Source organism: Halomonas huangheensis, assembly GCF_001431725.1.
Taxonomy (GTDB): domain Bacteria; phylum Pseudomonadota; class Gammaproteobacteria; order Pseudomonadales; family Halomonadaceae; genus Halomonas; species Halomonas huangheensis.
In genome coordinates, this window is the sequence record NZ_CP013106.1 from 3,453,185 (window position 1) to 3,568,527 (window position 115,343).

Annotated in this window: 95 protein-coding genes (2 of these 95 running past the window's edge); 49 read left to right on the forward strand and 46 right to left on the reverse strand. The window is 58.8% G+C overall.

The window, feature by feature from the left end; genetic code table 11:
- Positions 1–1,238: the 5' portion of a TonB-dependent siderophore receptor gene (locus AR456_RS14940; protein WP_021818547.1), read on the reverse strand. The gene continues 838 nt to the left of window position 1, outside the view; the window shows 1,238 of its 2,076 coding nt (coding positions 1–1,238); it begins with the start codon at positions 1,236–1,238; its stop codon lies beyond the left edge, outside the window.
- A gap of 349 nt (positions 1,239–1,587) precedes the next feature.
- A complete protein-coding gene (locus AR456_RS14945) occupies positions 1,588–3,252 on the reverse strand; it encodes a multidrug ABC transporter permease/ATP-binding protein (RefSeq protein ID WP_031207542.1) in 1,665 nt (554 codons plus the stop codon).
- A gap of 272 nt (positions 3,253–3,524) precedes the next feature.
- Here AR456_RS14945 and AR456_RS14950 point away from each other — a divergent pair, with 272 nt between their 5' ends.
- Positions 3,525–4,124 carry a PRC-barrel domain-containing protein gene (locus AR456_RS14950; protein ID WP_021818545.1) on the forward strand — a complete coding sequence of 200 codons (600 nt, stop codon included), beginning with the start codon at positions 3,525–3,527 and terminating at the stop codon, positions 4,122–4,124.
- Between the two features lie 81 nt (positions 4,125–4,205).
- On the opposite strand, the gene AR456_RS14955 is transcribed toward AR456_RS14950, so the two are convergent.
- From AR456_RS14955 to AR456_RS14970, 4 genes are all read right to left on the reverse strand, one after another.
- The gene (locus AR456_RS14955) at positions 4,206–5,048 is read right to left on the reverse strand and encodes an ABC transporter ATP-binding protein (protein WP_021818544.1); all 843 of its coding nucleotides are present in this window, start codon (positions 5,046–5,048) and stop codon (positions 4,206–4,208) included.
- Positions 5,049–5,052: 4 nt separating this feature from the next.
- A complete protein-coding gene (locus AR456_RS14960; RefSeq protein ID WP_031207537.1) occupies positions 5,053–6,111 on the reverse strand; it encodes a FecCD family ABC transporter permease in 1,059 nt (352 codons plus the stop codon).
- A 138-nt stretch (positions 6,112–6,249) separates the two neighbouring features.
- Complete coding sequence (locus AR456_RS14965; RefSeq protein WP_021818542.1) at positions 6,250–7,248, reverse strand: FecCD family ABC transporter permease; 999 nt, start codon at positions 7,246–7,248, stop codon at positions 6,250–6,252.
- 16 nt (positions 7,249–7,264) lie between these two features.
- On the reverse strand, positions 7,265–8,230 hold the full coding sequence (locus AR456_RS14970) for an ABC transporter substrate-binding protein (RefSeq protein ID WP_021818541.1): 966 nt from the start codon (positions 8,228–8,230) through the stop codon (positions 7,265–7,267).
- A 252-nt stretch (positions 8,231–8,482) separates the two neighbouring features.
- On the opposite strand from AR456_RS14970, the gene AR456_RS14975 reads away from it, so the two are divergent.
- A complete protein-coding gene (locus AR456_RS14975; RefSeq protein ID WP_021818540.1) occupies positions 8,483–10,639 on the forward strand; it encodes a TonB-dependent receptor domain-containing protein in 2,157 nt (718 codons plus the stop codon).
- Between the two features lie 81 nt (positions 10,640–10,720).
- On the opposite strand, the gene AR456_RS14980 is transcribed toward AR456_RS14975, so the two are convergent.
- Complete coding sequence (locus tag AR456_RS14980) at positions 10,721–12,691, reverse strand: ligand-gated channel protein (protein WP_021818539.1); 1,971 nt, start codon at positions 12,689–12,691, stop codon at positions 10,721–10,723.
- 282 nt (positions 12,692–12,973) lie between these two features.
- On the opposite strand from AR456_RS14980, the gene AR456_RS14985 reads away from it, so the two are divergent.
- The 7 genes from AR456_RS14985 to AR456_RS15015 all read left to right on the forward strand — a co-directional run bounded on the left by AR456_RS14985 (position 12,974) and on the right by AR456_RS15015 (position 21,554).
- Complete coding sequence (locus AR456_RS14985) at positions 12,974–13,951, forward strand: LysR family transcriptional regulator (protein WP_021818538.1); 978 nt, start codon at positions 12,974–12,976, stop codon at positions 13,949–13,951.
- Between the two features lie 71 nt (positions 13,952–14,022).
- Positions 14,023–14,235 (forward strand): DUF1656 domain-containing protein, encoded by a 213-nt coding sequence (locus AR456_RS14990; protein ID WP_021818537.1) that lies wholly within the window; start codon positions 14,023–14,025, stop codon positions 14,233–14,235.
- A gap of 3 nt (positions 14,236–14,238) precedes the next feature.
- Positions 14,239–15,114 carry an efflux RND transporter periplasmic adaptor subunit gene (locus AR456_RS14995; RefSeq protein ID WP_021818536.1) on the forward strand — a complete coding sequence of 292 codons (876 nt, stop codon included), beginning with the start codon at positions 14,239–14,241 and terminating at the stop codon, positions 15,112–15,114.
- A gap of 3 nt (positions 15,115–15,117) precedes the next feature.
- Positions 15,118–17,214, forward strand: coding sequence for an FUSC family protein (locus AR456_RS15000; RefSeq protein ID WP_021818535.1), 2,097 nt, complete (start codon positions 15,118–15,120; stop codon positions 17,212–17,214).
- A 42-nt stretch (positions 17,215–17,256) separates the two neighbouring features.
- Positions 17,257–18,144, forward strand: coding sequence for an AEC family transporter (locus AR456_RS15005; protein ID WP_021818534.1), 888 nt, complete (start codon positions 17,257–17,259; stop codon positions 18,142–18,144).
- Positions 18,145–18,159: 15 nt separating this feature from the next.
- The gene (locus AR456_RS15010) at positions 18,160–19,392 is read left to right on the forward strand and encodes a PQQ-dependent sugar dehydrogenase (protein ID WP_236995514.1); all 1,233 of its coding nucleotides are present in this window, start codon (positions 18,160–18,162) and stop codon (positions 19,390–19,392) included.
- A 500-nt stretch (positions 19,393–19,892) separates the two neighbouring features.
- Positions 19,893–21,554: a BCCT family transporter gene (locus AR456_RS15015; RefSeq protein ID WP_021818532.1), complete on the forward strand. Its 1,662-nt coding sequence runs from the start codon at positions 19,893–19,895 to the stop codon at positions 21,552–21,554.
- 280 nt (positions 21,555–21,834) lie between these two features.
- Here AR456_RS15015 and AR456_RS15020 read toward each other — a convergent pair whose 3' ends face one another.
- The 5 genes from AR456_RS15020 to dctP all read right to left on the reverse strand — a co-directional run bounded on the left by AR456_RS15020 (position 21,835) and on the right by dctP (position 28,864).
- Positions 21,835–22,557, reverse strand: coding sequence for a 3'-5' exonuclease (locus tag AR456_RS15020; protein ID WP_021818530.1), 723 nt, complete (start codon positions 22,555–22,557; stop codon positions 21,835–21,837).
- Between the two features lie 6 nt (positions 22,558–22,563).
- Positions 22,564–24,462, reverse strand: coding sequence for a DUF294 nucleotidyltransferase-like domain-containing protein (locus tag AR456_RS15025; RefSeq protein ID WP_021818529.1), 1,899 nt, complete (start codon positions 24,460–24,462; stop codon positions 22,564–22,566).
- A 383-nt stretch (positions 24,463–24,845) separates the two neighbouring features.
- Complete coding sequence (locus tag AR456_RS15030) at positions 24,846–25,247, reverse strand: DUF4168 domain-containing protein (RefSeq protein ID WP_021818528.1); 402 nt, start codon at positions 25,245–25,247, stop codon at positions 24,846–24,848.
- A 133-nt stretch (positions 25,248–25,380) separates the two neighbouring features.
- Entirely contained in the window at positions 25,381–27,576 is a 2,196-nt protein-coding gene (locus tag AR456_RS15035) for a TRAP transporter large permease subunit (protein WP_021818527.1), read from the reverse strand.
- A gap of 148 nt (positions 27,577–27,724) precedes the next feature.
- Positions 27,725–28,864 carry a TRAP transporter substrate-binding protein DctP gene (gene dctP / locus AR456_RS15040; protein WP_021818526.1) on the reverse strand — a complete coding sequence of 380 codons (1,140 nt, stop codon included), beginning with the start codon at positions 28,862–28,864 and terminating at the stop codon, positions 27,725–27,727.
- A 525-nt stretch (positions 28,865–29,389) separates the two neighbouring features.
- Between dctP and AR456_RS15050 the strand changes: the two genes are divergently transcribed.
- On the forward strand, positions 29,390–30,283 hold the full coding sequence (locus AR456_RS15050) for a DMT family transporter (protein WP_021818524.1): 894 nt from the start codon (positions 29,390–29,392) through the stop codon (positions 30,281–30,283).
- Between the two features lie 69 nt (positions 30,284–30,352).
- Here AR456_RS15050 and AR456_RS15055 read toward each other — a convergent pair whose 3' ends face one another.
- The 7 genes from AR456_RS15055 to doeA all read right to left on the reverse strand — a co-directional run bounded on the left by AR456_RS15055 (position 30,353) and on the right by doeA (position 38,772).
- Positions 30,353–31,306, reverse strand: coding sequence for a cyclodeaminase (locus AR456_RS15055; RefSeq protein WP_031207529.1), 954 nt, complete (start codon positions 31,304–31,306; stop codon positions 30,353–30,355).
- Between the two features lie 91 nt (positions 31,307–31,397).
- Positions 31,398–32,411 (reverse strand): hydroxyectoine utilization dehydratase EutB, encoded by a 1,014-nt coding sequence (eutB, locus tag AR456_RS15060; RefSeq protein ID WP_021818522.1) that lies wholly within the window; start codon positions 32,409–32,411, stop codon positions 31,398–31,400.
- 82 nt (positions 32,412–32,493) lie between these two features.
- A complete protein-coding gene (locus AR456_RS15065; protein WP_021818521.1) occupies positions 32,494–33,903 on the reverse strand; it encodes an aspartate aminotransferase family protein in 1,410 nt (469 codons plus the stop codon).
- A 101-nt stretch (positions 33,904–34,004) separates the two neighbouring features.
- Positions 34,005–35,474 carry an NAD-dependent succinate-semialdehyde dehydrogenase gene (locus tag AR456_RS15070; RefSeq protein WP_021818520.1) on the reverse strand — a complete coding sequence of 490 codons (1,470 nt, stop codon included), beginning with the start codon at positions 35,472–35,474 and terminating at the stop codon, positions 34,005–34,007.
- Positions 35,475–35,749: 275 nt separating this feature from the next.
- Entirely contained in the window at positions 35,750–36,226 is a 477-nt protein-coding gene (locus tag AR456_RS15075) for an Lrp/AsnC family transcriptional regulator (RefSeq protein ID WP_021818519.1), read from the reverse strand.
- 163 nt (positions 36,227–36,389) lie between these two features.
- Positions 36,390–37,400, reverse strand: coding sequence for a N(2)-acetyl-L-2,4-diaminobutanoate deacetylase DoeB (gene doeB, locus AR456_RS15080; protein ID WP_021818518.1), 1,011 nt, complete (start codon positions 37,398–37,400; stop codon positions 36,390–36,392).
- A gap of 172 nt (positions 37,401–37,572) precedes the next feature.
- On the reverse strand, positions 37,573–38,772 hold the full coding sequence (doeA, locus tag AR456_RS15085; RefSeq protein ID WP_021818517.1) for an ectoine hydrolase DoeA: 1,200 nt from the start codon (positions 38,770–38,772) through the stop codon (positions 37,573–37,575).
- A 330-nt stretch (positions 38,773–39,102) separates the two neighbouring features.
- On the opposite strand from doeA, the gene ehuR reads away from it, so the two are divergent.
- Both ehuR and AR456_RS15095 read left to right on the forward strand, forming a co-directional pair.
- Positions 39,103–40,509 carry a MocR-like ectoine utilization transcription factor EhuR gene (gene ehuR, locus AR456_RS15090; RefSeq protein WP_021818516.1) on the forward strand — a complete coding sequence of 469 codons (1,407 nt, stop codon included), beginning with the start codon at positions 39,103–39,105 and terminating at the stop codon, positions 40,507–40,509.
- Between the two features lie 29 nt (positions 40,510–40,538).
- A complete protein-coding gene (locus AR456_RS15095; protein WP_021818515.1) occupies positions 40,539–41,477 on the forward strand; it encodes a 2-hydroxyacid dehydrogenase in 939 nt (312 codons plus the stop codon).
- Positions 41,478–41,587: 110 nt separating this feature from the next.
- Here AR456_RS15095 and yghU read toward each other — a convergent pair whose 3' ends face one another.
- The 4 genes from yghU to AR456_RS15115 form a co-directional block, all read right to left on the reverse strand.
- A complete protein-coding gene (yghU, locus tag AR456_RS15100) occupies positions 41,588–42,451 on the reverse strand; it encodes a glutathione-dependent disulfide-bond oxidoreductase (RefSeq protein ID WP_021818514.1) in 864 nt (287 codons plus the stop codon).
- 33 nt (positions 42,452–42,484) lie between these two features.
- Complete coding sequence (locus AR456_RS15105; protein WP_021818513.1) at positions 42,485–43,600, reverse strand: alkene reductase; 1,116 nt, start codon at positions 43,598–43,600, stop codon at positions 42,485–42,487.
- Positions 43,601–43,792: 192 nt separating this feature from the next.
- Positions 43,793–44,380: a TetR/AcrR family transcriptional regulator gene (locus tag AR456_RS15110; RefSeq protein ID WP_021818512.1), complete on the reverse strand. Its 588-nt coding sequence runs from the start codon at positions 44,378–44,380 to the stop codon at positions 43,793–43,795.
- A gap of 218 nt (positions 44,381–44,598) precedes the next feature.
- Complete coding sequence (locus AR456_RS15115) at positions 44,599–45,156, reverse strand: DJ-1/PfpI family protein (protein WP_021818511.1); 558 nt, start codon at positions 45,154–45,156, stop codon at positions 44,599–44,601.
- 266 nt (positions 45,157–45,422) lie between these two features.
- On the opposite strand from AR456_RS15115, the gene AR456_RS15120 reads away from it, so the two are divergent.
- The 6 genes from AR456_RS15120 (at position 45,423) to AR456_RS15145 (ending at position 51,650) form a co-directional block, all read left to right on the forward strand.
- Positions 45,423–46,112, forward strand: coding sequence for a hypothetical protein (locus AR456_RS15120; protein ID WP_021818510.1), 690 nt, complete (start codon positions 45,423–45,425; stop codon positions 46,110–46,112).
- Positions 46,113–46,369: 257 nt separating this feature from the next.
- Positions 46,370–47,296, forward strand: coding sequence for a LysO family transporter (locus AR456_RS15125; RefSeq protein WP_021818509.1), 927 nt, complete (start codon positions 46,370–46,372; stop codon positions 47,294–47,296).
- Positions 47,297–47,402: 106 nt separating this feature from the next.
- Positions 47,403–48,461, forward strand: coding sequence for a LacI family DNA-binding transcriptional regulator (locus AR456_RS15130; RefSeq protein ID WP_021818508.1), 1,059 nt, complete (start codon positions 47,403–47,405; stop codon positions 48,459–48,461).
- A 180-nt stretch (positions 48,462–48,641) separates the two neighbouring features.
- A complete protein-coding gene (locus AR456_RS15135; RefSeq protein ID WP_021818507.1) occupies positions 48,642–50,081 on the forward strand; it encodes an ATP-binding protein in 1,440 nt (479 codons plus the stop codon).
- Positions 50,078–50,782, forward strand: coding sequence for a response regulator (locus tag AR456_RS15140; RefSeq protein WP_021818506.1), 705 nt, complete (start codon positions 50,078–50,080; stop codon positions 50,780–50,782). Before AR456_RS15135 ends, AR456_RS15140 begins: the two co-directional genes overlap by 4 nt.
- A 28-nt stretch (positions 50,783–50,810) precedes the next feature.
- Positions 50,811–51,650, forward strand: coding sequence for an AraC family transcriptional regulator (locus AR456_RS15145; protein WP_021818505.1), 840 nt, complete (start codon positions 50,811–50,813; stop codon positions 51,648–51,650).
- A gap of 9 nt (positions 51,651–51,659) precedes the next feature.
- Here the strand turns inward: AR456_RS15145 and AR456_RS15150 are convergent, their stop codons facing one another.
- Positions 51,660–52,253 carry a LysE family translocator gene (locus AR456_RS15150; protein ID WP_021818504.1) on the reverse strand — a complete coding sequence of 198 codons (594 nt, stop codon included), beginning with the start codon at positions 52,251–52,253 and terminating at the stop codon, positions 51,660–51,662.
- Positions 52,254–52,456: 203 nt separating this feature from the next.
- On the opposite strand from AR456_RS15150, the gene AR456_RS15155 reads away from it, so the two are divergent.
- From AR456_RS15155 to hutC, 5 genes are all read left to right on the forward strand, one after another.
- Positions 52,457–53,062 carry a hypothetical protein gene (locus AR456_RS15155; protein WP_021818503.1) on the forward strand — a complete coding sequence of 202 codons (606 nt, stop codon included), beginning with the start codon at positions 52,457–52,459 and terminating at the stop codon, positions 53,060–53,062.
- 184 nt (positions 53,063–53,246) lie between these two features.
- Positions 53,247–53,843 carry a hypothetical protein gene (locus AR456_RS15160; protein WP_021818502.1) on the forward strand — a complete coding sequence of 199 codons (597 nt, stop codon included), beginning with the start codon at positions 53,247–53,249 and terminating at the stop codon, positions 53,841–53,843.
- A 481-nt stretch (positions 53,844–54,324) separates the two neighbouring features.
- On the forward strand, positions 54,325–56,370 hold the full coding sequence (betT, locus tag AR456_RS15165; RefSeq protein ID WP_021818501.1) for a choline BCCT transporter BetT: 2,046 nt from the start codon (positions 54,325–54,327) through the stop codon (positions 56,368–56,370).
- A 166-nt stretch (positions 56,371–56,536) separates the two neighbouring features.
- Positions 56,537–56,893 (forward strand): DOPA 4,5-dioxygenase family protein, encoded by a 357-nt coding sequence (locus AR456_RS15170; RefSeq protein WP_021818500.1) that lies wholly within the window; start codon positions 56,537–56,539, stop codon positions 56,891–56,893.
- Positions 56,894–56,983: 90 nt separating this feature from the next.
- Entirely contained in the window at positions 56,984–57,697 is a 714-nt protein-coding gene (gene hutC / locus AR456_RS15175; RefSeq protein ID WP_021818499.1) for a histidine utilization repressor, read from the forward strand.
- Between the two features lie 237 nt (positions 57,698–57,934).
- Here the strand turns inward: hutC and AR456_RS15180 are convergent, their stop codons facing one another.
- Entirely contained in the window at positions 57,935–59,251 is a 1,317-nt protein-coding gene (locus tag AR456_RS15180) for a YjiH family protein (RefSeq protein WP_021818498.1), read from the reverse strand.
- Between the two features lie 330 nt (positions 59,252–59,581).
- Here AR456_RS15180 and hutI point away from each other — a divergent pair, with 330 nt between their 5' ends.
- The 7 genes from hutI (at position 59,582) to AR456_RS15215 (ending at position 70,185) form a co-directional block, all read left to right on the forward strand.
- The gene (gene hutI, locus AR456_RS15185; protein WP_021818497.1) at positions 59,582–60,802 is read left to right on the forward strand and encodes an imidazolonepropionase; all 1,221 of its coding nucleotides are present in this window, start codon (positions 59,582–59,584) and stop codon (positions 60,800–60,802) included.
- A 29-nt stretch (positions 60,803–60,831) separates the two neighbouring features.
- Positions 60,832–61,755, forward strand: a complete 924-nt coding sequence (hutG, locus tag AR456_RS15190; RefSeq protein WP_021818496.1) for a formimidoylglutamase — start codon at positions 60,832–60,834, stop codon at positions 61,753–61,755.
- A gap of 65 nt (positions 61,756–61,820) precedes the next feature.
- The gene (hutU, locus tag AR456_RS15195) at positions 61,821–63,524 is read left to right on the forward strand and encodes a urocanate hydratase (protein ID WP_021818495.1); all 1,704 of its coding nucleotides are present in this window, start codon (positions 61,821–61,823) and stop codon (positions 63,522–63,524) included.
- A 174-nt stretch (positions 63,525–63,698) separates the two neighbouring features.
- On the forward strand, positions 63,699–65,240 hold the full coding sequence (hutH, locus tag AR456_RS15200; protein WP_021818494.1) for a histidine ammonia-lyase: 1,542 nt from the start codon (positions 63,699–63,701) through the stop codon (positions 65,238–65,240).
- A gap of 354 nt (positions 65,241–65,594) precedes the next feature.
- Positions 65,595–66,929: a Na+/H+ antiporter family protein gene (locus AR456_RS15205; protein WP_021818493.1), complete on the forward strand. Its 1,335-nt coding sequence runs from the start codon at positions 65,595–65,597 to the stop codon at positions 66,927–66,929.
- 108 nt (positions 66,930–67,037) lie between these two features.
- Complete coding sequence (locus AR456_RS15210; protein ID WP_021818492.1) at positions 67,038–68,675, forward strand: BCCT family transporter; 1,638 nt, start codon at positions 67,038–67,040, stop codon at positions 68,673–68,675.
- On the forward strand, positions 68,668–70,185 hold the full coding sequence (locus tag AR456_RS15215; RefSeq protein ID WP_021818491.1) for an HAL/PAL/TAL family ammonia-lyase: 1,518 nt from the start codon (positions 68,668–68,670) through the stop codon (positions 70,183–70,185). The genes AR456_RS15210 and AR456_RS15215 overlap by 8 nt, the downstream gene beginning before the upstream one ends.
- A gap of 105 nt (positions 70,186–70,290) precedes the next feature.
- On the opposite strand, the gene AR456_RS21735 is transcribed toward AR456_RS15215, so the two are convergent.
- The 3 genes from AR456_RS21735 to exaC all read right to left on the reverse strand — a co-directional run bounded on the left by AR456_RS21735 (position 70,291) and on the right by exaC (position 74,956).
- Positions 70,291–71,976: a methyl-accepting chemotaxis protein gene (locus AR456_RS21735; RefSeq protein ID WP_269465160.1), complete on the reverse strand. Its 1,686-nt coding sequence runs from the start codon at positions 71,974–71,976 to the stop codon at positions 70,291–70,293.
- A 250-nt stretch (positions 71,977–72,226) separates the two neighbouring features.
- Positions 72,227–73,255 carry an alcohol dehydrogenase AdhP gene (gene adhP, locus AR456_RS15225; protein WP_031207524.1) on the reverse strand — a complete coding sequence of 343 codons (1,029 nt, stop codon included), beginning with the start codon at positions 73,253–73,255 and terminating at the stop codon, positions 72,227–72,229.
- Positions 73,256–73,435: 180 nt separating this feature from the next.
- A complete protein-coding gene (gene exaC, locus AR456_RS15230; protein WP_021818488.1) occupies positions 73,436–74,956 on the reverse strand; it encodes an acetaldehyde dehydrogenase ExaC in 1,521 nt (506 codons plus the stop codon).
- A 202-nt stretch (positions 74,957–75,158) separates the two neighbouring features.
- Between exaC and AR456_RS15235 the strand changes: the two genes are divergently transcribed.
- A complete protein-coding gene (locus tag AR456_RS15235) occupies positions 75,159–75,845 on the forward strand; it encodes a response regulator (RefSeq protein WP_021818487.1) in 687 nt (228 codons plus the stop codon).
- A 6-nt stretch (positions 75,846–75,851) separates the two neighbouring features.
- Here AR456_RS15235 and AR456_RS15240 read toward each other — a convergent pair whose 3' ends face one another.
- A complete protein-coding gene (locus AR456_RS15240; protein WP_021818486.1) occupies positions 75,852–76,778 on the reverse strand; it encodes a LysR family transcriptional regulator in 927 nt (308 codons plus the stop codon).
- A 190-nt stretch (positions 76,779–76,968) separates the two neighbouring features.
- Here AR456_RS15240 and AR456_RS15245 point away from each other — a divergent pair, with 190 nt between their 5' ends.
- The gene (locus tag AR456_RS15245; protein WP_021818485.1) at positions 76,969–77,286 is read left to right on the forward strand and encodes a DUF2798 domain-containing protein; all 318 of its coding nucleotides are present in this window, start codon (positions 76,969–76,971) and stop codon (positions 77,284–77,286) included.
- A 56-nt stretch (positions 77,287–77,342) separates the two neighbouring features.
- Here the strand turns inward: AR456_RS15245 and AR456_RS15250 are convergent, their stop codons facing one another.
- The 6 genes from AR456_RS15250 to ptsP form a co-directional block, all read right to left on the reverse strand.
- Positions 77,343–78,737: an ATP-binding response regulator gene (locus AR456_RS15250; RefSeq protein WP_021818484.1), complete on the reverse strand. Its 1,395-nt coding sequence runs from the start codon at positions 78,735–78,737 to the stop codon at positions 77,343–77,345.
- A complete protein-coding gene (gene nosP / locus AR456_RS15255; RefSeq protein ID WP_021818483.1) occupies positions 78,721–79,899 on the reverse strand; it encodes a nitric oxide-sensing protein NosP in 1,179 nt (392 codons plus the stop codon). Before nosP ends, AR456_RS15250 begins: the two co-directional genes overlap by 17 nt.
- 115 nt (positions 79,900–80,014) lie before the next feature.
- Positions 80,015–80,611 carry a putative antibiotic biosynthesis monooxygenase gene (locus tag AR456_RS15260; RefSeq protein WP_021818482.1) on the reverse strand — a complete coding sequence of 199 codons (597 nt, stop codon included), beginning with the start codon at positions 80,609–80,611 and terminating at the stop codon, positions 80,015–80,017.
- 237 nt (positions 80,612–80,848) lie between these two features.
- Positions 80,849–82,612: a PTS fructose transporter subunit IIBC gene (gene fruA, locus AR456_RS15265; protein ID WP_031207513.1), complete on the reverse strand. Its 1,764-nt coding sequence runs from the start codon at positions 82,610–82,612 to the stop codon at positions 80,849–80,851.
- Positions 82,613–82,626: 14 nt separating this feature from the next.
- Entirely contained in the window at positions 82,627–83,625 is a 999-nt protein-coding gene (locus AR456_RS15270; protein WP_021818480.1) for a 1-phosphofructokinase family hexose kinase, read from the reverse strand.
- On the reverse strand, positions 83,622–86,537 hold the full coding sequence (gene ptsP / locus AR456_RS15275) for a phosphoenolpyruvate--protein phosphotransferase (RefSeq protein WP_021818479.1): 2,916 nt from the start codon (positions 86,535–86,537) through the stop codon (positions 83,622–83,624). Before ptsP ends, AR456_RS15270 begins: the two co-directional genes overlap by 4 nt.
- A gap of 284 nt (positions 86,538–86,821) precedes the next feature.
- On the opposite strand from ptsP, the gene cra reads away from it, so the two are divergent.
- Positions 86,822–87,805 (forward strand): catabolite repressor/activator, encoded by a 984-nt coding sequence (gene cra, locus AR456_RS15280; protein WP_021818478.1) that lies wholly within the window; start codon positions 86,822–86,824, stop codon positions 87,803–87,805.
- Between the two features lie 47 nt (positions 87,806–87,852).
- On the opposite strand, the gene AR456_RS15285 is transcribed toward cra, so the two are convergent.
- The 5 genes from AR456_RS15285 to AR456_RS15305 form a co-directional block, all read right to left on the reverse strand.
- The gene (locus AR456_RS15285) at positions 87,853–90,072 is read right to left on the reverse strand and encodes a sensor histidine kinase (RefSeq protein ID WP_236995515.1); all 2,220 of its coding nucleotides are present in this window, start codon (positions 90,070–90,072) and stop codon (positions 87,853–87,855) included.
- An 86-nt stretch (positions 90,073–90,158) separates the two neighbouring features.
- Complete coding sequence (locus AR456_RS15290) at positions 90,159–90,668, reverse strand: putative pterin-binding protein (RefSeq protein WP_021818476.1); 510 nt, start codon at positions 90,666–90,668, stop codon at positions 90,159–90,161.
- Between the two features lie 200 nt (positions 90,669–90,868).
- A complete protein-coding gene (locus AR456_RS15295) occupies positions 90,869–91,297 on the reverse strand; it encodes a universal stress protein (protein ID WP_021818475.1) in 429 nt (142 codons plus the stop codon).
- A gap of 12 nt (positions 91,298–91,309) precedes the next feature.
- Positions 91,310–93,904: a TRAP transporter permease gene (locus tag AR456_RS15300; protein WP_021818474.1), complete on the reverse strand. Its 2,595-nt coding sequence runs from the start codon at positions 93,902–93,904 to the stop codon at positions 91,310–91,312.
- Positions 93,905–94,131: 227 nt separating this feature from the next.
- On the reverse strand, positions 94,132–95,112 hold the full coding sequence (locus AR456_RS15305; RefSeq protein WP_021818473.1) for a TAXI family TRAP transporter solute-binding subunit: 981 nt from the start codon (positions 95,110–95,112) through the stop codon (positions 94,132–94,134).
- Between the two features lie 594 nt (positions 95,113–95,706).
- On the opposite strand from AR456_RS15305, the gene AR456_RS15310 reads away from it, so the two are divergent.
- Positions 95,707–96,549, forward strand: a complete 843-nt coding sequence (locus AR456_RS15310; RefSeq protein WP_021818472.1) for a nitrilase-related carbon-nitrogen hydrolase — start codon at positions 95,707–95,709, stop codon at positions 96,547–96,549.
- A gap of 222 nt (positions 96,550–96,771) precedes the next feature.
- Positions 96,772–97,311, forward strand: a complete 540-nt coding sequence (locus tag AR456_RS15315) for a macro domain-containing protein (protein WP_021818471.1) — start codon at positions 96,772–96,774, stop codon at positions 97,309–97,311.
- Positions 97,312–97,504: 193 nt separating this feature from the next.
- Here the strand turns inward: AR456_RS15315 and AR456_RS15320 are convergent, their stop codons facing one another.
- The 3 genes from AR456_RS15320 to AR456_RS15330 all read right to left on the reverse strand — a co-directional run bounded on the left by AR456_RS15320 (position 97,505) and on the right by AR456_RS15330 (position 100,367).
- On the reverse strand, positions 97,505–98,800 hold the full coding sequence (locus AR456_RS15320) for a TRAP transporter large permease (protein ID WP_021818470.1): 1,296 nt from the start codon (positions 98,798–98,800) through the stop codon (positions 97,505–97,507).
- A complete protein-coding gene (locus AR456_RS15325) occupies positions 98,790–99,266 on the reverse strand; it encodes a TRAP transporter small permease (RefSeq protein ID WP_021818469.1) in 477 nt (158 codons plus the stop codon). Before AR456_RS15325 ends, AR456_RS15320 begins: the two co-directional genes overlap by 11 nt.
- 87 nt (positions 99,267–99,353) lie before the next feature.
- Positions 99,354–100,367 carry a DctP family TRAP transporter solute-binding subunit gene (locus AR456_RS15330; RefSeq protein ID WP_021818468.1) on the reverse strand — a complete coding sequence of 338 codons (1,014 nt, stop codon included), beginning with the start codon at positions 100,365–100,367 and terminating at the stop codon, positions 99,354–99,356.
- 259 nt (positions 100,368–100,626) lie between these two features.
- Here AR456_RS15330 and AR456_RS15335 point away from each other — a divergent pair, with 259 nt between their 5' ends.
- Positions 100,627–101,385, forward strand: coding sequence for an outer membrane protein OmpK (locus AR456_RS15335; protein ID WP_021818467.1), 759 nt, complete (start codon positions 100,627–100,629; stop codon positions 101,383–101,385).
- Positions 101,386–101,504: 119 nt separating this feature from the next.
- Here AR456_RS15335 and AR456_RS15340 read toward each other — a convergent pair whose 3' ends face one another.
- The gene (locus AR456_RS15340; protein ID WP_021818466.1) at positions 101,505–101,867 is read right to left on the reverse strand and encodes a RidA family protein; all 363 of its coding nucleotides are present in this window, start codon (positions 101,865–101,867) and stop codon (positions 101,505–101,507) included.
- A 238-nt stretch (positions 101,868–102,105) separates the two neighbouring features.
- Between AR456_RS15340 and AR456_RS15345 the strand changes: the two genes are divergently transcribed.
- The 4 genes from AR456_RS15345 to AR456_RS15360 all read left to right on the forward strand — a co-directional run bounded on the left by AR456_RS15345 (position 102,106) and on the right by AR456_RS15360 (position 104,603).
- Complete coding sequence (locus AR456_RS15345) at positions 102,106–102,387, forward strand: BufA1 family periplasmic bufferin-type metallophore (RefSeq protein ID WP_031207508.1); 282 nt, start codon at positions 102,106–102,108, stop codon at positions 102,385–102,387.
- Between the two features lie 87 nt (positions 102,388–102,474).
- Positions 102,475–103,371 carry an MNIO family bufferin maturase gene (gene bufB / locus AR456_RS15350; RefSeq protein WP_081694633.1) on the forward strand — a complete coding sequence of 299 codons (897 nt, stop codon included), beginning with the start codon at positions 102,475–102,477 and terminating at the stop codon, positions 103,369–103,371.
- Complete coding sequence (locus AR456_RS15355) at positions 103,371–104,123, forward strand: HvfC/BufC family peptide modification chaperone (RefSeq protein ID WP_021818463.1); 753 nt, start codon at positions 103,371–103,373, stop codon at positions 104,121–104,123. The genes bufB and AR456_RS15355 overlap by 1 nt, the downstream gene beginning before the upstream one ends.
- An 18-nt stretch (positions 104,124–104,141) precedes the next feature.
- Positions 104,142–104,603, forward strand: coding sequence for a DoxX family protein (locus AR456_RS15360; protein WP_021818462.1), 462 nt, complete (start codon positions 104,142–104,144; stop codon positions 104,601–104,603).
- 124 nt (positions 104,604–104,727) lie between these two features.
- Here the strand turns inward: AR456_RS15360 and AR456_RS15365 are convergent, their stop codons facing one another.
- Positions 104,728–105,582: a universal stress protein gene (locus AR456_RS15365; RefSeq protein ID WP_021818461.1), complete on the reverse strand. Its 855-nt coding sequence runs from the start codon at positions 105,580–105,582 to the stop codon at positions 104,728–104,730.
- 53 nt (positions 105,583–105,635) lie between these two features.
- Positions 105,636–107,126, reverse strand: a complete 1,491-nt coding sequence (locus AR456_RS15370; RefSeq protein WP_021818460.1) for a SulP family inorganic anion transporter — start codon at positions 107,124–107,126, stop codon at positions 105,636–105,638.
- Positions 107,127–107,668: 542 nt separating this feature from the next.
- Here AR456_RS15370 and AR456_RS15375 point away from each other — a divergent pair.
- From AR456_RS15375 to AR456_RS15415, 9 genes are all read left to right on the forward strand, one after another.
- Positions 107,669–108,787 (forward strand): aminoglycoside phosphotransferase family protein, encoded by a 1,119-nt coding sequence (locus AR456_RS15375; protein ID WP_021818458.1) that lies wholly within the window; start codon positions 107,669–107,671, stop codon positions 108,785–108,787.
- Positions 108,788–108,925: 138 nt separating this feature from the next.
- On the forward strand, positions 108,926–110,158 hold the full coding sequence (locus tag AR456_RS15380; protein WP_021818457.1) for an ABC transporter substrate-binding protein: 1,233 nt from the start codon (positions 108,926–108,928) through the stop codon (positions 110,156–110,158).
- The gene (locus tag AR456_RS15385; RefSeq protein WP_021818456.1) at positions 110,145–111,884 is read left to right on the forward strand and encodes an ABC transporter permease; all 1,740 of its coding nucleotides are present in this window, start codon (positions 110,145–110,147) and stop codon (positions 111,882–111,884) included. The genes AR456_RS15380 and AR456_RS15385 overlap by 14 nt, the downstream gene beginning before the upstream one ends.
- 20 nt (positions 111,885–111,904) lie before the next feature.
- Complete coding sequence (locus AR456_RS15390) at positions 111,905–112,633, forward strand: ATP-binding cassette domain-containing protein (RefSeq protein WP_021818455.1); 729 nt, start codon at positions 111,905–111,907, stop codon at positions 112,631–112,633.
- Positions 112,620–113,336, forward strand: coding sequence for a TIGR04283 family arsenosugar biosynthesis glycosyltransferase (locus tag AR456_RS15395; protein ID WP_021818454.1), 717 nt, complete (start codon positions 112,620–112,622; stop codon positions 113,334–113,336). Before AR456_RS15390 ends, AR456_RS15395 begins: the two co-directional genes overlap by 14 nt.
- Positions 113,326–113,988, forward strand: a complete 663-nt coding sequence (locus tag AR456_RS15400; protein ID WP_021818453.1) for a TIGR04282 family arsenosugar biosynthesis glycosyltransferase — start codon at positions 113,326–113,328, stop codon at positions 113,986–113,988. The genes AR456_RS15395 and AR456_RS15400 overlap by 11 nt, the downstream gene beginning before the upstream one ends.
- A 166-nt stretch (positions 113,989–114,154) precedes the next feature.
- Positions 114,155–114,736, forward strand: a complete 582-nt coding sequence (locus AR456_RS15405) for a sigma-70 family RNA polymerase sigma factor (protein ID WP_031207494.1) — start codon at positions 114,155–114,157, stop codon at positions 114,734–114,736.
- Positions 114,733–115,023 carry a zf-HC2 domain-containing protein gene (locus AR456_RS15410; RefSeq protein WP_021818451.1) on the forward strand — a complete coding sequence of 97 codons (291 nt, stop codon included), beginning with the start codon at positions 114,733–114,735 and terminating at the stop codon, positions 115,021–115,023. Before AR456_RS15405 ends, AR456_RS15410 begins: the two co-directional genes overlap by 4 nt.
- 167 nt (positions 115,024–115,190) lie before the next feature.
- Positions 115,191–115,343 carry the 5' end (the start) of a DUF3047 domain-containing protein gene (locus AR456_RS15415; RefSeq protein WP_021818450.1) on the forward strand. 516 nt of this gene lie beyond the right edge of the window, so only the first 153 of its 669 coding nucleotides appear in the window; it begins with the start codon at positions 115,191–115,193; its stop codon lies beyond the right edge, outside the window.

Sequence of the window (115,343 nt, forward strand, 5' to 3'; positions counted from 1 at the left end):
TCATCAGTGATCGGCGTGTAATTACCATGCTGAGGATTGAACAGATCAATCGTGTCATAGGCAAAATCATCAAACTCCTTGCCTTCCAGTGACAGGTCCTGGTAATCGACCCCTATCAACAAGGTATTTTCAGTACGATCCGTGTACCACTTGCCGATCACGCGGTTATCCACGGTATAGCTTTCGATTTCACCATTGCGCTGCAGATGACCACGTGGTCCGGTACGCCCTGATGTCACTGGTGGATAAGTCGTTATATAAGTACTGCGCAAATCCAGGTCGAGATCGCTGTAACGGAAATCCTGTTCAAAGGACCAGGTATCATTGAAGGCGTGACTGAACTCGTAGCCAATGGCCGCCTGAGTTCGTTGGTCGCGATCATAGCCCGGCTCACCGTAGTTGGTCTGCGGGTCAACATGACCAAACGGCGTGTCATCAACAGTGCCATAGGGCAGTTTGAAAGCGTTGGTCGGTACCCCATCGTCTTTCTGCAGGCTGGCCAGTACCGTCAGTTGGGTATCATCGGAGATGTCCCATTCCAGGCTCGGGGCAATGTAATAGCGGTCGTTGTGCGTATCGTTCAAGTCTCCGTCACGTTCCTTGTAGACCGTTACGATGCGATAGCGCACGTCTTCACTGAGCGGCGCGGAGACATCCACTCCTACCTGGCGATGATCACGGTTACCCGCCTGCACTTGAATCTGGCCAAAAGGCTCATCGGTCGGACGCTTGCTGATGGCATTGATCAGGCCTCCGGGAGGCGCCTCACCATAGAGAATCGATGAAGGACCCTTGAATACCTCAACTCGCTCCAGTCCATAAGGCTCCGGCAGCCACTGATAGTACCCCTCGCGATAGAGGCGCAACCCATCCTGGTAGGTGGACTGATCAAAACCACGAACCTTGAACCAGTCGGTGTTGTTGTCCGATCCGTACATGCCCGCCAACACTCCAGCGCGATAGCGGAAGGTCTCATCGAGCTGTTGGACATTGCGCTCCTCGAGTTCTTCCTGATCTACGACAGAAACAGGGCGCGGGGTCTCGGCCAACGGCGTCTCGACCTTGAGCGCAGTCGCGGAAACAACCATGGTGTCACTGCCGACATCGGTGACCTCTTCTGTCACCTCCTCGGTCTGAGCAACGGCGGCTGGTGCCAGACCAACCAGACAGAGACCAAAGCCACAGCGTACCGCAACGGCGAGCGGCGATAGTCTCAGGTGGGGAGCAGAGCAAGTCATGTTTTTTATCTCGAATTGCGGCTGTTATTGGGGAGCTATCAACAGAAGAACGGATAGGAAGCGGGTTGCGTGATGAAATCGTCAACCACATGCTAATCATTAACATTTGTAAACGCAATCAAGGTGCAATCTTACTGATACTCTCACCAGCCCGGCAGCATTCGCCAATTTCTGCGCCATCTCGCTGATCTTATGCAGTACCTTTTACTAACTGCAGCCCTGACTGGCTCGAGCCGCCCCAGCAATGGCCGAGACAGAGGGCAGCCCCTTCGGCGGCTACCAACCCCGCTGGCGGGACACAGCCATCCAGCTTGCGCGACTGTCCCCGGTTTTTTTGATCGCAGGCACCTCAAACACCGTCGAGGTGCGCCACTGCATCCTGGCTGACGGCATCGCGTTTAGCGCCGGTCAGTTCGCTGAGTTTCCCCTGACGCATTTCCAACAGCCGATCGGCATACTGAAAGTAATGGTCATCATGACTGATGGCGATGATGGTCTTGCCCATCTGCTTCAGGCGCGGCAACAGATCGCGATAGAAGATACGGCGGAATTGCGGATCCTGATCTGCCGCCCACTCATCGAGTAGCAGGATGTCACGCTGTTCAGCGACAGCCATCAACAGCGCCAGGCGCTTGCGCTGCCCCTGAGACAACTCTGGGTTGGAGATTCGCTGATCATCGAAACGCAGCTTCTCGTGCATCACCAGCCAGTTCAGCCAATCATCAACCAACTGCGGGTCCGCTTGCTCTCCGCCGGGCCCCACCAACTGATCGAACTGATGAAAGTCGGTAAATACTGCCGAGAAGCGCTGCCGATAGGCGGTGAGTTGATCAGCTGTCACCGGCTTACCATCAAGAAGAACCTCACCAGCGATCGGGCGATAGAGGCCCGTCAACAGCCTTGCCAATGTGGACTTACCGCTGCCGTTGCCGCCGATCAGGAACACCAGTTCACCACGTTGCAGAGTCAAATCAATGGGCCCCACAACAAAACCGTCACCAGCATCGCCAGACGAATACTGAAAGCTCACAGCGGACATCGACAATGTCTGCCAGTCATTCTGCGAGGCTTCCTGCACATGGAAGTCTTCGTCATCCTCGGCCAGCCGTAATTGGCGCAGTTTGTTGAAGGCAACCTGAGCGCTGAGCAAGGTTGGCAACGCGCCCACCGCCTGAAGCAGAGGCGTGCGCAGAAACAACAGCGTCAGCGAGTAGGTCGCGGCAACGCCGGTACTGGCCCAACCAAGGCCATTGGCGAGAAAGAACACGATACCGATGGCCCCCAGCATCATGATATTCGACCAGTTGACCGCACTCAGATGGTAAGTATCGGCACGCACGACCTGATCGCGATATTCGCGCGCGTTGACCGCAAAGGAGTCCTCAAACAGTCGGCGAGCGCGACCTCGGTTGAGCGTCAGCTCCTTGCGGCCATGAATCACCGATTCGAAGTCACGATAGAGTCGCTCCTCGGTCTCCCGCACCCTGGCCAGATGGCGATATACGCGTGCCACCAACAACGAACCACCGACGATGGTGACAGCCACCCACAGTGATGTAATCAGCAACAGTCCCGGTGACAGCCAACCTAGATAAAGCGCTGAACCAATCGTCAGCACAATGCCTTGAACCAACTCCGGCAGACGTACGAAGGCAATCGTGATATTGCGTACATCACTCGACAGGCTGGCCAGAAGTTCAGCACTGCCCAGAGCTTCGAGACGCTCGATATCAGTGTCGAGAATGCGTTTCACCAGACGGCTACGCAGGCCATAGACAAAATGATGGCCAAGCAGCGTCAAGGCCAACTGTGACGCCAACGTCACCACCAACAACACGAGGATGATGCCGAGAAACTCAGGTAGCACTCCGATGGGATCGCCAACATTTTCGATCAGACGCCGATTGATGAAGGCGATGGCACCTATGCCCAGCCCCGCACTGGCCAGACTGAGCACCATCACACCAATGAACGGCCAACGATAATGGCGATAAACAACAGACAACAATTCCAAGAGCGTACCTCGTGAACCAGCACCACTATACAGGGGCGACTGGGCGTTTGATGTAATCCAGACCAACAGCTGATGCGGTGCGGCATTGTCTCGCAGCCCGTTGCTCGTGAAAAGCATTCGCATCATTTGTCATCAGTATCGATATATCGACCTTCCGAACGGTTGAGCACAGTCAAGGATTGAACTCTGGTCACGGTGTATCATCTACTTGATACAAAGCCGTTTTCCCCTGCAGCGATGTTTCTGCTGGAGGGCACCAAGGAGCAATACCCATGACTCAAGCTCGAATTCTCGTCAGAACTCTCACCAGTACCCTGCTGGTCGGCAGCCTGCTCACCACTGGTGCGGCACTTGCCACCGAAGAAGACAACCAGGGACAAAACAACCAGGAGCAAGACAACCAGGGGCTCTACTCCGCCAACGAACTGATTGGCGCCGATGTTTTTGCCGCTGACACGGTGTCCGAGGCGGTGGGTGAGGTCGAAGACGTACTATTCGACAACAACATGCAGCTGGCTGCGCTTGTCGTCGAGAGCGGCAGCGTACTCGATGCCGAACATCGTCAGTTTGTCGTTGAAACCGGCAAGTTCAGTGTCGAAACCCACAATGGCGACAACCTCGACAACATGGTGTACGAAGTGCACCTGACACTCGCCCAGGAAGCAGTCAGTGAGCAGCCGGAATACACCAACAACTGGTGGAACGACACCAAGGACAGCCTGAACCAGGCGTGGGAGAGCACTCAGGAAGGTGCCTCAAGTGCCTGGGACGCGACCAGGGAAGCGACCTCCAACATGTTGGATTCCGCAGGTAGCACCATTCAGGGTTGGGGCGACAAGATTCAGGAATCCGCCGACAAGGCGGAGAACTGAGTTTTCAATAACCCAATCTCCCTGCTACTCCGCTGTATCGCACTTCCCACATGATGTGGGAAGTGCGTTTCCTTTAGTCCTTCAAGCCCTTGCCAAACCCGCCAACAGTGGCTTGCCGGTGACCGGATCCTCCACCAGCGTGCAATCAACATCATATAGCTTGCGCACCAGGCGCGGCGTCACAATCGCGGCAGGACATCCTTCGGCCACCACTTGCCCGTCACGCATGGCGATCAGGTGGTCCGCGTAGCGGCAGGCATTGGTCAGATCGTGAACCACCATGACCACGGTGCGTCCCTCGCGGACCAATTGGCGCAGCAACTCGAAGACTTCCAATTGATGGCCGAGGTCCAGTGCCGAGGTTGGCTCATCCAACAGGATGACCGGTGTCTGCTGGGCGATCGTCATGGCAATCCATGCCCGTTGCCGCTGTCCACCCGATAGCGTGTCCAGAGTGCGATCGGCCAGCTCTTCAAGCCCTGCCGCCGCCAGTGCCTCCCCCACCACCCGCTGATCCTCATCACTCCACTGCTGCCACCAGGCCTGATGCGGCTGGCGTCCGAAGCGAATCAAGTCGGTGACGGTCAATCCTTCCGGCGCCAGCGCCTCCTGAGGCAACAGGGCGACTCTTCTCGCCAGCTCCGCCGAGCTCAGGCCGCGAATATCATGACCATCGAGCAACACCCGTCCCGCCGCCGGCGCATGCAGTCGCGCCAGCCCCGCCAGCAAGGTCGACTTGCCACAGCCGTTGGGGCCCACGATGGCGGTCAGTTGGCCGCTGGGCAGTCCCAACTCCAGCTCGTCGATCACCGTATAACGACCATGACGCAGCGTCAGAGCCTCGACCGCATAGGGCAGAAGGTGTTCCGGGAGCTGATCCGCTGCGTTGCTCAGAGGTTGAGTGGCTGTCGAAGGGTCATGCATGGAATTACCTTGAAGGAGAAGAACGCAATAGAATCCACAGCAGCCAAGGGCCTCCGACCACCGCAGTAACAATACCCACCGGCAGTTCCAGTGGAGCCAGCATCAGGCGCCCACAGAGATCCGCCAACACCATCACCAGAGCCCCTGCCAGCGCCGATGCCAGTATCGGCACCTGACGCGGAGAGCCCAGTGAACGGGCAATTTCCGGGCCGATCAGGCTGACCATGCCAATGGGCCCCGCGACAGCCACCGCAAGGCCAGTCAACACCACCGACGTTACCAATACCTGCACGCGGCGGCGTTGTATGGGAACGCCCAGGCTGGTCGCCACCGCATCGGAAAAGCGCATCAAACCCAGAGAGCGCGCCAACCACACGGCGACCGGCATCCCGAGTAGCAAACCGATCAACAGCACCAGCGTGGCGTGCGGTGGTCGACTGTTGAGGCTACCCACCGTCCAGGGCCAGGCGGCATTGGCCAGGTCGATCGCCGAGCGCGCCAGCATCAGTTGTGTCAAGGCAGCGAAGACCGCACCGACACCAATACCAGCGACAATAAAGCGGTAACCACGTGCGCCACCGCCCACCGACAGACCAAAGGTAATCACCGCCGCTGTCGCCGCTCCGGCCAACGCCATGGCCGAAGGAGCCAGGCTCAACCCTACTCCCACCACCGAGGCCACGGCGAAGGCGGTCGCCCCATTATCGATACCGATGATGCCTGGTGTTGCCAGGCGGTTACGTGCCAGTGTCTGCATCAGACAGCCGGCCACCGCAAAGGCCGCGCCCGTTGCCAGCGCTGCCACCAGCCGCGGAAGTCTCAGTTGCTCAACCACGAAGCGAGGCATGGCCTCCCCTTCGCCGCGGATGAGCTGCCACAGCGCAGCAGGAGTCACCGTGATATTCCCTAGACTCAGGTAGGCCATGCTTGCGACCAGCAGCACAACCGACAACGTCAGCAGTGCGGCAACGTTGCGCTGATCGATCAAGAGGCTAAAGCGACCTCGACGCCACCACCAGTAGCCCTGTGGCCGCCCGGCAGAAAGGGTTGGACGTTGGTCCACAGGCGATTGCCTTGCTGAAGAACGATGTGCCCTCAAGCCCCTCTGCTCCTTCACAACACTCTGTTCAGTCACTGGCTCCGGGCCCCTCACTGGTTCTGAGTTCCATCATGATTGCTGACTCGGGTATCGGTGCCAACATCATGAGAGCGTGGGTAGTCGCCGAGCACGCACCACTGCGATCAACACCGGTGCTCCGCAGATAGCAGTCAGGACCCCAAGGGGAAGCTCGGAAGGTGCCACCAGACGCCGTGACAGAATATCCGCCAGCAATACCAGCAACGGCCCCAGCGGCAAACATAACCACAGGGTACGGCGTAGATCCGGGCCACATAGCGAGCGGGCAAGAAACGGTACAACCAATCCGATAAAGGCGATTGGTCCGGCAATGGCAGTGGCGCCACCGACCAGCAACGCCACAATGGCCACCGACAGCAGACGTAGTCGCCCCGGATGATGCCCTAGCCCTGCACTGGCACGCTCACCAAGTGCAAGACTCGACAGCGGGCGTACCAACACCAGCAATACCAGCCCAGCCAACGCCATGCTCGGCAATACCGCCAACAGATCGTCAAGGCGGCGGCCAGACAGACTTCCCACTACCCAGAAGCGGATTTCATCCGCCGCACGTTGATCCATCAGCAACAACAGCGACGTCAGAGCCGCCAGTAGACTGGAGAAAGCGACTCCCGCCAGTACCAGACGCACCGGGTCATTTCCGACACCACGCAGTCGTGTCACGCTCAACACACAAGCACAACCCAGCAAGGCCCCCAACTGGGCGACACCGACGCGCAGCTCCATCATGCTGGCTCCCAGTGACAGCATCACTGCCACTGCCAATGCACTGCCGGCGCTGACGCCCAACAGCCCCGGTTCGGCGAGTGGATTACGCGAGATGACCTGCAACAAGGCACCGGATACCGCCAGAGCAGCTCCCACGACAATCCCTACCAGAGTTCGCGGCAACCGCAAGTGCCATACGGTAAAGGCGGCATCGACATCTTCGGCACCAGACAGTGCACCAACAGAACGCCACACACCAACATCGCCAGCCCCTATCACAAGGCTAGCGACACAGACCATCAACAGTAATATCAGCGCCGCCCTCATCGGGCGGCGCAAGGGATCATCGATCATCACGATTCATCAGTTATCACGGTGTCGTATTGCCGGTTACCGCTGACTCGATGTCATCGAGCACGGCCTGAGCGGCCAGCGGACCACTGGCGCTGGTCCAGAGTTGCCCGTCTACCGGTACCACGCGATCTCGAGAAACCACCGAGAGACGACGGAAGGCTTGCGTCTCCCGCGCCGTATTCAACGCCTCGAGTCCATCCTCATTGAGCGTGGCAAGGAACAACCAATCACCATCGATCTGGGGCAAGGCTTCCAGACTCAGCGGGTCGCTATGCGGTCGTCCTTCGCTAACCAGACCACTGTCATCAACCGTGAAACCTGCAGCACTCAACATACCGGTGGAAAACAGCTGCGTTGACATCACCAGCGGCCCCTGCGGCATCCAGCGCACCAGGTGAGTGTCTGGTGCAGTGCCTTCGGCATCGGTGTGGGCGTTCTCGAGCTGAGAGTTGGAAACGCTGGCCTTCAACTGAGCGGCACGCGCTTCGATATCCGCCAGGGCGTCGTCGATCTGCTCCTCTCTACCCAGCGCGGCACCAAACAGACGGGATTCGCTCTGCCATGCATCGGGCGTAAATCCCGCCGACGGAGGTACCACTGTCGGCGCCACCTGCGAGAGCAACGCATACTGCTCCTCGGGAAGACGTGGCGAGGCCAGAATCAGATCCGGTGCCAATGCCACCACCGCCTCGAGATTGGTCTCTCCGGCCAGACCAACCATTTGAATATCGGGTACCTGGTCGCGCAGATAACCGGCTACCTGCTGGCCACCACGCGTGGCAATCGCTCCCACCGGGGTCACACCAACCGCCAGAGATGCATCCAGCGCCCCCTCGTACAACGTGACGACACGCTGCGGATCGTCATTGACTTCCACTGCGCCGAAAGCCGTGTCCAGCGTGCGAGCCATGGCCGGCGTCAGGCTGGTGCCGAGGACGGCGAGCGCAAGCATCCCACGCAGCAGGATCGTGGTGGTAGACATTGGTTCTTCCTTTTATTGGTCTTCCTTCGTACCGGAAAAGCTGTTGCCAGGTAGCAGGATGGAAGCGACAAGGTTCATGAATACAAATCATTTACATTACATTATTCGCTAGATCACCCCTGCCTGTCACGGGACGCCCTGTTGCAGTTTACGCAACGCAACGATCCAGATTACAAATTGTAACTGTGTGTTAAATGATAATACAATGCAGAGGATATCAATAACCATTACCATTCAAGGGTAGTATCAGATATGAAAAGTACGACCCAGCTCCTCCCGGGATCACACCTGTTCCGCCAATTGGTGCTGACTACGGCAGCCCTGCCACTGACCGCTTTCGCTCAGGAGAACGTGGAAAACCTCGACACTGTCGTGGTGACAGCCTCCGGCTTCGAGCAGGCACTGGTAGAGGCGCCTGCCAGTATCTCGGTGATCACCCGGGAAGAACTCGAGAAAAAGAGCATCAACAGCATTGCTGACGCATTGCGTGATGCCGTGGGTGTCGATGTGGGAGGCCAGGTGGGCAAGACTGGTGGTCGTAATATCAGTATTCGCGGCATGCCCAGCGAATACACGCTGATCCTGATCGATGGCCGTCGCCAGAACACGGCGGGCAGCGTTACTCCCAACGGCTTCGGGGAAACCTCGACCAGCTTCTTCCCGCCGGTAGCCAGCATCGAGCGTATCGAAGTGATCCGGGGCCCGATGTCCACACTCTACGGCTCCGATGCCATGGGTGGAGTCATCAATATCATCACTCGCAAGATCGGCCGCGAATGGGCTGGGTCATTGGGAGCGGAAAGCACCTTCAATCAACATGACGAGTTCGGCGATAGCCGCGCCTTCAATGTCTACACCTCCGGACCGATCGTCAAAGATACCCTCGGCATCCAATTGCGTGGACGTTTCTACGATCGTTCCGCCTCGGAGCTGACCTATACCGATGGCGACGGCAACGAGCAGCTCGTCAGTCAGCGCGGCCCCAGTCCGGTAGAGGGTGATGTCTACGATGTCGGCGGAAAACTCACCCTGACTCCCAATGTCGATCATGATCTATGGCTGGATGGCAGTATCAGTCGCCAGCGCTACAACAACGACGAGTGTCAGTTGGGTACCCTGGATGGACGTACCCGCCGGGGTTGCCTACCAGATCCGGGCAAGGCCAATGGCTATTCCGATGAATTGCGCTTCGAGCGCGAACAATTGGCGATCGGCCACACCGGACGCTTCACGGCGGGCACGTTGGAATCCAGTTTGATGCGCAATACCACCGAAACCACTGGCAGAACGCTGCCGGGCGATGAAGGTGTTGCTTATGACAGTTTCCCGTCGCTGATTGGTGGTGATCCACGCCAGCTCGAGACCACCAACACCGTGCTGGACAGCAAGTTCGTCATGCCGCTGGACGAGCATATGGTCAGCATCGGTGGCCAATGGATGGACTCCGAACTGGATGACGGTCTGGCTCTGGATACCTTCGAGCAAACCACCTGGGCGGTGTTCGCCGAAGATGAGTGGTGGCTGCTGGATGATCTGGCACTTACCGCGGGTCTACGCTACGACCACCACGATGCCTTCGGTAGCCAACTGAGTCCGCGTGCGTACCTGGTATGGAATGCCAACGAAGAGTGGACGCTGAAGGGTGGCGTCAGCCGCGGCTACAAGACGCCGACGCTCAATGCTCTGCATGGTGGTATCAATGGCGTCACTGGACAGGGCACCATTCTGACCATCGGCAACCCGGACCTGAAGCCGGAAACCAGCACCAGTAGTGAGCTGGGCGTCAACTATGACAACCACAGTGGCTTCATGGCCAGTGCCACGCTGTTCCATAACCGCTTCGACGACAAGATCGCCGATGGCCCGGACATCTTCGTCGACAACAATCCTGTTATCCCGACCGGTGTCTACGGCCAGGATATCAATATCGACGAGGCCATCACCCAGGGGATCGAGCTGTCCACTCGCGTGGCGCTGACATCGGCAGTGGACCTCACCGCCAACTACACCTACACCGATAGCGAGCAGAAGAGTGGTGAACAGGCCGGTGAGCCGCTGACCGACACACCGGAGCATGCCGTCAATACCACGCTGCGCTGGCAGGCCACGAGTCAGTTCAGCACCTGGTTGTCCGCCGAGTATCGGAGCGAGCGCTACCGCAACCGCGACCGAGTGCGTGGCAACCCCTCCTTTGATGACCTCGGTGACTTCAAGGCCTATACGCTGTTCCATCTCGGCGGCAGCTATGAGGTAACCGACAACATCATCCTCGACGCGACGATCTACAACCTGTTCGACAAGGACTTCATCGATTACCGCGCCTATGACGACGGCACCAGCTACGGCAATGTCTACGCCAATAGCGAGGAAGGACGTCGGCTGTGGCTGTCGGCGCGCTACGAATTCTGATCTCTCCCGGCATGAAACACGCCAGCCCCAGCTCTTCTGTCCGGGGCTGGCGTGGCAACATGTAACGACAAGCGTCCGTCTCTAGAAATCGACGCTCAGTCCCAGCCAGAAGCGACGCCCATCCTCGACATAGCCGTACTCGTCGTAGGTGATGTCTTCGTCGAACAGGTTGTAGATGCCAACATTGACCTTGGCGGCATCCGTCAGTTGATAGCCAAGGCCGGTGTCCACAAAGGTGTAGGACGGCGCCACAATGCTGCTGGATGAAGGCCCTGTTGTCGGCTGGCTCTCCTCGCCGCGATAGGTCACGCGAGTCCATTGATCGAGACGCTCATTGACGTCCCAGTCGAGCGTCGCAGAGACCTGGTGTTTGGGTAACTGGGTCAAGGGATCGCCCTTGTACTCACCGCTCTTCTGCTCGCTATCGGTGTAGGTGTAGCTGGTGGCCAGCTCCAGTGATTCACCGATCGGTGTCGAGAGCGACAGTTCCACCCCCTGGGTCACCGCTTCATCGACGTTGATGCGATAAGTGGGATCGGAGCCGAAATCATTGGCCCCATCGGGGCACACATCCGCCGGGCAGGCCACGCGAGTGATCTTGTCGTCGAAATCGTTGTGGAACACAGTCGCGCTCGCCGCCAGGCCGCTGTCGGCGTTATAGAGCAGCGCCAGCTCCTTGTTGATGGAGGTTTCCGGCTCGAGGTCAGGATTGCCGTAGATATCTCCACCACGACTGGTCTGCCCCCAGTCAGGCGTGATCTCACGCAGACTAGGGGAGCGATAGCCAGTGGATACACCGCCCTTGAGCGTCCAGTGAGGGGCCATGTGCCATACGCTATAGATTCGCGGACTGACCTGACTGCCGTAGTTCTCGTCATCGTCCACCCGTACTCCACCGGTCAGTGACCAGTCCTGGGTGAGCATCCACTCGTCCTCGACAAACAGCGCCCACTGGCTGTTGCGCACATTGGAGCGGTCGGAAATCTGATTGGAGCTCTGATCGTCGAGTTCTTCTTCCTCGAAGTTCGCCCCCAGAGTGAGCATATGAGCGCCCAACGGCATCACCAGACTGCTTCGGGCGGTGGTATTGGTGATTTCCATATCTCGCGAGCGATTGTCTGCCACCTCTCGCTGGACAAAGGTCTCGCTGGTACCAAAGTCCCAGCGTCCAGTGTGCGTCAGGGCAATATGTTCGTGAGTGAACTCATTGAAGCTGTCTTCACAACCACCGCGGCAACCCTCGCTGGGGGCCGATTTACCCATCAACGACTCTCGGTCTTCGGTACTTCTGCCGGCCTCGAGAGAAAAGTCATGATCGCGGCTGGGTGTCAGCGTCAGTCGTGCCGTCAGGCTCTGGAGGCTCTTGTCTTCATAGCCGTTGATGATCTCATCTTCGTCCCGATGGTAGCCCTGGCCATATACCTGCAGACCAAGCAGGTTCTCGACAAGCGGTCCTGACGCATAGAAGTTGGCCTGTCGGCTGTTGCCCGAGTCACTGTCGCCCTGGATGACAGTGTCGAGTTGCAGGTTGCCGTGCCACTCCTCGGCAACCTTGCGGGTGATTACGTTGATAACGCCACCGATAGCATCCGAGCCGTACAGCGTCGACATCGGCCCACGGACGACTTCGATACGTTCGATGGCCTGCAACGGTGGCAGCCAGTCCTGCTCGAAACCGGCGCTACCGTTGGGGCGTGTCTCGCGACTGTTCTGGGGACGGCCATCGACCAGAATCAACGTATATTGCGATGGCATGCCGCGAATGCTGATGTCGTAACCGTTGTCTCCCGCCCCGCCACCCGTGACGATAACACCAGGCACATCACGCAGCGCATCCGTGGCATCTCGGTAATAGCGCTTCTCCAGATCCTCGCGAGTGATCACGCTGATGGATGCCGGAGCATCGACGACCTGCTGGTCAAAACCGGCAGCGGTAACCACAACATCATCCAGCTCGACAGCCTCCTGGGCCGATGCTGCAGTGGTGACAGTGACACTGGCCAGGCTCAACAGGGTGCCTGTAAACCAGGGCTGGTGGATCGAACGGGGCATGGGGCAACTCTCTCCTTCTCCAATACTGCTGCCGAGCGGATAAATGCACAGCACAACCGCATCGACAAGTGCAGCTTCAACATCATTTATATATAATAAAAATCTTTCTCATTTAGATTCTTTCATGTAAGTTCCCCCATGTCGCGGCACAGCACGTTGCACGTTACGCAACGAGGCTGTCCCTTTTCACCACGCCAGTCGTTTAAACGCTAATCATTAACACTCGCAAAATGGTATGCTTGGCGATTACCGCTGTGTTCGCTCGCTGCATATGGAGGCCAGATGCCCGATCTCGATGAACTGCTTGCCTTCAACCGTGTGATGGAATCCGGCAGCCTGACCCGCAGCGCCGCCGAATTGGGGTTGGCGAAATCGACGCTGAGCAGGCGTATCACCCAACTCGAGGCTCGACTCGGGCAGCCGTTGCTCAAGCGCCAGGCCAATCAATTGCTGCCCACCGAGGCAGGCCACCGTTATTACGAGATCAGCCAGAAGATTCTCGAGCTGGCTGGCGAGGGACAACGTGCCCTTGATTCGCTGCGTGAAGAAGTCAGCGGAGAACTGCTGGTCGAGGCTCACCGAACCCTGACCCGTAGTTGGCTCGGGCGCTCGGTGCGGGATTTTCTGAACAAGCACCCTGCGATCAACGTGGCCTTGCATACTCGACCCGTTCCTCCGCGAGACCCGGAGTTTCACGGCATCAGCGTCTGGCTGGGCGAGGTTGGAGAGGGAGGCTTACGGCAGGAACTCATCGGTCGCCTGGCGCGAGGTATCTATGCGCATCCCGAGTATCTCGAACATCACGGCTACCCCGATCATCCTCAGGCGCTGACGCGACATTCGTGGATCGATATGATTGGCGAAACCAATAGCGGGCTGGTACTCACTCATCCAGATGGCAGTGAATTCAACTTCCGCCCGCCTCCCTCTCGTTTGCGTGTCGACCAACCCATGCTGCATATCGATGCCATTGCTGGCGGTGGCGGTATCGGTGTGCTCCCCTGCTGGATCGCCGAATCCCGCGAGCGCGCTCATCCGGGAGAATTGGTGCGTTGTCTCGACGCCTGGCAACTCAAGCCGCTGGATGTGACGCTGCTGTATGGTTTCGGCCATCAACCCCGCAAGGTCACCGCCCTGCTGGAGCACTTGCGTCAATCTCGTCCCGTGGCCTGGCAGACACCACAAAAGACCAATACCGCCGTGAATACGCCCGCTTCCTGCACACAACTCCACTCCCCAGCAACCGACATCAGTCACTGAGCACTCATGCGCGCATGGTCTACTCTCTGATAAGCTGAAAGGCATATCGATTATTGCGGTGGAGAGCACAGATGGCGCTAAGGGAATACGCGCTCGGAGGCGTCTATTTCAGCCCCTTGCTGATGTATCTGATGGTGGGAATATTGGCGGCGCTGATTCTGCGCTTCGTTCTGTACCGCCTGCTGGGCTCATCGCGCTTGTGGTACGAAGCCTGGCTCGATACTTCACTGGTGGTGCTGTGTACCACAGTGGTTGCCTGGCTCGGCGCCAGGCCGGGGGTCTGATCGATGCGCCAGACCATCCGTATACTGATCACCGCGATCATCGCTGCCATCGCCATCGCTGCCGGAATGTGGCTGTGGAAATACTATCTCTACACTCCCTGGACTCGTGATGCGCGAGTCGCTGCTGACATCATCACCATCGCCCCCGATGTCTCCGGCCGGGTGCTGGAACTGCCGATCAGCGACAACCAGCATGTCACTGCCGGAGAGGTGTTGTTTCGCATCGACCCGGCCCGCTACCAGGCCGCGCTGGATCATGCCAATGCGATCGTTGATCAACGTGAGGCCGAACTGCAGTTGCGTCAGCACGAAGCAGGGCGTCGTTCACGGCTGAGTAACCAGGCGATCAGTGCCGAAAGTCGCGAGTCGGCGAATATCGATAGTCAGGTCGCCGCAGCAGCATTGGCTGAAGCCCGCAGTGACGTCGCCAGCGCAGAGCTGGACCTCGAGCGCACTGAAGTCGATGCCCCGGCTTCCGGGCATATCCTCAATCTGCAACTGGTCCAAGGTAACTATGTCAATCGTGGCACCGCTGTCATGGCGTTGGTGCGTGACGACTCCTTCTATGTCACCGCTTATATGGAGGAAACCAAGCGTCCGGCCTTCAAGGTCGGAGACTCCGCCAGGGTGACGTTGATGAGCGGCGATATCGAAATTGCCGGACATGTGGAGAGCATCGGCAGAGCCATTGCCAATGACAACGCCACTCCCAACAACCAGTTGCTGCCCCAGGTACAGCCGACCTTCAGTTGGGTGCGTCTTGCTCAGCGTATTCCGGTGCGTATCGCCCTGGATGAATATCCCGAGTCGATTGATCTGAGCGCAGGCATGACCGCCACGGTCCACATCAATGATCACATTGACCAGCAGGCAGAGTAGGCCATGTCGCTCTGGTGGCAAGCCTATCTCACGCCCTCCTCCAGCGCGGTCAAGTTCGCCATCAAGGCAACACTGGCCATGCTGCTGGCGTTGTATATCGCACTCTGGTGCGACCTGGAGCGCCCCTATTGGGCGCTGATCTCGGCGGCCTTCCTGCAGATTCGCCCGATGAGTGGAATGGTCTTCGAGAAGGGACTGAGCCAGTTGCTGGGGACCGCGGTGGGTTGCCTGGTCGGAATCGCGATCATGGCCGCCTTTGTCCAGGCTCCCACCCTGGCGCTGGGCAGTCTGACGCTGTGGATCATGCTGTGCACCTATGCGGCCTCGGTGACTCGCAACAATGCCTCCTATGGCTGCGTGATGGGGGCGGTCACGGCGATGCTGATCGTGATCATTACCGCCAGTGCCCCGGATGGACTGTTCTCGGTCGCCGTGGCTCGGCTGTCGGAGCTGTCACTCGGCGCGATCTGCGCCACTCTGGTCAGCTCACTGTTGTGGCCGACCCAGGTTCGCGACCACCTTACCGGGCTGGCCGACGAGGTGGCCAGGAATGCCTTCCAGCACGCGGCACTGCGACTGAACAACACCACCGATGTCAGCGCCCTGCAGCAGACGCTGACCGATAGCCTCACGCCCCTGACACAACTCGAGACCGATAGCCAGGCAGCTCGCTATGAGGGCCCGGAAGGCCAGGGGCGCATCCGCGCCAGCCATGTTCTGACACGGCGCACTCTGCGCCTGATGGCAATTCTCTACGCCCTGCAGCAACTGCTGCGCTATCACGGTGACCGGCTGCCCGAACATATCCGCACCCTGACCGCAAACATTGCCGATGGCATGCAGCAATGTGCCGACGCCTCCAGCCTCCACGAGGCACGCGAGCGGCTCCATGACTTGCGCCACCAGTCGCTGGCCTGCCTGGATGAGCAGTCCTGTGAACAGGAAGACAGCGTCAATCCAGATGTCGCATTGCGCTTCCGCCTATTGATTGGCCTACGCGAAGCGCTGGGCCATGCACTGGTGATCATCGATGCGCGTGAGGCAATGCATACCCCATCGCAGCGGCACCTGAAGGCCCCATCACTGGCCTGGCACCGCGACCATCTCACCGCAGTGCTCAACGCTCTGCGCTCGGGGCTGATCTTTGCATTGCTGGCGAGCTTCTGGGTGTTGACCAGTTGGGATAACGGCCAGACCGCCATGCTGCTGGGCACGTTATTCTCGGCGATGTTTGCCACACGCGAAAACCCGGCCATGGTGGCGGCAATGTTCGGTCGTGGCATGTTGTTTGCCATTCCCAGTGCATTCTTGTTCGGCCATATCCTGCTGTCACAGGCACATGGCTTCGGCATGCTGGTACTGGCGTTCTTCCCACCGCTGTTTCTCGGCCTGTTGGGCGCCGGCAATCCCAGGCTCGCCGGTTATTGTCTCGGCTTCACCATCGGCAACATCCTGTTGACCATGCCCGGGAATGCCATGGATTTCGACTTCGATGGCTTCGCCAATCGTGCCATCGCCGTGATGATTGGCCTGTCGGTCGTGGTCATGGCCTTCCGCATGATTCCCGGCCTGCCAACCAGGCTACGCAAGTATCGCCTGGTAGCAGCCACCGTTCAGGATCTGCGTGAACAGGAAAACTATCCGCTGCACGAAGTGGAAACGCGTTTCAGTGGTAAAATGGCCGATAGGTTGCTGCAGTTGGCGCACCACGACCACCTGGTACCGGAAGATCGTCGTTACCTGTTTACCCTCGGCCTGACCGGCCTCGACCTGGGCCATGCCAGTATGCACCTGCGCCGCCGGCTGCAGGATGTCGGCGGCAATGACGTCGCCGAGGCGCGTCGTCAGTTGAGCCAGGCGCTGGCGGATGACTACGCCGCCAGCGCACGTGGCCAATGCCCGGAACGGGTCGCGGCATGCGGTGCCGAGTTGGTCGAGGCACTGCGCAATGATGCCGATGTTACTGCGCACCAGCGCCTACTGGTTTCGGGGCTGGTTGAACGCCTGTGGCTATCGCTACAACGCCAGGCAGAACGTTCGCGGACGGCCCGTAGCGACGCAGCCAATATCATCCAGCCGGATAACGCCACTACCGGGTAACGCCCCTGCCCTCTCAGCTCTGCACAGGGAGAACACACATATATGATTGCTGAACTGATTGCCGTCATGGCGCCGGTGGTGGCCGGTGCGGGCCTCGGGTTCATCTGGATTCGCCGTGGTATGGATTATCCGGTCGCCTTTGTGACACGGCTGGTCTTCAATATCGGTACCCCGGCATTGGTCATCGCCTCGCTCTCGGGCGCGGAAATCGATGCCTCCAGCTTCGGTCGTACCATGCTGGCCACCGCGCTGGTGCTGATAAGCATGGGGGCCGTATCCTTCGGCCTTGCCAAACTACTGCGCCGCGACTGGCGCGTGCTACTGGCCCCGACCATGTACCCCAATACCGGTAACATGGGCCTGCCGGTCGTGCTGTACGCCTTTGGCGAGGCCGGCTTCGCCTACGGTATCACCGTAATGGTCACGGTATCTCTGTTCCAGTTTACTCTTGGCACCATGCTGGCCAGCCGTGGCAATCCGCTGAAGTCGCTGATCAAGACCCCGACCGTCTACGCGATCCTGATCTCCATGGTGCTGCTGCTCACCGACACCGAATTGCCACTGTGGCTGGACAACAGTGTCGATCTGATCTCGGGCTTTACCGTGCCGCTGATGCTGATCACCCTTGGCGTCTCGCTGGCCAGCATTCAGGTCAGGAACCTGCGCTCCGGGATCAGTTTCAGCCTGATCCGCATTCCGGTAGCAGTAGGTGTTGCCTGGCTGATCGGACATTGGCTTGAACTGCCTGCGATGGCGCTGGCGGTACTGATGCTGCAGATGAGCATGCCGGTGGCGGTGTTCAACTACCTGTTCGCCCAGAAGGCACAGCGCGAACCGGCCTATGTCGCCAGTCTGGTATTCTGTTCGACTCTGCTGTCGCTTATCTACCTGCCCCTGCTGCTGGCATTCTTGATGAGCGGCAGAATCTGACGATACGCGAGGATCATGGCCATGCGACTGGTGCTGTCTCTCCAGGTACGTTCTCTCCAGGTACGTTCTCTCCGCACAACAATGACCCTGATCGGCATCGTGACTCTGGGGCTGTCCAGCATGGCTTGTGCTGCCAACGAAGAGGCTGACAGCGAAGAAACGGTGCTCAGCGAAGACTATCGTCTATCCATAGAAACCATCGAAGATGGATTGTCCCATCCCTGGTCGCTGGCATTTCTGCCAGATGAGCGAATGCTGATCAGCGAGCGAGGAGGCAGGTTGTTGTTGCTGGATTCCGGACAACCCGACTCAGCACAGTCCGATTCACTCCAGCCCGATTCTGTCCAACTGCGCCCACTGGCGGGTATGCCCCAGGTGTCAGCCAGAGGCCAGGGCGGGCTCTTCGATATCGCCCTCCACCCGAACTTCGGTGACGGCGAGCACGACTGGTTGTATTTCAGTTGGGCACGTCCGGGCAGCGACTCGAACCGCGATGCTACCGCCCTCTCGCGCATCTGGTTTGACGGCCAACAACTGGGCCGCATCGAACATCTGTTCATCCACAATCGACCAGCAGACTCCAGCCGCCATTATGGCGGGCGTCTGCTATGGCTCAGTGACAGCACACTGCTGATGTCGATTGGCGAGCGCGGTGAGCGTGATCGCGCCCAGCATACCCAGGATCATGCCGGCAGCCTGGTACGCCTGGACGAAGACGGCAACCTTCTGCCCGCAGCTGTTACTGGTGCCGCTGACGGTATCCATTCCATGGGACATCGCAACCCACAGGGTTTGGCGATGGCTGCCGATGGCACGCTGTGGTCCACGGAACATGGCCCGCGCACTGGCGATGAGCTCAACCTGATAACTGCCGGAGCCAATTATGGCTGGCCGGAGGTGAGCCTGGGGAGAGAATACGTAAGCTTTCTGCCGGTGGGTGACTCCAGTGCTCCCGGCATGCAGGACCCAGCACATGTCTTCGAGGGACGCTTCGCCCCCTCAGGTCTGGCCGTGGTTGCCAGCCCCCTATTCCCCGCATGGCAGGGCGATCTATTGGCTGGAGGCTTATCCAGCGAACAGCTGGTCCGCCTCGATATTGACGCTCAACGAGTCAAAGGCCAGGAAGTGTTGATTGATGGACAGGTCGGGCGCATTCGCGATGTTCGTCAGGGGCCGGATGGTGCTATTTATCTACTCACCGACGAGGATCCTGGCAAGCTGCTCCGCCTATTCCCCTCCGATATATGATGCGCGATGCCTGTCCTCGTCGCGACCTTTGGCTGTCTTGCCACGCCATTGCGATATCGTTGATTTCCAATTGAGTTTGAAGGTTCAACGTTCACTCATTAAGGTATAGCAACGTCTCGAGATCCACAGGTGATGTGATTGACCGGCAGGCTGAGTCCGCAGAACTTTTGAAATTTCATACCCTTGAGAAGGAACCTGCGCGCTTCGGCCAAGCCCCCAACTCGGAACAGACCCCATCACCATGTACAATAATTGCCTGGAACAACAACAATCAGCATCTCTCGTGAGGCTGGCACACACAATCGTCGTTGATGCCACCACTGGAAAGTCAGCATCCAACTACCACAATAAAGGAGCCACTTACACCGAGTCGACCACGCAAGAATCTGTGGAAGTGCTGCTTGATGGCGGCCATCAATAACAGGGAACACCTGTCATCAATCAGATCTTCCCGGACGGACACTCAATCACGACCTAATCGAAACGCAAGGGAGATCTTCATGGATAAGAATGCGCCCCAGGATAGTCCCTCCGCTTCGGAGGGTGTACCGGCTCCAGATGGGCCGGCCAATCTAATCGATACCGACTACGTCATCGGCCAGGACAATATTTCCGCCAAGCCGTTCGGCCTTGACGTTGACCTGCATGGCAAGGTTTTTGCGGTTTCCTCTCTAACCATTCTGGTCTTCGTGATTCTGACACTGGCCCTGCAGGACCAGGCTGAACCCTTCTTCAACAGCATCTTCAGTTGGTTGACCGGTAACCTTTCCTGGGTATTCCTGCTGGGTGGGAATATCTTCGTACTGGTATGCCTGGGTATCGTTCTTTCACCGCTGGGCAAAGTGCGTATCGGCGGCGCTGAGGCCAACCCCGATTTCAGCTATGCCGGCTGGTTCGCGATGTTGTTCGCAGCAGGCATGGGTATCGGCTTGATGTTCTACGGTGTGTCCGAGCCGATGACTCACTTCTCCACGGCGCTCGGCGGCACGACCATGGGCGAAGATGGCATTCGTACCGACTGGGCGCCACTGGGAGGTGCCGCTGGGGATGAGCAGGCAGCCATGTCTCTGGGTATGGCAGCAACCATCTTCCATTGGGGCCTACATCCCTGGGCAGCGTACGCCATTGTTGGCCTGTCACTGGCAATCTTTGCCTACAACAAGGGGCTGCCGCTGACCATGCGCTCGGTGTTCTACCCGGTTCTGGGTGAACGTATCTGGGGCTGGCCGGGCCATGTCATCGACATCCTTGCGGTGTTCGCTACTCTTTTCGGTCTGTCCACCTCACTGGGGCTGGGTGCATCTCAGGCCGCAGCAGGTCTCAACTACCTGTTCGATGTCCCCAACGACAACATGACCATGGTATTGCTGATCTGCGGTATCACCGCCATTGCACTGTGCTCAGTCGTCGCGGGTGTCGAGAAGGGTGTGCAACGTCTATCGCAGGTCAACATGGTATTGGCATTCCTGCTGCTGATATTCGTGATCTTCGTCGGCCCGACTCTGGCGATCGCCACCGGGTTCTTCCAGAACCTGTTCAGTTACGCCAAGGAACTGCCGGCACTTTCCAACCCCTTCGGTCGTGAAGATGCCAACTTCAGCCAGGGCTGGACAGCCTTCTACTGGGCCTGGTGGATCTCCTGGTCACCGTTCGTCGGCATGTTCATTGCGCGTGTCAGCCGTGGCCGCACCGTACGCGAGTTCCTGATTGCTGTACTGCTGGTTCCGACGCTGGTATCCGTGCTGTGGATGACCGCCTTCGGCGGCACCGCGATCGACCAGTTCATCTCCAACAGCTTTACCGGTGTCCAGGATGCTGCGCTCGAACTTAAATTGTTCGCGATGCTGGGTGAACTACCGCTGGCCAGTATCACCTCGTTCATCGGTATCGTGCTGGTGATCGTGTTCTTCGTGACCTCCTCGGACTCCGGCTCGTTGGTTATCGACTCCATCACCGCCGGCGGCAAGGTTGATGCACCCAAGCCACAGCGCATCTTCTGGGCGATCATCGAAGGCGCCATCGCTATTGCCCTGCTGCTGGGTGGCGGTCTGACAGCGCTTCAGGCGGCCTCGGTCTCGACCGGCCTGCCGTTCACCATCGTCCTGCTGGTGGCTTGCTATGCCATCGTCAAGGCGCTGATGAGTGAACCGAAGGCGGTATAAAGGCCAACTCGGTACGAAAAACCCACAGGCATCGGCCTGTGGGTTTTTTTATGTCGGCAAACAGAGGGAAGAGGGAAGAGGGAAGAGGGAAGAGGGAAGAGGGAAGAGGGAAGAGGGAAGAGGGAAGAGGGAAGAGGGAAGAGGGAAGAGGGAAGATATAGGCTAACAGCTGTAAGCAACCCCATAGCCGCGAGCACACTATCCCCAAACGGAATCTCTGAGCTTTTCCTGCGAGCCACAAGATGGCACTGGGCAGCTCGATGCCCGTGGCTGGGGGCCATCAACTCCACAGCATCCCGATGGGTGTCTCCGGGGCATAGTTACTGGCCACCTGTGCCTGCAACAGTTCCGCGGTTGCCAGCGCATCGGTAAGTGCGTGGTGGCCGTGATAATGCGGCAGGCCATAACGGATGCGGCTGTCATGCAGGCGAATCGAGGCGGGTGGACGGCCCGACCAGCGCCTCAGCCGCGCCAGCCAGGATTGGCGATGGATGCGAGCCTCCAGAGACATGGTGTCAATCACTGGAAAGCTGAGTGTTTCCTGCCAGGCCTTACGCGAGGCGGTATCCAGAAAGGCACGCTCGATATGTCGGTAATGCACCACCAACAAGTGCCCCGACAGCGCCTTGAACACTTCGTCCAGCACCTCTTCGATACGAGGAGCTCCCTCGATATCCGCATGAGTAATGCGGTGGAAAGTCACCGATTTTGCACTCAGGGAGCGACGTGGACGCACCACCCAATAGCGACGTTCTGAAACCCGTATACGCGATAACGAGAAGGGAACAATACCGATCGATACTATCTCGTCGCGTCGGGGGTCAAGGCCTGTAGTTTCCAGATCCAGCGCCATCAGTGGCGCCTCGGCAACCGGTAGAATCGGTGAGAGATCGGCACCGGCAAAGAAATCCTCCAGCGCACCGACCTGAGTCTGCTGACGCCGTTGAACGAGATAGTCGTGCCAATCGGTAGCCGAACGCGTCTTCGGGCGAATCAACGGCATGGCATGCTACCTCTGGCTGAGCGGATAGCGAAATTTGAGAAATTTCTGGGCGTTGCTCAATGCCTGGAAAGCATCCTTGAGGTGGTGTCGCTCGCTCCTCGAGACATTCTCCGGTTCGATGTTGTTGTCCGGCACCTGCTCATGCTCGAGGTCGATGACCTGATGGCGGATGCGCGACATCGACAGAAATTCCATGGCATAGCGCAGTTTGTCACTGACACCCGGTGCCAATAATTGCGTACGATCGATATCGTCGAGTCGCTCGAAAGTGTTCTGGGCACGTGAACCGCAAGCCATGGCATGGATACGAATCAGGTCAACCATCGGCGCAGTACCTCGGCGCTTGAGGTTGATCGAATTGTTGTGCTTGCCGTCCTTCTCCATCACGAAGGTACGGAAGAACCCTAGAGGAGGGGTGCGACCAAGAGCATTACGAGCCATCGCAGACAAGAAGCGCTTGTGCTGGGGAGCCACCTCCGCCACCAGATCCTGCAACTCCTCGACCAGAGAATTATCGCCATAGACGGCGTCCAGGTCGAAGAAGATCGAACTGCGCAGCAGCCCCTCGGGCGATGGCTGTTCAATCCAGTCATGGAAATACTTCTTCCACACCGCCAGCGGCTGACGCCAGAGCGGATTGGTGGCCATGATATCGCCCTTGCAGTAGCTGTACCCGCAGGTTGCCAGTCCATCACTGACCCGCCTGGCCAGTTCGAGGAAGTATTCGTCGTGCGCGGCAGGATCAAAACGATCCGACAGCACCAGCGCATTATCCTGGTCGGTGACAATACTCTGCTCGTTGCGCGCCATCGACCCCAGCGCCATGAAGCAGTACGGCACGGGCGGTGGCCCCAACTCTTCCTCGGCCAGTTCGAGCAGGCGTCGAGTAAAGCTGCGCCCAATGGTCGACAGTGCCTTGCCGATCATTTGCGAATCGGCACCATCCTGGACCATGCGTACGAAGGCAGCCTGCACATCCGGCGCCATGCGTGCCAGACACTCGGCGGAAGGTTGGTCGAAGATGCTGTTGACCAGATAAAGACTACTCTGGGTTTCGTGACGAATGATGTCGGAGAGGTGCACGATACCTACTGGAGCACGACGGTGCATCACGGGTAGATGATGAATGTTGTTGCGTAACATGCAGAGCATGGCTTCCTGCACAGACTCATCCGACTGTACCGCGATGAGCCGGCGGCGTACTACCTCCTTGACCAGGGTACTCGGAGACAAACCTTCCCCTACCACACGCTTGCGAAAGTCCGTATCAGTGAGGATACCGATGATCTGCCAGACCTTGCCCTCACTGTCCTTGATGCTGTAGCGCGGCTGGTCGCCCGGCTCATCAAGTACCAGCACCGCCGATGCCTGAAATTCAGTAAGCTGCTGGGCCGCCTGCTGCACCGTGGCATTGGCCTCGATCATCACCGGATAACGGTTGACCAGCTTGCGCACCCGCGTCGCCATCATATCGTTGTCGCGTCGCTGCCCCTCGAAAGTGGACTCGAGACGCGGACGCTCCACCTCAACGAAGTCAGAGAAGGAGTCGCTTTCATCACAGAGCTTCTGGAACATCGGCTCGGAAATGAAATAGATCAGCGTGTCTTCCATGGCACGAGCAGGAAAGCGAACCTTGTTGTGACGCATCAAGCTGAAGTGACCGAAGATGTCTCCTTCGCCCAGCAGGTTGTAGAGTTCGCCATTGCGGCGTGTTACCTCTACGGCACCGCTGCGGATGTAACAGAGATCCGTCTGCATCGCATCGAGTTCGAGAATCATCGAGTCAGCCTTGAAGTAGCTGACCTCTACATGGCTGGCGACCTCGTCGAGCAACTCCTCGGACAGGGTATCAAATGGGGCAAAGCGCCCCAGGTGCTGGCCAATTTCCAGCAGCTCCGCTTCCATGGTCATCCTCCACGCGGCAGATCATCCCGATGGGCATCCACAAGCCCTGATACAGCAGTCTGGGGGCACCACTGTCTGGTGTAAAGTGCGGTAAGCGCCGAGCTACGAGCTGTTCAATGCGAAACCGGGAGCACCGTGCTGTTTACCTGGCTGCGTCATCAGAGGACGGGGGCAAGGTTCGAACACTGCGTGTTCATAGCCCAACGCTCGTCGTTGCGGGTTCCGCTGCTCCAACGGGGGTACTTACAGCTTGAAGCTGACGGCTCAAGCGGCTCGCCGCTCTTGCATACAAAAACCCCCACTGCCCTGAGGACAGTGGGGGGTCGCTGCAAAGCCACCGAGCCGCCGAGGAGTCACGGCTCAGCTGCCCTACTCCTGGGTGATCAGGACTGCGCCATCTCCTGAACACGTTTCATCATCTCAGGGTCCTGTTGGACTGCCTGACCAATAGCATTGAAGGTTTCCACTTCAAGGCCGCTGTTGCGTACAGCATCAACCATCTTTTCGTTGGCCTCGACGCGTACTTCCTGCTGAGCTTCCTGACCATCTGCTTCCTGCAGACGAGTCGTGTAATCCTGAGAAATCGTAGCGATCTCCTTGGATGCATCGGCGAACTTCTGCAGATCACCGTCAGAGAAGTTCTGTGCCTGTACAGGCGCCTCTGCACCAGCACCCGCACCAGCGCCGGTAGCCGGAGCGGTGGCTGCGTCCTGGGCATGAGCGGTAGCGCTCATCAGGCCAGCGGACAGAAGTGCGGCAGAAAGCAGAGCGGTGAATCGTTGCATGAATCCTCCTTGGGATCAGTTCCTGGTTTATCGATCACTCGCCACTTGTGACGGCATGAATTCTGATCCGTTCAATGGAATCGTGTTACGGATTGTAAGAAAAACGTCTCCATTTGGAGACGCTTCAATGCCTTCAACCATAGGCCAGATTGGGTAGCCAGGTGACCAGTACCGGAAACAGGATCACCAGCACCAACCCCAGCGCCTGCAACGCGAGGAACGGGATCGAAGAGCGAAAAATCTGTGCCATTGTAATGGATGGCGGACAAACGCCCTTGATATAGAACAGCGCATAGCCGAACGGTGGACTCAGAAAGGACATCTGCATGTTGACCAGATAAATGACCCCGAACCACAGAGACACATCCTCCGGCGCCACCCCTGGCAGGCCCCATACTCCGCTGAACTCCAGCCCCTGGATCAAGGGAACGAAAATCGGTACGGCCAACAGCAGAATTCCCACCCAATCGAGGAACATCCCCAGTGCGATCAGCAACAGCATCATCAACGCCAGTACCGCATATGGGCCAAGCCCTGCACCGGAGATCAGCTCCTGCACGAAGGTCTGTCCGCCCTGCAGGATGTAGAAACCGACGAAAATACTGGCGCCGAAGATAATCCACATGACCATTGCCGTGGCCACCAGGGTGGTCATGCAGGCGGCGTGCAGGTTGGGCCATGTCAGTCGACGATGCAGTGCCGCCACAATCAACGCACCGAAGGTCCCGATGCCCGCGGCTTCCACGGGTGTCGCCACACCGGTAAAGATGATTCCCAGCACCAGGATCACCAACACGATGGGCGCCAGCATATTACGTAGCAGACGTAATTTCTCGGTCGTTGACACTCGATCCTCGACAGGCATTGGTGGTGCCATGCGAGGATTGAAAGTACCTCTCAACCAGCAATAAAGTGCGTACATCCCCGCCAGCATCAACCCTGGAAGCAGGGAGCCGAGATACAGTTCCCCCACCGATTGCTGGGCAATAACACCGTAGATAATGGCCAGAATCGAGGGTGGAATCAGAATGCCGAGCGTCCCACCAGCCATGATCGAGCCGATGGCAATCTCGGGGTTATAGTTGCGCCGGAGCATTGCCGGCAATGCAATCAACCCCATGGTCACTACCGCAGCTCCAATCACCCCCACCATGGCCGCCAATAGTGTCGAGGCGATAATAGTGGCGATGGCCAGGCCAGCCTTGAGTCCCCCCATCCACTTGTAGACGGCATCAAACAGCTCCTCGATGATTCCCGCCTTCTCGAGTACCGATGCCATGAAGATGAACAGCGGAATAGCCGACAGTTGGTAGTTGGTCATCATCGGGAAGATGCGCGACGGCATCAGGTTGAGCATATTCTGGCCACCGACCAGATACAGGAACAGTACACCCAGCCCACCAGTGACAAAGGCCAACGGCAACCCAGCGACCAATACAACCATCAAAGTGCCGAACATCAGCAGGGTTAGAGAACCGATCCCGACGCGCTCCAGACTGTACTCGATGCTCAGTGCAAGACTGTCGTAGTCGGTGGTCACGATATTGACGATCTCGAACGCCATCCAGACGGCAAGTAGTACCGCCATCCCCACCATCAGCGAAGAAAAACCACGACTGCCGTCATGCTGACGACGAAAGTGCAGATAACTCTGAAAGTCGCGGATCAGTTGCGCCAGCCCCTGCAATAACAACAACAATGCACCCAGGAACAGCATGAACTTCACTGGGTAGTACTGTATCGCCCACTCAGTGAAGGAGACTTCGTTGGCGTAACTGGCGCCAAACAACCATTTATCGCTGACCGACTGAGAGAAGAACAACCAACCACTGGCCAACAACGCCAGGGTAAACAACAGGAAGAAGATCGAGGTGGCAAGATCCAGAGCTGCGCGATTCACTGGCCTGGCACGCTGATAGAGGATATCGACCCGCACATGCCCGCCCTCGCGCAGCGCATAGGCACCTGCCAGCAGGTACTGCATACCGAACATCAGCGTCATCGACTCATGCGCCCAATTGGTAGGCGAATTGAAGGCGTAACGCAGCACCACTTCGTAGGTGAATATGAAGGGAGCGATCAGCGACCAATAGGCCACATAACGTCCGAAAAAACCCGATATCCGATCAATAACGGAGGTCAGCACATTACCGGGCGGCCGGTAGTCAGCCTCACTTGAGCCCCCCGGGACCTCAGTGGTATCCCCCCCACTGACCGTAGCGCCGCGACGGAAACTTCGGTCCACCAGTAGCATGACCAAAAGCGGCAGGAGTGCCAGCACCAACCAGTACATCCAGTGCGGCAGAATGAAATTGATCTGCAGGTTCATTGGCTCACCTCCGCTACACGCGTCGTGGCCCAGCAGCTCTCAGGCCGTTGACATCGTGCAACGAACATCCATGAAACAAGGCAAGCCGGTCGGCGCTACCGACCGGCCCGTTGGCTATCAGTTCCCGGGTTCAGTAGATACCGATTCATCAGGCATTGAGTTCGTAGCCCTGGATATCTTCCTCGGTCACTAGCGCCACTGCCGGATCCAGCATGGTGTTGAGGTGAGCCCGGAACAGCTTTGAAGCATCCTCGTCCTTGTTGGCCCACTCAAACCACAGAGGTATCGCCGCTTCACGGAATCGCTCCGCATCATTCTCCGAGAGATGGATGATTTCAACGCCCTTCTCTCGATACTTGGGCCAGGCCTCAGCGTTGGCCTTCTGGATCGCCGCGTAGTGGGTACGGGAATAAGCTGCCACCAGGTCGTGCATCAGATCCTGGACCTGGGTCGACATTCGCTCGAAAGCACGACGGTTAACCGAGATATCCATGAGATCGACGGCCTGGTGTAAACAGGGTGTCGAAGGTGGGCCCATGATGATGTAGTCAGTCACCTGCCAGAATCCCAGCTCAAAGTTGACTGCCGCACCGGTGTAATCTGCAGCATCGATGGTGCCCTTCTCAAGCGCCGGATAAACCTCGGAACCGGGCAGCAGAGTAGTGCGAGCACCGATCTTGGCAAAAGTCTCGGCGACAATGCCGCCAGGCATGCGAATCTTGACGCCTTCGAAATCATCGAAGCTGCGCAGAGGCACCTTGGAGTGGATCAGGTTGAGATCATGGTGCACATAGCCAAGTAGCTCTTGCCCCTGCTTGCGATAGAGATCCTTGGCGATGCCGAACCCTCCGTAGGCACCGAACATCATGTCCCATTGATGCGGCACCGACAGTCCCATGGGATAGGCAGTGAGAAATACTCCCGCGGGCATCTTGCCGGGCCAATACACGGTGAACCAGTTCTGCCCATCGAGTACACCATTGCGCACCGCATCGGCGACTTCAAAATCCCCTGCTACGGCTCCAGCCGGGAAGGGCTCGATGCTGACCTCACCGCTGGTCGCTTCGACAATGCCATTGGCCCATTCCTCGAAAATACGATACCCCGTAGTTCCCGGTTGCCACGATGACTGCATGCGGATGCGAATACCTTGCTGGGCCTGGGCATTGACCACCCAGGGAGCAGCCACAGCGGCCGCGGAGCCAATAGCGGCTGCCTTGAGAAAGCGCCGGCGTCCTGTCTCGTTCTTGCGGGGTGCCTCACTGGTATTGTTGTCTGTTGTTGTCATGACGGAACTCCTGATGGGATCAAGTAGGTACGAAAGCCGCCTGCCCTGATTGGCCTTTCGCACAACTTCTGCACAGCTTCTGCACAAACATGGAACGGGAGTCTTCCCGCTTCCGGGTTTCTTGTTGTTGTCCGTCCCTGCCCTGAGTCACGTCAGCACACATCCACCCAACGCCATACTCAGGCTGCCAGTCGTCCCTGAACGGAACACCACATATCTGTTGGTGCGGAAAACCAGCGCTGACCACCATGCGGTGTTGCCCTTTGAAAGCTAGCGAATAGCCCCCTACCTTCAACGCCATAATTCAACGTTCGCTATATCGAGCATTGGTCAGACCAACAGATAAATGATCACCCGACCTCACCATTGCTGCGCTCGTTACGGTATGACCAATTTTAATTAACCACGCCTACTACGACCAAAGCACGACACCAGGATTACCGATAATCGTCATCAACAGGCTATCCTCCAGTGCGCTCTTGCTGCTGGAGAGCACCACATACACACCATGATTCGGAGATCTGGATGACAGTGGAACGTCAGTGGCCAGCCTTGCTTATGCCGATACTCTTTGTGCTGCTGTGGAGTACCGGTTTCATCGGTGCTCGTTTTGGTCTGCCCTACGCGGAACCCTTCACCTTTCTGGTGATCCGTTTCGTACTGACACTACTGTTGCTGATACCGCTGGTAGGGTTGATGCGCGACGCCTGGCCCGCCGGACGCAAGCTCTGGGGACATGCCGCGATATCCGGCTGTCTTGTGCATGGCATCTATCTGAGCGGCGTGTTCTATGCCATCGATCTCGGCATGCCGGCGGGATTGGGGGCACTACTGGTGGGATTGCAGCCGCTGGTGACGGCGATACTGGCTGGACCTCTGCTGGGTGAGCAGCTCAACAAGGCACAATGGGCCGGGCTGGTGTTGGGTCTCGTGGGCATCAGTCTGGTGCTTGGTGGCAAGCTCGATCCCACATCCTTGCAGTTCGATGGTTTTGGCTGGCCGGCCCTGGTCTGTATTGGCGCCGCCCTGCTGGGTATATCCTGCGGTACTCTGTATCAGAAGCGCTACTGCACGGGCATGCCGCTACTCGGTGGCACCGTTGTGCAGTACCTGGGAGCTCTGGCGGTAACCGGAGTGGGTAGTCTGGCGTTGGAGCAACGCCAGATCGAATGGAACACGACCTTTATTCTGACCCTGGCGTGGCTGGTACTGGTGCTGTCGATCGCCGCCATTCTGCTGTTGATGACGCTGATCAAGAATGGCGCAGCATCCCGCGTGGCCAGCCTGTTCTACCTTGTACCGCCAGTGACCGCACTGGAAGCCTGGTGGTTGTTCGACGAACAACTTCCCAGCCTATCGTTGCTGGGCATGGCGATCGCCATAGCCGGGGTGGCATTGGTAGTGAGAAGCCGTCAATAAGCGACTACGGACATCGTAGCTCGTAGCTCGTAGCTCGTAGCTCGTAGCTCGTAGCTCGTAGCTCGTAGCTCAATTCTGCTCCTGTTCCAGCCTGGCTAACGCAAATCCGGCAATGGCGGTGTCCTGTACCCCCGTTCCAGTAAGGTCGCAGACGGTAATGTCGCTCCGGTCCTTACGCACTTGCTTGCCTTCGGCAATGACCTGTCCCAGCTCGATGACCTCAAACGGTACGTTGCGTCCGGCGAAGGCCTTGAGCTCACCGTTACTCTCGCTCTGGGCGCGGGTATCGCAGACAAACACGTCGGCACCGGTCATCACGCTTTCATCCAGCTCACGCTTCTCGGGGCTATCCGAGCCCATAGCAGTGACGTGAACACCATCAGGCAGGTCATCACCGTTCAGAATCGGGGTCTGTGAAGGCGTGGTGGTAATGATGATATCGGCCTGCCGACAGGCGAGGCTGGCACTATCGTGAACATTGACCTCAAGACCTTTGGCGCGCACCGGAATAGCCCAGGTCTCGGCCGCATCGCGTCGCCGGGCCCAGACATCCACCACCCTGATATCACGAACCAACTGCAGCGCCTCAATCTGCTTCGTCGCCTGCTCGCCAGCACCCAGCACCGTGACCCGGTGGCTATCCTCGCGCGACAGATGTTTGGCAGCAATAGCGCCAGCCAGCGCGGTACGCACCATGGTCAGATAACCCTCATCGAAGAGCACAGCGTCGACCAGCCCGGTCTTCGCCGAGAACACCATCATCAGACCATTGAGGCTAGGCAAGCCGATCTTCGGGTTGTCGAAGAACCCTGGGCTGACCTTGATCGCAAAACGGCTATTGCCGCGAATATGCGCCGTCTTGACGTCGACCTCGCCATTGGACTCCTCGATGGTCATCGATAGAATAGGTGGCTGCACTACCGTGCCACGCCCCAACGCTGCGAAGCCCTCCTCAACGGCCTCCAGAGCGGCGACGTCGATCTTGACTACCTCGGTGATTCGATCACGTTGAAAAAGCTGCATCCCTGAACCTCTCCCATTGTCGAAGCGGCCACCCAGCGCCACGCTGCATGGCAATGAACTCAACTCAAGTGACTTCCAACGCGCCACCAACTCATAAATCAGTGGCCAGCTGACGGGCCCGGTCAAAGGTTTCCAGTGCCACCCCATTACCGGAGATCACCAACGCGATACGCTGGCCGCGAATATCGATGGCATGCTCGGTAATCGCCGCAAGCCCAACGACCGCGGCTCCTTCCACCAGAATCTTTTCATGTTGCAACATATTGACCATGGCCTCGGCAATCGCCTTTTCCGAAACCTGGTAGTGATCATCCATGACCTCGCGTACCAGAGCGAAGGTGCAGTGATTATCCAGGCCAATGCCACCACCCAGAGAGTCGCCAAGACTCTCGACCTCGTCCACCGCCACCGGTTTGCCGGCTTCGAGACTCTCGAACATGGCGGCACCGGCCGACAGGCTAACGCCTGTGACCTGCAACTGCGGACGAATGCTCTTGAGTGCCGCACCTACCCCGCCCAGCAACCCTCCACCGGAAAGACCGATGAAGACGCGATCGAGTTCGGGCTGATCCTCAAGCAATTCGATACCGATGGTGCCTTGTCCTGCTGCTATCAAGGCATCGTCGAACGGCGGTATCAATGTCATGCCTTCTTCGTTCACCAATCTTGCAGCTTCCTCGAAGGCTTCATCCTGGCTCACGCCGACACGTTTCACCGTGGCTCCCAGTGCTTCGATGGCGGCTACCTTGTTGTCCGGCACCAGTCGCGAAACACAGATCACCGCCGGAACTCCCAGACGTGAGGCTGCATAAGCCACAGCTCGCCCATGGTTGCCGGTGGACGCCGTAGTGACCCCTGCCGCCAGAGCTTGCTGGCCACGCTGCTCGATCAGCGCCGCAATCATGTTGGTGGCGCCGCGCAGTTTGAAAGCCCCGGTTGGCTGGAGGGTTTCGAGCTTGAGATGGATATCCGCGTCGAAACGCTCACTGAGCACCTGCGAGCGAATCAACGGTGTACGACACACCTGGCCTTCGATGCGGCGTCTCGCACGGTAGATCTGAGCCAGGCTGACGCCATGACCCGGTGTTGTGTCTTGTGCAGTCATTCACGCGTCCTTCGTTGGCTCGACACACAAATCAGCACGCAAAAAGGCCGCCCTCTATTGCGGGCGGCCTGGCACGTCATGCTCAAGCAGTCTGCAGAACGCCTTCGCGAACCAGCTCGTCGGTTACCTTGTTCACCGCGCGCTCGGTGCGAGCCACAATCTCGTCGATATCATCACGCGTCGCAATCAGCGGCGGCGCGAAGCCGAGAATGTCGCCCTGCGGCATGGCACGTGCGATCAGGTTTTCCTCCAGCGCGGCAGCGGCGATACGCGGGCCAACCTTGAGGCTCGGATCGAAGCTGCTGCGAGCGGATGGGTCTGCCGAAAATTCCAGCGCCGCCAGCATACCTACACCACGTGCGTCACCCACGATCGGATGGTCACCGAAGGCCTGCTGCATACGCTGCTGCAGGTAAGCACCAGTATCGGCAGCATTCTGGGTCAGGTTCTCGCGCTCGATGATCGCCAGGTTCGCGAGACCAGCGGCACAACCCAGCGCATGGCCGGAATAGGTCCAGCCGTGACCGATCGGACCCAGTTCACCAGTACCCTGCTCCAGCACCTTCCACACACGATCACCAACGATAACGCCAGACAGCGGCTGATAGGCGCTGGTCAGGCCCTTGGCGACGGTGATCAGGTCCGGCTTGATGTCGTACTTGTGGCTACCGAAGTTGGAACCGATACGCCCGAAGCCACACACCACCTCATCGGCAATCAACAGTATGTCGTACTTGTTGAGCACCGCCTGGATAGCAGCCCAATAGCCTTCCGGCGGCGCGACGATACCACCAGTACCCAGCACCGGCTCACCGATAAACGCTGCTACGGTATCCGGACCTTCAGCGAGGATCATTTCCTCGAGCTTCTCGGCACACCAGGCAGAGAACTCACGCTCACTCATCCCCTGCTGCTCAGCAGCGCGTTGGTAGTAATGAGGCGCTTCGGTGTGCAGCACACCAGCCATCGGCAGATCAAACTGGTCGTGGAACGCCTTGAGGCCGGTCAGTGAACCTGTCGCCAGGCCAGAACCATGGTAGCCACGCTGGCGTGAGATGACCTTCTTCTTCTGCGGACGGCCCAGCACGTTGTTGTAGTAACGCACCAGCTTGAGCTGTGTCTCGTTGGCATCGCTACCGCCGAGCCCGTAGTAGACCTTCGACATGCCCGGGCCCGCGAGTTCAAGAATCTTCTCGGACAGTGCAATCTGCGGCTCGTTGGAATGGCCAACATAGGTATGGTAGTAAGCCATTTCCAGCGCCTGCTGATAGATGGCCTCGGCCACCTCGGTACGGCCATAGCCGATATTCACACAGTACAGACCGGCGAAACCATCAATGAACTCGCGACCATCCTTGTCGACGATGTTGATGCCCTTGCCACCGGTGATTACGCGGCCCGCCGCATCGCCATGAGCAAAGTCACGCAGGTGAGTGGAGGCATGGAAGGTAACCTTGCGGTCACGATCAATCAGTTCCTGATGGGTAGTCATACTTGATTCCTTTTTTCCTAGCTCCCCGGCTACCTGCCGGGGAAATCATTGGATCAATACGGCATTCAGACGCCGCCGTGCAATACTGTGAATTGGTTCTATCAACTACCGGACACAGAGCCCATGGCACCAAGGCAGTAGTACTTGGTCGACAGGTATTCATCGATTCCCATCGCACCGCCCTCACGGCCCAGCCCGGACTGTTTGACCCCCCCGAAGGGCACAGGGGGACCAGTCATCTTCACCGAATTGACCGATACCATGCCGAAATCCAGCGCACGCATCAGTTTCCAGATGCGACGGATATCATGGGTATAGATATAAGCGGCCAGGCCATACTCGGTATCATTTGCCATGGCGATGACTTCATCGTCATCACGATATGCCGTTATTCCGGCTACCGGCGCAAAGTTTTCTTCACGCCACACTTTCATCTGCGACGTTACACCGGTCAGTAGCACCGGCATGAAGAAGTTCTCACCCGGAGCATCAGACTGATCACCAGCCACCAGAGTTGCGCCACGAGACACTGCGTCATCAACAATGGACAGCGCGCCTTCGACAGCACGACGATGAATCAATGGCCCGAGATCAACCTCACTCTCCATGCCATCACCCACTGTCAGCGCCGCCATGCGCTCAGCAAAGTGCGCGACAAACTCGTCGTGAATCGATTCGTGTACCAATATGCGGTTAGCCGCAAGACAGTCCTGACCTGCCGTCTGGAACTTGGCCGCCACGGCTGCCAGAGCGGCCTCGCGCGGATCCATATCCGGCCCGACGATGAAGGGAGCGTTGCCGCCCAATTCCATCGACATGCGCTTGACGGTATGCGCGCACTGCTCGATCAGAATGCGACCCACCCTGGTGGAACCAGTGAAGGACACCGCCTTGATACGATCATCATCACAAAGCTGACGCGACAGCGGCGCCGACTCGCCCAACACCACATTGAAGATGCCCGCAGGAATTCCAGCACGCTCGGCCAGCTCCGCCAGCGCAAGCGCCGAAAACGGCGTTTCGTGAGCAGGCTTGACGATCACCGGGCAACCGGCTGCCAGCGCAGCCGCCGCCTTGCGGGTGATCATCGCCAGCGGGAAGTTCCAGGGCGTCACCAGCAGCGCGATGCCGACCGGCTCCTTGATGGTGCCCAGAGCCGCATTAGGGATATGGCTGGGAATCGTCTCGCCATAGGTACGCTTGCCTTCCTCGGCAAACCAGCGCACGAAGCTGGCACCATACTCGACCTCGCCACGGGAATCCGGCAGCGGCTTGCCCTGCTCGAGAGTCATGATGGTGGCGAGGTCCTCACGATGCTGCTGGATCAGGTCATACCAGGCGAGCAGACGCTCGGCACGCTCATCGGCACGCAGCGCACGCCAGTTGGCAAAGGCATCCTCAGCGGCATCGACACAAGCACTGATCTGACGCGACTCGAGCAACGGAATATGGCCAATGACCTCGCCATTGGCTGGATTGACCACCGCCTCTTCACGGCCTTCGTCACCGCTGGTCCACTTACCGCCGATGTAGGCATACTGACGAAACAGTCGCGGATCACCTAGTTTCATGACGCTACCTCCCCCTGAGCGGCTGTCGTGGCAATACAACAAGCCCCAACAGCAAAAAATGTGGCATCCATGGCCCGTGGCCATTCGATGCCCCCATGGTAAGGGAGGTGCGTCCTCAGGACTTTTTGAACCCAGGCCGATCAAATATGGTTTTTTTTGTCGCCAGCAGAGAAATGTCGGTTTTTTCTGCGCTTGAGCCATCGGAGGAGCGTCACGCGCGGAAGAGCCCCGGAAAACCACGCGCACAAGGAAATCAATCCGTGGTAGAGAGCGACTCAGAATGCCATAGCGTCACCGTCAAAGCCTGGACTGGGACGCTTGACGGTCTTGGTCACGATATAGGTGAAATAGCGCTCAATACCGATATCTGACGTCAACCAGGCATCAATCAGGCGTTGGTAGGCATCTATCGATTCGGACTCGACCTTGATCAGGTAGTCCACACCCCCACCCACTGCAACGCACTCGGTCACCGCCGCGGTGTCCTGCACCAATTTCTCGAAGCGCTGGAAACTTTCGGCATTGTGCTGCTTCAGCTCGATCTGGACCCAAACCGGTGTTTTCGGCACCAGCACTCGGGCATTGATCTGCGCCGAATAGCCCTCGATGATACCGGCCTTTTCCAGCCGACGTACGCGCTCCCAGCAGGGACTGACAGACAGGTTGATGGATTCCGCCAAACGGGACTTGGTAATGCGCCCATCACGCGACAGGATCGAGAGTATCTTCAGGTCGTAACGGTCAAGTTTCATGTGCAGCTTTGCAGTTGTCGGGTCAAACCGCCCCGGCGCGTGGCACGGGGCGGACACGAATCGGGCGCGGGTAGTGCAGGCCTCCTCCGTTTCGATGATGTTGCTACCTTCAGCGGTGTTGCTACCTTCAGCGGTGTTGCTACCTTCAGCTTAGGCAACAAACTCAGGACAGGGCGTCGACAACCTCTGCAATCACGGCAATGGTATCGCCCATGTTGACCTGTGCCGGGAAGCGACGCGCGGCAAGGATGCCATCACGCTGAGCACGATATTCGATGGGCTCTGCACCACTGCGAGTCATGTCATAGACCCGTGCAATGATGTCCCCCTCGCGGACCTCATCTCCCAGCGAGAGAGTGAGTTCCAGCAGGCCAGTGTGCTCGCTCTGCACATAGCAGCTGGCATCCGGCATATCGAGATAGATCTGCTCGGCCGGCATCTCGACTTCACCATCCTTGAGTCCATAATGGATCAAGAAGTTGTCGATACCGCGCTCGGTGATCGCCAGACTCTGCGGTGTCGAGGTGCCACCGCCACCCAGCTCGGTGGCGACGAATATCTTGCCCTGACTCTCCACCGCAGTATCGAACAGCGCCGCCGCATCGAGTTCAAACATCACCATGGCATAGGGTGCACCGAAGGCCTTGGCGCCTTCCAGTGCAGCACGTTGTTGATCGGCATTATCCAGAACGTGTGATGCTCCAAACGGGATAATATCCAGCGTGCGTCCCCCGGAGTGCAGGTCGAGTACCACATCAACCATCGGCACCAACTCACGGGTGAAGTAGTCAGCGATCTTCTCTGTCACGCTGCCATCCGGGTCACCGGGGAAGCTGCGATTGAGGTTGCCGCCGTCCATCGGCGAAGTGCGGCGCCCAACCTGAGCCGCAGGAGTATTCATCATCGGTACGATGATCACTCGACCATGCACATCCTCAGCCTTGAGCGAGCAGGAGAGTTTCTGCAGCGCGGTAATTCCCTCGTATTCATCACCATGATTGCCGCCGGTGATCAGTGCTGTAGGCCCCTCGCCATTGGCGACTACCGTGACCGGAATCATCACCGCACCCCAGGCCGACTCATCATTGGAGATCGGCAGTTTGAGAAAACCGTGCTGTACGCCCTGGGCATCAAAATCGACGGTGGCGGAAATGGGGCTCTTGCGCTTGCTCATGATTTCTCCTGCACAAATGGCGCCCTGCCGGTTACGCAAGGCGCCGTATCCACGAATCACACTCAGGAACAGTCTGAATAACTGCCTACGCAGGCAAATCACGCTGTCGCGTGGTGCTTCACTCTGCCTGGCGACCTCTTCAGATCGTCACTGGCGTATCTACAGGTGTAGGCTATTTGACGAACAACTGACGCGGGAAATTGGCCAGCGACTCGGCACCATTCTCGGTGATCAGAATGCTCTCGGTAATTTCCAGCCCCCAATCGTCCATCCACATCCCCGGCATGAAATGGAAGGTCATGCCGGGCTCAAGAATGGTCTCGTCCGAAGGACGCAGGCTCATGGTGCGCTCGCCCCAGTCCGGAGGATAGCTGATACCGATCGGATAACCACAGCGCGCACCGCCACGGTCAAAGCCGTACTTGTCCATCGCCGCGCCAAGCGCCATGGCGATATCGGCAGTGCGATTGCCTGGGCGCGCCACAGCCAGGCCATTCTCGATGCCTTCAAGAAGCGCCGACTCGCCGCGGACGAAATCCTTCGGCGGCGTACCGAGAAATACGGTGCGCGACAGCGGGCAGTGATAACGCTTGTAGCAGCCGGCAATCTCGAAGAATGTCCCTTCTCCCAGGCGGAAGGGCTCATCATCCCAGGTCAGGTGTGGAGCCGCGGCATCACTACCGGTCGGCAGCAGCGGTACGATGGCCGGGTAATCCCCACCGTGCACCTTGCCCTTCTCGTCGGTCCAGCCCTCGATGCCGACGCGATAGATTTCCGATACCAGCCGCGATTTGGGTAGCCCCGGCTCGATCACTTCGAGAATGCGCGTGTGCATGCCCTCAACGATACGTGCCGCCACGCGCATATATTCAATTTCACGCGGCGACTTGATGGCACGACACCAATTTACCAACGAGTTGGCATCCTGGAAGCGCGCATGTGGCAGTTCCTTGACCAGACTCTGCCACGCCTTGGCCGAGAAATAGTAATTGTCCATTTCCAGCCCAACCACACCGTCGGTCCAGCCTCGATCCGGCATGATCGACTGAGCCAGATACTCCATCGGGTGCATGTCCGGATTCTGGACATAATAGTCAGGGTAGTAGGTGATATTGTCGGGATTCATCCAGCAGGTGCGCAGCGCACCATTGCTGTCCTGACGCCGGCCATACCATACCGGCTCACCTTCCAGCCCCAGCAATACACATTGGTGTACGTAGAACGACCAACCGTCATAGCCCGTCAACCAGGCCATATTGGAAGGATCGCTGATGATCATCACGTCAATGCCACGCACGGCCATATCGGCACGCACCTTCTGCAGGCGCTGTGCGTATTCCTCACGAGTGAACGGCAGTGAAACCTGAATCATGAAACCACTCGCCCTACAAAGACATCACCGAAACCCGGGCAAGTTCCGGAACCAGTAAATCCCCCGGACCATACGCCCCAGCGCCATCCAGCAACTGATCGGTACGTCCAGGTTATTCACTCACGGTCCCACCAGCCCGGCACTATTCTTATATCCCTACGGCCTGCCTCGACACCGCAGACATCATCTGCTTCTGGTCTCTTTTCTGGCATATTGCGACAGCAAATGTCATGATTTATCGTGTCGCTTGATCATGACAATGTCTTAACAATGTCGTTGTGGTGATACTAGCACCACAACCATGATTTCGGTCAAAGGGTTTATTGAGTCATGACAATTGACCTGACACGTTACCTCGACGATAGCCAACCAAAGTACCTGGCGATCGCTCGAGCCCTATCGCGCGCGATACGTGCCGGAGAGCTGACGCCAGGCACTCGCCTGCCGCCACACCGCACGCTGGCGGAGCTCCTCGGCGTCAGTGTCCAGACCGTCTCACGTGCCTATGCTCAAGCAGAGAAAATGGGCCTGGTGCGCTCCCGAGTCGGTAGTGGTACCTGGATCAATGTACTGGATGACTCACGTGAATCTGCCTACCTGCGCAATGGCGAGCTTCGTGATGCGGACCAGTTGATCGACATGTCGATTGCACATCCTGTATGTCCAGCGGATCATCACGACCGGTTTCGGCGCACTCTAATGCAGATCGCCGAGCATTCTCACCCGGATATTGTCACTGCCAGTCGGCCCATTGCAGGACTTGTTCACCATCGCGAACGTGCCAACGCCTGGCTGACCAGTCAGCTATGTATGCCCGGCGACATCGATGACCGTATTCTCTGCAACGGTGCTGCGCATGGCTTGATGCTCGCTATCTCCAGTGTGGTCCAGCATGGAGATCTGGTACTCACCGAGGCCCTCACCGATCACGGCCTGATCGCCCTGTCACGAACTCTCGGCTTCCAGCTTCGTGGGGTTCCGGTCGATGAACTGGGCGTCATGCCCGATGCGCTGGATGCGGCCTGCCATCGCTTCAAGCCACGCGCTGTGTGTCTGACCCCCACCCAGCTCAATCCCACTGGCGCGACCATGGATGCTACCCGGCGTGATGAAATCGCCGCGGTTCTCGAGCGTCATGGTGTATGGCTGATAGAAGATGATGTGCATGCGCTTCTCGAGTCCCCGGGCCTGATGCCGATCAGCGCGCGTATCCCCCACCAGGGCTTTCATGTCACCAGCCTGACCAAGGTCACCGTCCCGGGACTGCGCACGGGATACGTCACCGTGCCGCGCGGACAATTGCATCACACCCTGCCACGCCTGCGTGCCACCTGCTGGATGGCACCTCCGTTGATGTTCGAGATTGCCGACCGTTGGATCGAGGATGGTACCGTCAATGAACTGGCGCTCATTCAGCGCCAACTGCTCGCAGAGCGCCAACAGCTGGCAGCAGGAATCCTGCGTGCCCATCCACTGGAATCACGACCGACCAGCCTGCACGTCTGGCTAACGCTGCCCAATGCCTGGCGAGCCGAAGAACTTCAGCAATTGACGGAACAGGAAGGGTTGGCCATCACCACCGCCAGTCCGTTCATGGTCGAGCAGACGCCGCCGCCGCGACGGATACGTCTGAGCCTCGGTGCGGAGCCTGATATCCGGCGGCTCGAGGAAGGATTGCAACGGCTGGCAGAGTTGTTGGAGGATTCACCTCCGCCCATGATGCAGATTGTCTACTGACAACAGCCCCAATGCGAGATGGAGTGACCATGCGAATTCTGGTGCATATCAGTAATGCCGAGAGCTGGCGGGATGAGATGGCGCGCCGTCTGCCTCAGGCCGAGATCAAGACCAGCCAGCAAGCCTCTCCGGAATGGCGCGCCGGCGTAGATTACCTGGCGGCCTGGAAGCCGGACGAGGCGCTGTTGCGTGAATGCAGTGGCCTCAAGGCCATTCTCAATCTCGGCGCTGGCGTGGACGCCCTGCTGGCCAACCCGGCCCTGCCTGCCAATGTGCCGATCATCAAGTTGCGCGATGCCGGCATGGCCACCTTGATCGCCGACTACGTCCACTATGCGCTGCTGCACTTCCAACGCGACTTTGATCGTTATGCGCAGTTGCAACGTCAGCGTCGCTGGCAGCCTCATGAAGTCGTGGACAAGAGCGAGTGGGGGGTTGGCGTGCTGGGTCTGGGGGCCATAGGCACCAGCGTGGCCCAACACATTGCCGAGGAAGGTTTTCCGGTCTACGGCTGGAGCCGTTCACCGAAACAGGTGGCGGGCATTGAATGTCATCATGGTGATGACGGCCTGGAGTTTGTTCTGCGTCATAGCACCAGCCTGGTGCTGCTGCTTCCGGACACGCCTGCCACACACCAGTTGATGAATGCCGAGCGCCTCGCGCTACTGCCTCAAGGTGCCAGCCTGATCAACCCCGGCCGTGGAACGCTGATCGACGAAGCCTCCCTGCTTGAGGCACTGGGCGATGACAACCAGCCCGGACGCCTGCGTGGCGCCGTCCTCGATGCCTTCCCCGTGGAACCACTCAGCGAAACCAGTCCGCTGTGGAGCCATCCACGGATCATCGTTACACCGCATATGGCCGGCCCTACTCCCCTCCATGAGGCGCTCGATCAGGTTGTCACCAGCATCGAAGCCCTGGAAGCGGGAGAACCGGTGGAAAGCATCGACCGCCAGGCCGGTTATTGAGGGCATCAGTCACCTGAGAGCGTTCCCGGAACGCAACAGGCTGTCACAGGATTGCCTGTGACAGCCTGGTCGGAACCGACGAATCGCCGGTGACGATTCGGCTCAGCAGATCAAGTCAGCTTGTCCTGCGTGCGCGTCTTGAAATCAGCGGCATCATGACGTTCATGCAATTGCTCGGACAACTCACCAGAGGTGCGGTTGACCATCCTCCCCCGCTGCACCGCCGGACGTGCGGCCAGGGCCTCGGCCCAACGCCTGACGTTGGTGTACTCATGCGCGGACAGAAACTCGGCAGCATCGTACTGGTTATTGATTACCAGACCGCCATACCAGGGGAAGATCGCCATATCGGCAATGCTGTACTCATCGCCCGCGATAAATTCGCGCTCGGCCAACTGACGGTCGAGCACATCCAACTGCCGTTTGGTCTCCATCGTGTAACGATTGATCGGATACTCATACTTCTCCGGGGCATAGGCATAGAAATGCCCAAAGCCACCGCCAACGAATGGCGCCGAGCCCATCTGCCAGAACAGCCAGTTCATCACCTCTGTGCGCGCACTCACGTCCCTGGGCAGGAAGGCCCCGAACTTCTCGGCGAGGTAGAACAGAATCGAGCCGGACTCGAAAATCCGCAGTGGTTTATCGCCACTATGATCGGACAGCGCAGGAATCTTGGAGTTGGGGTTGATGTCCACAAACCCACTGCCGAACTGGTCGCCATCACCGATACGAATCAACCAGGCATCGTACTCGGCCCCCTTGTGACCAAGCGCCAACAGCTCCTCGAGCATGATGGTCACCTTGACGCCATTGGGCGTACCCAGCGAGTAGAGTTGCAGTGGATGCTGGCCTACCGGTAGTTCACGCTCATGCGTCGCTCCAGCGACTGGACGATTGATGCTGGCAAACTGACCGCCACTGGCACCCTCCCATGTCCATACACGAGGTGGCTGATAGGTGTCATTGCTCATCGAGATCTCCATGCCTCAGGGTTGTAAATGGCGTTATGACTGCTGCTCTGCAAGAGCAGGGTAATCCGTGTAGCCGTGCTCGTCGCCACCATAGAAGGTAGATGGCTGCGGTTCGTTGAGCGCGGCGCCCTGGCGCAACCGCTGTGGTAGGTCAGGATTGGCAATGAACGGGCGACCGAAACTTACCAGGTCGGCCTTGCCCGCACGAATCCGCGTTCGAGCTTCCTCGGCGTCATAGCGCCCGTTGGCAACATACACTGCCGAGAACGCTGCTCGAATGGCGTCGATAATCTCTTCCGGTCGACCATTGGCATGATTGCCCTGGAAGGAGTCTTCGACGACTTCGAGATAGCCGATGCCGATATCATCCAGTTCCGCCGCGAGGGCTGCAAAAGTCTCCTGCGGATGGTCATCGTACATGGCATTGAAACTGCCGGTGGGGCTGATGCGCACACCAACTCGCTCTGGGCCCCAGATATCCACGACAGCCTGCACGACTTCCAATGGCAGGCGCAAACGGTTCTCGAGGCTGCCGCCGTAGGCGTCACTACGCACATTACTGCCGGACTTGATGAACTGGTCCAGTAGATAGCCATTGGCGGCATGTATCTGAACACCATCGAAGCCGGCCTCACGCGCATTGATCGCCGCCTGCCGATACTGTTCGATGATGCCGGGGATCTCGTCGCTCTCCAGCGCTCTGGGAGTGGGAATTTCCAGCATGCCTGAGTCCTTGCTGACAAAGGTCTGGGCACCTTCCGGTTTGATGGCCGAAGGCGCTACAGGAAGTTCCCCATTCGGTTGCAGGGCTGGGTGGGAGATCCGACCGACATGCCACATCTGCAGTTGAATTCGGCCGCCGGCCTCATGTACCGCCTCGGTAACCGCACGCCATCCGGCAATCTGCTCAGGACTATGAATGCCCGGCGTAAAAGCATATCCCTTGCCCTGAGGCGAAATCTGGGTTGCCTCACTGATGATCAGTCCAGCCCCTGCACGCTGCCGGTAGTACTCGACGTTCATGGCCTGAGGAACGTCGCCTGGCTGCGCTGACCTCGAACGGGTCAGCGGTGACATCAGGATACGATTGGGCAGTTCCAGGCCACCGATCTTCAAAGGGGTAAATAGCGGATCCAGTTGTTCCGTCATGGTTCATGATTCCCTGGCTGTAGGGTGGATGTCGGCAAGCGTCTGTATTCCACTAGCCGCAAGTTACCGCTTCATGCTTATATGCTCTAGACTATATATAGACCAGTCTACTAGTAGAAGTGCAAATCAATCACCACTATCGAGTCGATAGGCAATACCGCCAACGCGCTGGAGAAAGCCTTGCCCATGAAATCAGGAGGGTTTGAGACAAGCCATCAGCGTCTGTTCAAACTCGTACATAGGCCGACAATCCTTGACTGTCTTGGCCCGCAATAGAGCGCCCTGCCACCCAGCCATGGCAAAGGCTGCCAATGCTTCTGCGTCGAGGTCGTGACGAATGCTACCTTCGGCCTGCCCGTCCTTGAGACAATCGGCCAGGTAGCCCTCCCAGCGCTGGAAGATCCGAGCCAATGCATCACGCAGCGCATCACTGCGCGAAGACATCTCCTGGCCCAGATTACCGATCAGACAACCGCGTGAATGGTCACAACGCTGCATATCGGTACGCGATGTGTTCAACCAGGCACACAACCGCTCCACAGCTGGCCGTGAAGGATCCTTGAGCATGGCGGACATCTGCTGATCACTTTCTTCGGCAAAGGCCTCAATGACCGCCAGGCCAAAGGCTTCCTTGCTGGCGAAGTAGTGATAGAACGAGCCTTTGGGCACCCCCGCATCCTTGAGCACCGCATTGATGCCCGTCGCGTTGTAGCCCTGCTCGGAGATGATGGTCTTGCCGACCTGAATCAACAGGTCACGCGTTGGAGAGGTATGAGTCATGGACAATAGACTAGACCAGTCGGTTAGTAACCACAAGCGCCATGTACCCCCATGGGCGTCCTGCCCATGGGGGGCAGCGAGCATCGAGCTGCGGGGTTACTTACAGCTTATAACTTACCGCTTACAGCTCGAGCTGCTCGTAGCTCGTAGCTCGTAGCTCGTAGCTCGTAGCTCGTAGCTCGTAGCTCGTAGCTCGTAGCTCGTAGCAGGCCGCCAACCTACAGCAGTTGGTTGAACTGCCTCAGCCACTCGGGGTGCGCCGGCCACGCCGGGGCCGTTACGTAGTGGCCACTGGTCACGGCATCGGTCACCTCAAGGTCAACGAACTCCCCACCCGCCAGATGAACTTCGGGGGCACAAGCGGGATAGGCTGACACGCGATAACCATCAAGGCGCACTGCGGCAGCCAACAGCTGAGCACCGTGACAGATGGCAGCAACGGGCTTCTTGCCGTCGACAAAGTGACGCACGATCTCGAGCACTCGCTCATCAAGACGCAGGTACTCAGGAGCACGGCCGCCGGGGATCACCAGGCCGTCATAATCGGCCAGAGTGATATCCGCAAAGGTCTCATTGAGCGTGAAGTTGTGACCAGGCTTTTCCGAGTACGTCTGATCACCCTCGAAATCATGAATCGCCGTCTTGACCGTATCGCCTTCGCGCTTGTCCGGACAAACAGCATCTACGCTGTGGCCCATGGCCTGAAGTGCCTGGAACGGCACCATCACCTCGTAGTCTTCTACGAAGTCGCCTGCAATCAACAGTAATCTTGCCATGTCGTCGAACTCCTCGGTTTGGGATAAAAACGTAGGGCTCTCTGAAACATCACGGTCGCTTCATACGACTCTGTGCTCATGCTGTGTTGCAGCGTACCCGTTGTCTACTGGCCTCGCCATGGTCTTGTCTCAGTTCTTTGCTACTCCGGGCAAGCAACACTATAGCCCCCTGCTTACGCACCTACAGGGGAACCTTTCCCATCGCTCGGCATCCGAGTGTCATTGAATGACTTCCCCGCTACCCTGTTTGACGGAGTCTGCTGCCCATGCCCTCAACCAGGCACTTCCTGTCGTCCATGCTGTCACGAGTAGGTATTGCGCGATTGGCTATATTCGGTCTGTTGTCGTTACTGGCACTGACGGGGACGGCATATGCCAGCTCGCCTCAGGCCTTTGATGCTCGCTACCACCTGGCTGTCGATGGGTGGCCGGATGCGACCATCAAACATCGTGTCTCACGCGAGGGAGGCCATTGGCTAAGCGAAATGCACTCCAGCGTCGCTATCGCTGGAGGCAACGAGAGCGCACGTTTCATCGAAGATGGCGACCAACTTCGCGCGCTGAGCTACCGCAGCAACTACAGCATGCTCGGTGTCGGCAAGAGCTATCAACTCAACCGCGACCAGTTGGCTCACAAACCCGACCGCCAGACTGCGCTGATCAGCCTGTCCCGCCAGGTACAGGAGGGTCGCTGCGAAAACGACTGCACGGTACGCTTCGTGGACTACAAGGGACGCGACGAAGTACTCGACTGGCGCCGCGTCGATGATACAAGTGTCCAGGTTGATGGCCAGACGGTGCAAGCCCCCACTATCGAACTACAGAATCCAGACAAGACGGATCGCCACATGGTCGTGAGTTTCCACCCCGACATTCCAGGCCTGTTGCTGCGTCTCGATTTCTACAAGCACGGCGAACAAGTGAGCCAGCTGAGCCTTTCTCGGTTGCAACTCTAGCCCTCATTCAGCCCGCCGGTACTCATGCCCCTGAATCAGTCCAGCCCGGACGAAACCTTGCTGACGCTCGATGCCATGCCTTGGTCGGACTCGACGTTTCGACCGGACTCGACGTTTCGACCAGACACAAGGTTTCAACCTGGTACGATGGTCCTGTTGCTGAACGACTAAAACTGCATACAATCATGACCTTTCTGATCTGACCGCCTCACTGGGGGCGGTCAGTCGCTTCTGTGGTCGAGAAAGGATGCTCCCCCATGTTCAGCGGTCTTCTGATCGTGCTACTGCCGCTCGTGCTCGGTTATCTGGTACCAGTGCACAACAGCCGAGTCATGGGCTGGATAAATCGCGGCGTCAACCTTTCCATCTACATCATTCTGATGTTGATGGGCATGTCTCTAGCGGGGCTTCCTGACCTTGCTACGCAGTTATCACGCATGGGTGGTCAGGCGCTGATGCTGTTCACGGTCATTACCCTTTGCAATCTGGCGGCATTGAGTTGGCTATCACGGCGTCTACGCCTGGACCTCGGCACACCGCATATCGTGCGTAATGCTCCGACCAGCAAGTTTGCCGCGCTCGCGGGATCGTTGTCGCTGGTAGGCGTCGTCTTCGCGGGCCTGGCTCTGGGTCTGGTAACAGCAAACTTCATCGGTGAAAGCCTGTTTGTCAGCGCCGAACACCTGGCCGAATGGGTGCTGTACCTGCTGCTGGCTCTGATCGGCTGCCAACTGCGCAACTCGGGCATGCCGCTCAAACAGATTCTACTCAACCGCTACGGGCTGTTCATTGCGGTCACCCTTGCCTTGAGCTCGCTGTTGGGTGGCCTGATCGCAGCCCCACTACTGGACCTGCACTGGAACGAAGGCCTGGCCATGGCCGCCGGTTTCGGTTGGTACTCGCTGTCCGGCATCTTGATTGGTGACCACCTCGGACCGCTGCTGGGAGGCGTCGCCTTCTTCAATGACCTGACACGTGAACTGTTGGCCTTCGTGCTGATTCCACTGTTGATCCGGCGAATGGCTCCACTCGCCATAGGTTACGGTGGTGCCACCTCCATGGACTTTACCCTACCCGTCATCCAGCAGCATGGCGGTGTATCCTGTGTGCCGATTGCTGTAGTCAGTGGTTTCCTGCTGTCATTGCTGTCACCACCACTGATCCTGTTTCTGCTATCACTGTGATCGGCCTTGAGCCCCCAGCCTCCGGTCTCGCATCGAGGTCTGGGGGGATACTGACAGGCCGACACGCAATCCGTATGCTGACCTCATCCCCGAACGGATTACTGCTGTGACTCCATCCAACCGGCGTATCACGCTCAAGGACCTCGCTCGCGAACTAGGCGTTTCCACGGCAAGTGTCTCCAACGCGTTCAATCGCCCTGACCAGCTTTCCCGAGAGCTACGCCAGCATATTCTCAGTGAAGCCCGCCGCATGGGGTACCATGGCCCTGATGCACGTGCGCGTACGCTGCGTACCGGACGCTCCCAGATCATTGCTGTGGTGTTGGCCGAGACCTTGACCTACAGCCTCAATGACGCGGTATCCAGCGAACTGTTGACCGGCATCACCGAGGTGCTTGATGCCCACGGTCATACCCTGTTGCTGCTGTCAGCCGGACGCCAGCCGGCCGTCCGTCAAATGCCCGCATCGTCCAGCATGGCGGATGGCTTCATCGTCTACGGCTTGATGCCTGGCGACAGTCTGATCGGTGAATTGCCCTCTCACCGCCCGCTGGTGGCGGTAGACTTTCATATCAACGGCCAGCCCACCGTGCATATCGACAATGAACCAGCCTCTTTCGCGATAACTCGTCATGCCCTGCATCAGGCGCCGAAAAGGGTCGGTATTATCTGCCTGCGCCTGGCCACTACCACGGTCAATGGTCGCCTCACTGCAGAGCATGAATGGCTCAGTGTCCAGAGCACCATTACCCGTTCGCGTCTCGACGGCTATTTCCGGGCCCTGGAAGAATACGGACTGAGTCGCGATGACATCCCACTGTGGAACATCGAGGAGAACATCCATGCGGTCTGCGCCCCGGTCATCGAAGAGATTCTCGACCTGCCAGCGGAGCAACGTCCCGACCTGCTGCTGTGCATGTCCGACCGCATTGCCCTGACTGCCCTGACTCTCGCAGAACAGCGCGGAATTCGAGTCCCCGAGGACCTTCGACTGACGGGGTTCGACGGCATTGAGGAGGGGCAGTACCGTGCACCACGCCTGACGACAGTACGTCAGGACAGTATCGAGAAGGGACGCATGGCAGCGCGTATGGTCCTGGGGCTCGACACGCCCCATGACCGCCTGCTGCAGACCAATCTGTTGATTGGTGAAACCTGCCCCTGAACCGGCCCCTTGCGACACCTGCACAAAGATTTCACCATTTCTGCCGCTTTTCACCACACAGAGATGGCATTCTGAGGGCATGAATTCGACGCAGTGGGCGATTCCCCTCGTAATGCACCTCGAAGCGGGCCGGCTCTACCCGGCGTCGATTGAACGACCTATTGTGGAGTCTCCCCTTTCATGTCTGCGAAACGTCTGCTGCAGCCTGCCTTTTCCCGGCTTGGTCTCAAGCTCTTCGCCATTATTCTGGTGGTCAACGTAGCCATCGCCGGGCTGGTATTTGTAGCGATTTCGCGCAGTCTTGATCAAGGCTTTATCGAATATCTCGACCACGCCCAGACCCAGCGCGCCGAAACGCTGGCCGAAGGCCTCGGTGAAGCCTGGTCTCGGCGTCAGGATTGGCAATGGCTACGCCAATCACCACGTGCCTGGCACCACCTGGTGCGCCGTCAGCTGTGGCCGACCGACAACCTGCCCCCTCTCAGTATCGAAGGCAATCTTGGTGATCCCCGCGACTTCGTACTTCACGATGCCAATGGCCTGCCGGTGATCGGCCTGCCTCCCAACGATGACGACATGGCCGCTGAGCTGCGCTGGCTACCCGTCATGAGTGAGGGCGTCCAGGTCGGAAAGCTCGGTTATCGACCTCCGGAACAACTGATGGCGCGCATGGATCGATTGTTTCTGAACCAGCAGCGACGCAATCTGACGATCATCGTGGGCGCTCTCGCCCTGGCGTCACTATTGCTGGCGACTGCCCTTTCCTGGTGGCTGGGGCGACGTGCACGCGGCATGGCCATGGCCACGCGCCGCCTGACCGAAGGCGACTACAGCACGCGTCTTCCCGAACGCGGCCGCGACGAACTGTCCAGCTTGTCACATGACTTCAATGTACTGGCCGAAACCCTGGAGACCAGTCGCGAAGCTCGTACACGTTGGGTATCGGATATTGCCCATGAGCTGCGTACACCCCTGGCGGTGCTTCGTGGTGAGATCGAGGCCATGCAGGATGGTATTCGCTCTCTGAATCAGGACAACCTGCACTCCCTGGCTCAGGAGGTAGGCCAACTGGAGCGTCTGGTGGGCGACTTGCGCCTGCTGTCGCAGAGCGACGCCGGGGCCCTCGAGGTACAACTCGCGCCGCTGGACCTGAGCGACAGTCTGGCGACACGACTCGAGGAAGCCCGTGGCTGGTTGGATGACCATGGTCTACAACTTGAATACGATCTGCAGGGCCCAGCCTGGATACGCGGTGATATGCAACGCCTGCGCCAGTTATGGAATAACCTGCTCGACAACACCTGCGCTTATACCCAGGCACCGGGCAAGGTCAAAGTCAGTTTGACTCGCAGTGCCACAGACTGGGTTCTACGCCTGGAGGACAGCGCCCCAGGCGTGCCGGTCTCCGAATTGCCGCGCCTTACCGAACGCCTGTATCGTGTCGAAGGTTCACGCAGCCGCGCCAGCGGTGGTAGTGGCCTGGGGCTGTCGATTGCCACCGCCCTGGCTCGCGCTCACGATGCCGACATGCAGCCCACCCAATCGGCACTGGGTGGGATATGCTGGACGCTGCGTTTCCCTGCGCTACCCGCGCACCTGCAGCTTGAGGAAGAGCAATGACCGATGTGCCCAACGCCAGCGACCAGATTCTGATCGTCGAAGACGAGCCCAAGATTGCTCGGCTGGTTGCCGACTACCTGAATGGCAGCGGCTACCCGACACACCATATCGACAATGGTGACCAGGTCATTACCTGGTTGAGCGAAACCGAACAGCGGCCACAGCTGGTGCTGCTTGATCTGATGCTGCCCGGCACCGACGGCCTGACGCTGTGCCGCGAGATTCGTCAGCGCTGGCCACGTATTGCGATCATCATGCTGACCGCCCGGGTCGAGGAAGTCGACCGCCTGTTGGGTCTGGAACTGGGTGCCGACGACTATATCTGCAAGCCATTCAGCCCCCGAGAGGTCGTGGCCAGAGCCAAGGCCGTACTGCGTCGCAGCCAGGCTCAGGACAACAGCATTCCGGGGCATGATCTGCTACTCGATGAAAATGGTTGGCGCGCCCTCGCCGATGGCCAGGATCTGGGCCTTACCGCAGTGGAGTTTCAACTGCTCAAGGTGATGATGCAGTCACCGGGACGCATCTTTGCCCGCGAGCAACTCATGGATCATATGTATCGTGACCATCGTATCGTCTCGGAGCGTACCGTCGATAGCCATATCAAGAAGCTGCGCAAGAAGATCGCGGATATCTGGCCAGAGCGCGAAATCATCCGCTCGGTCTATGGTGTAGGCTACAAGTACCAGCCGGAAGAATAGGCTCACAAGATAGCCCCGCGAGGCCCGCATGGCCCATAGCCAGCCCCACCACCCTGCATCGAGGTTTCTGCGCGATCCACGCCTGCCCTGGCTTGAAATTCGTCGCGTGAGGGCTGGCAATGCCTTCAGTCATGGCATGCATAGCCACGACTGCCATTCCTTTGGTGCCATCCTCTCGGGACATTCCGAGTATCGCAACGGCACACACAGTACCGACGTTGGACGTGGTGACACCGTCATCATCAATGTCGAGGATCGCCACGCCTGCAACAGCCGGTCGGATGCCGCCTGGTCATACGATATGATCTATCTCGACAGCCATTGGCTGGCGGAGCGCTGTTCCGCCGCCACAGGTGCTGCCAACATCGATATACCAATGTTCAGCGCTGGAACCAGTGCCGATCCTCGCCTGCACAGCGCACTGGTGAAGCTGGCCGATGCGCTGGATTCTCCGTCCGTCACTCGACTCGAATGCGAGAGTCACGCCGAGACCCTCTGCGGTCTGTTGCACGATAGTCTCCACCCTCTCCCATTACCCGACGTACCTCCCGAGCGCCTCGAGAGAGTCATGGAGTTCATGGCCAGTGAGTGGCAACGCGATCTGAGCCTTCAGGAGCTGTGTCACGTCGCCGACTGCGGTCCCACCAGTTTGATCGCCGCCTTTCGCCATCACTACGGCCTGACGCCTCATGCCGCGCTGGTTGATCTACGCGTGCGCCAGGCTCGCCAACGCCTGCGTCGCGGACTGGCAATTGCCGATGTCGCCCAGGACTGCGGTTTTGCTGATCAGGCCCACTTGCAACGCACCTTCAAACGGCTGCTTGCCACCACACCCGCACACTACCAGGGACGTCGCTTGCGCCCCTGAAACTGCCTGCTATGCCAGACCCAGCAACACCGCACTCATCATCAGCAATATCGCCAGAACGCGATTCATCCACAGCTGCTGTGGTGCCGATCTCAGCCAGCGACTCATATGCCCGCCGACCAGCGCCCAGACGCTGATCGACGCCAGGCAGATCATCCCCCACAGCAGCGCATAGCCCGTGACACCAAACGTGCTACCGGCATCCACGAACATGCCCATGCCTGCTGCCGATGCCAACCAGGCTTTGGGATTCAACCACTGCATCAAGGCTCCGGTCAGCGCACCGGAGGGTCGCACGCTACTATCTATCTCCAACTCTGCCGACGCCGTCAGCAACCGCACGGCCAACCACAGCAGAAAGACCACCCCTGCCATTCGGACCAGAGTGCGCAGCCAGGGCAATACCTGCCAGACCTCACTCAAGCCCATGCCGATCAACCACAGCAACAGGGTAAATCCACTGCTGGCCCCAACCACCAACGGCATGGCACTCCGCCAACCAAAGCGAACGCCAGTGGACAACACCAACAGGTTGACCGGCCCGGGAGAGATCGACGCAACCAGGGCAAAGGACGACATCGACAGCAGCACACTCGCAGACATGGGGTCACTCCATTCATCAGGGAATCAGGAGTGTGAGGCACCACGCAGTTGGTTTATTGAACAGAATTTCAGTCGCATGGATCGCCGTGACTTGCGAGGTCTCTGCACATTCGCTGCATAGGGTTTGCACGACACCAGCCGATAGTGGAATGCGTCAAATGAAAGCACCACTCACTGGTGCACCAATAACGAAGGAGACATGAATGACGACATCATTCACCCGCAAGGCACTGATCCCCACCATCCTGACCGCTGTTCTGCTGCCGGTATCAATGGGCGCGCTGGCTGGCGAGAAGGCCGCAATGGAAGATCACGCATCCAACCACGCTGGCCCACACCATGAACAACGCGATGAGTTGTTCGATCGCGCAGGCATCGACGACGCCACTCGTGAAGCACTGCACCAGGCCGAAATCAGCCATCACGATGCCATCAAGCAGGTCAATACCGATTACCGCGAGCAACGCCAGCAGATCCTCGGCGAAGACGGCATGGCGGCACTCAAGCAGGCCGGAGACGAACTGCGAGAAGAGCGGGTAACCGCGCTGATGGACGAGTGGCAGCTGTCTGACGATGACCGAGCTAAACTCCAGCAAACACGCGAGGGTTTCCACGACAGCGTACAGGCGCTGCGTGCCCGCGATTTCGAGAGCCGTGAAGCTCGCCGCCAGGCATGGGACGAATTGCGCACCAGTACTCATGCCGCATTGGTCGAAGTGCTGAGTGAAGAGCAGATCAAGGAACTGCGTCATACCATGATGCCGGGCCGCGACGGTGGTCACCATGGCCACCATTCGCATCGCGCCTGATTCGGCTTGCCCCGGATCATCTGTCCTTCTGGAACATGACCTTCCATACCCCATCGCAGCCAACTTGTTGTCTTTCTGCACATTCGCTGCATGGGGTTTGCACAGCTGAGACGGATACTGGATGGCATCAGGGGCAAGTCAGCCCCGCGCGGCTCTCAGTCGCGATTGCTGAAGGAGATAGCCAATGAAATTTCCCTTTACCCGTAAAGCACTGATCCCTGCTGTTGTGAGCGCCATGCTGCTGCCGATGTCTCTGAGCGCAGTGGCCGGCGACCACCCGCAGCACCACGGTTCCTGGCAGGAAAAGCGTACCGAACTGTTTGATCGTGCCGATATCGATGTCGATCAGCGCGAGCAACTCGACCAGGCCCGTACCGAATACCAGCAAGCGTTGGAAGAACTCAGCGCCGACTATGCGCAACAGCGCCAGGACATTCTCGGCGAGGACGGTATCGCGGCCCTCAAGCAGGCCATCCACGATATCCGCGAAGAGCGTATCACCACCCTGATGGACGAGTGGCAGCTCTCCGACGAGGACCGCGCCAGCCTTCAGCAGACCCGCGAAGACTTCCGCAGTAACATGAAGTCATTGGCCGACCAGCAATTCGATAGCGATGAAGACCGTCACCAAGCCTGGAAAGAGCTACACACCAATACCCATGACTCCCTGGCCGAGGTATTGAGCGAAGAGCAGATTCAGGAACTTACCCACGCCTTGATGCCACGTGGTCCACGCTTCGGCGGCGATCATGACATGAATGAGGCAGATCCTTCCTCCTGACCCTTCCTTTCCCGTCAGTGGTAATACATGCCCGGCTTTGCCGGGCATTTTCATTTCCTCTCAACTCTCACCAGTCAACGCTCCCCGCTCCTCTGGCGCCCCATTCAGTTCACTCCCTCCACCTCATTTCGCAGCCTGTGGTTGAAGCTGCGTTTGTGACTCACCTTGCAACCTCTCGAACGACTCTGTATTTTATTGAACGTCCAATTAACAAAAAACGCTGTTGAGTCCCCCGACGAAACAGCACGAGACCCGTCGCAAGGGTCGAGCCGAGTCACGACGAGAAACGCCCAATCGCTGTGCAGTGCGCAATGACAGGGACAGCACTCACCCGCCGGATCATCATCTGGTAGTGGACAGGTAAGTATCAGCAACCACAGCGCCAGCACGGCTGGATTGATGGCAATGGTCACTGCGGCACAGCACGGATCACTGCCTGGCGACTCGCGTACTCACTTCACTCATTCAAGGGAGTTCGTGCATGCCCCATCTCGATGATGCTGCAACACCCCGCGATCGCCTGCATCCGATCGTGTTCCACGGTTCAATGATCGGTATCGTGGTCTTTCTCATTTACACCATGACGTTTACCGAACAGGCCGGAGCGTTCTTCAGTGCTGGCCTGTCCTGGGTCAACGAGACCTTTGGTTGGTACTACATGCTTGCGGCAGTGGCCTACCTGGTGTTTGTCGTGGTGATCAGTCTGTCCCGGGTCGGCAACATACGTCTCGGCCCGGATGATTCTCGCCCTGAGTTCTCTACCCTATCCTGGGCATCCATGCTGTTCGCTGCCGGTATCGGTATCGACCTGCTGTTCTTCTGTGTTGCCGAGCCTCTTTCGCACTACCTGGCACCGCCGGATCTGGCTCCAGAAAGCCATGCGGCCCTACGCCAGGCAGTGCCACAGACGTTCCTGCACTGGGGACTGACCGGCTGGGGGATGTATGTACTGATGGGCATGGCGCTGGCCTACTTCAGCTACCGTCATCGCCTGCCGCTGGCGATTCGCAGCGCGCTCTACCCGCTGCTGGGACGTCGTATCTACGGACCGATCGGGAATGCGGTGGATATCACCGCGGTAATCTCAACGGTGTTCGGTATCGCCACCAGCCTCGGTATCGGCGTTATTCAGCTCAATTACGGGCTGAACTTCATGTTCGGCATTTCGGAGAGCATCTCGACTCAGGTGATCCTGATCGTGCTGGTAGTGATTCTGGCCACCATCTCGGTCGTCACCGGCGTGGAGAAAGGCATTCGCCGTCTGTCCGAGTTCAACATGCTGCTTGCCGCCTGCCTGCTGGTGTTTGTGCTCTTCCAGGGCCATACCCTGACACTGCTCAACGGCCTGGTCCTGAATATCGGCGACTACCTGTCCGGCTTTCTGTTCAAGAGCTTTGACACCTATGCCTTCGCCGGGGATGAGGCCCAGCAGTGGAAAGGCTGGTGGACCATTTTCTTCTGGGGTTGGTGGATTGCCTGGACGCCCTTTGTCGGCCTGTTCCTCGCACGTATCTCTCGTGGGCGCACGATTCGTCAGTTCGCCATGGGCGCACTGCTGATTCCGCTCGCCTTCATGATGGCGTGGATGTCGATCTTCGGTAATTCCGGTATCGACATGGTAACCAGTGGCCTGACCGAGCTGGGCGAACAGGCTCTGAATACGCCGCAGACCACGATCTATACCTTCCTCGAACAATATCCCTACATCGGTATCACCGCTTCGGTGGTGACCCTGCTGGGCGTAGTGTTCTTCGTCACTTCGGCAGACTCCGGTGCACTGGTACTGGCCAACTTCACCTCGATCCTGAGCGACGTAAACCACGATGCACCCATTCCGCTGCGCATCCTGTGGTCTGCGGTGATCGGTCTTACCACCATTGCGCTCCTGATGGCTGGCGGACTGAGCGCACTGCAGAGTGCCGTCGTCATCACCGCCCTGCCATTCTCACTGGTGATGTTCGCGATCATGTTCGGCCTGACACGAGCCCTGCGCACCGAGAAAGACAAGGCCGACGCGCGCCGTCTGGTCGCAGCAACCGGGGATGCCGGAAACTGGAAGGAGCGTCTCGACCATGCATTGGACACCTCCAATCGAGCGGGCGCCTCAGCCACCATCGAACATGCCCTGCGTCCAGCCCTGCAACAGTTCGCTGAAGAGCTGAGACAACGTGGACAGACCGCTTCTCTGAGCGAGGAGCAGATCGACGACGAACCGCTGCCACGTCTGACGCTACAGGTGGACTTCGAGGAAGTGCAGAGCTTCGTCTACCAGGTGCGCCCGCACCGCATGCGTACTCCGAGCTTCCTGCCGGTGGATGATGACTACTACCTACGCCTCGATGTGCATCTGGCAGAAGGTAGTCTGGGGCAGAACCTCAATGGCTATAGCCGCGGTCAGGTGATTGATGATGTGCTCGGCGAGTACGAGCGTCATCTGCAGTTCCTCGCCCTTACTCGCGCGGATGGCACTCCGGCTCCGGCCATGCCTGGCAGCATCGGTGAGCCGCCGGAAAGCGCCACGATGTAAACGACAAGGTCTTTATCAGACCATGAAAACCAACGGCGGCCCTGGGGCCGCCGTTGTCATGTCGGGCACTCCAGGCAAACCCAGGCTCTTCTCCGCCGGAACGATATATCGTCGAACCAACGAGATGTGCATACTGGAACGCAACCTCCCGCGCATGAGTCGAGCCATGTCCAACGTCCGCACCATTCGCTATTACCACGCCCATCTCTATTACCACGACGAACAGAGTCTCGAGCAGGCCCATCGGCTGGCCGCAGAGTGTGCAGAACGCTTCGAGGTTCGCGTCGGTCGCTTCCATCGGCAACCGGTAGGGCCGCATCCATGCTGGAGTTGCCAACTGTCCTTTGCGCCACAGAGTTTCGGCGACATTGTGCCCTGGCTAGCGATTCATCGTGGTGATCTGGATATCTTCGTCCACCTCGGCACCGATGATGACCTTTTCGACCATACTCAGGGAGTGATCTGGCTGGGCCGCAGTCATCCTCTGAAGTTGGAGCAGTTTCGACAGCACCGACAGGGCTGATGTCTTGAGTTGCTGCTGATGGTTGGGATGTCGGCAGCTGATGCAACGCGTAGACTATCAATCTCCATTGGAACGGATACCTCGACACTCATGGGCAGCACCCTTCCCCGCTATCTACAGATTCAGCAGCACCTGCTGGAAAAGATCCACAATGGCGACTGGGCGCCGGGATATCAGATTCCCCCCGAGGAACGCCTGGCGGAAGAGTTTGGCGTCAGCCGCATGACCGCCAACAAGGCGATTCGCGACCTGGTTCAGCAAGGCTACCTGTCTCGCCACCCGGGTGTTGGCACCTTTGTCACAGATAGCAAGGCGGAGTCGTCACTGGTAGAAGTCCACAATATTGCCGAGGAAGTGAAGGCGCGCGGCCACGATTACACCAGTGAGGTGCTGATCGCCGAGGCCCGCAAGGCCGATGATGAGGTGTCGATGCGCATGGGCGTACGTCTCGGCACCAGCGTCTTCCATACGCTGATCGTCCACCGCGAGAACGGAGTGCCGATCCAACTGGAAGATCGTTATGTCGATCCTCGTCAGGTGCCTCACTACCTGGATACCGACTTCGCTGTCCAGACTCCCAACGAAGTACTGGTCGCGGCCTGCCCGATCAGCGATGTCGAACATGTCGTCGAGGCCGTTGCCGCCGATGATTTCATTGCCGACCATCTCGACATCCGCAGTGGCCAACCCTGCCTGCGCCTGATACGCCGCACCTGGTCCGGCGACAGGTTGATCAGTTATGCACGCCTCGTGCATCCCGGAGATCGCTACAAGCTGCGTTCATCACTACATACTGAACGCTAAAGCCAGGCAAGCACTGCTTGAATGCCTCTACGGCTGAATCGCTACGTTTATCGCCACCATGGTAGCTACCCGGCGGCCATCCTGAAGGATGTTCTCTCCACTTCGAGTCTGCGCTCCGAGCATCTTACGTTTGAGCACGTTCGTCGATTTACACCGCGCCTCGCCAGGCAAATGCCTGAACTACCTGCACCGGTGCGCAGATAGTCCAGAGAAAAACAGCGTTGAAGAGTCAGACGGCTACATCAGCGCCTGCACCAGATACCCGGCCGGCACTGCCAGCAATAGTGACAAGGCAACACGCAGGAACCAGATGACCAGGATGCGCCCGATCGACAAGGGAATCCGCGTCGCCATGATGCAGGGGATCGAGGCGGAGAAGAACAATATCGCCGAGACCGACACCACTCCGGCGGCAAAGCGCGCCACAAACTCGGCATCGGCCATCAACAACGCCGGCAGGAACATCTCGGCAAGACCCGATGCCGCCGCCTGCGCCAGACTGGCGGGATCATCCAGGCCCCAGATGGCGACGAAGGGATAGAACAACCAGCCAAGCCAGTCGAACAACGGTGTGTATTTGGCGATGAGTAGCCCGATCAGGCCCACCGACATGATGGTTGGCAGAATACTGATCGCCATCACCAGACCTTCGCGGAAATTCAGCCATACACTAGCGACGAGGCTGGGCGCCTCTTCCGCTGCCTTGACCCCCACTCGCCAGGCCGTCTGCAGGCGCTTGCCGGAATCCGCTACGGGCTCCTGATCAGTGGCGCTGTCATCGATCCTCGAGATCGGCGGCAAGCGCACGGTAATCGCGGTGACCAGGAAGGTGATCAATAGCGTCAGCCAGAAATACAGGTTCCATACCGGCATCAGATCCAGCGTGCGTGCGACGATGATCATGAACGTCGCCGAAACCGTCGAGAACCCGGTGGCAATCACCGCGGCCTCTCGCGCCGAATACTGTCCCGCCACATAGACTCGGTTGGTGATCAACAGACCAATCGAGTAACTGCCGACGAAGGATGCCACTGCATCGATCGCGCTACGTCCCGGAGTACGCCAGATGGGTCGCATCACCGGTTGCACCAGCACGCCGATCAATTCCAGTAAACCAAAGCTGATCAGCAATGCCAGAAAGATCGCACCGATGGGCACGATCAGCCCCACCGGAATCACCAGTTTGCCGAACAGGAACGGCAGCATATCCGGCTCATGCAGAGCAGCAGGCCCCCAGCCCGTCAGCGCCATCAGCGCAGCCGCCACCCCAAGCACCTTGAACACCAGAAAGACCCGTTCAGTGGTGCTGTCACGCCAACGTCCGCTGATCAACGGATAGAGCGCGCCAGCCACGATCAAGGCCAGCGCATAGAAGCCGCTGGCCTCTCCCAACAGACCACGCACCGCGCCGACCATGTGATCCAGTGGAATGGTGGTCTTGCCACCGAGGGTGATGGGGACGAAGAAGATCAGGATGCCCAGCACACTGGGAATCAGAAGTTTGAGAATAGTCGCGACGGAAGGAGACGCCGAGGTTTCGGAGGAAGAGTGCATGAATTGCCTCCCATGGGATGGCAGTTGTGATTGTCATGGCCCATTGATGCTGCCTGGCCACAGTATTTGTATATACATAAATATGCCACATCCATACTCATCACGAAGGGAAAACCGCTACAACTTTGGTCTATAACCAGCGTTTTCTCAACTTGATATTCTTTCGAAAACAATGAACAAATACTTTAATTTCAATTGGATAACAAATTCTATCCGCTGAAATTCTCTAGTATGCCAAATGTTCCTCCGGGGATGACAACGCGTCCATCCTGCGCTAGCTTATTTGTATATACATTTAGGTTTCACTCTCGATCCCCGGAGCACAGACTGATGTCTTCCGAGACCACAACACCTTCCACATCGTTGGTATGGCGTGACATGACCGTCTTCGACGGCCTCGAGACACTGCCAGAGTCCATGGCAGTCGTAGTCAGCGACGGACACATCCGTCAACTGACGCCCATGTCCCGTTTCGATACTTCGGACCTCGATCAGTATCACGATATGGGCAGTGGCGGAGTGATGACGCCAGGCCTGGTCGACTGCCATACCCACCTGGTGTTCGGTGGCAGCCGTGCCGATGAGTACGAGGCACGACTGGAAGGCGTCAGCTATGAAGAGATCGCCCGCCGTGGTGGCGGCATTCTCAGTACCGTCAACGCCACTCGCGAGGCCCGTGAAGACGAGCTCTACGCCGCGGCACGGCCTCGCCTCGAAGCCTTGATGGCCGATGGCGTGACCTGTGTCGAGATCAAGTCCGGCTATGGTCTCGATGTCGATAATGAACTCAAGATGCTGCGTGTGGCACGTCGCCTCGGCGCCGATCTCCCGGTGCGGGTCGTAACGACGTTGCTCGGCGCTCATGCCTTACCGCCGGAATACCGCGATGACAGCGATGGCTACATCGACCTGGTATGTGACGAGATGATTCCGCGTGCCGCCGCCGAGGGGTTGGCCGATGCGGTGGACGTATTCTGCGAGAAGATTGCCTTTTCAGTGGCGCAGTGCGAACGCGTCTTCCATGCCGCCATCAAGCACGGCCTGCCGATCAAGGCCCATGCCGAACAATTGTCGAACCTCGGCGGTACGGCCATGGCGGCGGAGCTCGGCGCACTGTCCGCCGACCATATCGAGTATCTCGATCAGCACGGCATCAATGCCATGCGCAAGTCCGGTAGCGTTGCGGTGATTCTACCTGGCGCTTTCCTGACCCTGCGCGAGACGCAGAAACCACCGATTGCCGAGCTACGTGCAGCTGGCGTGCCAATGGCTGTGGCAACCGATGCCAATCCCGGCAGCTCACCACTGTTCATGCCGACACTGATGCTCAACCTCGCCTGCACGCTGTTCCAGCTCACTCCGCGCGAGGCACTTTCCGGCATGACCGCACACGCCGCCAGTGCATTGGGTATGAAGGAAGTCGGCCGCCTGTATGAGGGCGCCCCCGCCGACCTCTGCGTATGGGATATCACCACGCCTGCCGAGCTGGCCTATGCCGTGCAACCGGGTCGCCTGCGCCAACGCCTCTTCAAGGGAGACGTGAACTCATGAGTCAACGCCAATCCCCGAGGACCATTGATATGTCCCTGTGGCAGGGACGCACCGACCCTGAACCCGATAGTGATCGCTGGCACCAGCGTGTGCGTGCCCTTGCCGCGGACGCCAAGCCCGGTGTGGCATTGATCGGCTTCGCCTGTGATGCCGGCGTGGCTCGCAACAAGGGCCGCATCGGTGCCGCCGGTGGTCCGGCTGTCATTCGGCGCGCCCTCGCCCCATTGGCCTGGCATCGTCACGGCCCGGCCCACGATGCCGGTGATGTGCGCTGTCAGGGCGATGCACTGGAAGATGCCCAGCATGAGCTGGCTACTCGCCTTGCGGAACTGCTCAATGCGGGCCACAAGCCGCTGGTGATGGGCGGTGGCCATGAAGTGGCATTCGCCAGTTGGTCGGGGTTGGCGCGCCACCTTGCCGACCGAGAGACAAGACCCCGCATTGGCATCATCAACCTCGACGCCCATTTCGATTTACGCGATCCGAGCCAGGGGCATTCCTCAGGCACGCCCTTTGCGCAGATCGCAGACAGTTGCGAGCAACGCGGCTGGCCCTTCCGCTACGCCTGCCTGGGTGTCAGCCGTGCGGCCAACACTCGCGCACTGTTCCAGCGCGCCGAGTCACTCGGTGTGCTGGTGCACGAGGATCGTGATTTCACGCCCCCACGCTGCGAAGCCGTGGCTCGCGAGCTGGGGCGCTTCATCTCACGCTGCGACCACCTCTATCTGACCATTGATCTCGATGTGTTCCCCGCCGCCGAAGCACCCGGCGTCAGTGCTCCAGCGGCACGCGGCGTGTCTCTCGCGCAGTTGGAGCCACTGATCGAGATCATTCGCGATAGCGGCAAGCTGCGGCTGGCCGACATCGCTGAACTCAACCCCGAGTTCGACCAGGACAACCGCACCGCCAGGCTGGCAGCGCGCCTCATCCACCTGCTGACCGTCAACGGCTGATCGCGCCGACCTGGCTCTCCATTAACAACCCGATTCGTCATCCCCCTTACGAGGACCCACAGCAAATGTCTTCCCAAGAGCAGTCATTGAAAACTCAACACGATAAGCGCCACGACTCCAGCCGCCGTATTTCTGCCCCCACCGGTACAGAGCTGTCCTGCAAGAGCTGGTTGACCGAAGCACCGCTGCGCATGCTGATGAATAACCTGCACCCGGATGTTGCCGAGCGTCCCGAAGACCTGGTGGTCTATGGCGGCATCGGTCGTGCCGCGCGCGACTGGGAATGCTTCGACAGAATCGTCGAAACCCTGCGTCGTCTGGAAGACAACCAGTCACTGCTGATCCAGTCCGGCAAGCCAGTGGGTGTATTCGAAACCCACAGGGATGCTCCGCGCGTGCTGATCGCCAACTCCAACCTGGTCCCCGCCTGGGCCAACTGGGAGCACTTCAACGAACTCGACCGCAAGGGCTTGATGATGTACGGCCAGATGACCGCTGGTTCGTGGATCTACATCGGCTCCCAGGGCATCGTTCAGGGCACCTACGAAACCTTCGTCGAGGCCGGGCGCCAGCATTTCGATGGCGATCTCAAGGGACGCTGGATTCTGACCGCTGGACTCGGTGGCATGGGCGGTGCCCAGCCGCTGGCCGCAACCCTGGCCGGAGCCTGCTCACTGAATATCGAATGCCAGCAGACCAGCATCGATTTCCGCCTGCGTACCCGTTACCTCGATGAACAGGCCAGCGATCTGGATGACGCTCTCGAGCGTATCCAGCGCTATACCGCCGAGGGCAAGGCAATCTCCATCGGCCTGTGTGCCAATGCCGCCGACGTGCTGCCTGAACTGGTCAAGCGCGGCATCAAACCGGACATGGTCACCGATCAGACCAGCGCCCACGATCCGCTGCATGGTTATCTGCCGGCCGGCTGGAGCTGGGACGAGTACGTGGAGCGTGGCAAGAGCGAGCCGGAAGCGACCGTCAAGGCGGCCAAACAGTCGATGGCGGTACACGTCAGCGCCATGCTCGAGTTCCAGAAGATGGGCGTGCCGACCTTCGATTACGGCAACAACATCCGTCAGATGGCTCAGGAAGAAGGTGTCCACAATGCCTTCGATTTCCCCGGCTTCGTGCCCGCCTATATTCGTCCGTTGTTCTGTCAGGGGGTCGGCCCGTTCCGTTGGGTGGCGTTGTCCGGCGATCCCGAGGATATCTACAAGACCGATCAGAAGGTCAAGGAACTGATCCCCGACGATCCTCACCTGCACAACTGGCTCGACATGGCTCGTGAGCGTATTGCTTTCCAGGGCCTGCCGGCACGTATCTGCTGGGTCGGCCTCAAGGATCGCGCTCGCCTCGGCCAGGCCTTCAACGAGATGGTCAAGAATGGTGAGCTCAAGGCGCCCATCGTCATTGGTCGTGACCACCTCGATTCCGGCTCGGTGGCCAGTCCCAACCGCGAGACAGAAGCCATGCAGGATGGCTCGGATGCGGTCTCCGACTGGCCGCTGCTCAATGCGCTGCTCAACACCGCCGGTGGTGCCACCTGGGTATCGCTGCATCACGGCGGCGGCGTCGGCATGGGCTTCTCACAGCATGCCGGGGTGGTGATCGTGGCCGATGGCAGCGACGACGCCCATGCTCGTCTGGGCCGTGTACTGCGCAATGACCCGGCGACTGGCGTCATGCGCCATGCCGATGCCGGCTATGACATCGCCAGGGAGTGCGCCCGGGAGAATGGCCTCGACCTGCCAATGGTCGATAAGTAAAACCTTCTACATCCACAGCCATGCTTCTCGCTGGCACGCGGAGCGTCGGTGGCAGGTCGAAGCGAAGATTCGATGCCTTGGATGGCATCGGTAGCGCCCAGGGATGGGCTCACAGCGCCTTCGCGTAGTGCCTGCCACCGGCAAGCTCCGGCCCGGCGAGATAAGGAATTCCCCATGAACCATTTCGAGATACACCCCGGCAAGATGAGCCTGGCACAAGCGCGCCGGGTCTTCGAAGCCCCCCTGCAGGTCAGCCTGCCGACGAGCGCCGATGCCAGGATCAGCGCCAGCGTCGACTGCGTCAATCGTGTCGTCGAAGAGGACCGCACCGTCTACGGCATCAACACCGGATTCGGCCTGTTGGCCCAGACTCGTATCGAAAAGGACAAGCTCGAGGACCTGCAGCGCTCACTGGTGCTGTCCCACGCCACCGGTGTCGGCAGCGCCATGGATGACGATCTGGTGCGCCTGATCATGGTGCTCAAGGTCAACAGCCTGGCCCGCGGCTTCTCCGGTATTCGCCGTGAGGTACTGGATGCCCTGATCGCCTTGCTCAATGCCGAGGTCTATCCACATATCCCGCTCAAGGGCTCGGTCGGAGCCTCCGGAGACCTTGCTCCACTGGCGCACATGAGCGTGGTGCTGCTCGGCGAAGGTAAGGCTCGCCACAACGGCGAATGGCTGTCGGCAACAGAAGCCCTCGAGATCGCCGGGCTCGAGCCGTTGTCCCTGGCACCCAAGGAAGGTCTGGCCCTGCTCAATGGCACCCAGGTCTCCACTGCCTATGCGCTCAAGGGCCTGTTCGATGCCGAGGACCTTTTCGCCGCCGCCACGATCTGTGGCTCGCTCACCGTGGAAGCTACCCTTAGCTCACGCTCCCCCTTCGATGCGCGCATTCATGAAGTTCGCGGTCAGCGTGGCCAGATCGATGCCGCCTCAGCCTACCGGGAATTGCTCGGCGCGCGCAGCGAGATCAGCGACTCCCATGTCGATTGCGGCAAGGTCCAGGACCCCTATTCTCTGCGCTGTCAGCCTCAGGTAATGGGCGCCGTACTCACCCAGATCCGTCAGGCCGCCGAGGTCCTGGCCGCCGAGATCAACGCCGTCTCGGACAACCCTCTGGTGTTCGCCGAACAGGGAGACATCATCTCCGGCGGTAATTTCCACGCCGAGCCGGTCGCCATGGCTGCGGACAACCTGGCATTGGCCATCGCCGAGATTGGCTCGCTCACCGAGCGACGCATCTCCTTGATGATGGACAAGCACATGTCCCAGCTCCCACCCTTCCTGGTGGAGCACGGCGGCGTCAACTCGGGTTTCATGATCGCGCAGGTGACAGCGGCCGGGCTCGCCAGCGAGAACAAGGCGCTAGCGCACCCGCATAGCGTCGACAGCCTGCCGACCTCGGCCAACCAGGAAGACCATGTTTCCATGGCTCCGGCTGCTGGCAAGCGGCTATGGGAAATGGCCGACAACGTGCGCGGCATTCTCGCCATCGAATGGCTGGCCGCCTGTCAGGGGCTGGATTTCCGCAACGGTCTCAGGACCACCGACACACTGGAAAAAGCTCGCCGGGTACTGCGCGAGCGTGTCGCCTATTACGACAAGGACCGTTTCTTCGCGCCGGATATCGAAGCCGCCAGCGCACTCCTCGCGGAACGCCACCTCAGTCGCCTGGCACCTGCCGACCTGTTGCCCAGTCAGGCTCAGTATTGATCCAGCAATCGAACCGATCATCCAGATCGCGTTGATTGCCGCCCTCCCCACGCTGGCGCAGATGGATACGTCCGCTGGCGTGGGGCGGGCCAGCGGCTAGTGCTGGTCCCTGGTCCCTGGTCCGGAGGCGCCACATCGGCGCCACATCCTTGTGCCGCGATCAACCCAACATCAAGGCTTTCCGGGGAGCCGCTGGATGACTGCGCGTGTACACCGCCTCCTCGATGTCCACGCGCCATCCGCCGCTTTCCTGCATGAGACGCAACCTCGTCGCCCTTTTACAGTCTGGCCGGAGGCCGGTAACCGGGACCGGGCGACAACAACAACAATCGACCTTCTCACAAGGGGCAAGATATGAACGCAGTCGTTTTGGCCATCCTGGTCATGGTTACCCTCAGCCTGATGCGTGTATCCGTCGTGTTCGCGCTGATCACCGCTGCTCTGATCGGCGGCCTCTACGCTGGCATGCCGGTAGGCGAGATCATTTCCGCCTTCAACGACGGCCTGGGTAACGGTGCCAAGGTAGCGATTTCCTACGCCGTACTGGGTGCCTTCGCCGTAGCGTTGTCACGTTCGGGCATCACCCAGTTGCTCTCCAACAAGGCCATCGCCAGGCTGGGGCTGGATGACGGAATTCCCAACCGCCAGTTGATCGTCTTCACCCTGCTCGGTGTGCTGCTGGCCGCAGCGGTGAGTTCCCAGAACCTGATTCCGGTGCATATCGCCTTCATCCCGGTGCTGGTACCGCCACTGCTCAAGCTGATGAACCACCTGCAGCTCGATCGCCGCGCCGTGGCCTGCGTGATCACCTTCGGTATCACCGCACCCTATATGCTGCTGCCCGTCGGATTCGGCTCGATCTTCCTGCACGACATCCTGCTGACCAATCTCAACGAGAATGGCCTGAACGCGACACCAGGCATGGTGCCGATGGCCATGATCGTGCCCATCGGCGGCATGGCCATCGGCCTCGTGGTAGCCCTACTGTTCAGCTATCGTCGCAAACGCAATTATCAGGACATCGAGCTGGCCCACGGCGATGAGACACCCAGACAGGCCGCCCAGCACCTCAAGCCCTGGCAGATGCTGGTACTGGCGACAGCCCTGGTCAGTACCGTCACGGTCCAACTGTTCACCGGATCGATGGTCGTCGGGGGGCTCTTCGGCTTTGCTCTGCTCTCGGTGAGTGGTGTATTCCGCTGGCATGAGCAGGACGGTATCTTCACCGAAGGCATGCGCATGATGGCTCTGGTCGGTTTCATCATGATCTCGGCGGCAGGCTTCGCCAGCGTGATGCAGGCCAGTGGCCAGGTCGAGGCGCTGGTCACCAGTTCCACCGAGATAATCGGCGACAACAAGGGACTGGCCGCCCTGGTCATGCTGCTCGTAGGGCTGTTCATTACCATGGGAATCGGCTCGTCGTTCTCGACCATTCCGATTATCGCTTCGCTCTACGTTCCCATGGCGCTGAACTTCGGTTTCTCGCCCATGGCGACCATTGCCCTGGTGGGCGCCGCCGCCGCTCTCGGCGATGCCGGCTCGCCAGCGTCCGACTCGACCCTCGGGCCAACGGCCGGCCTCAATGCCGACGGCCAGCACGACCACATCTGGGACAGCGTGGTACCAACCTTCCTGCACTACAACATCCCGCTGGTGGCCTTTGGCTGGATCGCTGCCATGACGCTCTGATCCTGACGGTAGCCAATAGCATCGTGAGCTACACAAGGTACCGCTGACACCAGCGGTACGTCACACCCACTACTTCCACATCAACAACAGCTGCCGAGTGCCTCCACAATGGATACGCAAAACGATACACGCAACAGCAGGCGCAGCCTGAAACTCAGCGTGTTCCTACCGTCCTTCGCTATCATCCTGCTCGCCGTTGCCGTCGGGCTGATCAACAACGAATTGCTGGTCGAGGTGGCCAAGCAGCTGTTCTACATCTCGCTATCGGATTTCGGCTGGCTGTATCAGTTGGTCGCCGTATCCGCGCTCCTCATCACTACCTTTATCTTCTTCTCCAGGGCCGGCAACATCCGCCTCGGCGGCAAGGATGCCAAACCGCAGTTCTCCGTTGCCTCCAACTTCGCCATGGCATTGACCGGCGGTATCGCCACGGGTGTCGTCACCTACTCGGTCAACGAACCGATCATCTATCTGGGCAATATCTACGGCGAAATCGCGCAACAGGACTTCGCCGCAGGCAGCGGTGAAGCAGCGATCTTCGCACTGGCCAGAAGCTTCCATAACTGGAGCTTCATTCCCTACGCCATCTATTCCATCGTCGGCTTGATGATCGGCTACATGCACTTCAATCGCCGCCAGAAATTTTCCATCTCTTCGACGATCACTCCGGTACTTGGCAGTCATGCCCATAAACCGGGGGTGCGCGCAGTGGTCGACATCATTTCAGTGCTGGCAATTGCCCTGGGGCTGGCCTCATCGCTGGGCGCTGGCCTGGCGTTGATCAGCTCTGGACTCCAGGCGCAATACGGTGTTGTGCCCAATGCCACCACCTGGTTGCTCATCAGTCTGGTCATCGCCGCGATCTTCATTACCTCCGCCATCTCGGGGCTCAAACGCGGCATTCGGATGTTGTCATCGCTCAACGCCTGGATCTTCTATGCCTTCGTCGCCATTCTGGTCGTGGTCGGGCCGTTGACTTACATCCTCAGCCTATCGGTCACCAGTTTCGGTTACTGGCTGGACAATCTGCTGCTGTGGTCCTTCGACACCAAGGAAGCGGGTGGTGAGGCGCTGGTCACCTGGTGGACCATGTATGACTGGTCGATCTGGATCGCCTATGCACCGCTGATGGGCCTGTTCCTGGCGCGTATCTCCTATGGCCGTACCCTGCGTGAATTCCTGATCATCAACTGGATCCTACCGTCGCTGTTCGGCCTGGTATGGTTCGCCATCTGGGGTGGTGCCGCCATCAAATGGCAACTGGATGGCAGTATCGATCTGATCAGTATCGTCACCGAGAACGGTGCTGTCTCCGGTCTATGGGGCTTCCTGCAGCATCTGCCGCTGGCAGCGCTGCTGGTGCCGTTGGCGATCTTCACACTGGTCATTTCCTTCTCCACTGCCGCGGACTCGATGTCCTCGACCATCGCCACCATCTGCACCCGCAATATCTCCGCCGACGAAGAGTCACCGACGCGCCAGAAGGTGCTGTGGGGACTGTCGATCGCCATCATCGCCTACATCATGGTGGCTTTCGGTGGCGGCGCCCAGGGAGTGGATGGCATCAAGTATCTGGCCGCAGCCGGTGGCTTCGCGGTGGTATTCCTGTTTGTGCTGATCCTGATCTCGGCGGCACGCACCTTTATCGGTTCCGGTGCAGGGCGAATGGAAGCAGAGAGACTGGAAGCAGAGGCCCTGGATGATGAAAACAAGCTCACAACCTTCAAGGAAAGCGCGCATGAATGACGTCCAGGCGGTGCAGATCACCACTGCACCACTCGGTTGGCAGCTGGTGGTCGCGGTCGCTCGCGACCGCCGGCCTCTGGAGCTGTCCGGTGACGTTCGCGAGCGTATTGCCGCTGCTCGTCAGGTGGTCGAGAAGATCGCTCGCTCGGACAAACCACACTACGGCATCAATACCGGACTGGGTGCGCTCTGCCATGTGGTGCTCAAGAATGACGAACTGGCACGCTTGTCACGCCATACGCTGATGAGCCATGCCTGCGGTGTCGGCGAAGCTCTGCGCGGAGAGCAGGTTCGCGCCATCATGTGCTGTGCGGTGGCCAACTACAGTCAGGGACATTCGGGCATCAGTCCACACATCGTCGATGCGCTGGTCGAATGCCTGAATCACGACATCATTCCAGTGGTGCCTGCTCAAGGGTCTGTGGGCTACCTCTCGCATATGGCACATATCGGTCTGGCACTGATTGGTGAGGGCGAAGTGCTGCACAGAGGCCAACGCCGCTCTGCGGAACAAGCGCTGGCCGAAGAGAACATCGCCCCTGCCGCGCTGGGCCCCAAGGATGGCCTGAGCCTGGTCAATGGTACCCCGGCCATGACCGGGCTGGCCTGCCTGGCGCTGGCCGATACCGAGCAATTGGCCAATTGGGCCGATACCATTTCCGCCATGAGCTTCGAAGCACTACGCGGTCAGCGTGATGCCTTCGACGATGCCGTCATCCGTCTCAAGGCTCAACCCGGCATCCAGACCTCAGCCCGGCATCTGCGTCACATGATCGAAGGCAGCGAATGGCTCGAGCAGTGCCACGCTGATCATCTGCAGGATGCGCTCAGTTTACGCGCCATTCCCCAGGTGCATGGCGCCTGCCGCGATCAGTTCAATCACGCCGCGCGCCAGATTGATGGCGAGCTCAACTCGGCGACGGACAACCCACTGGTTATCGCCACACAGGACGGCCATCGCATCGTTTCACAGGCCAATCCTCACGGTGCTTCCGTGGCCATGGCCTGCGACCTGCTGGCCATCGCCGTGTGTGAATGGAGCTCGATCTCGGAGCGCAGGAGTTATCGCCTGGTCACCCCTCAGGCCAACCAGTTACCGCCCTTCCTGAGTGAAGCCAGTGGCGTGAAGTCGGGGATGATGATCGCCCAGTACAGCGCCGCATCACTGGTCGCCGACAACAAGCGTCTCGCTCAGCCAGCAGTGACGGATAACTATCTGACATCGGGACTGCAGGAGGATCACCTCAGCCTGGGAGAAAGCGCAGCGCTCAAGCTCGACCAGGCATTGAGCAATGGCTTCCACGTGCTCGGTATCGAATACCTGCTGGCAGGCCAGGCACTGGACCTGATTGAGGGTAGTTGCTTCGGGCATGGCACCGAGGAGGCGCGTAGCCACCTGCGGCACCATATCGATTTCTATGACGAGGAACATCCGCTACACCGGGATATGGCGGCGGCATCACAACTGCTGAGATCGACCAGCCTGACCAGCAATAGCGGTGCCATCTGACACCGCTACCACCTCCTGCATGGCGACGGTATTATCCCGGCATCGGATATAGCGTCGCATGTCGCCGGAGCTCGCTTCCCGCACCGTGGCCAGTGTCTATGGGGATCAGAAGGCTTCCCATTCCTCGGCTTCTTGAGTGGTTCTGCGACGCTTGACCGCCGGTGCCGACGCTACCTCCGGGGCAACCGGGGCTAACGCTGGGCGAAGCGGACTGTGGTCACCGATCGGGGCCAGCCGGAAGGTAGCTACCACCGACTCGAGACGCTGGGTCTGGTCTGCCAGTGATGTCGCGGCGCTTGAAGCCTCCTGCACCAGTGCCGCGTTCTGTTGGGTCACCTGCTCCATCTGCGTCACCGCCATGCTGACTTGCTCGATACCGTCACGCTGCTCCTGTGAGGCGACAGCAATCTCATCCATGAAGTCACTGACCCGCTTGACCGCATTCACGATGTCAGCCACGGTGGTCCCCGCGGTTTCAACCTGTGACGATCCCTGCTGCACCTCGGCGGTCGTGGCTTCGATCAACTCCTTGATATCCTTTGCCGCTCGAGAGCTGCGACCCGCCAGGTTGCGCACCTCATCGGCAACCACTGCAAAGCCACGGCCCTGATTCCCTGCCCGCGCGGCTTCCACCGAAGCATTCAAAGCCAGGATATTGGTCTGGAAGGCGATCGCATCGATCATGCCAATGATGTCGGCAATCTGGCGCGAACGTTCACTGATGCCCTGCATGGATTGACTGACCTCGTCCATCACCAGGCCGCCGCGCTCCGCCATGACGGAGGCATCATTGGCCAGGCTGCTGGCCTGACGCGCATTATCGGCGTTCTGATGCACGGTAGAGGTCATTTCCTCCATGCTGGCAGCCGTTTCCTCCAGCGATGCCGCCTGCTGTTCGGTGCGCGACGACAGATCAGCATTGCCCGCCGCAATCTGGCTGGTGCCGACATGAATCGAGGCGCTGGCATCGCGTACACCGCCAATCGCCGTCAACAGGCTCTGCTGCATCTCGCGCATGGCGCTGAATAGTCGTCCGACCTCGTTGCGACCACGCTCGGGAATGGTATTGGAAAGATCCAGCCTGGCGATGGCGGTAAAGTGTCCCACCGCCTCTTCCAGCGGCCTGACCACTCCACGCATCAGGCCGAGGTAGACAATAAAGGCCACGAGGGCCCCCAACACCAACGCCGAGATGGACAGCACCAGCAGTGTGCGATCGGTTTTCGCCATATCGGCATGGACCTGATTCGTCACCTCGTAGATCTGATCAATGAAATCTCCCGTCAAGTCGATCAGCGCTTTCTTCTTTGGTGCCATGCGTAGTTCAAGGGCACTGGCATGCACCGAATTACCCGCGGCAAGCTGATACTCGATCTCCGAGCGAACCGCCTGGAAGGCATCCTGAAGCTCATTGGCCATGCTGGCTCCTGCCTCGAGCTTCGGTGCCTCCATGAAGGTAGTGAAGGAACCATCCGCACGACCCAATACCGCACTGATCTCGGACGCCAACTCCTCCGCCCTGTCCCGCTGCCCCTCGTTGAGGGTATTGCGATACAGTCCCAGCATATCGCCAGCCAGCGTCAGGCGATTGATTGCACGGTTCAGGGAAAGCCCCTGCACAATCCCCAGGTTCTCGATCTGATCCGTCTGCCGCTCCCCCTGGTTGGAGGCATAAAACCCCAGACCACTGATGGCCACACTCACCGCGGCCATCAATACCAGGGCCAGTATCAAGCCACTCTTTACCGATAGATTGCGTATTGCTCTCACCATTGCTGGAGCCTTTGCCATGACCTGTTTCACGCAACCCATTCGATGAGCCGCATCCCGTCAGCGCGCAAGCGCTGCGAGACTATCGGCAAAACGGCGTCAAACTTTAGATAATCGAGATATGGCTTTGAGAGTGCAGAAGGCCGGTGACAACATCGGCCTTCTGCGATAGAACGAGGTATTTCCGGGCACTTCTGCTACACAGAACGCTTTTCTTCACGCCCCCCTCTGCCTCTCCGAGAGCTTGTTCCCGGATTTTCACTTCTGCCCCTCAGGCCTGCATGTCGATAACCACGCGACCTTCGATGCTTCCCTTGATCATCCGCTCGAAGACGTCGTTGATATTGTCCAGCTTATCGGTGGAAACCGTCGCTTTCACCTTGCCTTCCCCGGCGAATTCCAGCGCCTCCTGGAGATCCTTGCGTGTGCCGACAATCGAACCACGTACGGTGATGCCATTGAGTACGGTCTCGAAGATCGGCAGCGGAAAATTCCCCGGCGGCAGGCCATTGAGAGAGATGGTGCCGCCACGCCGCACCATCCCCTGAGCCTGCTCAAATGCCTTGGGTGATACCGCCGTCACCAGCACACCGTGGGCTCCTCCAATATCACGTTTGATAGCGGCAACCGGGTCTTCCTTCATGGCATTGACGGTGACCGTCGCGCCCAGGCGGCGGGCCAGATCCAGCTTGGCATCATCGATATCGACAGCGGCTACGTTGAGCCCCATGGCTTTCGCATACTGCACTGCCATATGTCCCAGACCACCAATACCCGAGATAACGACCCATTGCCCGGGGCGAGTATCCGTCTGCTTCAACCCCTTGTAGACCGTTACGCCCGCACACAGCACTGGTGCGATATCCACGAACCCCACATTATCCGGGATATGTCCCACATACCCGGCATCGGCCAGGGTGTACTCGGCAAAGCCACCATTGACCGAGTAACCGGTATTCTGCTGCGATTCACACAGGGTTTCCCAGCCGCCCAGACAGTGCTCGCAATGGCCACAGGCACTGTACAACCAGGGCACACCGACGCGGTCGCCTTCCTTGACATGTTTGACACCCTCGCCAACCGCCGCCACATGGCCGACGCCTTCATGACCCGGAATGAACGGCGGGTTGGGCTTGATCGGCCAATCACCATGCGCAGCATGCAGGTCGGTGTGGCAGACTCCGGATGCGGCGATCCTGACGACGATCTCACCACGTCCCGGACGCGGAACAGGCGCCTCCTCGATACGTAGTGGCTGGCCGAACTCGCGTACCACTGCAGCCTTCATGACATTTTCCATCACGATCTCCAATAATCGAGCAATACCGGCCCCGCCAACCTCATCGATGCTGAAGCCGGATTACAGTAGATAAGGATATTGGGACTGCTGACCCGCAGTGACGTGAATGTCATTTGCAAGCCGAGTCAGCAGCCGGTTCACAACCGATTAAATCAGCTCATCGGCAGCGCGATGCCGGGGCTAGAAGAACCCCAGTGGGTTGGTGTCATAGCTGACCAGCAGGTTCTTGGTCTGCTGATAATGCTCCAGCGCGACCTTGTGGGTCTCGCGTCCTACGCCCGACTTCTTGTAGCCACCGAAGGCAGCATGAGCCGGATACTGGTGATAACAGTTGGTCCATACTCGGCCAGCCTGAATCCCGCGCCCCATGCGGAAGGCGACATTGATGTCGCGGCTCCAGACGCCAGCGCCGAGTCCAAACTCGGTGTCATTGGCGATGGCCAATGCTTCGGCTTCATCCTTGAAGGTGGTCACGGCAACCACCGGGCCGAAGATTTCCTCCTGGAAGACCCGCATGCTGTTGTTGCCCTTGAGCAGAGTCGGCTGGATGTAATAGCCATTGTCATACTTGGAGTCGAACTCAGCCTTGCCGCCCCCGGTGAGAAATTCCGCACCTTCCTCACGGGCGATGTCCATATACGACATGATCTTGTCGAATTGTTCCTTCGACGCCTGGGCACCCACCTGAACATCCGTATCCAGCGGGTTACCACGCTTGATCTTCGTGACCTTCTCCATGACCTTCGCCATCAAGGGTTCATAGATGCTTTCCTGAATCAGCGCGCGAGATGGACAGGTGCAGACCTCGCCCTGATTGAAGAAGGCCAGCACCATGCCTTCCGCCGCCTTGTCGATAAACTCCGGCTCGGCATCCATGATGTCGGCAAAGTAGATGTTGGGTGACTTACCGCCCAGCTCCACGGTCGAGGGGATGATATTGGCCGCGGCACACTCGAGAATATGCGAGCCCACCGGGGTCGAGCCGGTAAAGGCGATCTTGGCGATGCGTTTGCTGGTTGCCAGAGCTTCGCCGGCCTCGGGGCCAAAGCCATTGACGACATTGACTACGCCTGGCGGCAATAGGTCACCGACCAGCTCCATCAATTTGAGAACCGAGGCAGGCGTCTGTTCGGCAGGCTTGAGCACCACGCAATTACCGGCAGCCAATGCCGGTGCCAGCTTCCAGGTGGCCATCAACAGAGGGAAGTTCCACGGAATGATCTGTCCCACCACGCCCAGCGGCTCATGGAAGTGATAGGACACGGTATTGGCATCGATATCGGCGGCTGTACCTTCCTGAGCCCGGATACAACCTGCGAAGTAGCGGAAATGATCCACCGCCAACGGAATGTCGGCATTGAGCGTCTCACGCACCGCCTTGCCGTTGTCCCAGCTTTCGGCCACCGCCAGCATCTCGAGGTTGGCCTCGATGCGGTCAGCAATCTTCAGCAGCACATTGGAGCGTTCAGCGGCAGATGTCCTGCCCCATGCCGGAGCAGCGGCATGAGCGGCATCGAGAGCCTTGTCGATATCTTCCGCCGTCGAGCGCGGTATCCGGCAGAACACCTCGCCATTGATCGGACTGATGTTATCGAAGTACTGGCCCTTCACCGGTGGCACGAACTCGCCACCGATATAGTTGCCATAGGTTTCATCGAAATTGACAACCGCATCGGGTTGTCCGGGGTTGGCATAGATCATGGCGCGACTCCTGTTAGGGTTCGCCGTCGTAAGCGACGTCGTTATGGTTGTGATCGAATCCATACTTGGTCTACCCAGTCTTGGTCACTGGTGCGCATTGCGACATACTGCCCTGGCAGGAGTCAGCCTCCTCCTTCGGTAGGAGGCCAGGCAGATCCTGAAAGATACCTGACATGACCAGCCCCAAGGAGGAACCACGCCCATGTACCGGCTATTGGTGGCCGATGACCACCCCCTGTTTCGTGACGCCCTGGCCGGCGTGGTCGAATCCACTCTGCCGGGTAGCACCCTGAATGAAGCCGACTGTTTCAGCAATCTGCTCCTGCTCCTGGAACAGTGCGATGACGTAGACCTGGTACTACTCGACCTCAACCTGCCTGACACCACCGGTCTCGATGGCCTGTCCCGACTGAGACAGCATTTTCCGGAAGTCCCCGTTGCAGTCATCTCGGCGCAAAGCGACCGCCGCACGGTGCTTGATACCCTGGATCTCGGGGCAGTCGGTTATGTACCGAAGTCGACACCACGCCCGGCCCTGATGAGCGCGCTACGCCAGATCCTCGATGGTCAGGTCTACCTACCTGCCGAACTGTTACGCCGCCCGCCAATCCCCAGCACTCCCCCCCCTCCTTCCGTCGCAGAAACATCAGACAGACAGCACCAACGTCTCGAGCAGCTCACTGACAAACAGCTCGAAGTCCTGATGCTGTTGATCCGAGGGGGGTCCAACAAGGGCATCGCCCGACAGCTCGACATTGCCGAAACCACGGTCAAGACACATGTCTCCGCCATCCTCAGAAAGCTCGAAGTGAACAGCCGAGTGCAAGCGATCGTGGCAGTTGAAGAGGCCCTCCTGGCAGATACCCTGGCCAGACGCCGCAACCGATGATGCCGATCAGCTCCGGCGCCATGCCGGTGGCAAGCGATCACTCAGAAAGTCCATGAATGCCCTGACCTTGGGCGTCACATCCTTTCGGTGCCCGACGCATAGATAGATATCCATGGGCTCGGATACGGCACGCACCTTGTCGTCGCTACCCGCCTCAAACAGGGATACCAGCTCCCCTCGCTCGAGAAAGGGTCCGGCAATGAAGGCGGCCAGTCGGGTGATCCCCCCATCGGCAAGGGCCATGCGTGCCAGGACATCGATATCATCACTGATCATGGCCACCTTGATATCCGGCTCGAAACGGATGCCATCGCGAACGAATCCCCAGCTCAGAAAGCGCCCATCCATGGGAAAGCGAAACGCCAGGCAATCATGGTGCTTGAGCTCTGCTGGATCGTGAGGCGTGCCTGCGCGGCGCAGATAGGCCGGAGACGCGCAAAACAGGAAAGGAATAGACGCGATATGACGCGCTACCAGCCCATCTTCCAACTGTGGAGTGATGCGTATACTGACATCCACGGTCTCGCGGATATGGTTAACGCTGCGATCCGTGGTCAGCAACTCCAGTGAAAGATGGGGATAGGCGGCATTGAACTCCGGGATCAAGGGCGCCAGCACATGGCGTCCAAAGGCCGCGGTGGAAGCGATCCGCAATCGCCCACGGGGAGCTGCATGAAGAGAGGCGATGGCGTTGTGGGCCTGTTCGATATCGCGGGCAATGTGCTTGACCCGTTTGTAGTAGACCGTGCCGCTGTCGGTCAGCGCCATTCGGCGCGTCGTGCGCGACAGCAGCCTGACATCAAGCTGGGTTTCCAGGCGCGCAATGCTCTGGCTGACCGCCGCAGAGCTGATGCCCAGCTGCCTGGCACCTGCAGCGATACTGCCCGCTTCCACCGTTCGCACGAAACATTCGATAGCGCGCAGAGTATCCATCTATTCTGAAAATCGCCTTTACGAAAACTGCCTGCAAAAACAGTCGTCCTTGCAAAGGATAGTCATAATGAAGAATACGATACAGAATTATTAACCATCAGTTAATAGAGTGATTAGTCCCGCAAGTCTACTCGCTGACATCCGGGTGGGATAGGGTAGCAACCCTCAAGACACCACCCAGGAGTCATCAATGGAACCACAAGCCAACGCAGCCTCTGATCGCTCCACTGTCATCAGGAAGGACACCGCCAGAAAGAACATCATCAAGCAGGTGATAGAAAAGCGAGGATTGCCCCATCGCTGCACACCCGTGGTATTTGCCTTCTACATGGCAGGGATCATGGCGTTCTTGATGTGCCTGGTGATCACTGCTGCCAATGGCGGCCTGGGAGAGAGCTACATGGAAACGGTGTGGGAGGCCTATCAACTGGCCATGCCAATAGCCTTTATCTGTGTGCTCATCGTCAGGCCAGTCGTGGTCAGATTGGTCACGTTGACCATTGAGTAGTCTGACAGATACTAGAGATATCATCGCAAGGCTGCTGATACCCCCATGGCTGGCGGTCACCCGTCTCGTCGTCTGCCCTTCCCCAGCAGGTGAATCAGGGTCTGGCGCAGGCGCAAGGGTTTGACCGGCTTGAACAGGCAGGGGAAACCGCGCTCACGACAACGGCGCTTGATCTCGGCATCGTGATTGGCGGTGATCAGCATCGGCATGAGATGGGGGTAGCGCCGAACCAGCCGCTCGGCCAGGGACAGCCCGTCCTGGTCCTCGGCATTCAGGTGATAATCGATCAGCAGCACACCGCGGCGCATACTGTCCTCGACTTCGCTCAACTGTGCTTCCAGTTCCGCAGCACACCTGGATACGCGAACGTGGCAGCCCCACCCGGAGAGCAGCGCGCTCATTGCGTCGAGAATGCTGGCATCGTTATCGAGCACCCACAGCCTGGCGTCATCCAGCGCCCCTCCCGCCTGGTGGTGAGTCACCACAGGTGTCATGGGGGGCGCAAGCTCGGCATACGGTAGCATCACGGCAAACAGTGTGCCCCGTCCCGGCTGGCTGGCCAGACGCAAAGGATGGTTGAGCAGGTGCACGATGCGATCCACGATGGCCAAGCCCAGTCCCAAGCCAGGAGACTGCCGCGACACTGGATCGTGACCACGTCGAAATTCGAGGAAAATCTCCTCGCGGCGTGCGTCCGGAATACCAGGGCCGGTGTCCGCCACGACAACTTCCAGCCCCTGCGAACGACGTCGGCACCCCAGCATGATTCGGCCACTGTCAGTGTAACGCACGGCATTGGCAATCAGGTTGCGTATCACTCGGGCCAACAGGGCCTGATCCGATTCCACCACGGCTGAGCTGGCCACATAGCAGAACCCCAGCCCCTTGGCCTGCGCCATCTGGCGAGATTCTTCTGCCAGGGTATCGAGCAGTTCATCCACCGCAAAAGGCGCCACATCCGATGTCATCACCCCCGCATCCAGGCGTGAGATATCCACCAGGGTTCCCAGCAACAGCTCCACGTCCCGCAGGGAACGACCGATCCTGTTCACCAGAACGTCAGCTTCACTGTCCAGTGGATGCTCCTCCAGCGCACTGGTGAACAGTCGAGCGGCATTGAGCGGTTGCAAGACATCATGGCTGACCGCAGCGAGAAAGCGTGTCTTGGAATGGTTGGCGGCTTCTGCCTCGCGCCGCGCCTCTTCCAGATGGGCATTGGCTTCAGCCAGTTCATCCAACGTTCGGTGCAGAGTGTCAGTACGCTCGCGCACCTGCTCGGCCAGCAACACGGCATGCTCGAATGCGCCATAGGGAGCCCTGCCTGCACCAGCGGACTCCACTCGCTCCATCAATGCCTGGCAGATACGCCGCAGCCGCCGGTTTTCCTCGAACAGTTGCTGTTCCAGGGGAGTCTTCGGCTCGCCATCGGCAACCTCACTGCGCAAGTCCAATCGCCACTCCGGTGAATGTCTGGTTAACGTGCATACCGTGATGTTGCTCGCCATAGGTGTTGAATCCAATCACCTGAGCGTCAGCCAGACGGCGCGAACCTTCTGCGATCATGCCCAGCGATTCGAGCTCCAGGCGGCGCAGGAAGCAGTCACAGCCGATGATCAACCCTGGACGCCCCAGGCGCGACTCCAGTCCAGCCACCGTCTCATCCAGGGCCTGTAGCTGCGAAGCAGCCCGCATGGCCGTCAGAACGATGCCATTCTCCACCGCACAGTAGAAACTTAGACTGCCATCTGTATTGACACGCTGAATCGAGCGCACGAACCAGGCGTCACCCAGCTTCACCGCCAGGGGATGACGGGAGAACACGACCTCATCCAGCGCTGCGACCGGCAGACCGACCAGGCGAGCGTACTCTTCCGCTGCCGGCAATGCATTGAGCTCCATCACCCGGCGCGCGGAAGCATCTGCCTGCGTCACAACCAGCTTCTCACCACGTGATACCAGATGATGGGCGGAAAACACTTCAAAGGGGTGATGGGTCGTGATCAGCACTACCACAGCAGCATCACTATGGAAACGGTCTCCGGCAAAGACATGGGTATTCGTCAGGCGATTATCATCCCCGGCCGATCCGCCGAAGCTGGGAATGCCACCAAGGGCCGCATCCAGGGTGGCCAGGACCTGCTCCTCACTGGATGACAGGCCATCAAGGAGCGTCAGGGCAAAGGTCCCGATGTCCCTTCCAGGCTCCCCGGCAAAACGCTGACGAGCCTCTTGAACTAGACTATCGACCCGTCGCTGAGCCTCCACCAGCGTGACATGACCGAGTTCGTCCATCAGTGTGGCGGCAACCCCGAAGTGGCGGCGATCGAAACCAAGCGCAACGATGCAGCCACGTTCATAGCCCGCTGGCGTGATCTCCCCTGCCGTGGTACAGCCAGCCAGGGGAATCTCGGCAAATGCTGCGTTCAAGGCCTCGCCGAGGGGATCCAGCGCATATTCTGCACTGACAAAGAACAGTACGAAGCCAAGATCGTCATGCATCAGTGCATGATGCAGCGCCTGCGCTACTTGCCTGGCATTCTGGCTGCGGCTGACCGCAATGCGCACACCAGGCATGCCGTGGAAAGAAGAAGAGAGGGGCTGAAGCCGCGCCATGCAAGGACTCCCGGAGACGTCATCCAGGACATCGTCTCAGGAGTCCCAGCGGTTCTCAACGCGACCATAGGGGAGTCATGTCACTTTCCGTGGTGCTTCTTGCCTGCCGTCGCCCTTACCCCCGCTTGAAGCGCAGGCGCAGCTTGCGTCCCGGCTGTGCCTGTAGCCATGGAGCCAGCAGACGTGTCACCAGCGGAATGAAGAAGAACACCATGACCGGGGTCAGCATTAGCGTGCTGGCCAGCACTCGCGGCACCACAGGCAAGTCGGCGAGCGCTTCACCAAACAACAGCTGGAACATCAACGAGACGGGGAAAAATGCCAGCCAGATGGCAATCGCCTGTTTCCAGCGTGGCGGTGTGCGTGGACTGGGGCTGGTAAACCATCCATCCATGCCTACCGCGCGGTGCTCTTCTGGTGCAGCGAACAGCCCTGTGCCCCGTTCCAGCCAGGCACGACGAGAGGCCGAATGCTCCCAACGCTCCAGCGTCTCGGCATCCTGAAATCGAAAGATGATCTGATATTCGTCGTCGCCAGGCGGTGGCGCCAGAATGCCGGAGCCCAGATAGCCGGTAAAGTCAGCAGCCAGCTCACGCCCCTCATCCAGCCATCGGCTGAAATCCGCATAGCGCCTACTGGCCACGCGACGCGCAACCATCAAGGTAACGGGTTGATGTGACTGGTGGTGATACGACTGGTGGTGATGCGACATAGGGGTCTCCCTGTCGTATTCAGGTTGAGTCGAGCCTGGGTAAGGCCCGGGAGCTGCCGATCGACGATGTGAGCGTCAGGATCAGCGCTTCCCTGAATATTTATCTAGCAAGATACATGCCGAAAATTTCGCGACATTATGCCAGGAAAGGGAGGGATAAGCCATGAACCATAAAATACGAGCTACGAGCTACGAGTAGCATAGCTCGTAGCTCGTAGCTCGTATCCAGGCCATGCGTCAGCCGCTCTGCATCACCGCCATGGGCTCGGCTTCCCGACGCTTGAGCATTGCATAGCCCAGCCCGGTGAACAGTGAGCCAGCGATGATGGCCAGCAGATAACCGACCACGGGCGTGATGGCATTGGGGATCAGCAGTACGAAGACACCTCCGTGCGGCGCCATCAGCTTGGCCCCCACCAGCATCGAGATGGCACCGGTCACTGCACCACCAAGCATCGATACCGGGATTACCCGCAGCGGATCACGTGCGGCGAAGGGGATCGCACCTTCGGTGATGAAGCACAGCCCAAGAACAAAGGACGCCTTGCCGGCCTCGCGCTCGGCCTGGGCAAACTTGCTGCGGGCGGCGAAAGTGGCGATGCCCATGCCGATCGCCGGCACCATGCCCGCTGCCATGATCGCAGCCATGGGCGCGTAGGTCTCGGAGGCCAGGAGTCCAACACCGAAGGTATAGGCCGCCTTGTTGACCGGCCCGCCGAGATCGAAACACATCATCGCGCCCAACAGAATGCCCAACAGTACCGCATTGGTGGAGCCCATGCCTTCGAGGAACACGGTCAAGGCAGACAGGATTCGCGCCACTGGCTCACCGACCACATAGATCATCACCAACCCGGTGATCAGGCTCGCTACCAGTGGAACAATCAGGATCGGCTTGAGCGACTCCACGCTGGAGGGCAGGCGCACATAGTGGATCACTGCCTTCGCCACATAGCCGGCGAGGAAACCGGCAATGATGCCACCAATAAAACCCGCGCCGAGATTAGCCGCCAGCATACCGCCGATCATGCCTGGAGCAATGCCGGGGCGGTCGGCAATCGAGTAGGCTATATAACCGGCCAGCACCGGCACCATCAGCGCGAATGCAGTACCGCCACCGATATCCATCAGTGCCGCCGCCAGAGTACCTTGCTCCTTGAATGCCTCGATCCCGAACACGAAGGACAAGGCAATCAACAAGCCCCCGGCCACCACCATCGGTAACATGAAGGACACCCCGGTCAGCAGGTGCTTGTAGACGCCCTTGTCCTTGAAACTGCGCGCGCCTTCGGAAGACGCCTTGGCTCCCGCTTGAGCGTCGCTTTCCACTTGAGCCTCGGTCAACGCGGACCCTATGGTCTGGCGGGACTTCTTGAGTGCGTTACCGGTAGAAGTTCGATAGATCCGTTTACCGGCAAAGCGGCTGGGGTCAACCTCGATATCACAGGCCAGAATCACCAGATCCGCAGCCGCTATTTCTTCATCGGTCAGCTTATCCTGAGCCCCTACCGAGCCCTGAGTCTCGACACGGATCTCATGGCCGAGACCACGGCCGGCCTCGGCCAGTGCCTCAGCGGCCATGAAGGTATGGGCGACTCCGGTCGGACAAGCGGTCACGGCGACAATGCGCTGCGCACCTGCGCTGCTCGCTGCCGCTGCTACACTCGTCTGGACTTCCTCATTCAACGGCGTAAAGACGCTGGCATCATGCTGTGCCTGCTGCAGGAATTCACCGGGCTGCGGCAGAGCCTGACTCGTCTGGCCACGATAGAGCCGCTTGCCACTGAAGCGCTGTGCGTCAGGCAGATGATCACCGACAGCGATGATCAAATCTGCGTTGGCGATGGCTTCTGCTGAAACCGGCGCAAGGCGTTCGAGACTCGAGTGCACCTCGAGCTCCATCTGCCAGCCCAATGCCTGAGCAGCGGGCTTGAGACGTTCTGCGATCAGATAGCTGGTCGCCGTCCCGCTATGGCAAGTGGCAATCAGAATCACGTTCATGCCTGTACTTGTGCTCATACAAATGCTCCCCCGGTGGCGGCATCGCTGAGACGACGCACCCTGGTATGCTCAAGAAGATGGTGAAAATCGTTGGCGTGAATATCGCCGACGCCGGGATGACGGACCGCCTCAGCGGACAGCGCTGTGGCCAGCCGCAAGCCATCCTCTGGTGACATATCGGTCAATACGGCATGCAGCATGGCGGCAAATAGGGTGTCACCGGCACACACGGTATTGGTCACCTTGACTTCGGGTGGCCGGGAATCCCATCTGCCGTGACGAGCAAGCCACAGCACCCCCTGTGCACCTAACGACACCAGTGTGTGGGCCAGCCCGCCGTGGTCGTGGCCGCGATCCGACAGCGCCTGCGCCGCACAAGACGTGGCATCGTCGTCCAGCAGTGGCGTTGCCGCCCACTCGCTCAGCTCCTCGCGGTTGGGTTTGACCGCCGAGGCCCCGGCTTCAACGGCAGCGGCCAGTGCATCGCCACTGGTATCTACCCATACCGGCAGATCATGTTGACGGATGCAACGAATCAGCTCCGCCAGGGCCTCAACGGCAACACCCGGCGGTAGGCTACCGCCGATCATCACCGCATCCGGCCGACGCAGTGGTGATTGCAGTTGCTGCTCGACTCGCTTGATCAGGTCGTCCCAGCTCCGCTGGTCAATCGCCAGACCCGGCGCATTGATATCCGTGACCCGCCCCTCTGCCTCGGACAGCTTGGTATTGATGCGCGTGGCGCCGGGCAGACGCAGGAAGTCATCCTCAACCCCAAGCGCGGCAAAAGCCTCGATGAAGGGTGCCTCGTTATCGATGCCCAGAAAGCCGCTGACGGTGACCTGATGGCCTAGTGACACCAATACTCGGGCCATATTGACGCCCTTGCCAGCCGCCATCATCTGCATGGAAGTCGCACGATTGACGGTACCTGGTTGCAGGCTGTCGAGCGCCACACTGAGGTCGATGGCCGGATTGGGCGAGATCGTCAGAACCTTGCAGGAGCGGCTCATCCTTGCGCCTCCGATGCACCTGTCTCCGATGCACCTGTCTCCAGAGCACTTGTCTCCAGAGCATCGCGAACCGCCTCAGCGGTCGGCTGCTGAAGTGCCAGCTGCGCCTGACGGCGAGCGTCATCCATGCTCACTCCGCGTAGATGCATCTTGACCATCGGCACCTGGCGAGCACTGACCGACAGCTCATCGACGCCCAAACCGGCCAACACCGGCACGGCCTGACGATCACTGGCCAGCTCACCGCATACCCCTACCCATTTGCCATGGGCATGGGCGGCCTGAACGGTCATCTCGATCAAGCGCAACACCGCCGGATGCAGGCCATCGGATTGCGCCGAAAGCTGCGGATGGCCGCGATCGATGGCGAGGGTGTATTGAGTCAGATCATTGGTGCCCACCGAAAAGAAATCGACTTCACTGGCCAGGCTCGGCGCCAGCAGGGCACTGGAGGGAATCTCGATCATCACCCCCAATTGCAACGCCTCATGATCATACTCGACGCCCAGCTCGGCCAGCACTTCATCGAACAGTCGACGCGCAGCACGGAACTCGGCAACGTCCTTGACCATCGGCAGCATGATGCGCAGAGGCCTGCCATCAGCGGCCTTGACCAGCGCCGTGAACTGATCACGCAATACCCGGGGTCGCGTCAACGCCAGGCGAATACCACGCAGTCCGAGGAAGGGGTTATCCTCCTGAGGAAGCGGCCAGTACGACAGCGGTTTGTCACCGCCCACATCCAGGCTGCGCGCCACCAGCGGGCGGCCATCCAACGCATCCATTGCCTCGCGGTACAGTGCCTCCTGGGTAGCCACGTCCGGCATATCCGCCTGGGCCATGAACAGAAACTCGGTACGCAGCAGTCCGACGCCCTCAGCTCCCCGGGATACCGCGTCCAGCGCATGGGCGGTATTACCGAGATTGGCCGCAACTTCAATGCGTGTTCCGTCCGCGGTCATGGCAGGTTCAAAACGTGCCTCCCAGGCCTCCCGGGCCAGGCTGTCACGCTGCTCCATCTGAACCACGAAGCGCTGTCGGCGCTCCTGCGAGGCTCCCACCACCACTCGGCCACTCTCGCCGTTGAGTAACAGTTCGTCGCCATCCCTCAGTGCCAGCACACCGCTCCCGGCGCCGACCACCGCCGGGATCCCCAGCGCTCGAGCCAGAATCGCGCTATGCGCAGTCGCCCCACCGCGCGCGGTCAGGATGCCGCGTACCCGCTGGGTATCAAGGCGCGCTACATCGGACGGACCGATATCATCCGTGACCAGCACATACGGAGTCTCGGGAGGTTCCGGCAGACGCACGTCACAGAGCACACCCAACACGCGACGACCAACATCGCGCAGATCGGCGGCACGCTCGGCCAGCAGGCGATCCGCCAGCTGCTCCTGGGCACTCGCTGCCGCATCAATGGCACGCCACCAGGCGGCCTCGGCGGAAAGCCCTTCCTGAATGCCCTCCGACGCCGCCTGCTCGAGCTCAGGATCGGACAGCATCTCCTCATGCATCGACAGAATCGCTGCGACTTCGCCGCCAGCAGTGCCGGCAACCAGATGCTTGAGCTGGGAGGCCCCGGCAGCAATCGCCCCACGTAACCGCTGTCGCTCATGTCCCGCATCGGTGGCGGTCTCGGAATACTCGAACGAGGGGGTACGCAGTACGAACACTGGAGCTACTGCCAATCCCGGCGATGCCGCCACTGCGGTAAAGGGCGTGTCGGCCGCGGGCGCTTCGGCGATATCGGGTTCCTCATCCATGCGCTGCGGGGAGCGGTGAGACTCATCGAAAGCCACGACCTCTTCTCCAAGCCCCTCTGTGAAGGCCGCAGCCAACACTTCCAACGCCTGCTCGACACCATCGCCACGCGCGGACAACACCAACTGCTGTCCACGCCGAGCACCCAGTCCGATGACCTTGGTCAGCGATGTTGCCGATACCGGCTGACCACCGCCATCCGCGAGACGTAGCTGGATCGGCAGCGCCAGTTCACGCGCCTTCTGCACCAGCACCTTGGCCGGTCTGGCATGCAAACCATGGGCGTTGAGTACCCGTACCTTGCGGCTGGCAGTATCGGCGGATTCGCCAGCCAACCGCGCCAACAGAGTATCGCTATCCAACTCACGCAATGAACCTGACTGGTCGTCTTCGAGAAGCGCGATAACCGCGTCGAGCAAGGGCCGGCTGGCCTCGCCCTGAGTGGCGAGACAGAGTACTGCCTCCACCGCCTGTTGCTGATGCTGTAGCGCAGAGCCTGGTGTCACCAGCGACAATGCCGGTGTAACAACCCCCTGGTCCGAGCTGAACAGCCAGAGCCCGCGCCCGAGAAACGTGGCCTGCTGCTTCACCAGACTGGCAATGAACTCGGCCTCCACCAGTCCCTCTCGACGCAGACGTTGGGCACCGGCAACGCCCAGCTCAAGCAGATCCTCACCAGCATGCGCCAGACACAGAGTCTCGCGATCCAGGCGCGGCTGAATCACCGGCTTCGACAGCAGCTCGGCGACGCCTTCAGCGGTATCTGCCTCAGCGAGGCGCTGAGCCACGCCTTCCTGGTCGAGAACATGGGTCAGGCTGCGCAGGATATCCAGATGTTCATCACTCTGCGCGGCGATGGTGACCAACACGTACACTCGATTGCCATCGTGCCATTCCACGCCCTCGGGAAATTGCAGCACACGAACACCGGTGTTGTTCACCGCATCACGGCTGGCTGGGGTGCCGTGAGGAATGGCGATACCGTTGCCCAGCCAGGTCGAGGACTGTGACTCACGGTCGAGAAGCCCCTGACGATAGCCCTGCTCCACCAACCCGGCGCTGCTGAGGGTGTCGAAGGCTGCATCAAGCGCCTGTTGCCATGAACTGGCTGTGCAGGCCAGCCGGATATCTTCAGCACGTAGCGTCAGCATGGATGGATCTCCTGGCGGTTGCCAAATCGAATTGCTGAATCGTGTCACTAAACATGTTATCAATGCTGGTACGATTCAGCTGCATTGGCAAGAACCTTCTGTTACAACTTTCGCAGGGTAGCCATCAATCCATCGCTCAATAGCCCCGCCATTCGGCAAGATAGTAGAATGCCGAGCGGAAACTCGGTGAAGCCCTCGCCCACCCCGCTGATCACAGGACATCCGATGACACGCCCGATGACCAACGCTCATGCGCGCCGCCACAACGCGACCGGAGCATGCTCATGACGCTTGCCGAAATCGCCCGACTGGCGGGAGTATCGCGAACTACCGCCAGCTATATCGTCAACGGCAAGGCACGTGAAAGGCGCATCCGCGAGGAAACCGTGGAGCGAGTCATGGCGGTGGTGCGTGAACACGGCTATCGAGTCGATGCTCAGGCCGCCGCGCTGCGTCGTGGCTCGAGCCGCATTCTCGGTCTGATCGTTCCGGACCTGGAAAACTCGAGTTATGCCCGGCTGGCCAAACACCTCGAACGTGGTGCACGCCAACATGGCTACCAACTGCTGATCGTCGGTTCCGATGACCGCTCCGACAGCGAACGAGAGTTGGCTCTGTCACTGCGTGCCCAGCGCTGTGAGGCGCTGATCACTGCCAGTTGCCTCCCCTCCGACGATCCCTTCTACCTGGAATTGATGAATGATGGCCTGCCGGTTATCGGTGTTGACCGAGGGCTGGCACCGCAGCACTTCGCCAGTGTGGTCAGCAATGATGCAGACGCGGCCCGGGAGCTTACTGCTTCCGTCGTCGAAGACTCGCGGATCAAGCGCGTGCTGTGGATGGATGCGGTCCCCCACCTATCGATCAGCATGGAGCGACGCGCCGGTTTCAAGGCAGCGGTGGCCAATCGGGATCTCCACTGCAGCATAATCAGTGCTGAACGCTATGATCGTGAACAGGGCGCAGCATTGTTTGCCGAGTATCTGGAGCAAGATGGTCTGCCCGATGCGCTGGTCGCGGCCTCTTACACGCTACTGGAGGGAGTACTGGACACCCTGTTGGCAAACGGCGGCCTGCCCGAGCAGTTGGCCATGGCCAGCTTCGGTGACAATCGCCTGCTGGATTTCCTGCCAGTGCCGATCAACTCGATCGTTCAGGATCACGAAACCATTGCCCGCCAGGCCCTGGAACTGGCTTTGGGCGCCACCCGTGGTAACTATCACCCGCACCTGGTGGTGGTACCTCGCCATCCGCGTTGGCGGAGATGATCCTGTGATTCGCCTGAGGAGACACTGGACCGGACTCAGACTGCCCATCAACTGAGGGGCTGATGAGTGAAAGCCAGATCAAAGGCTACCCGGGTTTCCTCGAAAACCTGACGCAGCCGCTCCACCAATTCACTCAGCTCCGCAGGTGAGTGCTCCCGAGAGCGTGATTCGATCAGCGCCGCCAGCGCCGCTACAGCTTCAGCGCCAACTCCGGCCGACTCGCCCTTGAGCTGGTGCGCGAGACGGCGAACCAGGTCACTGTCCTCGCGACCAATCGCTACCTGAATCGCCTGCAGGCGATCCTCAACCTGCTCACGAAAAAGATCAACCAGCATCAGGCAACGTTCATCACCGAGACTGCCACGCAGCGACTCCAGCGTCTCATCACTCAGCAGATTGCTGGCTCGGTAGCCGGGCTCCACGACGACCGGCAATACTCGACGGCATTCCCCCAACAGATAGCGCCGCAGTGCTTCGGTCAGGTTTCCGGTCAGTAGCGGTTTGGTGAGATAGCCATCCATTCCGGCTTCCTGGCATTCGGTTTGGTCATGGGTTGCACCGCCGGCGGTCATTGCCAGAATCGCCACCTCCGAACGCCAGTCATCATGGCTGCGCAGACGACGAGTCACCTCACGACCATCGATATCCGGCATCTGGATATCCATGAGGATAAGGTCGAAACGCCGTTCCTCGCAGAGTGATAGAGCATCATGGCCCGATACCGCCAATGTGGCCTTGCAACCAATACGCTCAAGCATGGCCATGGCAACTTCCTGATTGACCGGGTTGTCCTCGACCACCAATAATCTGGCCTCGGCCAGCTCCTTGAGATACGCCTGGGGCAACGCTGCCTCGGCGGCTTCATCCCCGGCCTCGCTGCAGGTTCGCAACGGCAACTCGAACCAGAAGCGACTACCCAGCCCCACCTGACTCTCGACGCCGATAGTACCGCTCATCGCCTCAACCAGACGCTTGCAGATCGCCAGGCCCAGTCCCGAGCCACCATACTGGCGAGCAATAGTAGGGTCGCCCTGACGGAACGGCTCGAACAACTGGCTGATCTGAGCCTTTTCTATTCCCTGACCGGTGTCAACTACCTCGAACAGCATCTTCTGGCGGGCCCCAACCTGCACTGACAAGCGCACCACACCCTCATCGGTGAACTTGATGGCATTGGTCAGCAGGTTGAGCAACACCTGACGCAAGCGCCCTGGATCCCCCTGGACCCGCTCCGGCAATTTCGGGTCGAGATAGGCAACCAGACGTATACCACTGGCCTCGGCCCGAGGCATGAACAACGCCATGGCATCCCTGATCAATGCCACGAGGTCCACCGGCTGTACATCGAGATCCATGCGCCCGGCCTCGATCTTCGAGAAGTCGAGAATGTCATCGATCATGCTCATCAACTGACGAGCGCTGTGGTGAATGGTGTCGGAGTAACGGCCAGCAGGATCCGGTAATGGCAGGTCGCGCATCAGTTCACTCATGCCGATGACGCCATTGAGCGGCGTCCGAATTTCATGGCTGACTGTCGCCAGAAAGTCGGATTTGGCCTGACTCGCCGATTGCGCCCGCCGAGCACTGACTTCCAGTTCATCGCTGAGGGTTTCCAGTGCCTTGCGCGATGCCTCATTGTCACGCGCTTCGCGCAGCAGCATCATCAGCATCACGCCACCGGCAGCACTCATACCGAGTATCAGCAACATCAGCAGCATATAAAGCTGCTGCAGACGTAGGCGGTCCTCCGTTGCGACACGAGCAAGATTCTCGTTGGTGGCAATCAACAACTGCTCACTGGTCGAGCTCAATTGCACAAGGCGGTGGTCGAGCAGTGAAATGGCATCAGTACCCAGGCGCTCCGTCGAGGACAGCAGTGCATCAAGGTCGGCCAACTGGCGCTCGATATCGTCCAGCTTCTGCCGTGTACCGGGCACCATATTGATCACCCGGATGATATTGCTGCCATGGATGATATTGATGCGACTGTAGAGCAGCTCGAAGCTCAGGCGTACGTCGCTCAGGGCATCATGGGTAGAAGAGTCAATGGACAGGACCTGACTACGCAGTTGAACCACATCACGATCAAGCTTGTAGGCGTGCCAGGCAGCATCCTCGGCGACATTATGCGCGAGGCTATCCTGACGCCAGACCACCAGTCCCATGACCACCATCGCCGCAGCAAAGAATGCCAGTGCAGCCCCTGCACTGACCTTCAGCCGTAACGGATAGGTGTTCAACCACAGCACCAGAGGCCGGATTTTCAACACAAATGAGCCATCCTCTTCCTGACAGCGATCAGCAATGCCACCAGAGGTAGCTCGACATCACCATCAACACACAAGACATTACGTTACAGCACCTTGATCTGATTGACCTGCCAAACCGAGCGAAACTGGATTGCCTCATTCTTCAGTTCGGGGTGATCGTCAAAGGGATAGAGCACGAACAAGGGGCCAAAATGGCGGATCGTCATCTGCTCGCCATTGCGCTTCATGGCCAGTATCACATCATAGTTCTCGGTATCACTGACCGGGAGTTCGGCGAAAAAATCATTCAACGCATGAATTTCCACCATGTCCGACTCGGCGCCTGCCATTTCCAGCACACTTCGCAGCAGCGGCCCCTCGAAGCGACTGGGCTTTCGATGCCATGGCGTGTCAGTCACGATGGTGTGCCACGGCAGTTCCTTCAACATCTCACGGTCCAGCCACAACTCACCGCCGACATTGGTATGGTGGATGTTGCCCGTCACCTTGAGCAATACCGGCCCCTTGGGGGGTGCAATGGCTGCCATGGCCGGAGACATCAGCAACATCAATGCCGCTGCGAGGATGACCTGTCGTATGCATCGCGCCCGCATGTATTCTCCTGTTGCTGGTCGATCTGTGGCATAGGTTACTGGATTCGGGGGTAGAACTGGGGCTGCGAACACACTGTTCGACAGGAGGGCGCCTTCTGCCCCACTGTTCAATACAACCAGCAGGCAGGGCAGAAACCACAGAAACAGATAGCCCCCTCACCCATTGGGCAAGGAGGCTGGCCGGGTAACGCCGAAGCGTATCAGCGCACGATCATCACCGACTGCTTGCTGTGATGAACCACATGCTCGGCATTGGGGCCAATCACATAGTCGGCGAGCTTACGTTTCGTGTGCGAAGCCATGACGATCAGATCGGCATTGATCCGCTTTCCCGCCTTGATGATGGCCTCCCACGGGGAGCCATCGACTACCGTAGCCTGCACTTCAATATCATCCGGCACATGTTCCGCAACGAACCGTTGTTGAACCTCCTTCAGGCCATTGCGAGCCTTCTCGGCAAAGTCAGACGGAAAGTAGGATCCCACCATCGGCATCCGATAATCCGGCAACACCGTAATGATCTGCAGTGACGCTCCGAAGGTCCGGCACAACGTCAACGCGACCGGCAATGCCTTCTCCCATGAAGCCTCTTCATTGAGGTCGACGGGCAACAGAATCCTGTTGTACATGACGCTCACTCCTCAGGCGGTAGCCTCGGTGATCTGCCTGGCGCGACGGCGCCGCTGCATCAATACCACCAGACCGAATACCAGCAGTGCCGGGAACCACATGAACTCCTTCCGCCAACTATCCACTGGCGCCAGTACCGTGACGATCTCCTGGTCGAAGTCAAAGCCAAGCTTCTGTGCCTCACTTCCGTAGGTCACCAGGTCGACGATGGTCTTGCCATCTCTTTCTACCAGTTCCATACCGAGGTTCAGGAAGCGCTCCTCACCCGTTTCTCCCTCCGGTATCGGCATCGTCATCCAGGTCGTCAACGGCTTTCCGAACGCATCCAGACCGCTGATCTGTACACGCAGATTACTGTCTCGCTCCACATCTCCCAGTGCCTGCTCGAATTGCGAGGGCGGAATGCTGCGGTAGGGGTCATGAATCTTGTCCATCCAGAAGCCAGGACGGAACAGAGTGAAGGCGACCAGCAACAACAGAATGGTTTCGTACCAACGGTTGCGCGTCAGCATGAAGCCCTGAGTTGCCGCGGCAAAGATCAGCATGGCGACTGTCGCCACGATAAAGACCACGACCCCCTGCAACGGTGTGACATCAATCAGCAACAGATCAGTATTGAAGATGAACAGGAACGGCAGTGCCGCAGTACGCAGACTGTAGTAGAACGCCTGGAAACCAGTGCGAATCGGATCACCATTGGAGATCGCCGCCGCCGCAAAGGAGGCAAGCCCCACCGGCGGTGTCACGTCAGCCATGATACCGAAGTAGAAGACGAACAGGTGGATAGCGATCAATGGTACCAATAGTCCATTCTGCTCACCCAACTGAACAATGACCGGCGCCAGCAACGCTGAGACCACGATGTAGTTGGCGGTAGTCGGTAACCCCATACCGAGGATCAGACTGAGCACTGCGGTCAACAGCAGGATCAGCATCAGGTTGCCCATCGACAGGATCTCGACCATGTCCGCCAGCACCAGGCCAACCCCGGTCTGCGACACCGCACCCACGATGATACCGGCGGTCGCGGTAGCGATACCGATACCGATCATGTTGCGTGCACCACTGACCAGACCTACCCACAGGTCCATGGCTCCCTCGCGCAAATCAGCTGCCAGATTGCTGCGTCCGCGGAAGGCATGCATGATCGGACGCTGTGTCAACATGATGATGATCATCAATACCGTGGCCCAGAATGCCGAAAGGCCGGGTGACAGGCGCTCGACCATCAAACACCAGACCAGTACCACAACCGGCAGGATGTAGTGCAGCCCGACCATGACGGTCGGCCGAGTCTGAGGCAACTTGAAGATCGGGGTATTGGGGTCATCCAACTCGAGCTCGGGATAACCGGAGCCCAATGCCAGCAAGCCTACGTAGACTGCAGCCAGTACCACTGCCGCAACCCAGGGCGTTGCATCACCAAGGATCGGCTTGAGCCAACCCAGACCGTAGTAGACCACCAGCGCGGTGATCATCACCAACAGCAGGCCAGCAAGGAAGCCAATCGCCTTGCGCACCAGCGGCTTGGGCGGGTTGGCCGATTCCAGCCCCTGCATATTGGCCTTGAGCGCCTCGAGATGAACGATGTAGATCAGCGCGATATAGGAAATCAGCGCCGGCAGGAAGGCATGCTTGATGACCTCAACGTAGGAAATCCCCACGTACTCGACCATCAGGAAGGCTGCCGCACCCATGACCGGCGGCATGATCTGCCCGTTGACCGAGGATGACACTTCAACCGCACCCGCTTTCTCGGAGGAGAAGCCGACACGCTTCATCATTGGAATGGTGAAGGTACCCGTGGTTACGGTGTTGGCAATCGATGAGCCGGAAATCAGACCAGTGAGGCCCGATGCCACCACTGCGGCCTTGGCCGGACCACCGCGATAATGACCCAGCAACGAGAACGCGACCTTGATGAAATAGTTACCCGCGCCCGCCTTGTCGAGCAAGGCACCGAACAATACAAACAGGAATACAAAACTGGTGGAGACCCCCAGCGCGATGCCAAACACCCCTTGGGTAGTCAGCCACTGGTGATTGACGAGGCCCTGCAGGCTTACGCCGCGGTGGGCAAGGATACCGGGCATCCATGGGCCGGCCAGAGAATAGATGATGAATATCGAAGCAATGATAGTCAGCGGCGGGCCCAGGGCACGGCGTGTCGCCTCGAGCAACAGCAACAGACCGATGATACCGACCACCACGTCCTGCATGATCGGAGCGCCAGGGCGTGCCGATAACTGCTCGTAGAAAGTGAAGAGATAAGCACCGGCACTGGCAGCGACAATCGCCATGATCCAATCCTGAATAGGAATACGGTCACGCGGCGAACGCTTGGTAGCCGGATAGGCCATGAAGGCCAGAAACAGAGCAAAGGCCAGATGGATCGAGCGTGCTTCCGTGGCATTGAAGACACCAAAGCCGATAATGAACGGCAGAGGAGAGGCCACCCACAGCTGGAACAGCGACCATGCCGCCGCTATGCCAACCAGCAACTTGCCCGGAAAACCCTCGGGATTGCGGGCCCCGGAGTCGCTGGATGCGACCATATCCTCGAGGTCCACACTGGACCCCGCGGCTTTCTGTTTGTCCTCAGTCATAAGCAAGCCCTGTCTGAAGAAGATTGATGAACGTGCTGAGGCCTTCCAACATCCCCACACCTTTTACTATATGACGCCCCAGCGAAACTGCACGGCGTTACGACGGGGCAGGATTATGCAGCAATCCATCCAGCCAGGCATTACTCCTCGCCCACAACGCACTGCGCGGCCGCCCTCCTGGGGACCGCGCAGTATGAGTCATGCCACTTGATGCAGCTTCGAGCGTATTACTCGATCCAGCCCTGCTCACGATAGTAGCGAGCGGCACCTTCATGCAGCGGAGCTGACAGGCCGTCGGCGACCATTTCTTCCGGCTTGAGGTTGGCAAAAGCCGGGTGCAGACGCTTGAAACGATCAAAGTTATCGAAGACCGCCTTGACGGCTTCGTAGACCAGATCTTCATCGGCATCGGCAGATGTCACGAACGTGGCGGCAACACCGAAGGTCTCGACATCCTCGTCGTTACCCTTGTACATACCACCGGGAATAACCGACATGGAATAGTACGGGTACTCTTCGACCAACGACTTGACGGTGTCATCGTTGAGCGGAACCAGGTGGGAATCCACAGTAGTGGTGGCTTCCTGGATGGCCCCGTTGGGGTGGCCCACGACATAGGCCATGGCGTCGATGTTGTTATCGGCCAGAGCGGAGGCCATTTCAGCGGCATCAAGCTGTGAGGCCAGAGAGAAGGAATCCTGCGTCCAACCCTTGGCATCCATCACCACTTCCATGGTGTTGCGCTGACCGGAGCCCGGGTTACCGATGTTGACGCGCTTGCCTTCCAGATCATCCAGCGTCTCGATACCGGAATCAGCACGCGCCAGAATGGTCAGCGGCTCGCCATGCACCTTGAACACAGCACGTAGGTCTTCGTAGGCATTGCCTTCGAAGTTGCCGGTACCGTTGTATGCCTGATATTGCACATCGGATTGTGCAACACCCATGGTGTATTCACCGCCACGAATACCATTGACGTTGGCAACAGAACCACCGGTAGAGGGGGCATTACAGCGGATGCCAGTCTCTTCTGCATTCTGGTTGACGAAGCGGCAGATGGACTGACCCACTACGTAGTAGACCCCCGTCTGTCCACCGGTACCGATCGTGATGAACTTTTCTTCCTGGGCCATAGCCGGAGACGCAAACATGGCGGCTCCAAGAATGGCGCCGGAGACAGCGGCGGCAGAGAACGCATGGCGCTTCATGGTTATACCTCTTTATTCTGGATTCTCGATATTGTAACGGGACGATCCCCTGCTGACTTCCCTGGCGGGTGGTGCAGCGTCCACATCATGCTACTTGCAGCGCGAAAATTACCTGAATGATTCAATAACTTCCAGCTACGCCATCAGTGTAGATGGAATAATCGACCACAGGACATCAATTTGTCTCGCCACTGCGCACGATTCGGCACATATGCGCATCGGGAAAACAGGGAATGGGTCTGCTACCCGGTCCCGTCCTCTGAATGAGCATAGACACTCCCGGCCATCACGCTAGTTCTCCGATAGAGGCGCTCCTTTCCTGCAGCGAGAAATGCATTGTGATAACGGTTGGCGACTTCGATAACCTGATGCGCTGGAATGGCAGCTTGCTGTCCCCGAGTGTCGCCTTGATGGCTGTACCAGCAAAACGCGTCGCAACCTCCGCGATCCAGGCAGTGACGAGGACCCGATGACCAGGTATCGTTCACCGAGTGAACCGGCCCCCGGCCAATCCACCTGCAAATTCCGGAACTCAGCCTCTGGCCTGTGCCGGGAATCCTTCTCGCCCCCATCCGTCAATGGAGTCAGCTACGCATGCGTCATCAGGATTCGATCAAGGTAGCCGCCGCCCAGATCAACTGCGAGTTCGCCGACCTGGATGCCAACCTCGATCTTCATCTCGAGTACATCGACCAGGCAAAGGGTGAAGATGTCGAACTCCTGGTGTTCCCGGAACTGTCCCTGACCGGCTATGGTCTAGGCCCCAGGGTCATGGACGTCGCCATACCTCGCGAGGACCCGCGTCTCGAAACACTGGCTTCGGCCTGCGGGGACATGCAGGCAATAGTTGGCTTTGTCGAGGAAGCAAGCCCCGGCGAATACTACAACGCTCTGGCGATCCTGCAGTACGGTGAGGTTGTCGCGGTACACCGCAAGCTCAACCTACCGAGTTACGGTGGTCTGGAAGAAGGCAAGTGGTTTACCCACGGCAACCAGCTGACCCATACAGATGTGAGACCAGGCTGGTCGAACACGCCGCTGATCTGCGCCGACATGTGGAACCCGGCGCTGGTCCACGCCGCACTGCTGGCACGCCCGACGCTGCTCTGCGCGCCCATCAACTCCGCCTCGGGCATTGTCAGCGAGGATTTTTCCAACGAGCAGAACTGGCACGTCAATGTGCGCTTCTACGCGATGACCTACGGCACTCCGGTGATCATGGTCAATCGCTACGGCGCCGAGAACGAAAGCCACTTCTGGGGCGGCTCCTGCATCCTCGGGCCTCGCGGGGAGTTTCTCGCTCGCGCCGAGGATGGTCAGATGTTGATCACGGCCACCCTGTCACGCAAGGCGATTGCCCGAGCCCGCTTCGAGCTTCCCACCCTTCGCGATGCCGATACTCCGTTGATCCGCGAATTGATGGCTGGTTATCGCTGACTCAGAGCGAAGCAGGCAGCGAGAGTCCCTGCCGCCTGGCTACACGCTATATTTCCTGTATCCCACCAGGATCCGCCCCTCTATCGCGCCACGAGAACCAACGTCTGCCTATTGAGGGGAGGTCAACCATGCAGAAAGTCCTCAATGGATATACTGATGACGCCAGCTGGCGGGCTGCTACGCTGATATCTGCGCCCCATGACAACTCCTGGAGAGTCCAGAATGCCCACAGTTCAGCATCCGCTGGTCGAGTGTGTCCAGGCGGATATTGCAGCACAGGAAGATATCGACGCCGTGGTCAATGCCGCCAATGCGCAGCTACAGACCGGTGGCGGCGTGGCTGGTGCGCTGCACCGTGCAGCCGGCCCCGAACTGGCCCGCGCCGGCGAGGCCCAGGCGCCGATCCGGCCCGGTCAGGCGGTGATCACAGCGGGCTTCAATCTGCCCAATACTCATGTCATTCACTGCCTTGGCCCGGTATATGGCATGGATGAGCCAAGTGCTGAGCTGCTTGCATCCTGCTACCGCCAGGCACTGGAACTCGCCGAACAGCACGGCATCCAGCGCATCGCCTTCCCCGCCCTGTCTACTGGCGCATTCGGTTATCCCATGGAAGAAGCCACGGAAATCGCCGTATCCACGGTGCTGACCAGCCTGGCCACATGCCCGAGCATACAACTGGTGCGTTTCGTGCTGTTCGACAAAGCCAGCCTGGCAGTACACCAGCGCTGGTTGGAACAGCTGACAGATGGAGAGAATTAAGAATCAAGAAGTAAGAAGTAAGAAGTCAGAAGTCAGAAGTCAGAAGTCAGAAGTCAGAAGTCAGAAGTCAGAAGTCAGAAGTCAGAAGTCAGAAGTCAGAAGTCAGAAGTCAGAATAGAGAGTCATCCCTCTTCCCTCTTCCCTCTTCCCTCTTCCCTCTTCCCTCTTCCCTCTTCCCTCTTCCCTCTTCCCCTTACACGTTATATCCCAACACCCGTGGCAGCCACAGTGCGATCTCGGGGAAGATTGCCACCAGTGCCAACGCCGTTGCCATGGCGGCGACAAACACCAGTGCCCAGCCAACCGTCTGCTCCAGTCGTATCTTCGCCACCTCGGTGGTCACCATCAGGTTGACCGCCACCGGAGGCGTGAACTGACCAATGGCGATATTCATCGCCAGCAGGATGCCAAACCACACTGGATTCCAGCCGAAGTGCTGCATCACCGGAATCAGGATCGGCATCATGATCAGATAGATCGAAATGGCATCCAGCAGCATGCCTGCGGCCAGCACCGCGAGCATGATCAACACCAGCAGCAATGCACCGTTATCCGATAGCCCGATCACCCACTCGGCCAGATGACGGAAGGTCCCCAGGGTGGTGCCCGCCCAGGCAAAGATCCCCGCCAACGCGATGATCAACATCACCACACCCGAGATCACTGCGGCCTCTCCCAACAGCTCCCAGAGGTCGCGCCAGTTCAGCTCGCGGGTCAATGCAAGACCGACGACCACGCCATAAGCCACCGCCACCACCGCAGCTTCGGTTGGCGTGAACAGGCCGCTACGTAAACCGCCGAGGATCAGAACCGGAGCGAAAAGCGCCGGGATCGCCTTGCGGAAACTTTCACCCAATGGCGGACGCTCCACATCATGTGGGTCTTCCCAGCCATAGCGACGCGCCAGCAGCCAGGCCGGTATCAGTAGCGACAGTCCAGCGAGGATGCCCGGGAACAGCCCAGCGGCGAACAACGCACGCAGGTCCACTCCCGGCACCACGATCGAGTACAGGATCAGCGCCACTGAAGGAGGGATCAGAATTGCGGTGGATGCCGAAGCAGCGATCAATGTCGCGGAGAATGGGCGCGGATAGCCTGCCTTCGTCATGCTCGGCAGCATGACCATGGCAACGGCGGCAGCATCCGCTGGACCAGAGCCGCTCATCCCGCCCATGATCATGCAGACCAGCACTGCTACCACGGCCAGGCCGCCATGACGCGGTCCGATCAGTGCCTGCGCAAAGCGCACCAGGCGTGCGGCAACTCCGGCACGCTCGAAGATCAGCCCAGTGAGAATAAACAATGGAATGGCGATCAGCGGATACTTGGCCACGCTGTTGTAGGTGTTGGTGCCCAGAGTGGCGAGCATATTGGGCGACAGCCCAACGAAGATTCCCACTGCCCCGGACAGACCAAGTGAAAAGGCCACCGGTACGCCAATCAACAGCAGCGCCAGGAAACTGAACAGCATCCATAGATCAGGCGTCATCGGCGAAGTCTCCCCGCAGGCGAGCCAGCGTCAACTGGCACTGGCGAAACAGCATCAATACCGACAATACCGGCAACCAGACCAGATACCACCACTGCGGCAGCCCCAACCCAGGTGACAGCGACTGCCACTGGTACTCCTGCCAGGCCATGCGCCCCCCGAACCAGGTGATCAAACCCAGCAGCACCACACCGCACAGCCCCTGGGCGATGATGAATATTGGACGCACTCGCGCCGGAACGGCCCGTTCGAGAAGTCCGATACGAATATGGCGATGAGTGCGCAGTGCCACCGAGGCGCCGGCAAAGGTCAGCAACACCAGCAGAAAGACCGAGAACTCTTCGGTAAAGGCGAAGGAGCCTCCGGTGATATAGCGCACTACCACGTTGCCGAGGCTGATCACACCGATGATCAGAATGGCCAGAGTGGCAAGCACGCGTTCAACAACAGCGTCAGGGCGTTTCATCAGGGATGTTTATTCTGCAGGGGGAAACAGGATACCGGCTCCTGTCGCAGGAGCCGGAGTCGATCAGAGTATCAATGCATCGTCAGTTCAGGGCGTACCGATATCACTGCGGGCAGCCTCAAGCACCTCTTCACCGATACGCGGAGCCCACTTGTCGTAAACACTCGCGGTGCCACTGACAAAAGCCTCGAGCTGTTCCTCGCTCAGTTCGGTTACGGTAACTCCACGCTCCTCGATGGCGGCCAGACGCTCGGCTTCCTGCTCGCGGGTCATCTCGATTTCCCAGGCACCGGCTTCAATGGCGGTCTCACGCAACAATGTCTTCTGATCGTCGGAGAGCGAGCCCCACACTTGCTGATTGGCGGCGAAGATCAGCGGGTCGTTCATGTAGTTCCAGAGAGTGACATAGCTCTGTCCGACCTGATCGATACGCGCAACATCGAATACCGACAGCGGATTTTCCTGACCGTCTACCGCCCCAGTGGTCAGCGCCGGTTTGGCATCAGCCCAGCTCATCTGAGTAGGGTTGGCGCCGAGCGCGGTGAAGGTGTCCTGGAACAGCGGCGAACCGACCACGCGAATCTTCAGTCCCTCGAGATCCGACGGTTCATCGATCACTCCACGCGAGTTGGACACCTGACGGAAGCCATTCTCCCCCCAGGCCAGCGGAACGACACCACGCGACTCAATTGCGTCGAACACCATTTCTCCTGCCGTGCCACCGGTAACGGCATCCACCGCCGCTTCATCAGGCATCAGGAACGGTAGTGAAAACAGGTTGAGTTCCGGCACCTGAGGGGACCAATTGATGGTCGACCCCACCGCCAGATCGATCAACCCGGAACGCATGGCTGAAAACTCACGAGTCTGATCACCACTGACCAACTGCGAGTTGGGATAGACACGCAGTGTCAGTTCACCACCGGAACGCTCTTCAACCAGATCGGCCCACTTCTGTGCCGCCTGTCCCCATGGAAAGGCATCGGAAAGCACAGTGGAAACGGATAGTTCGCGGGCCTCGACCGAGGTAGCCAGCGTCGCACCTACGAGCAACACACCCGCGATGGAAACAGACAGACGTGATGGGAGCCAGGCAGTCATGGCGTGTCCTTGCATTGTTGCCCCGTGATACCGAGGTCGTTGGAGAGTCCCTGAGTCTTGAGGGAATCGTTATTGGCAATGAGTCAGGGCTCAATATGCCTGCAAACCACTGCTGGTCACAAGACCCACCCTTTCACCAGCGCTGCAACCACTCAATGAATACAGGAACGCCAAACAATTGAGATCAATTTATTTGACAAGATGTATACATAAATCCAATACTTTGATCGCTAATACAAAAACAATGGAAAATATTTCTATGAAGAATATCCGTCTGTCACTGGTCGCAGGCGCGACCATGCTGGCCGCTCTTCCGGTCGCCGCAGCCCAATACAGCACTACCAAGGTTGAAGCCCTCTATGGGTGGGACTATCAGGATGAGGCCGATGCCGGCTTTCCCATCGACAACCCCCACCACAGCGTCCTGACATTCGCCAATGCCAGTGGCTGGAACTGGGGTGACAGCTTCTTCTTCATCGATCTCACCAACTACGATCAGAGCAGCGATGAGGAACAGGACTTCGGTAGCGCTCATGCCGAATGGATCGTACGCGGCAACCTCGGCGAGCTGTTCAACAGCGACCTGTCCTTCGGACCGGTCAAGGGCATCTACGCTGCCGCGCAACTCGACTTCGACCGCAACGCAACAACGCGCAAAACCGCGCATCTCGCGGGGTTGAGTATCGACCTCGACGTCCCGGGCCTGGATTTCTTCAAGGTTCATGCGCTGTATCGCAATGATGAGAGCGACGCCGCCGAAGGCAGCTCCGAGCAATATACTCTGGTGTGGTCTCGCACCTTCGAACTCGGCTCCGAGACCTTTTCCTTCGAAGGATTTCTCGACTACATCACCGAAGAAGGCGACCTGGCCGAACAGGTGCTGACCCAGCCACAGCTGGTCTGGCACGCCACTGACAGCATCGGGCTGGGTATCGAGTACCAATACTGGCACAACAAGTTCGGCCTTGAAGGCACCGATGAGTCAGTACCTCAGGCAATGCTCAGGTGGACGTTCTAGGGTGAAGCCGTAAGCCGAAGCCGCGAGCCTCGAGCGGTCTAGTGCACCCGATGAGGTTCGCAGACAAGAGCCCGGGGTTCGGGGTTCAAGCTCGAGCGTAGCGTGCTCGTAGCTCGTGATTATTCTTCGCTGACCAACGCGGTAACCGTGATTTCGACGCGCAGTTCGTCCGCCGGCATCGGCGCGACCACACAAGTGCGAGCCGGTGCATGCCCTGCCGGCACCCAGGCATCCCAGACTTCATTCATGGCGGCAAAATCCGCTCCATCCTTGATATAGATGGTCGCACTGAGCATCTGCTCACGGCTGCTGTTGATGTCCTGGAGCAAGGCATCAACGCGAGCCAGCATGCTCTCGGTCTGTGCCTTGATGTCCCCCTGACGCGCCTCCGGGCCGGTCACCTGACCACACAGCCAGGCAACGCCATTGTGAATCACCGCACGGCTCATACGGGTCTGGGTGTCATGACGCTGGATGCTCATTCTCGATCTCCAAAGAAAGATTTATATACTGTATAAATACAAAAATGCAGAAACATCAGCCATAAAAAACATCAACTTCCGCACCAACTATGAAACTTCAACAAATATAACGAATTATTGCCTTAAATACATAGCCATCATCATCGAATTCCAATGTCAGGAATCCTTTCACGGGTCGACACAAGAGAGGCAGCACATGACGAGCTGCTTCACTTTAGTGACCATGAGGATCTACCACATGAAACGTTCAATGATGATGGCCGCCGTACTGTCCACAGCCATGGCCCAGGCGGGAGTGGCTTCCAGTGCCTTTGCAGATGAGCATGAAGCCATGGAAAAGTGCTACGGCGTGTCCCTCGCCGGTGAGAATGACTGCAAGGCCGGTCCCGGCACCACCTGCGCAGGCACTTCCAGCGTCGATTACCAGGGCAACGCCTGGACACTGGTTCCTGAGGGTAGCTGCACCAGCATCGAGACTCCGCACGGCAACGGCAGTCTGAGCGAAATCGAGCGTCCTTGATCGCAAGCCGGTCGCCGCTGGTCACATCGTATGCCCAACACGATGTGACCAACGCCTGTCTTTCTTCGATGCTGGAATTCCATGGCCATGACTCAAATACACTGCAATCGTCCTGACCAGGCCCTCGGCGCTATCGGCATCGGCCTCAAGCATCAGCATGCCGAGACTCTGCTCGAGATCGACCGGGGCCCGGATTTCCTTGAGCTGCATGCCGAGAACTACATGAATGCCGGTGGTCCTGCACAGGAGCGCCTGCAGGCTTTAGCAAGACGTTATCCCTTGTCAGTGCATGGTGTTGGCATGTCGCTGGGTAGCGCCGAGGGAATCGATACACGACACCTGGAGCGCCTCAGGCAACTGGTCGATACTCTCCGCCCGATACTGGTCTCCGAGCACCTGGCCTGGAGCCGCCTCGATGGCCACAGCTACAACGATCTACTGCCGGTGCCTCTGACAGAAGAATCGTTGAACCTCCTGTGTGCCAACATCGACTGCGTTCAACAAAGCCTTGGGCGCCGCATTCTGGTCGAGAACCCCAGCCTCTACGTCTGCCTCGATGGAATCAATACCATCCGTGAGGTCGACTTTCTCAACCTGATCGTAGAACGCACCGGCTGTGGCCTGTTGTTCGACGTCAACAATGCCTTCATCAGTGCCTCCAACCTCGGGCGAGATCTGGGAAATTACCTTGCTGATATCCCCTGGCACGCCATTGGTGAATGGCACCTGGCAGGCCACAGCCTGGATGAGCAGGCCTCACCACCGCTCTATATCGATGACCATGGCAGCCCCGTCTCGGATGTTGTGTGGCGACTTTACCGGCAAGTCATTCGCATGGCACCGGAAGTACCGACCCTGATCGAGTGGGACAACAATGTGCCAGCACTGGATCGCTGGCTTCAGGAGGCCGAACTGGCAAGGCGAGAACGCTGCGGAGTATTCGGCGAACGGGAATCCAGATCCATTGCCTTGAGGGCCCTGTAATGAGTCAACTCGCCAACTGGCAGAAACGCTTCATCGACGCGATACAGCAACCGGGAGATGCGGCTACCGACCTTGGTCAACGTAGCGGTCTGGATGTCTACCGCAACAACATTCGGACCAGCTTGATCGAGGCTCTCGCTGAGGCCTATCCACACACTCGCCAACTGTTGGGTGAGCGCTTCTTTTCCGGTCTGGCCAACGCCTACGTTCAACAGACCCCACCGACAGACCCACGCCTGAATCGCTACGGAGCGAATCTGGCCGAGCAACTCGACAGTTTGCCCAGTCTCAATCGCTATCGCTTTGTTGCCGATATCTGCCGCCTCGAACGTGCTCGATTGGAGGTCAGTCATGCCGATGAAGCTTCTGCCCTGACGGTTGAACAATTGGCAACGATCGACATCGAGTCGCGGCATGTGGCGCCGGTCCCCGCCAGCCGCTGTATCCATTGCCGGTACGATGTCGAAGCGCTTTGGCAAAGCCTTGAACAGGGCGCGCCGGCGGCAGGCCTTGGCGATAGCGGTGCGGGCTATTGGCTGGCAGTGCGTCATCACGATCGTGTGCGCCTGACACGACTGGATGGCACCGCGGCTCGGCTCTATCGAGCCCTCGACTCAGAATCAGCATTCGGCGATATCTTCGAGAACCTGTTGACCGAACTGGACAGCACTCAAGTGCTGGGTATGGCGCTGGGCAACCTGATTGCGCTGGGTGCCCTGCGCGACGCGACGGCGCTGTCCAACGATCATTGACCCGTCAGGAAAGCAAACATGACCACTATCCATTGCCTGAGCGCAGCCTACCGGAATCGTCTGCTTGAAGTGCTCGACCGCTGTCCACTGGGGCCTGTGTTGTTGCTGATGCGTATCGTCATCGGCAGCGTCTTCTTTCTGTCTGCGCTGACCAAGGTTGATGGCTTCGCATTGAGCTCCAGCGCCATATATCTGTTCCGCGAAGAATATGCCTTGCCGTTGCTGCCACCAGTGATGGCCGCGTGGCTGGCAACGTCAGGCGAGTTCTCGTTTTCCCTGCTGCTCTGGGCAGGTCTTGGCACCCGACTTGCTGCACTGGGACTACTGGTGATGACCGCGGTGATCCAGACATTCGTCTATCCCGATGCCTGGGTCACCCACGGCATGTGGGCCGCATGTCTGCTGACACTGATCCTGCGTGGACCAGGTATGCTGTCACTGGATCACCTTATTGATCGACTTACGGCTCGTGATGCGTAACCAGGCTTAGCCAATAGGGTGATCAAGGATACGCCAGAAAAGTGCAACGCTATTCTGAAAACACTTCGGGCCATGCCCTCCTGACGGAGAGCATGGCCCGAGGCTTGAGTGGTCAGCGGTTCGATCAGCGCAACAACAACACCGGCACCGTTGCACCACGCAACACACTAGTGGTGGTGCTACCGACCAGCAGATGGCGGATACGCGAATGACCGTATGCCCCCATCACCACCATGTCGATCTCGTGGTCCTGCTGCCAGCTACGCAGCGCTTCCTCCACTTCGCCGACCACGATATCGCCTTCAGCATCGTGTCCCGCGTTACGCAGTGTGGTCAGCGCCCACTCGAGTTGGGCACGAAGGTCACCGGTATCTGCGCCCACCATTACCACATCGCAGGACACGCCCTTGAACAGAGGGCTCTGGGCCAGCATTTCCACACCCTTGCGAGTGGTCTTGCTGCCATCGAAGGCGATCATCACGCGCTGCGGATGGGTAAAGGCTCCCGGCACCATCAGAATCGGACGGTGCATGCTGCGCACCACCCGCTCAAGGTTGGTGCCAAGATGTTCACTGGCATGCGAAGCGCTCTCACCCCGTTTACCGAGCACCAACAGGCGAATGTCGTCCTCGAGCTCCGCCAGAGTCTCGACCAGAGTGCCATTGCGCTGACGTGATGCCGGCTCGGAGATACCCTGCTCCGTCGCACGCTCCGTCGCAGACTTGAGCAGACCGCGACCATACTCCTGAGCCACCTTGGCCCGTCGCTCATCAAGACTGGACAGTTCCTCGAGCAGATGCTCCTGAGAACCCAGGCCGATATTGCCGGTCAAGTCGGCTTCCGCTGTCTGAGGATGATTATCCACCACATGCAGGAACGTCAGTGGTGCGTCCAACGCCTGACTGGCCCAGACTGCACCATCACAAACACCTTCGGAAAACTGTGAGCCGTCGATCGCGGCCATTACCTGTTCTGTCATTGTGCTATTCCTTGTTCCAACCCTTTTCCGGGACGGTAACTTTTCATGCAGGACTAATGGCCACCCATCAGCTTTTCCACTGCAGCCGGATCGTCATGAACAGCGAAGCGGTCAACGATGGTTGCACTGGCCTCGTTGAGCCCGATCAGTTCAACCTCGGTGCCTTCACGACGGAACTTGATCACCACCATATCCAACGCCTGTACCGCGGTGATATCCCAGAAATGCGCACGCGAAAGGTCGATGACCACCTTTTCGACACTTTCCTTGAAATCGAACGCCGCGGAGAAACGCTTCGAGGAAGCGAAGAACACCTGACCTATCACACGGTAGCTGCGTCCACGCCCATCCTCCAGCTCATCGCTGGCAATGTGCATGAAGTTGCCCACCTTGTTGGCAAAGAACAGCGCTGCCAGCAGCACACCGACGAAAACACCAATCGCCAGATTATGCGTCGCCACCACCACAATGACTGTGGTCACCATGACAATATTGGTCGACAGCGGGTGCTTACGCAGGTCACGTAGTGAGCTCCAACTGAAGGTACCGATCGATACCATGATCATCACCGCGACCAGGGCCGCCATGGGAATCTGCGAGACCCAGTCGGAAAGAAACACCACCATCAACAACAGGAAGATACCAGCAAGGAAGGTCGACAACCGACCACGACCACCGGACTTGATATTGATCACCGACTGACCGATCATCGCGCAACCCGCCATACCCCCGATCAAGCCGGTACCGATGTTCGCCAGGCCCTGGCCCTTGCACTCACGATTCTTGTCACTGGGGGTATCGGTCAGGTCATCGACAATTGTGGCAGTCATCATCGATTCAAGCAGGCCGACCACCGTCAGCATGATCGAATAGGGGAAGATGATCATCAGGGTTTCAAGGTTCAACGGTACTTCCGGCCACAGGAACATCGGCAAGGTATCCGGCAGCTCCCCCATATCGCCTACCGTACGAATATCCATACCTGTCAGTATGTAGACGGCAGTCAGCACCAGAATGCAGATCAGCGGCGACGGCAATGTCTTGCCAATTACCGGTACATAGGGGAACAGATAGATGATCGCCAGTCCGGCCACTGTCATCGCATAGACATGCCAGCTGACATTGGTCAGCTCTGGCAATTGCGCCATGAAGATCAGGATCGCCAGCGCGTTGACGAATCCCGTTACCACCGAGCGTGATACGAAGCGCATCAAGTCAGCGAGGCGCAGGTACCCGGCAATGATCTGCAATACACCCGTCAATAGCGTCGCCGCCAGCAGGTATTGCAGGCCATGTTCCTTGACCAGCGTGACCATCAACAACGCCATGGCCCCGGTTGCCGCCGAGATCATCCCGGGACGACCACCGGCAAAGGCAATGATCACCGCCATGGAAAAGGAGGCATAGAGGCCAATCTTGGGGTCCACCCCGGCAATGATAGAAAAGGCGATTGCCTCAGGGATCAACGCCAGGGCGACTACGATGCCGGAAAGGGCATCGCCTTTGATATTGGAAAACCAATCTTGCTTTATCGATCTAATCATTCGCAGGTCCACATGCGGGCAACCATGCCGCGAAGACATGGCACAGGTTCTTGAAATCAGAATGGTGGAGGTACAGCTACAGCCATGCTCGCCAGTCCTTTCGGAAGACAGCGGCACAGGAAGTCACGCCAGCAGAAGTGGCGTCAGAGGAGGAAACCTAGGGCGGAGTCAGACGCCTTGAGGTGAAGACGATCACGTCTATGAAATTCCCTTGCTTATCAAAGAAGAGTTCGTCAAGGAAACCGCCCATCAGCCATCAGTTGAACTGACATTCGCTGCTGATGAGGTAGCCTTGCGATACTGTGCTCTTGTGGCCCGCAATCGCGGCCAGACAAAGAGCCGGACCAAAGTCTAGCAGCATTTGGCATTGAATGGCACTCCAGATGGCTAACCCGAAACGTGCGATCTTTACGTCTATACTCCCGCACTTTCAAAGTAAACAGTACTCGCTTGAAGTTGTAAGGGCGCCTGATTCAAGGGCTCCAGTTGTAAGGATTCCCTCCGCTTTTACGACCCACCATAAAACAGCTCAGGAATGAGACATGGAACAGTGTGCCCAGCAGCAGGAGGCCGCACGGCACAAGGCACCGCTTGACGCCTTGCAACGCAGCCTCGAGCAACAGGGCTTCGACATCACACGTGACCAGCTGCAGCCATTGCCCGATACCGGGTTAGCACACTGGCACGTGCGCTTACCACGCCCGCAGGGAACCACTCCGTCGAGAATCGAAGCCCACCATGGAGACTGGGTGGCACGTATTCCCAAACAGAGCCAGATGCAGCTCGACGCTGAACACAACCTGAACTATCAGGCTGCCTGTTTCGAACGCGCCCAGACTGGAGGCCATACTCCTCTGCTGTACGCTTGTCTGCCCTGCGATGCCCTACTACCGCGTGGCGCTCTTCTGGTAGAGGCTATTGACGGACGTCAGCCCGACCTACCTGGCGATCTTCTGGCCATGGGCCGAACATTGGCCAGCCTACATGGACAACCCCTGCCTCCAGAGACCCAGCGCCCACCACTCGGCTCTCCCACTGATCCCTGGCAGGACATGCGCCGCGAAATTCGTCATCAGTCGAAGTATCTGCGTCATGCTGGACTCAGCGCCGCCAGTATGCGAACTATCGAACGTGCTCTGGCCACACTCCCTGAGCACCTTGAACACCAGCGTGATGCCATCCGCCTGATCAGCTTCGATGCCCATCCCGGTAACTTTCTGATCGAGCCTGGCGGCCGTGCCGTACTGGTGGATCTCGAGAAGTGCCGCTACTCCTTCCCGGGCTTTGACCTGGCTCACCTGAGCCTCTATACCTCGACCACCTGGGATATCAACACTCGCGCCATCCTGTTCACCGAGGATATCGTAGCGCTCTATCAACGCTGGCAGGAACAGATGGATGACGGCCGAGGAAGCCAGAGTTGGCAAGACCTGATTGCCTGTCGCCAGGCTATGTGGCTGTGGTCAGTCACCTGGTGCGCCAAGTGGAAAGCGACACAATGTCGGCTGGCTGACAGCACTCACAGCGGTGAAGACTGGTCCGCTCAACTCAGTGACGACGGCTTGATTCGCCATGTACGGGGTCGTGTCGATCACTACCTCTCGCTGCCGATTCTCGAGCGCGTCATGCGCGAACTCGCGGAGCTTGCCGATGCTGCCTGATTCACTCACCAGGTTATTCAGGATTTCCAGGCTCGCCAACCCAACCCTCTCCGGCCGACGCACTGAGTCTTTCGTTGCGATTGTTCAGACGAACGCCACCAGCATGAAGACACCTCCTACATCGACAAGGAAGCCGACATGATCCTATCTCGCCGCCGCGGATACCAAAGCCTGGCCAGCGCCATCGGCATTGCACTGCTGAGCACTTCCGCCATCGCCAACACCAGGGTCCTGTCCGAGGACTGGCAGGAAGTCGAGCAGCAAGCTCAAGGACAAAGTGTCTATTGGAACGCCTGGGGCGGTGATGCCAACGTCAACGCCTATATCGAGTGGGTCGCAGATCAACTCGATGAGCGCTGGGATATTGACCTGATCCACGTCAAACTCGATGACACCGCCGCTGCCGTATCACGAGTACTGGCCGAGAAATCGGCCGGCAACAACGACCAGGGTGCCATTGATCTGATCTGGATCAATGGCGAGAACTTCGCGGCCATGAAGGCCAACGATCTGCTGTTCGGCCCTTATGCCGAACGCCTGCCCAACTTCGCGCTGACCAATCCCTCCGAGCATAAGGAGATGATCACCGACTTCACTATCCCCACCGAGGGTTATGAGTCTCCCTGGGGCAAGGCACAGCTGACGTTCTACTACGACAGTCAGCGCATCAAATCACCGCCACAGGATCTCACCGAGCTACTGGATTGGGCACAACAGAACCCTGGACGTTTTGCCTATCCGCTGGTGCCCGACTTTCACGGTTCTACCTTCCTCAAACAGGCACTGATCGAGCTCACCGACAATCCCGAGGTGCTGCAGCAGCCAGTTACGGAGGCCGATGTAGAAGCCATTACCGCACCACTCTGGGAGTATCTCGACCAATTGCACCCGTATTCATGGCGGGAAGGTCGGCATTTTCCGGCATCAGGGCCCGAGTTGAAGAGCTTGATGGGAGATGGTGAGCTATCACTGGCCTTTACCTTCAATCCTGCGGAACCCGCCGCCGCCGTATCCAACTACCAGCTTCCGCCGTCAACACGCAGCTATGTCCTGAAAGATGGCACCATCGGCAATGTGCATTTCGTGGCAATTCCCTTCAATGCCAGCCACAAGGCAGCAGCAATGGTGACAGCCAATTTCCTGTTGTCGCCCGAAGCTCAGGCATACAAGCAGCGCCTTGATGTGTGGGGCGATCCCACAGTACTCGACCTTGAGTTGCTGGATGATCAACAACGCATGGCACTGACCCCCGCAGATGAGTCATCCGCTCGGCTGCCACCGGGAGCTCTGAGTAACACACTCCCCGAGCCGCACCCCAGCTGGATGGAGGCCGTCGAGGCAGGGTGGCTGAAGCGCTATGGCAGCCGCTGACATTCCTGCTGTTGGTGATGGCCGACATCAGCGACATGGGTGGTCCCGGCTGGTCGCCTGGGCACCGATAGTCACGGTCATTGTGCTGGTCGGCCCGGTGGCTGCGGGGCTCCTCGGCGCCGCCGGACCTGCCTTCGGCTGGCTGCCGGCGCTGGGCGGCAATCAGTTCAGCATCAACCCATGGCGGGAATTATTTCAGGCACCGGGCCTCAGCAGCATGATCCGCCTGAGTCTGTTCACGGGCCTGGCAAGCACGATCCTCGCGCTGATAATCGTGGTGCTGAGCATCGCGTCCTTCCTCGGCACGCCCGCCTTCAAGTGGATTCAACGCCTGCTATCGCCACTGCTGGCGGTACCACACGCCGCCGCAGCCATCGGCATTGCCTTCCTGCTCGCCCCATCCGGGCTGGTGATGCGTTTGCTTTCACCAATGCTGACCGGTTTCGAGGTACCCGCGGACTACCTGTTTCCCGGCGATCGTGCGGGTCTGGCATTGATTGCTGGCCTGGTGGTCAAGGAAGTCCCTTTCCTGCTACTCATGAGTCTGGCTGCATTACCGCAATGTCAGGCAGCTCAACGACGGCAGGTGGCACTGGCATTGGGTTATGCCCCGGTAACCGCTTTTTTCAAGGCAGTACTGCCTTCTCTCTACCCGCTGATCCGACTACCGGTATACGCGGTCATCGCCTTTTCATCAGCCAACGTCGAGGTCGCCATGATCCTTGGCCCCTCGACACCACCACCGCTTGCGGTCAGCGTCGTTCACTGGCTAGCCGACCCGGACCTCAGTCAGCGTTTCATGGCATCTGCAGGCGCTCTACTGCAACTTGGCGTTACGCTTACAGCGTTACTGAGCTGGTGGTTACTGGAACGCATTGTTGTCTGGCTGAGTCGGCCACTACTGGAGGATGGCCAACGACGAACGGCCGCCAACCTTGGCAAGCTGCTGGGCGTTACCCTGAGTTGGACCAGCATAGGCCTATTGGTTGCTGGCCTCATTGGACTGATGCTGTGGTCAATGGCCGCCTGGTGGCCCTTCCCTTCGGCCTGGCCTGAACCACTGACGTTTGACAACTGGCAACGTGCGCTGGGCGGGCTGACTCCTGCGACCCTGGATACACTGTGGGTAGCACTCTGCTCCTCGCTGATCGCCATTGTGCTGGTTATCGGCTGCCTGGAAAGTGAGACGGTCAATCGCACCCGCATGGGTAGGGGCGCAATGCTGATCCTCTATCTGCCGCTACTGGTTCCCCCGGTAGCCTTTCTACAGGGGTTGGTTCAGCTACAGGTGCAGCTCGCTATTCCCCCCGGAAAACTACCGGTGATTCTTGGCCACTGTCTGTTTGTGCTGCCTTACATGTTTCTATCGCTGGCAGAGAGCTATCGACGCCTCGACCCACGCTGGTCACAACTCTCAGCCTCCCTGGGCCAATCACCGGCAATGACTTTCCTCCGAGTTCGTTTGCCTATGCTATTGGCACCGATTGCCGTAGCTCTGGCTATCGGCCTGGCCATCAGCATCGGCCAGTACCTGCCGACGCTGCTGCTCGGCGCGGGCCGCGTCGCCACCCTGACCACCGAGGCCGTGACGCTGGCCTCGGGCGGAGATCGCCGCCTGACCGCCGTTTATGCTCTGGCGCAGTTGATGCTACCCGCACTGGGCTTTGCCCTTGCACTGGTGCTGCCGCGTCTGGTCTATCGCCACCGCCACGCACTGCGACACTGAATGCCGCTGAGGAAAGACATATGACCCGTCAGGACTTTCTATCCCCAGCTGAAAACGCATCGCCCCAGGTGCTGTATTTCGAGCAGGTTGAGCTGCACCTCGGCAACCAACCCATCGTCAAGCTGAACACCAGCATCACACCAGGTGAAGTCGTCAGCGTGATGGGCCCGTCCGGCGTCGGGAAATCGACACTGCTGGCCTTCGCTGCCGGCTTTCTGGCGCCGGTTTTCCGTGCCAGTGGTCGCGTGTGCCTCGGTGATACCGAGCTGACGCACCTTCCTGCCGAGGCCCGACGTCTGGGGCTGCTGTTTCAGGACCCATTGTTGTTCCCGCACCTGAGCGTAGGCGGTAATCTCGCCTTCGGAATGCCGCCAGGCACATCGCGCAGGCAGCGTCGCCAACAGATGGAGCAGGCATTGGCAGACATCGAGTTGAGTGGCTTCGCTTCGCGTGACCCCAGCACCCTATCCGGCGGACAACGCGCCAGGGTTGCCTTGATGCGCGTACTATTGTCGCAACCGCAAGCCATCCTGCTGGACGAACCCTTCTCGCGTCTGGATACCGCACTACGACATGAGATGCGCCAACTGGTGTTCGACAAGATTCGTCAATGTGGCCTGCCAGCGTTGATGGTGACACACGACGAAGCAGATGCAGCGCATGCGGGCGGCCCGGTGATCAACCTCACGCCACTGGCAGCCACTGCTGAGAACGACAGACCAACGCGAGGCTTGCATGCCTCCAGTTGAGACGCCCCCTGCGCCACCCACTGCGCCATGCCTATCGATCATCGTGATCATGCTCAACGAGGCCAGCAGCATTCATGCACGTCTCGCAGCCCTTGCCCCGCTGCGCGACCAGGGCTGCGAACTGATTGTGGTCGACGGTGGCAGCCGGGATGATAGCGTCGAACAGGCTCTGCCATTGGCGGACCAGCTTCTGGTCACTTCTGCTGGTCGTGCCCACCAGTTGAATGTCGGTGCCATGCAGGCCAACGCCGACTATCTGCTGTTTCTCCACGCAGATACCCAGCTGCCCGACGACGCCCTGATCGCCATCGAGCGCGGACTGAGTCGTCATGGCTGGGGGCGCTTCGACGTGCGTATCGACGGATGCTCCCGCTGGCTGTCATTGATCGGCATGATGATCAATCTACGCTCTCGGCTTACCGGTATCGCTACCGGCGACCAGGCCATCTTCATGACACACGACTGGTGGAAAGAGGTCGGGGGTTTTCCCGAGCAACCACTGATGGAAGATATCGAGATATCACGATGCCTCAAACGCCTCGGAGCCCCCGCCTGCCTGAGCGTTCAAGTGGTGACTGATGGACGCCGTTGGGAGCAGCATGGGGTATTCACAACCATATGGTTGATGTGGCGGTTGCGCTGGCGCTACTGGCGTGGCACCGACCCGGCCCAATTGGCCAGGGAGTACCGGGATGTGCGCTGAGACGGTTGTTGAACATAGCTCCCGAGGCCACTTCCCGCTGGCGATTCTGGCCAAGGCGCCGGTTCCCGGCAAGGCCAAGACCCGGCTGATCCCCGCTCTGGGAGCCGAAGGAGCTGCCGCTCTGCAGGCTCAACTGATACGTCATACTCTGGCTACGGCCCTGCAGGCCACCAACGCTTCAGCCATTACTCTGTGGACGGCACTCGAGCACCGCCACCCCTTGTTTGTCGAACTGGCACAACAGACCGCTATAACGTTGAAAGCGCAACCTTCCGGCAACCTTGGGGTACGCATGTATCATGCGCTGAGCGCCATGCAATCTCGGGGTGTACTGATCGGCACCGACTGCCCCATGCTCGATGCTGAGCTGCTACGACACTGCCAGCATTGCCTGGAACACGCCGATAGCGTGTTTCTTCCCGCCGAGGACGGTGGGTATGGACTGGTAGGCATGCGCCGGCCATCGCTGCACCCCTTCACCGATATCGACTGGGGGACATCGGCGGTGATGGCGCAGACTCTGCGTCGACTCAAGCAAATACAGTGGTCGCACACCTGCCCCAGCACCGTCTGGGATGTCGACCGGCCTGATGATCTCGACAGACTCTACGCTCTGGACGAGAAGTTTCGCTGCGGAAAACAACACCTATGACAGTCATACCATTCACGGAAATCACCTCACGCCATTTGTGCGAAACTGCGAAGATGCTCGCGCCCAGCGAGAAACTACACTGGTCATGTGGCTGCCCTGACGAAGCCTCGGCGAGCGACGCACACATACGCATGACAATGGGATGCAATGGATTGGAGATTTCATCGTGAGTGACGACACGCTTGAAGACCGCTATACGAAGTTGGCCAGGGTTCGGCCACGCCTATTATCCTTCGCTCGCCTCCACTTACGCGATCATGCTGCCGCTGAAGATGCGGTGCAGGAAGCGCTGATTGCTGCGATAGAGAAGAATGACAGCTTTTCAGGCCGTTCAGGCTACGAGACCTGGGTGTTTGGTATTCTCAAGTACAAGCTTCTCGATCAAATGCGCCAGCAGAAGCGTCAGGGAAAGTGGGAGCCCTTTGACGAAGAGGCCGGTGATGAAGCCCTGGACCAGATGTTCAAACGTAGTGGAAGTTGGGCGCCAGGCGCAATACCGAAGGCTTGGGATGAGCCGGATCAAGCCCTGGAAAACCAGGCCTTCTGGCAGGTTTTTGACGCCTGCATGCTGTCATTACCGGAGAACGTCGCGCGTGTCTTCTCGCTACGCGAATTGATGGGATTGACCACGGAACAGATCTGTCAGGAAATTGGCATCAAGGAAAACAACGCCTGGGTCATTCTCCATAGAGCACGCCTGAAGCTACGCTCTTGCATTGAGAAGGGATGGATGGAGAACGCCGCATGATGATGTGCCGAGCCGCGACACGACTTATGTCCAAACAACTCGATGGTCCCCTCAGCGTCAGAGAGACCTTGACGCTGCGTGTTCATGTCATGATGTGCAAGGCCTGCCGCCGCTGCCAGCAACAATTCGGCATGCTGCATGACCTTGGAGATCCCTTCATCGATGCCCTGCCGGACAGTGACGAGAATGCTCAACGACATCGGCAAGCCGTCGAACAGGCCAGAAAACTCTCCGACGACAGAAGCCAGCAAGCTCGCAGTGAAGGCAACGAGAACAACGACACCTGACACTATCTCGCGCGCCGTGGGCCGGCCTGAGTCGACACAGGATCACACGCCAGGCATCGAAAAACAGCTTGTAAGGATCACATCAACACAGCGACCAAGCACAGACACGACTGCGATAAATTCGCCTTCACCAATACCAGCGAGACCAATGCCAGCGAGAGAATCCGATGGTCAATCATCCAGGCCTTCCGACCCTAGCGGTGGTTACCGCACTGATGATCGTGGCCAGTCCACTGCAGGCCGCCGAGATATCCTTCTCACCACAATCCATACTCAACTGGCCGGAGAAATCCTTTGACGGCCATACCCAATATCAAATT

Coding starts and splice junctions, on each gene's coding strand:
- AR456_RS14950 (WP_021818545.1), top strand. CDS start 3,525: ATGACTCAAGCTCGAATTCTCGTCAGAACTCTCACCAGTACCCTGCTG.
- AR456_RS14955 (WP_021818544.1), bottom strand. CDS start 5,048: ATGCATGACCCTTCGACAGCCACTCAACCTCTGAGCAACGCAGCGGAT.
- AR456_RS14965 (WP_021818542.1), bottom strand. CDS start 7,248: ATGATCGATGATCCCTTGCGCCGCCCGATGAGGGCGGCGCTGATATTA.
- AR456_RS14970 (WP_021818541.1), bottom strand. CDS start 8,230: ATGTCTACCACCACGATCCTGCTGCGTGGGATGCTTGCGCTCGCCGTC.
- AR456_RS14975 (WP_021818540.1), top strand. CDS start 8,483: ATGAAAAGTACGACCCAGCTCCTCCCGGGATCACACCTGTTCCGCCAA.
- AR456_RS14980 (WP_021818539.1), bottom strand. CDS start 12,691: ATGCCCCGTTCGATCCACCAGCCCTGGTTTACAGGCACCCTGTTGAGC.
- AR456_RS14985 (WP_021818538.1), top strand. CDS start 12,974: ATGCCCGATCTCGATGAACTGCTTGCCTTCAACCGTGTGATGGAATCC.
- AR456_RS14990 (WP_021818537.1), top strand. CDS start 14,023: ATGGCGCTAAGGGAATACGCGCTCGGAGGCGTCTATTTCAGCCCCTTG.
- AR456_RS14995 (WP_021818536.1), top strand. CDS start 14,239: ATGCGCCAGACCATCCGTATACTGATCACCGCGATCATCGCTGCCATC.
- AR456_RS15000 (WP_021818535.1), top strand. CDS start 15,118: ATGTCGCTCTGGTGGCAAGCCTATCTCACGCCCTCCTCCAGCGCGGTC.
- AR456_RS15005 (WP_021818534.1), top strand. CDS start 17,257: ATGATTGCTGAACTGATTGCCGTCATGGCGCCGGTGGTGGCCGGTGCG.
- AR456_RS15010 (WP_236995514.1), top strand. CDS start 18,160: ATGGCCATGCGACTGGTGCTGTCTCTCCAGGTACGTTCTCTCCAGGTA.
- AR456_RS15015 (WP_021818532.1), top strand. CDS start 19,893: ATGGATAAGAATGCGCCCCAGGATAGTCCCTCCGCTTCGGAGGGTGTA.
- AR456_RS15020 (WP_021818530.1), bottom strand. CDS start 22,557: ATGCCGTTGATTCGCCCGAAGACGCGTTCGGCTACCGATTGGCACGAC.
- AR456_RS15025 (WP_021818529.1), bottom strand. CDS start 24,462: ATGGAAGCGGAGCTGCTGGAAATTGGCCAGCACCTGGGGCGCTTTGCC.
- AR456_RS15030 (WP_021818528.1), bottom strand. CDS start 25,247: ATGCAACGATTCACCGCTCTGCTTTCTGCCGCACTTCTGTCCGCTGGC.
- AR456_RS15035 (WP_021818527.1), bottom strand. CDS start 27,576: ATGAACCTGCAGATCAATTTCATTCTGCCGCACTGGATGTACTGGTTG.
- dctP (WP_021818526.1), bottom strand. CDS start 28,864: ATGACAACAACAGACAACAATACCAGTGAGGCACCCCGCAAGAACGAG.
- AR456_RS15050 (WP_021818524.1), top strand. CDS start 29,390: ATGACAGTGGAACGTCAGTGGCCAGCCTTGCTTATGCCGATACTCTTT.
- AR456_RS15055 (WP_031207529.1), bottom strand. CDS start 31,306: ATGCAGCTTTTTCAACGTGATCGAATCACCGAGGTAGTCAAGATCGAC.
- eutB (WP_021818522.1), bottom strand. CDS start 32,411: ATGACTGCACAAGACACAACACCGGGTCATGGCGTCAGCCTGGCTCAG.
- AR456_RS15065 (WP_021818521.1), bottom strand. CDS start 33,903: ATGACTACCCATCAGGAACTGATTGATCGTGACCGCAAGGTTACCTTC.
- AR456_RS15070 (WP_021818520.1), bottom strand. CDS start 35,474: ATGAAACTAGGTGATCCGCGACTGTTTCGTCAGTATGCCTACATCGGC.
- AR456_RS15075 (WP_021818519.1), bottom strand. CDS start 36,226: ATGAAACTTGACCGTTACGACCTGAAGATACTCTCGATCCTGTCGCGT.
- doeB (WP_021818518.1), bottom strand. CDS start 37,400: ATGAGCAAGCGCAAGAGCCCCATTTCCGCCACCGTCGATTTTGATGCC.
- doeA (WP_021818517.1), bottom strand. CDS start 38,772: ATGATTCAGGTTTCACTGCCGTTCACTCGTGAGGAATACGCACAGCGC.
- ehuR (WP_021818516.1), top strand. CDS start 39,103: ATGACAATTGACCTGACACGTTACCTCGACGATAGCCAACCAAAGTAC.
- AR456_RS15095 (WP_021818515.1), top strand. CDS start 40,539: ATGCGAATTCTGGTGCATATCAGTAATGCCGAGAGCTGGCGGGATGAG.
- yghU (WP_021818514.1), bottom strand. CDS start 42,451: ATGAGCAATGACACCTATCAGCCACCTCGTGTATGGACATGGGAGGGT.
- AR456_RS15105 (WP_021818513.1), bottom strand. CDS start 43,600: ATGACGGAACAACTGGATCCGCTATTTACCCCTTTGAAGATCGGTGGC.
- AR456_RS15110 (WP_021818512.1), bottom strand. CDS start 44,380: ATGACTCATACCTCTCCAACGCGTGACCTGTTGATTCAGGTCGGCAAG.
- AR456_RS15115 (WP_021818511.1), bottom strand. CDS start 45,156: ATGGCAAGATTACTGTTGATTGCAGGCGACTTCGTAGAAGACTACGAG.
- AR456_RS15120 (WP_021818510.1), top strand. CDS start 45,423: ATGCCCTCAACCAGGCACTTCCTGTCGTCCATGCTGTCACGAGTAGGT.
- AR456_RS15125 (WP_021818509.1), top strand. CDS start 46,370: ATGTTCAGCGGTCTTCTGATCGTGCTACTGCCGCTCGTGCTCGGTTAT.
- AR456_RS15135 (WP_021818507.1), top strand. CDS start 48,642: ATGTCTGCGAAACGTCTGCTGCAGCCTGCCTTTTCCCGGCTTGGTCTC.
- AR456_RS15140 (WP_021818506.1), top strand. CDS start 50,078: ATGACCGATGTGCCCAACGCCAGCGACCAGATTCTGATCGTCGAAGAC.
- AR456_RS15145 (WP_021818505.1), top strand. CDS start 50,811: ATGGCCCATAGCCAGCCCCACCACCCTGCATCGAGGTTTCTGCGCGAT.
- AR456_RS15150 (WP_021818504.1), bottom strand. CDS start 52,253: ATGTCTGCGAGTGTGCTGCTGTCGATGTCGTCCTTTGCCCTGGTTGCG.
- AR456_RS15155 (WP_021818503.1), top strand. CDS start 52,457: ATGACGACATCATTCACCCGCAAGGCACTGATCCCCACCATCCTGACC.
- AR456_RS15160 (WP_021818502.1), top strand. CDS start 53,247: ATGAAATTTCCCTTTACCCGTAAAGCACTGATCCCTGCTGTTGTGAGC.
- betT (WP_021818501.1), top strand. CDS start 54,325: ATGCCCCATCTCGATGATGCTGCAACACCCCGCGATCGCCTGCATCCG.
- AR456_RS15170 (WP_021818500.1), top strand. CDS start 56,537: ATGTCCAACGTCCGCACCATTCGCTATTACCACGCCCATCTCTATTAC.
- hutC (WP_021818499.1), top strand. CDS start 56,984: ATGGGCAGCACCCTTCCCCGCTATCTACAGATTCAGCAGCACCTGCTG.
- AR456_RS15180 (WP_021818498.1), bottom strand. CDS start 59,251: ATGCACTCTTCCTCCGAAACCTCGGCGTCTCCTTCCGTCGCGACTATT.
- hutI (WP_021818497.1), top strand. CDS start 59,582: ATGTCTTCCGAGACCACAACACCTTCCACATCGTTGGTATGGCGTGAC.
- hutG (WP_021818496.1), top strand. CDS start 60,832: ATGTCCCTGTGGCAGGGACGCACCGACCCTGAACCCGATAGTGATCGC.
- hutU (WP_021818495.1), top strand. CDS start 61,821: ATGTCTTCCCAAGAGCAGTCATTGAAAACTCAACACGATAAGCGCCAC.
- hutH (WP_021818494.1), top strand. CDS start 63,699: ATGAACCATTTCGAGATACACCCCGGCAAGATGAGCCTGGCACAAGCG.
- AR456_RS15205 (WP_021818493.1), top strand. CDS start 65,595: ATGAACGCAGTCGTTTTGGCCATCCTGGTCATGGTTACCCTCAGCCTG.
- AR456_RS15210 (WP_021818492.1), top strand. CDS start 67,038: ATGGATACGCAAAACGATACACGCAACAGCAGGCGCAGCCTGAAACTC.
- AR456_RS15215 (WP_021818491.1), top strand. CDS start 68,668: ATGAATGACGTCCAGGCGGTGCAGATCACCACTGCACCACTCGGTTGG.
- AR456_RS21735 (WP_269465160.1), bottom strand. CDS start 71,976: ATGGCAAAGGCTCCAGCAATGGTGAGAGCAATACGCAATCTATCGGTA.
- adhP (WP_031207524.1), bottom strand. CDS start 73,255: ATGGAAAATGTCATGAAGGCTGCAGTGGTACGCGAGTTCGGCCAGCCA.
- exaC (WP_021818488.1), bottom strand. CDS start 74,956: ATGATCTATGCCAACCCCGGACAACCCGATGCGGTTGTCAATTTCGAT.
- AR456_RS15235 (WP_021818487.1), top strand. CDS start 75,159: ATGTACCGGCTATTGGTGGCCGATGACCACCCCCTGTTTCGTGACGCC.
- AR456_RS15240 (WP_021818486.1), bottom strand. CDS start 76,778: ATGGATACTCTGCGCGCTATCGAATGTTTCGTGCGAACGGTGGAAGCG.
- AR456_RS15245 (WP_021818485.1), top strand. CDS start 76,969: ATGGAACCACAAGCCAACGCAGCCTCTGATCGCTCCACTGTCATCAGG.
- nosP (WP_021818483.1), bottom strand. CDS start 79,899: ATGGCGCGGCTTCAGCCCCTCTCTTCTTCTTTCCACGGCATGCCTGGT.
- AR456_RS15260 (WP_021818482.1), bottom strand. CDS start 80,611: ATGTCGCATCACCACCAGTCGTATCACCACCAGTCACATCAACCCGTT.
- fruA (WP_031207513.1), bottom strand. CDS start 82,612: ATGAACGTGATTCTGATTGCCACTTGCCATAGCGGGACGGCGACCAGC.
- AR456_RS15270 (WP_021818480.1), bottom strand. CDS start 83,625: ATGAGCCGCTCCTGCAAGGTTCTGACGATCTCGCCCAATCCGGCCATC.
- ptsP (WP_021818479.1), bottom strand. CDS start 86,537: ATGCTGACGCTACGTGCTGAAGATATCCGGCTGGCCTGCACAGCCAGT.
- cra (WP_021818478.1), top strand. CDS start 86,822: ATGACGCTTGCCGAAATCGCCCGACTGGCGGGAGTATCGCGAACTACC.
- AR456_RS15290 (WP_021818476.1), bottom strand. CDS start 90,668: ATGCGGGCGCGATGCATACGACAGGTCATCCTCGCAGCGGCATTGATG.
- AR456_RS15295 (WP_021818475.1), bottom strand. CDS start 91,297: ATGTACAACAGGATTCTGTTGCCCGTCGACCTCAATGAAGAGGCTTCA.
- AR456_RS15300 (WP_021818474.1), bottom strand. CDS start 93,904: ATGACTGAGGACAAACAGAAAGCCGCGGGGTCCAGTGTGGACCTCGAG.
- AR456_RS15305 (WP_021818473.1), bottom strand. CDS start 95,112: ATGAAGCGCCATGCGTTCTCTGCCGCCGCTGTCTCCGGCGCCATTCTT.
- AR456_RS15310 (WP_021818472.1), top strand. CDS start 95,707: ATGCGTCATCAGGATTCGATCAAGGTAGCCGCCGCCCAGATCAACTGC.
- AR456_RS15315 (WP_021818471.1), top strand. CDS start 96,772: ATGCCCACAGTTCAGCATCCGCTGGTCGAGTGTGTCCAGGCGGATATT.
- AR456_RS15320 (WP_021818470.1), bottom strand. CDS start 98,800: ATGACGCCTGATCTATGGATGCTGTTCAGTTTCCTGGCGCTGCTGTTG.
- AR456_RS15325 (WP_021818469.1), bottom strand. CDS start 99,266: ATGAAACGCCCTGACGCTGTTGTTGAACGCGTGCTTGCCACTCTGGCC.
- AR456_RS15330 (WP_021818468.1), bottom strand. CDS start 100,367: ATGACTGCCTGGCTCCCATCACGTCTGTCTGTTTCCATCGCGGGTGTG.
- AR456_RS15335 (WP_021818467.1), top strand. CDS start 100,627: ATGAAGAATATCCGTCTGTCACTGGTCGCAGGCGCGACCATGCTGGCC.
- AR456_RS15340 (WP_021818466.1), bottom strand. CDS start 101,867: ATGAGCATCCAGCGTCATGACACCCAGACCCGTATGAGCCGTGCGGTG.
- AR456_RS15345 (WP_031207508.1), top strand. CDS start 102,106: ATGAAACGTTCAATGATGATGGCCGCCGTACTGTCCACAGCCATGGCC.
- bufB (WP_081694633.1), top strand. CDS start 102,475: ATGACTCAAATACACTGCAATCGTCCTGACCAGGCCCTCGGCGCTATC.
- AR456_RS15355 (WP_021818463.1), top strand. CDS start 103,371: ATGAGTCAACTCGCCAACTGGCAGAAACGCTTCATCGACGCGATACAG.
- AR456_RS15360 (WP_021818462.1), top strand. CDS start 104,142: ATGACCACTATCCATTGCCTGAGCGCAGCCTACCGGAATCGTCTGCTT.
- AR456_RS15365 (WP_021818461.1), bottom strand. CDS start 105,582: ATGACAGAACAGGTAATGGCCGCGATCGACGGCTCACAGTTTTCCGAA.
- AR456_RS15370 (WP_021818460.1), bottom strand. CDS start 107,126: ATGATTAGATCGATAAAGCAAGATTGGTTTTCCAATATCAAAGGCGAT.
- AR456_RS15375 (WP_021818458.1), top strand. CDS start 107,669: ATGGAACAGTGTGCCCAGCAGCAGGAGGCCGCACGGCACAAGGCACCG.
- AR456_RS15380 (WP_021818457.1), top strand. CDS start 108,926: ATGATCCTATCTCGCCGCCGCGGATACCAAAGCCTGGCCAGCGCCATC.
- AR456_RS15385 (WP_021818456.1), top strand. CDS start 110,145: ATGGCAGCCGCTGACATTCCTGCTGTTGGTGATGGCCGACATCAGCGA.
- AR456_RS15390 (WP_021818455.1), top strand. CDS start 111,905: ATGACCCGTCAGGACTTTCTATCCCCAGCTGAAAACGCATCGCCCCAG.
- AR456_RS15395 (WP_021818454.1), top strand. CDS start 112,620: ATGCCTCCAGTTGAGACGCCCCCTGCGCCACCCACTGCGCCATGCCTA.
- AR456_RS15400 (WP_021818453.1), top strand. CDS start 113,326: ATGTGCGCTGAGACGGTTGTTGAACATAGCTCCCGAGGCCACTTCCCG.
- AR456_RS15410 (WP_021818451.1), top strand. CDS start 114,733: ATGATGATGTGCCGAGCCGCGACACGACTTATGTCCAAACAACTCGAT.